Origin of the sequence: Paramesorhizobium salinisoli (genome assembly GCF_003335045.1) — a bacterium.
Lineage (GTDB): Bacteria > Pseudomonadota > Alphaproteobacteria > Rhizobiales > Rhizobiaceae > Paramesorhizobium > Paramesorhizobium salinisoli.
In genome coordinates this window covers 55,498-170,436 of sequence record NZ_QOZG01000003.1, presented here as the reverse complement: position 1 = coordinate 170,436, position 114,939 = coordinate 55,498, and the positions used below count along the sequence as shown (strand labels likewise).

Annotated in this window: 104 protein-coding genes, 2 tRNA genes and 4 pseudogenes (2 of these 110 cut by a window edge); 41 read left to right on the top strand and 69 right to left on the bottom strand. The window is 59.8% G+C overall.

All coding sequences use genetic code 11. The features are described from left to right. The 4 genes from DUT91_RS07815 to DUT91_RS07800 form a co-directional block, all read right to left on the bottom strand. Positions 1-1,195, bottom strand: the 5' portion of a protein-coding gene (locus DUT91_RS07815; RefSeq protein WP_114439833.1) for an acetolactate synthase large subunit. Its footprint begins 461 nt before the window's first position; only the first 1,195 of its 1,656 coding nucleotides appear in the window; it begins with the start codon at positions 1,193-1,195; its stop codon lies off the left edge, out of view. Positions 1,196-1,440: 245 nt separating this feature from the next. Then, positions 1,441-1,590 (bottom strand): hypothetical protein, encoded by a 150-nt coding sequence (locus DUT91_RS26135; RefSeq protein WP_200834922.1) that lies wholly within the window; start codon positions 1,588-1,590, stop codon positions 1,441-1,443. A 32-nt stretch (positions 1,591-1,622) separates the two neighbouring features. After that, positions 1,623-2,699, bottom strand: coding sequence for an LLM class flavin-dependent oxidoreductase (locus DUT91_RS07805; RefSeq protein WP_114439832.1), 1,077 nt, complete (start codon positions 2,697-2,699; stop codon positions 1,623-1,625). A gap of 162 nt (positions 2,700-2,861) precedes the next feature. Continuing rightward, a complete protein-coding gene (locus DUT91_RS07800; protein ID WP_114439831.1) occupies positions 2,862-3,515 on the bottom strand; it encodes a hydrolase in 654 nt (217 codons plus the stop codon). Positions 3,516-3,912: 397 nt separating this feature from the next. On the opposite strand from DUT91_RS07800, the gene DUT91_RS07795 reads away from it, so the two are divergent. The 4 genes and pseudogenes from DUT91_RS07795 to DUT91_RS07780 all read left to right on the top strand — a co-directional run. After that, positions 3,913-4,848 carry a pirin family protein gene (locus tag DUT91_RS07795; RefSeq protein WP_114439830.1) on the top strand — a complete coding sequence of 312 codons (936 nt, stop codon included), beginning with the start codon at positions 3,913-3,915 and terminating at the stop codon, positions 4,846-4,848. Between the two features lie 25 nt (positions 4,849-4,873). Then, a complete protein-coding gene (locus DUT91_RS07790) occupies positions 4,874-6,121 on the top strand; it encodes a DUF5996 family protein (protein WP_114439829.1) in 1,248 nt (415 codons plus the stop codon). Between the two features lie 104 nt (positions 6,122-6,225). Further along, positions 6,226-6,465 carry a DUF2188 domain-containing protein gene (locus tag DUT91_RS07785; RefSeq protein ID WP_105745836.1) on the top strand — a complete coding sequence of 80 codons (240 nt, stop codon included), beginning with the start codon at positions 6,226-6,228 and terminating at the stop codon, positions 6,463-6,465. A 292-nt stretch (positions 6,466-6,757) separates the two neighbouring features. Further along, positions 6,758-7,216: pseudogene (locus tag DUT91_RS07780) on the top strand (SDR family NAD(P)-dependent oxidoreductase); the annotation flags it as partial. 235 nt (positions 7,217-7,451) lie between these two features. Here the strand turns inward: DUT91_RS07780 and DUT91_RS07775 are convergent. From DUT91_RS07775 to DUT91_RS07765, 3 genes are all read right to left on the bottom strand, one after another. After that, positions 7,452-8,456, bottom strand: coding sequence for a zinc-dependent alcohol dehydrogenase family protein (locus DUT91_RS07775; protein WP_114439828.1), 1,005 nt, complete (start codon positions 8,454-8,456; stop codon positions 7,452-7,454). 187 nt (positions 8,457-8,643) lie between these two features. Then, positions 8,644-8,931 (bottom strand): DUF1330 domain-containing protein, encoded by a 288-nt coding sequence (locus DUT91_RS07770; protein ID WP_114439827.1) that lies wholly within the window; start codon positions 8,929-8,931, stop codon positions 8,644-8,646. A 52-nt stretch (positions 8,932-8,983) separates the two neighbouring features. Next, a complete protein-coding gene (locus DUT91_RS07765; protein WP_114439826.1) occupies positions 8,984-9,997 on the bottom strand; it encodes a zinc-binding alcohol dehydrogenase family protein in 1,014 nt (337 codons plus the stop codon). 97 nt (positions 9,998-10,094) lie between these two features. Here DUT91_RS07765 and DUT91_RS07760 point away from each other — a divergent pair, with 97 nt between their 5' ends. Then, positions 10,095-10,460: a winged helix-turn-helix transcriptional regulator gene (locus DUT91_RS07760; protein ID WP_114439825.1), complete on the top strand. Its 366-nt coding sequence runs from the start codon at positions 10,095-10,097 to the stop codon at positions 10,458-10,460. On the opposite strand, the gene DUT91_RS27395 is transcribed toward DUT91_RS07760, so the two are convergent. After that, entirely contained in the window at positions 10,378-10,698 is a 321-nt protein-coding gene (locus tag DUT91_RS27395; protein WP_160113633.1) for an Arm DNA-binding domain-containing protein, read from the bottom strand. The two genes, DUT91_RS07760 and DUT91_RS27395, sit on opposite strands and share 83 nt — an antisense overlap. A gap of 258 nt (positions 10,699-10,956) precedes the next feature. Between DUT91_RS27395 and DUT91_RS07750 the strand changes: the two genes are divergently transcribed. Continuing rightward, positions 10,957-11,673, top strand: a complete 717-nt coding sequence (locus tag DUT91_RS07750) for a hypothetical protein (RefSeq protein WP_114439823.1) — start codon at positions 10,957-10,959, stop codon at positions 11,671-11,673. 114 nt (positions 11,674-11,787) lie between these two features. Here DUT91_RS07750 and DUT91_RS07745 read toward each other — a convergent pair whose 3' ends face one another. The 4 genes and pseudogenes from DUT91_RS07745 to DUT91_RS27390 form a co-directional block, all read right to left on the bottom strand. Further along, positions 11,788-16,605: an autotransporter outer membrane beta-barrel domain-containing protein gene (locus tag DUT91_RS07745; RefSeq protein WP_114439822.1), complete on the bottom strand. Its 4,818-nt coding sequence runs from the start codon at positions 16,603-16,605 to the stop codon at positions 11,788-11,790. A 450-nt stretch (positions 16,606-17,055) separates the two neighbouring features. Then, positions 17,056-17,352, bottom strand: coding sequence for a hypothetical protein (locus tag DUT91_RS07740; RefSeq protein ID WP_114439821.1), 297 nt, complete (start codon positions 17,350-17,352; stop codon positions 17,056-17,058). A 182-nt stretch (positions 17,353-17,534) separates the two neighbouring features. Then, a complete protein-coding gene (locus DUT91_RS26130; protein WP_200834921.1) occupies positions 17,535-17,702 on the bottom strand; it encodes a hypothetical protein in 168 nt (55 codons plus the stop codon). 118 nt (positions 17,703-17,820) lie between these two features. Next, positions 17,821-18,057, bottom strand: a pseudogene (locus tag DUT91_RS27390) (putative immunity protein); the annotation flags it as partial. A 224-nt stretch (positions 18,058-18,281) separates the two neighbouring features. Between DUT91_RS27390 and DUT91_RS07730 the strand changes: the two are divergent. After that, on the top strand, positions 18,282-18,641 hold the full coding sequence (locus DUT91_RS07730) for a hypothetical protein (protein WP_114439820.1): 360 nt from the start codon (positions 18,282-18,284) through the stop codon (positions 18,639-18,641). A gap of 82 nt (positions 18,642-18,723) precedes the next feature. On the opposite strand, the gene recQ is transcribed toward DUT91_RS07730, so the two are convergent. From recQ to urtA, 8 genes are all read right to left on the bottom strand, one after another. Beyond that, positions 18,724-20,583 (bottom strand): DNA helicase RecQ, encoded by a 1,860-nt coding sequence (recQ, locus tag DUT91_RS07725; protein WP_114440157.1) that lies wholly within the window; start codon positions 20,581-20,583, stop codon positions 18,724-18,726. 289 nt (positions 20,584-20,872) lie between these two features. After that, positions 20,873-21,328: an RbsD/FucU family protein gene (locus DUT91_RS07720; protein WP_114439819.1), complete on the bottom strand. Its 456-nt coding sequence runs from the start codon at positions 21,326-21,328 to the stop codon at positions 20,873-20,875. 261 nt (positions 21,329-21,589) lie between these two features. After that, a complete protein-coding gene (locus tag DUT91_RS07715) occupies positions 21,590-22,093 on the bottom strand; it encodes a YciE/YciF ferroxidase family protein (protein WP_114439818.1) in 504 nt (167 codons plus the stop codon). Positions 22,094-22,237: 144 nt separating this feature from the next. Continuing rightward, complete coding sequence (urtE, locus tag DUT91_RS07710) at positions 22,238-22,933, bottom strand: urea ABC transporter ATP-binding subunit UrtE (protein ID WP_114439817.1); 696 nt, start codon at positions 22,931-22,933, stop codon at positions 22,238-22,240. Positions 22,934-22,961: 28 nt separating this feature from the next. Beyond that, positions 22,962-23,714: an urea ABC transporter ATP-binding protein UrtD gene (gene urtD, locus DUT91_RS07705; RefSeq protein WP_114440156.1), complete on the bottom strand. Its 753-nt coding sequence runs from the start codon at positions 23,712-23,714 to the stop codon at positions 22,962-22,964. A gap of 4 nt (positions 23,715-23,718) precedes the next feature. Then, the gene (urtC, locus tag DUT91_RS07700) at positions 23,719-24,873 is read right to left on the bottom strand and encodes an urea ABC transporter permease subunit UrtC (protein ID WP_114439816.1); all 1,155 of its coding nucleotides are present in this window, start codon (positions 24,871-24,873) and stop codon (positions 23,719-23,721) included. Further along, positions 24,870-26,486: an urea ABC transporter permease subunit UrtB gene (gene urtB / locus DUT91_RS07695; protein WP_114439815.1), complete on the bottom strand. Its 1,617-nt coding sequence runs from the start codon at positions 26,484-26,486 to the stop codon at positions 24,870-24,872. The genes urtC and urtB overlap by 4 nt, the downstream gene beginning before the upstream one ends. Before the next feature lie 123 nt (positions 26,487-26,609). Continuing rightward, positions 26,610-27,911, bottom strand: a complete 1,302-nt coding sequence (gene urtA, locus DUT91_RS07690) for an urea ABC transporter substrate-binding protein (RefSeq protein ID WP_425373760.1) — start codon at positions 27,909-27,911, stop codon at positions 26,610-26,612. Between the two features lie 361 nt (positions 27,912-28,272). Here urtA and DUT91_RS07685 point away from each other — a divergent pair, with 361 nt between their 5' ends. Beyond that, positions 28,273-29,067 carry a GGDEF domain-containing protein gene (locus tag DUT91_RS07685; protein WP_114439813.1) on the top strand — a complete coding sequence of 265 codons (795 nt, stop codon included), beginning with the start codon at positions 28,273-28,275 and terminating at the stop codon, positions 29,065-29,067. A gap of 10 nt (positions 29,068-29,077) precedes the next feature. Here DUT91_RS07685 and DUT91_RS07680 read toward each other — a convergent pair whose 3' ends face one another. The 8 genes from DUT91_RS07680 to ade form a co-directional block, all read right to left on the bottom strand. Further along, positions 29,078-29,599, bottom strand: coding sequence for a GNAT family N-acetyltransferase (locus DUT91_RS07680; protein ID WP_114439812.1), 522 nt, complete (start codon positions 29,597-29,599; stop codon positions 29,078-29,080). A 2-nt stretch (positions 29,600-29,601) separates the two neighbouring features. Continuing rightward, complete coding sequence (sseA, locus tag DUT91_RS07675) at positions 29,602-30,453, bottom strand: 3-mercaptopyruvate sulfurtransferase (RefSeq protein ID WP_114439811.1); 852 nt, start codon at positions 30,451-30,453, stop codon at positions 29,602-29,604. Positions 30,454-30,510: 57 nt separating this feature from the next. Further along, on the bottom strand, positions 30,511-31,254 hold the full coding sequence (locus DUT91_RS07670; RefSeq protein WP_114439810.1) for an alanyl-tRNA editing protein: 744 nt from the start codon (positions 31,252-31,254) through the stop codon (positions 30,511-30,513). Next, the gene (locus DUT91_RS07665) at positions 31,254-32,285 is read right to left on the bottom strand and encodes a cysteine synthase A (RefSeq protein WP_114439809.1); all 1,032 of its coding nucleotides are present in this window, start codon (positions 32,283-32,285) and stop codon (positions 31,254-31,256) included. Before DUT91_RS07665 ends, DUT91_RS07670 begins: the two co-directional genes overlap by 1 nt. Positions 32,286-32,467: 182 nt before the next feature. Next, positions 32,468-33,946 (bottom strand): DEAD/DEAH box helicase, encoded by a 1,479-nt coding sequence (locus DUT91_RS07660; RefSeq protein ID WP_245419625.1) that lies wholly within the window; start codon positions 33,944-33,946, stop codon positions 32,468-32,470. A gap of 282 nt (positions 33,947-34,228) precedes the next feature. Further along, the gene (locus tag DUT91_RS07655; protein WP_114440154.1) at positions 34,229-34,768 is read right to left on the bottom strand and encodes a DUF1697 domain-containing protein; all 540 of its coding nucleotides are present in this window, start codon (positions 34,766-34,768) and stop codon (positions 34,229-34,231) included. Positions 34,769-34,779: 11 nt separating this feature from the next. Beyond that, a complete protein-coding gene (ilvA, locus tag DUT91_RS07650) occupies positions 34,780-36,036 on the bottom strand; it encodes a threonine ammonia-lyase IlvA (protein WP_114439808.1) in 1,257 nt (418 codons plus the stop codon). Next, on the bottom strand, positions 36,033-37,823 hold the full coding sequence (gene ade / locus DUT91_RS07645) for an adenine deaminase (RefSeq protein WP_114440153.1): 1,791 nt from the start codon (positions 37,821-37,823) through the stop codon (positions 36,033-36,035). The genes ilvA and ade overlap by 4 nt, the downstream gene beginning before the upstream one ends. A 358-nt stretch (positions 37,824-38,181) precedes the next feature. Between ade and DUT91_RS07640 the strand changes: the two genes are divergently transcribed. The 3 genes from DUT91_RS07640 to DUT91_RS07630 all read left to right on the top strand — a co-directional run bounded on the left by DUT91_RS07640 (position 38,182) and on the right by DUT91_RS07630 (position 41,209). Continuing rightward, on the top strand, positions 38,182-39,159 hold the full coding sequence (locus DUT91_RS07640) for a tripartite tricarboxylate transporter substrate-binding protein (protein ID WP_114440152.1): 978 nt from the start codon (positions 38,182-38,184) through the stop codon (positions 39,157-39,159). Between the two features lie 79 nt (positions 39,160-39,238). Further along, the gene (locus DUT91_RS07635) at positions 39,239-39,697 is read left to right on the top strand and encodes a tripartite tricarboxylate transporter TctB family protein (protein ID WP_114439807.1); all 459 of its coding nucleotides are present in this window, start codon (positions 39,239-39,241) and stop codon (positions 39,695-39,697) included. A gap of 9 nt (positions 39,698-39,706) precedes the next feature. Then, positions 39,707-41,209 (top strand): tripartite tricarboxylate transporter permease, encoded by a 1,503-nt coding sequence (locus DUT91_RS07630; RefSeq protein WP_114439806.1) that lies wholly within the window; start codon positions 39,707-39,709, stop codon positions 41,207-41,209. Positions 41,210-41,708: 499 nt separating this feature from the next. Here DUT91_RS07630 and DUT91_RS07625 read toward each other — a convergent pair whose 3' ends face one another. From DUT91_RS07625 to DUT91_RS07610, 4 genes are read right to left on the bottom strand one after another with little or no spacing between them, the layout of a single operon-like run. Next, positions 41,709-42,485, bottom strand: coding sequence for an SDR family oxidoreductase (locus DUT91_RS07625; RefSeq protein ID WP_425373759.1), 777 nt, complete (start codon positions 42,483-42,485; stop codon positions 41,709-41,711). 13 nt (positions 42,486-42,498) lie between these two features. Then, positions 42,499-43,647: a galactonate dehydratase gene (gene dgoD, locus DUT91_RS07620; RefSeq protein ID WP_245419623.1), complete on the bottom strand. Its 1,149-nt coding sequence runs from the start codon at positions 43,645-43,647 to the stop codon at positions 42,499-42,501. A gap of 13 nt (positions 43,648-43,660) precedes the next feature. After that, on the bottom strand, positions 43,661-43,882 hold the full coding sequence (locus DUT91_RS07615; RefSeq protein ID WP_114439803.1) for a hypothetical protein: 222 nt from the start codon (positions 43,880-43,882) through the stop codon (positions 43,661-43,663). 26 nt (positions 43,883-43,908) lie between these two features. Continuing rightward, entirely contained in the window at positions 43,909-44,796 is an 888-nt protein-coding gene (locus DUT91_RS07610) for an aldose 1-epimerase (RefSeq protein WP_114439802.1), read from the bottom strand. A 290-nt stretch (positions 44,797-45,086) separates the two neighbouring features. Between DUT91_RS07610 and DUT91_RS07605 the strand changes: the two genes are divergently transcribed. The 4 genes from DUT91_RS07605 (at position 45,087) to araH (ending at position 49,492) form a co-directional block, all read left to right on the top strand. Next, positions 45,087-45,857: a FadR/GntR family transcriptional regulator gene (locus DUT91_RS07605; RefSeq protein WP_114440151.1), complete on the top strand. Its 771-nt coding sequence runs from the start codon at positions 45,087-45,089 to the stop codon at positions 45,855-45,857. Positions 45,858-45,963: 106 nt separating this feature from the next. Then, positions 45,964-46,944 carry an arabinose ABC transporter substrate-binding protein gene (locus DUT91_RS07600; RefSeq protein ID WP_114439801.1) on the top strand — a complete coding sequence of 327 codons (981 nt, stop codon included), beginning with the start codon at positions 45,964-45,966 and terminating at the stop codon, positions 46,942-46,944. Positions 46,945-47,016: 72 nt separating this feature from the next. After that, positions 47,017-48,522: an L-arabinose ABC transporter ATP-binding protein AraG gene (gene araG / locus DUT91_RS07595; RefSeq protein ID WP_114440150.1), complete on the top strand. Its 1,506-nt coding sequence runs from the start codon at positions 47,017-47,019 to the stop codon at positions 48,520-48,522. Positions 48,523-48,538: 16 nt separating this feature from the next. Then, positions 48,539-49,492, top strand: a complete 954-nt coding sequence (gene araH, locus DUT91_RS07590) for an L-arabinose ABC transporter permease AraH (protein WP_114439800.1) — start codon at positions 48,539-48,541, stop codon at positions 49,490-49,492. A gap of 127 nt (positions 49,493-49,619) precedes the next feature. On the opposite strand, the gene melA (DUT91_RS07585) is transcribed toward araH, so the two are convergent. From melA (DUT91_RS07585) to melA (DUT91_RS07560), 6 genes are all read right to left on the bottom strand, one after another. Beyond that, positions 49,620-50,993, bottom strand: coding sequence for an alpha-glucosidase/alpha-galactosidase (gene melA, locus DUT91_RS07585; RefSeq protein ID WP_114439799.1), 1,374 nt, complete (start codon positions 50,991-50,993; stop codon positions 49,620-49,622). 22 nt (positions 50,994-51,015) lie between these two features. After that, positions 51,016-52,686, bottom strand: a complete 1,671-nt coding sequence (locus DUT91_RS07580; RefSeq protein WP_114439798.1) for an ABC transporter ATP-binding protein — start codon at positions 52,684-52,686, stop codon at positions 51,016-51,018. A gap of 12 nt (positions 52,687-52,698) precedes the next feature. Further along, positions 52,699-53,823, bottom strand: coding sequence for an ABC transporter permease (locus DUT91_RS07575; RefSeq protein ID WP_114439797.1), 1,125 nt, complete (start codon positions 53,821-53,823; stop codon positions 52,699-52,701). Then, the gene (locus DUT91_RS07570) at positions 53,820-54,833 is read right to left on the bottom strand and encodes an ABC transporter permease (RefSeq protein WP_114439796.1); all 1,014 of its coding nucleotides are present in this window, start codon (positions 54,831-54,833) and stop codon (positions 53,820-53,822) included. Before DUT91_RS07570 ends, DUT91_RS07575 begins: the two co-directional genes overlap by 4 nt. A 113-nt stretch (positions 54,834-54,946) precedes the next feature. Beyond that, on the bottom strand, positions 54,947-57,028 hold the full coding sequence (locus tag DUT91_RS07565) for an ABC transporter substrate-binding protein (protein WP_114440149.1): 2,082 nt from the start codon (positions 57,026-57,028) through the stop codon (positions 54,947-54,949). A gap of 146 nt (positions 57,029-57,174) precedes the next feature. Then, positions 57,175-58,647 (bottom strand): alpha-glucosidase/alpha-galactosidase, encoded by a 1,473-nt coding sequence (melA, locus tag DUT91_RS07560; protein WP_114439795.1) that lies wholly within the window; start codon positions 58,645-58,647, stop codon positions 57,175-57,177. 202 nt (positions 58,648-58,849) lie between these two features. Between melA (DUT91_RS07560) and DUT91_RS07555 the strand changes: the two genes are divergently transcribed. Both DUT91_RS07555 and DUT91_RS07550 read left to right on the top strand, forming a co-directional pair. Next, positions 58,850-59,788 (top strand): AraC family transcriptional regulator, encoded by a 939-nt coding sequence (locus DUT91_RS07555; RefSeq protein WP_114439794.1) that lies wholly within the window; start codon positions 58,850-58,852, stop codon positions 59,786-59,788. Between the two features lie 36 nt (positions 59,789-59,824). Continuing rightward, on the top strand, positions 59,825-60,469 hold the full coding sequence (locus DUT91_RS07550; RefSeq protein ID WP_114439793.1) for an HD domain-containing protein: 645 nt from the start codon (positions 59,825-59,827) through the stop codon (positions 60,467-60,469). A gap of 70 nt (positions 60,470-60,539) precedes the next feature. On the opposite strand, the gene DUT91_RS07545 is transcribed toward DUT91_RS07550, so the two are convergent. The 8 genes and pseudogenes from DUT91_RS07545 to wrbA form a co-directional block, all read right to left on the bottom strand. After that, on the bottom strand, positions 60,540-61,316 hold the full coding sequence (locus DUT91_RS07545; protein ID WP_114439792.1) for an L-fucose dehydrogenase: 777 nt from the start codon (positions 61,314-61,316) through the stop codon (positions 60,540-60,542). A 63-nt stretch (positions 61,317-61,379) separates the two neighbouring features. Further along, on the bottom strand, positions 61,380-62,327 hold the full coding sequence (locus DUT91_RS07540; RefSeq protein ID WP_114439791.1) for an ABC transporter substrate-binding protein: 948 nt from the start codon (positions 62,325-62,327) through the stop codon (positions 61,380-61,382). 88 nt (positions 62,328-62,415) lie between these two features. Continuing rightward, complete coding sequence (locus tag DUT91_RS07535) at positions 62,416-63,408, bottom strand: ABC transporter permease (protein ID WP_114439790.1); 993 nt, start codon at positions 63,406-63,408, stop codon at positions 62,416-62,418. Then, positions 63,405-64,106 (bottom strand): annotated as a pseudogene (locus DUT91_RS27385) (ATP-binding cassette domain-containing protein); the annotation flags it as partial. The gene DUT91_RS07535 and the pseudogene DUT91_RS27385, both read right to left, overlap by 4 nt. 321 nt (positions 64,107-64,427) lie before the next feature. Further along, a pseudogene (locus DUT91_RS27380) lies at positions 64,428-64,925 on the bottom strand (ATP-binding cassette domain-containing protein); the annotation flags it as partial. Further along, entirely contained in the window at positions 64,918-65,289 is a 372-nt protein-coding gene (locus DUT91_RS25490) for a hypothetical protein (RefSeq protein WP_147272165.1), read from the bottom strand. The pseudogene DUT91_RS27380 and the gene DUT91_RS25490, both read right to left, overlap by 8 nt. After that, entirely contained in the window at positions 65,282-66,121 is an 840-nt protein-coding gene (locus DUT91_RS07525) for a GntR family transcriptional regulator (RefSeq protein WP_245419654.1), read from the bottom strand. Before DUT91_RS07525 ends, DUT91_RS25490 begins: the two co-directional genes overlap by 8 nt. A 625-nt stretch (positions 66,122-66,746) precedes the next feature. Further along, complete coding sequence (wrbA, locus tag DUT91_RS07520; RefSeq protein WP_114439787.1) at positions 66,747-67,346, bottom strand: NAD(P)H:quinone oxidoreductase; 600 nt, start codon at positions 67,344-67,346, stop codon at positions 66,747-66,749. Between the two features lie 234 nt (positions 67,347-67,580). Here wrbA and DUT91_RS07515 point away from each other — a divergent pair, with 234 nt between their 5' ends. The 4 genes from DUT91_RS07515 (at position 67,581) to DUT91_RS07500 (ending at position 70,791) form a co-directional block, all read left to right on the top strand. Next, entirely contained in the window at positions 67,581-68,339 is a 759-nt protein-coding gene (locus DUT91_RS07515; protein ID WP_425373770.1) for a competence/damage-inducible protein A, read from the top strand. A gap of 279 nt (positions 68,340-68,618) precedes the next feature. After that, the gene (locus tag DUT91_RS07510) at positions 68,619-69,461 is read left to right on the top strand and encodes a universal stress protein (protein WP_114439786.1); all 843 of its coding nucleotides are present in this window, start codon (positions 68,619-68,621) and stop codon (positions 69,459-69,461) included. A gap of 102 nt (positions 69,462-69,563) precedes the next feature. Then, complete coding sequence (gene gpt, locus DUT91_RS07505) at positions 69,564-70,061, top strand: xanthine phosphoribosyltransferase (protein WP_114439785.1); 498 nt, start codon at positions 69,564-69,566, stop codon at positions 70,059-70,061. 244 nt (positions 70,062-70,305) lie between these two features. Continuing rightward, positions 70,306-70,791 carry an NUDIX hydrolase gene (locus tag DUT91_RS07500; protein WP_425373758.1) on the top strand — a complete coding sequence of 162 codons (486 nt, stop codon included), beginning with the start codon at positions 70,306-70,308 and terminating at the stop codon, positions 70,789-70,791. A gap of 2 nt (positions 70,792-70,793) precedes the next feature. Here DUT91_RS07500 and DUT91_RS07495 read toward each other — a convergent pair whose 3' ends face one another. Beyond that, complete coding sequence (locus tag DUT91_RS07495; protein WP_160113632.1) at positions 70,794-71,543, bottom strand: GGDEF domain-containing protein; 750 nt, start codon at positions 71,541-71,543, stop codon at positions 70,794-70,796. A 735-nt stretch (positions 71,544-72,278) separates the two neighbouring features. Here DUT91_RS07495 and DUT91_RS07490 point away from each other — a divergent pair. Further along, the gene (locus DUT91_RS07490) at positions 72,279-76,085 is read left to right on the top strand and encodes a vitamin B12-dependent ribonucleotide reductase (protein ID WP_114439783.1); all 3,807 of its coding nucleotides are present in this window, start codon (positions 72,279-72,281) and stop codon (positions 76,083-76,085) included. Positions 76,086-76,193: 108 nt separating this feature from the next. On the opposite strand, the gene DUT91_RS07485 is transcribed toward DUT91_RS07490, so the two are convergent. From DUT91_RS07485 to DUT91_RS07475, 3 genes are read right to left on the bottom strand one after another with little or no spacing between them, the layout of a single operon-like run. After that, the gene (locus tag DUT91_RS07485) at positions 76,194-76,829 is read right to left on the bottom strand and encodes an ATP-dependent Clp protease proteolytic subunit (RefSeq protein ID WP_114439782.1); all 636 of its coding nucleotides are present in this window, start codon (positions 76,827-76,829) and stop codon (positions 76,194-76,196) included. Between the two features lie 45 nt (positions 76,830-76,874). Further along, on the bottom strand, positions 76,875-77,234 hold the full coding sequence (locus tag DUT91_RS07480) for an SRPBCC family protein (protein WP_114439781.1): 360 nt from the start codon (positions 77,232-77,234) through the stop codon (positions 76,875-76,877). Next, positions 77,231-77,545, bottom strand: coding sequence for an ArsR/SmtB family transcription factor (locus DUT91_RS07475; protein WP_114439780.1), 315 nt, complete (start codon positions 77,543-77,545; stop codon positions 77,231-77,233). The genes DUT91_RS07480 and DUT91_RS07475 overlap by 4 nt, the downstream gene beginning before the upstream one ends. 98 nt (positions 77,546-77,643) lie before the next feature. Between DUT91_RS07475 and DUT91_RS07470 the strand changes: the two genes are divergently transcribed. From DUT91_RS07470 to DUT91_RS07450, 5 genes are read left to right on the top strand one after another with little or no spacing between them, the layout of a single operon-like run. After that, positions 77,644-77,985 (top strand): hypothetical protein, encoded by a 342-nt coding sequence (locus DUT91_RS07470; RefSeq protein WP_114439779.1) that lies wholly within the window; start codon positions 77,644-77,646, stop codon positions 77,983-77,985. Next, positions 77,973-79,391: a cytochrome ubiquinol oxidase subunit I gene (locus DUT91_RS07465; protein ID WP_114439778.1), complete on the top strand. Its 1,419-nt coding sequence runs from the start codon at positions 77,973-77,975 to the stop codon at positions 79,389-79,391. The genes DUT91_RS07470 and DUT91_RS07465 overlap by 13 nt, the downstream gene beginning before the upstream one ends. Positions 79,392-79,396: 5 nt before the next feature. Next, positions 79,397-80,404, top strand: coding sequence for a cytochrome d ubiquinol oxidase subunit II (gene cydB, locus DUT91_RS07460; protein ID WP_114439777.1), 1,008 nt, complete (start codon positions 79,397-79,399; stop codon positions 80,402-80,404). Further along, a complete protein-coding gene (locus DUT91_RS07455; RefSeq protein ID WP_114439776.1) occupies positions 80,404-80,562 on the top strand; it encodes a DUF2474 domain-containing protein in 159 nt (52 codons plus the stop codon). The genes cydB and DUT91_RS07455 overlap by 1 nt, the downstream gene beginning before the upstream one ends. Before the next feature lie 18 nt (positions 80,563-80,580). After that, positions 80,581-80,865 carry an acylphosphatase gene (locus DUT91_RS07450; protein ID WP_281032602.1) on the top strand — a complete coding sequence of 95 codons (285 nt, stop codon included), beginning with the start codon at positions 80,581-80,583 and terminating at the stop codon, positions 80,863-80,865. Between the two features lie 90 nt (positions 80,866-80,955). Here DUT91_RS07450 and recJ read toward each other — a convergent pair whose 3' ends face one another. From recJ to DUT91_RS07425, 5 genes are all read right to left on the bottom strand, one after another. Beyond that, positions 80,956-82,749 (bottom strand): single-stranded-DNA-specific exonuclease RecJ, encoded by a 1,794-nt coding sequence (recJ, locus tag DUT91_RS07445; protein ID WP_114440145.1) that lies wholly within the window; start codon positions 82,747-82,749, stop codon positions 80,956-80,958. A 73-nt stretch (positions 82,750-82,822) separates the two neighbouring features. Beyond that, positions 82,823-83,809 (bottom strand): class II fructose-bisphosphatase, encoded by a 987-nt coding sequence (glpX, locus tag DUT91_RS07440; protein ID WP_114439775.1) that lies wholly within the window; start codon positions 83,807-83,809, stop codon positions 82,823-82,825. Positions 83,810-83,983: 174 nt separating this feature from the next. Beyond that, entirely contained in the window at positions 83,984-85,300 is a 1,317-nt protein-coding gene (locus DUT91_RS07435; RefSeq protein ID WP_114439774.1) for a homoserine dehydrogenase, read from the bottom strand. A 49-nt stretch (positions 85,301-85,349) separates the two neighbouring features. Further along, a complete protein-coding gene (locus DUT91_RS07430; RefSeq protein ID WP_114439773.1) occupies positions 85,350-86,570 on the bottom strand; it encodes an LL-diaminopimelate aminotransferase in 1,221 nt (406 codons plus the stop codon). A gap of 79 nt (positions 86,571-86,649) precedes the next feature. Next, complete coding sequence (locus DUT91_RS07425) at positions 86,650-86,994, bottom strand: hypothetical protein (protein WP_114439772.1); 345 nt, start codon at positions 86,992-86,994, stop codon at positions 86,650-86,652. Positions 86,995-87,106: 112 nt separating this feature from the next. Between DUT91_RS07425 and DUT91_RS07420 the strand changes: the two genes are divergently transcribed. The 7 genes from DUT91_RS07420 to DUT91_RS07390 all read left to right on the top strand — a co-directional run bounded on the left by DUT91_RS07420 (position 87,107) and on the right by DUT91_RS07390 (position 94,253). Next, entirely contained in the window at positions 87,107-88,939 is a 1,833-nt protein-coding gene (locus tag DUT91_RS07420; protein WP_114439771.1) for a PHA/PHB synthase family protein, read from the top strand. Between the two features lie 326 nt (positions 88,940-89,265). Beyond that, positions 89,266-90,459 (top strand): YcbK family protein, encoded by a 1,194-nt coding sequence (locus tag DUT91_RS07415; RefSeq protein ID WP_114439770.1) that lies wholly within the window; start codon positions 89,266-89,268, stop codon positions 90,457-90,459. An 81-nt stretch (positions 90,460-90,540) separates the two neighbouring features. Continuing rightward, positions 90,541-90,616: transfer RNA gene (locus DUT91_RS07410), tRNA-Glu, on the top strand. Positions 90,617-90,717: 101 nt separating this feature from the next. Continuing rightward, on the top strand, positions 90,718-91,425 hold the full coding sequence (sfsA, locus tag DUT91_RS07405; protein WP_114439769.1) for a DNA/RNA nuclease SfsA: 708 nt from the start codon (positions 90,718-90,720) through the stop codon (positions 91,423-91,425). A 5-nt stretch (positions 91,426-91,430) separates the two neighbouring features. Beyond that, on the top strand, positions 91,431-92,258 hold the full coding sequence (gene map / locus DUT91_RS07400; RefSeq protein ID WP_114439768.1) for a type I methionyl aminopeptidase: 828 nt from the start codon (positions 91,431-91,433) through the stop codon (positions 92,256-92,258). Positions 92,259-92,348: 90 nt separating this feature from the next. After that, complete coding sequence (radC, locus tag DUT91_RS07395) at positions 92,349-93,131, top strand: RadC family protein (protein ID WP_114439767.1); 783 nt, start codon at positions 92,349-92,351, stop codon at positions 93,129-93,131. Positions 93,132-93,416: 285 nt separating this feature from the next. Beyond that, positions 93,417-94,253: an ATP-binding cassette domain-containing protein gene (locus DUT91_RS07390; RefSeq protein ID WP_114439766.1), complete on the top strand. Its 837-nt coding sequence runs from the start codon at positions 93,417-93,419 to the stop codon at positions 94,251-94,253. Positions 94,254-94,283: 30 nt separating this feature from the next. Here the strand turns inward: DUT91_RS07390 and DUT91_RS07385 are convergent, their stop codons facing one another. From DUT91_RS07385 to DUT91_RS07375, 3 genes are all read right to left on the bottom strand, one after another. Then, a complete protein-coding gene (locus DUT91_RS07385; RefSeq protein WP_114439765.1) occupies positions 94,284-94,589 on the bottom strand; it encodes a DUF1236 domain-containing protein in 306 nt (101 codons plus the stop codon). 157 nt (positions 94,590-94,746) lie between these two features. Beyond that, entirely contained in the window at positions 94,747-95,958 is a 1,212-nt protein-coding gene (gene cml, locus DUT91_RS07380; RefSeq protein ID WP_114439764.1) for a CmlA/FloR family chloramphenicol efflux MFS transporter, read from the bottom strand. Between the two features lie 188 nt (positions 95,959-96,146). Beyond that, positions 96,147-96,222 (bottom strand) — tRNA-Thr (locus DUT91_RS07375). 123 nt (positions 96,223-96,345) lie between these two features. On the opposite strand from DUT91_RS07375, the gene DUT91_RS07370 reads away from it, so the two are divergent. The 3 genes from DUT91_RS07370 (at position 96,346) to DUT91_RS07360 (ending at position 99,407) form a co-directional block, all read left to right on the top strand. Beyond that, positions 96,346-97,119 (top strand): NAD kinase, encoded by a 774-nt coding sequence (locus DUT91_RS07370; RefSeq protein ID WP_114439763.1) that lies wholly within the window; start codon positions 96,346-96,348, stop codon positions 97,117-97,119. 264 nt (positions 97,120-97,383) lie between these two features. Further along, complete coding sequence (locus DUT91_RS07365) at positions 97,384-98,949, top strand: DEAD/DEAH box helicase (RefSeq protein ID WP_114439762.1); 1,566 nt, start codon at positions 97,384-97,386, stop codon at positions 98,947-98,949. A 14-nt stretch (positions 98,950-98,963) separates the two neighbouring features. Next, positions 98,964-99,407, top strand: coding sequence for an NUDIX domain-containing protein (locus DUT91_RS07360; RefSeq protein ID WP_114439761.1), 444 nt, complete (start codon positions 98,964-98,966; stop codon positions 99,405-99,407). A gap of 62 nt (positions 99,408-99,469) precedes the next feature. On the opposite strand, the gene DUT91_RS07355 is transcribed toward DUT91_RS07360, so the two are convergent. Beyond that, entirely contained in the window at positions 99,470-99,793 is a 324-nt protein-coding gene (locus tag DUT91_RS07355; RefSeq protein WP_114439760.1) for a TfoX/Sxy family protein, read from the bottom strand. 23 nt (positions 99,794-99,816) lie between these two features. Next, the gene (gene sufA / locus DUT91_RS07350) at positions 99,817-100,197 is read right to left on the bottom strand and encodes a Fe-S cluster assembly scaffold SufA (RefSeq protein ID WP_114439759.1); all 381 of its coding nucleotides are present in this window, start codon (positions 100,195-100,197) and stop codon (positions 99,817-99,819) included. A 127-nt stretch (positions 100,198-100,324) separates the two neighbouring features. On the opposite strand from sufA, the gene DUT91_RS07345 reads away from it, so the two are divergent. Further along, positions 100,325-100,894, top strand: coding sequence for a hypothetical protein (locus DUT91_RS07345; protein WP_200834920.1), 570 nt, complete (start codon positions 100,325-100,327; stop codon positions 100,892-100,894). A gap of 55 nt (positions 100,895-100,949) precedes the next feature. Here DUT91_RS07345 and DUT91_RS07340 read toward each other — a convergent pair whose 3' ends face one another. The 7 genes from DUT91_RS07340 to DUT91_RS07310 all read right to left on the bottom strand — a co-directional run bounded on the left by DUT91_RS07340 (position 100,950) and on the right by DUT91_RS07310 (position 107,830). Further along, positions 100,950-101,351: an SUF system Fe-S cluster assembly protein gene (locus tag DUT91_RS07340; protein WP_425373757.1), complete on the bottom strand. Its 402-nt coding sequence runs from the start codon at positions 101,349-101,351 to the stop codon at positions 100,950-100,952. Next, positions 101,348-102,592, bottom strand: coding sequence for a cysteine desulfurase (locus tag DUT91_RS07335; RefSeq protein WP_114440143.1), 1,245 nt, complete (start codon positions 102,590-102,592; stop codon positions 101,348-101,350). Before DUT91_RS07335 ends, DUT91_RS07340 begins: the two co-directional genes overlap by 4 nt. A 54-nt stretch (positions 102,593-102,646) precedes the next feature. Continuing rightward, positions 102,647-103,918, bottom strand: a complete 1,272-nt coding sequence (sufD, locus tag DUT91_RS07330; RefSeq protein ID WP_114439758.1) for a Fe-S cluster assembly protein SufD — start codon at positions 103,916-103,918, stop codon at positions 102,647-102,649. 11 nt (positions 103,919-103,929) lie between these two features. Continuing rightward, positions 103,930-104,703 carry a Fe-S cluster assembly ATPase SufC gene (gene sufC, locus DUT91_RS07325; RefSeq protein ID WP_114439757.1) on the bottom strand — a complete coding sequence of 258 codons (774 nt, stop codon included), beginning with the start codon at positions 104,701-104,703 and terminating at the stop codon, positions 103,930-103,932. Positions 104,704-104,736: 33 nt separating this feature from the next. Then, positions 104,737-104,973, bottom strand: coding sequence for a hypothetical protein (locus tag DUT91_RS07320; RefSeq protein WP_114439756.1), 237 nt, complete (start codon positions 104,971-104,973; stop codon positions 104,737-104,739). Continuing rightward, positions 104,970-106,496 carry a Fe-S cluster assembly protein SufB gene (gene sufB, locus DUT91_RS07315; RefSeq protein ID WP_114439755.1) on the bottom strand — a complete coding sequence of 509 codons (1,527 nt, stop codon included), beginning with the start codon at positions 106,494-106,496 and terminating at the stop codon, positions 104,970-104,972. Before sufB ends, DUT91_RS07320 begins: the two co-directional genes overlap by 4 nt. 158 nt (positions 106,497-106,654) lie before the next feature. Continuing rightward, positions 106,655-107,830, bottom strand: a complete 1,176-nt coding sequence (locus DUT91_RS07310) for a cysteine desulfurase family protein (protein ID WP_114440142.1) — start codon at positions 107,828-107,830, stop codon at positions 106,655-106,657. A gap of 215 nt (positions 107,831-108,045) precedes the next feature. Here DUT91_RS07310 and DUT91_RS07305 point away from each other — a divergent pair, with 215 nt between their 5' ends. After that, positions 108,046-108,720: an alpha/beta hydrolase gene (locus DUT91_RS07305; RefSeq protein WP_114439754.1), complete on the top strand. Its 675-nt coding sequence runs from the start codon at positions 108,046-108,048 to the stop codon at positions 108,718-108,720. Positions 108,721-108,729: 9 nt separating this feature from the next. On the opposite strand, the gene DUT91_RS07300 is transcribed toward DUT91_RS07305, so the two are convergent. Beyond that, complete coding sequence (locus tag DUT91_RS07300; protein WP_114439753.1) at positions 108,730-109,932, bottom strand: anhydro-N-acetylmuramic acid kinase; 1,203 nt, start codon at positions 109,930-109,932, stop codon at positions 108,730-108,732. Positions 109,933-110,044: 112 nt separating this feature from the next. On the opposite strand from DUT91_RS07300, the gene tyrS reads away from it, so the two are divergent. After that, positions 110,045-111,298 carry a tyrosine--tRNA ligase gene (tyrS, locus tag DUT91_RS07295; protein WP_114439752.1) on the top strand — a complete coding sequence of 418 codons (1,254 nt, stop codon included), beginning with the start codon at positions 110,045-110,047 and terminating at the stop codon, positions 111,296-111,298. Here tyrS and DUT91_RS07290 read toward each other — a convergent pair whose 3' ends face one another. Then, positions 111,299-114,727: a YhdP family protein gene (locus DUT91_RS07290; RefSeq protein WP_114439751.1), complete on the bottom strand. Its 3,429-nt coding sequence runs from the start codon at positions 114,725-114,727 to the stop codon at positions 111,299-111,301. 155 nt (positions 114,728-114,882) lie between these two features. Here DUT91_RS07290 and DUT91_RS07285 point away from each other — a divergent pair, with 155 nt between their 5' ends. Further along, on the top strand, positions 114,883-114,939 hold the 5' end (the start) of the coding sequence (locus DUT91_RS07285; RefSeq protein ID WP_114439750.1) for a peroxiredoxin. Its footprint extends 429 nt past the window's final position; only the first 57 of its 486 coding nucleotides appear in the window; the start codon lies at positions 114,883-114,885; its stop codon lies beyond the right edge, outside the window.

Genomic DNA, 114,939 nt, shown 5'->3' with positions numbered 1-114,939 from the left:
TGTTGGCGACATGGGTGCGGTAGTTGCGCGCGAACCAGATCTTGTACATGCCGTTGTCGAGGCAGACGATGCCGTCTTCCGGCATAACATTGCGGACATCGTGGACGAGGCGCTGGGGCGTGACCGGGAAACGATCCTCCTCGGCGCGGTCGTTGATGCGGGCGAGAATACGCTGGCGCAGATCGAGCATTCCCTCATCGGGCGTCAGCTTTCCTTCGAGCCGTCCGGCAAGCGCTTCGACGGCGGCACCAATGTCGCCGATCACCTCGATATCCGGGTGGTAGACCTGCTCGACAGTGGCGGACTGGTAGCTGACATGGATGACCTTCGGCCCACCGGCGCTCTTCATGAGGAAGGGCGGCTTCTCGACCGTGTCGTGGCCGATAGCGATGATCAGGTCGGCGCGTTCCACCGCTTCGTGGACGTAGTCACCCTCCGACAGTGCCGCAGTGCCCATGTAGAGGTTCGAGCCGCCGGTGACCGCGCCCTTGCCCATCTGGGTATTGAAGAACGGCAGCCTCGTGCGCCTCACGAAGCTCGAAAGAGCCTTGACCAGCGCAGGCCGGTTGCCTGCCGCACCGACCATCACGAGCGGCCGCTTGGCGGCGAGGATCATCTCCGCCCCCCTGTCGAGCGCAGTGGCATGGGGAACGGGGCGCTCCAGCGAGTGGCGCGGAATGACGGAGGCATTCTCGACTTCCTCGGCCGCGACGTCCTCCGGCAACTCCAAATGCACCGGCCCCGGCCGCTCCTCCATCGCGACGCGAAACGCGTCCCGGACCGTCGCCGGGATGGCGCCGGCGCTGACGATCTGGCGCGTCATCTTGGTCAGCGGTTTCATCGAGGCGACGATGTCGACGATCTGGAAGCGGGCCTGTTTGGCGCTCATCACCGGCTTCTGGCCGGTAATGAGGATCATCGGCATGGCGCCGAGGTGCGCGTAGGCCGCGCCGGTCGAGAAGTTCAGCGCGCCCGGTCCGAGCGTGGCGAGGCAGACGCCGGGCTTGCCCGTTAGCCGCCCATGCGTGGCGGCCATGAAGGCCGCGGCCTGTTCGTGACGCGTCAGGACCAGTTCGATGCTGGAGGTCCGCAACGACTCCAGCAGGTCGAGGTTCTCCTCACCCGGCACACCGAAGACGCGGTCCACGCCCTCGTTCTCCAGCGCGGCGACAAAAAGGTCCGATCCTTTGAGCATGGTTTAGAGCCTTGTGTTAATGATTTCGACGGAACGCGCGACGATCATACATGGGTAAGTGCAATTGCTACCATCATCTGCGATTCGCGCAACCGGCGACCGATCCGTTCTAGCCAACCACGATGTCGGAATATTCGGGATGGCGGGCATGATAGTCGCCCATGAACGAGCAGCGTAGGACGACCTTGCCACCGCTCGCGCGGATCGCGTCGAATACGCTCCGGGGCGCGTTGCGAACCGATCCCCTATCCCGTGAACCGGTACGGCACCTGCGTGTAGATGAGGATGAACCTGCCGTCCTCGATGCGGTAATACGCGGCTGCGATGTCGCCATCACCGCCATCTATCGGGAGCTCGAAACGCCGTTCGTTGGGACTGTCGATGAGTTCGCTCATTCGTTTCCTGCTTCGGGGGACCATCGCGGTCGTCAAGCGAGATCCGCGCCTTGAGGAATGGACGCCATCCGCGCCGTCTCGCGGGCCGACCGGACAATCGGCGCGACTTCCGTGCCAAGAAGCTCGATCGAACGCTTCATCGCGGCGGTTTCGAGTGAGGCGGTGCTCATCTGGAAGGTAATGCGCGAGATGCCGCCGAGCGTCTCGCTTGCCCCGAGCATCTTGGCCGCGACCGTCGCCGGCTCGCCGATCAGGAAAGCGCCTCCGGGGCTGGCCATCGCTTCGAACTGCTGGCGCGTCGGCGTCGACCACCCGCGCTCGCCTCCGATGGTGCCGGTCAGATGCGCCCAACCGGGAAAGAAGTTATCCTTCGCCTCGGTGTCCGTATCGCCGACGAAACCCATCGCGTGCACGCCCACCACAAGCTTCTCGGGACCGTGACCGGCGCGCCTGCCGGCTTCGCGATAGAGATCGACGAGCGGGCGGAAACGCTCGAACGTGCCGCCGATGATTGCGATCATCAGCGGAAGGCCAAGTTCGCCGGCGCGCTCGAAGGATCGTGGGGTGCCGCCGACGCCCACCCACAGCGGCAGCCGCGGCTGGTGAGGACGCGGGAAGACGCCCTCTCCGTGGAGTGCCGGACGAAAACGCCCAGACCAGGTGACGTTGGTCTCCTCGCCGAGTTTCAGGAACAGGTCGAGCTTTTCGGCGAAAAGGTCGTCATAGGCCCGGGTGTCGAGGCCGAATAGCGGAAATGCCTCAACGAACGAGCCTCTGCCGACGACGATCTCGGCGCGTCCCCTGGAAATCAGGTCGAGCGTCGCGAATTCCTGAAAAACTCGGACGGGATCGGCAGCGCTTAGCACCGTTACCGCGCTCGTCAACCGGATATTGCTTGTACGGGCCGCTGCGGCGGCAAGAATGACCGCTGGCGCGGAGTCGAGAAATTCGGCGCGATGGTGCTCGCCGATGCCAAAGACGTCGAGCCCGACACGGTCAGCGGTTTCAACCTCATCAAGGAGGTCGGCCATGCGATCGGTCGCCGAGGGAAGTCGTCCGGTCGCCGGGTCGGGGAGGATGGCCGCGAAACTGTCGATGCCTATTTCCATGATGGGTTCTCGCAAATCACTGTCGATCGTGAGGGTGGGTGTCGCGCGTGCTACGCCGGTCCATCGCTGACTCCCTTGTGGCAGCTTCGGATAGAACTGTGGATGACGAGGCCGGAGCCATTCCGGGCATGCCTCGGGCTCGCCTCGTCATCCGAACTGAGATCAGCCCGAAGTGCTCGGCACCGGCGTGTTGAGCAGTTGCTGCTCCCAGAGATAGGCGATGGCGCTGCCGCCGATGTGGTACTTGAGGGCGTCGTTCAATTCGGTCGCGGTCTCGGCCCGAGCCCAATCGCGTTGCCATTCGGAAGCCAGGGCCAGCCAAGTCATCATGTTGATGCCGGCTGCGATCATGCGCTGAATCGCGACCTCGTGGGCCTCGAGCGACGTGCCGCCCGACGCATCGGTGATCACGGTTACGTCCCAACCTTCGCCCGCCGCCTGGATCGCGGGCATAGCCACGCAGATCTCGGTCCACAGGCCGGCGATAATCAACTGCGTGCGGCCCGTCGCTTTGACCGCATCGACGACCTTCGGATCCTCCCAGGTATTGATGAACGTCCGGTCGATGACCTCCTGGTCGGGGAACACCTCGGTGACGTGCGGGAAGATGACGCCGCCGCGGGCGGCAATTACGCTGGTCAGAATCGTGGGAACGCCGAACACCTTGGCCACCTTGGCGAGCGCGGTCGTGTTGTTGACCACCGCTTGCGGATCGTGGCTGTTTAGGTTCGCCAGCTGGTAGGGCTGATGGTCTATCAGGACGAGTACGGAGTCCTCGGGGCGAAGAAGCGAGGCAAGGCCGTTGCGAAAAGTCATCTAGATCTCCTAAATCTTGAGGGAAGCGCTCATTGGCTGCTGGAAACTAGCGAACGCTCTTGAGCGCTGCGGTGCAGAAACTGCCGAGCCGGTGCCGTTCTTGCTCCCAATCAGGCTCGTCGCTGCGCGAAGACTTGAGTTCGTTCGGTTTCTTGGAAAGGGTAGGACGGCATTCGCTGATCTGCTGGCGGAAACGAGTGAGTGCCGGGCTGCCCGGCGAGTGCGGAAACTGACATCTCCATCGGTGATGCGGTAGGCCTGATCCTGCCAAACGCCGAATGGACACTGAAGACTCTTGGACGTTCGTGGAAGTTTCCGATGCCGGGGGCGTTTCGGCCGCCGGCTACGACGATCGCTCGGCAGGATCAGGCAATCCAAAGACAAAGGGATGATGCACATGAGTTGGAACCCAGCACTTGAACCGGGCTGCCCGGACGAGGTCGGCATCGATGCGATCGAAACCCTGATCGTTCCGCGTTCGCGAGACCTTGGCGATTTCCAGGTCCGGCGTGCCCTTCCGGCACCGAAGCGGCAGATGGTCGGGCCTTTCATTTTCTTCGACCAGGCCGGGCCGGCCGAGTTGCTGACCGGACAGGGCGTCGATGTCCGTCCGCATCCGCATATCGGCCTCGGCACGGTGACCTACCTGTTCAAGGGCGACTTCCATCACCGCGACAGCACCGGCGCTGATCAGATCATCAGGCCCGGCGCGCTGAACTGGATGGTCGCCGGGCGGGGCGTCACGCATTCGGAGCGCACGTCGGCGACGGCACGCAGCGGGCCGAACAGCCTGTTCGGCATCCAGACTTGGCTGGCCCTGCCGGACAGCGATGAGGACGTGGCCCCCAGCTTCGAGCATCATGGCAAGGAGACGTTGCCAGTCATCGAGGATCGAGGCGTCTCGGTTCGGCTCATCCTCGGGAACGCCTATGGCAAGACCGCGCCAGCGACGATGCTTTCCGAGACGTTCTACGCCGATGTGAAGCTCGAGCCGGGAAGCCGGCTGCCCATGCCGGACAACCACGAGGACCGCGGCATCTACATCGTCGAAGGATCGATCTCGGTCGCCGCACAGGAATTCGAGGCCGGGCAAATGATGGTGTTTCGGCCGGGCGACCACATCACGGTAGCCGGTGGGGACCGGGGCGCACGGCTGATGATCCTCGGTGGCGCAACCTTCAACGGACCGCGCTACATCTGGTGGAACTTCGTCGCCTCGTCGCAGGAACGCATCGAACTCGCCAAGGCGGAATGGCGCGCCGCGAACTGGGGCAATGGACGGTTCGATCTGCCCGTCGACGACCGCAACGAGCACATTCCCCTTCCGGAATGACCGAATCCAGCCTGGAGGAACCGAAATGACCAAATGGCCCGACCTCGATTACCTCAGCTGGCGCGAGACGTGTTCGGCTCTGCATCTCTATCTCCAGGTCGCCGGCAAATACCGGCTGGCGCACACACCGTGGCTGAACCATTCGTGGAACGCGACCTTCTACGTCACGCCGATCGGTCTGGTGTCCTCGCCGATTCCGGACGGACCGGGCATCGAGATCCTGTTCGATCTGCGCGAGCACAAGGTCGTGGGCACCTGCGGCAACGGCCGCAGGGAATCGTTCGATCTCGGGCCGATGACGGTTGCCGAATTCCACGCGAGATTCGTGCAACTGATTTCGGATCTGGGCGGCACGCCGACGTTCAATAAGCAGCCGAACGAGGTGCCGAACCCGGTACCCTTCGCCGAGGACGATCGCGACCGGCCCTATGACCGCGAAGCCGTTCAGCGCTTCCATCAGGCCCTGATCGCGATCGACAAGGTCTTCAACCGGTTCCGCACGTCGTTTCTGGGCAAGTCCAGTCCCGTTCACCTGTTCTGGGGCAGCTTCGACCTGGCCCTCACCCGCTTTTCGGGACGGCGCGCGCCGCTCCACCCCGGCGGCATCCCGTCCTTGCCGGACGACGTGGCGCAGGAGGCCTATGACCGTGAGGTGTCCTCGGCGGGCTTCTGGCCGGGCGGCAACGGCATCGACTATCCCGCCTTCTACGCCTACGCCTATCCGGCGCCGGCCGGCTACCGCGCCGCGTCCGTGCAACCCGATGCCGCGTTCTGGCATGAGGGCCTGTCGGAATTCATCTTCCCCTACGATGCCGTGCAATCAGCCGCCGATCCCGACGAAGCGCTGATGGCTTTCCTCGTCTCTACCTACGAGGCGGCGGCTGATCTGGGCCGGTGGGACCGTGATCTTCTGGAATGCGCGCACGGCAAGCCCCGACAGGTGCGCACGCCTGATGCTGCGCTGATAACAAGCACACCTTCGGTGGGCGACGAGAAGGTCGAGCGGGAAGATGGTCCGTCGAAGGGACGCTATCGACTAGTCGTCGATGGCGTCGAGGCAGAAATGACCTACAGCCGCGCCAGCGACGGCCTGATCATCATCGACCACACGGAAGTGCCCGCGGCCCTGCGCGGCCGCAAGGTGGGCGAGCGACTGGTGCGCGAGGCGATCGAGGATGCGCGGCGCGACGGGGTCGAGATCATTCCGCTGTGCCCGTTCGCGAAGGCGCAGATCGGTCGCCATTCGGAATGGCAGGACGTGCTGCGTCGGTGATGGGAGGATGGTGGCGCATCTGCGCCGCTCTGCACACCTTCCTTTCCAGCCATCTCCGGAGCGAGAGCAACAAATAGGAACATTCCAACGGCAGGAGCGATGAAATGAACGATGTAAAGTATCGGATTGTCGAACACGATGGCGGCTGGGCCTATCGGGTAGATGGAACCTATTCCGAAACATTTCCCAGCCATGATGCGGCCTTCGGCGCGGCGCGGCGGGCGGCCTGCAAGCAGTTGCGGCCGGGCGAAACCACGGGCATCGTCTGGGAGGACGCGACTGGCCACTGGCACGCGGAACTCTCGCGCGCCGGCGACAGGCCTCAAGCAGAGGTCATCGGCTGATGCAGCGCTGCGGTCATACCCACACCATCCGGACCGTGAGGCCGGATGCGCTGGACTGCGAGGACTGCCTGAGGTCAGCAGTTGGTGGGTGCATCTGCGGCCATGTCGGCTGCTGCAAACGGTTCCCCGAACCGGCACGCCCGAGCCCACTGCGAGGCCACGGGTCACCCGGTCATCGAGAGCTACGATCCCCGGAAGGGTGGGGAACGGTCAGACCGCTTTTGGATGGTGCTCGCGCGCGCCCTCGTAGCAATCCCGGCTATTTCGGCGTGGCCGCGCCGTAGCGCAGGCCGTAAACACATTCGGCACCATGGCGATGACGCAAGCCGTGCTGCCCGGCTTCCGCGCGCAAGAATCGGGCGTGATCGTCAACGTGTCGTCTGCCGTAACGCTCAAGCCCTTGCCGATGCTGTCGGCATATACGGCCAGCAAGGCGGCCGTGGAGGCGTTCAGCGAAGACCTCGCGCTGGAGGTGGAACCGTTTGGAATTCGCGTGCGGCTGGTCATCCCCGGTCGAGCGCCGGAGACGTCCTTCAGCGCGGCCGCCCGCGCCCGCTCGCAGAACGGCATACCCGAAGCCTATTCCGACTGGGCCAAGCAGGTATTCTCCTCAGCGCCGCCGCAGTCCGTCGAAGTCACCACCGCGAGCGACGTGGCGGAGGCGGTCTGGCAGGCGGTGACAGATGCATCTTCTCCGTTCCGCATCCCGGCTGGCGCGGACGCGGTGACGCTTGCCGAGAAGGCCGCATAACGGCGGGCCTTGCCCCTTCAATGGCCGGATCGTTCGACGCGATCCGGCCTTCACCAGCGGCAAGATCAAACGAGACGGTGACTTCCAAAGCTCCGCAAACGTAATCTTGGGTAGGTATGTGCGCTTGGGTGGCAGGAATGGGCGGCAATACGACCGCTTTTGGGAAGGCGGGATGTCGTAACTGCCTTCTCTAGGGCAGTGGTTATAGGGGAAAATACCACTGTCTTTTCGTTTTCTAGCGCTGCGTGGGAAGCTCGACAGTCTGGCCCACAACATCGATCGCCACCTTGCCTCGAAGCCCACGGGAGCTTCCGGCTTCGAGCAATTCATGAGCTTCGCCGACGCGAGCCAAAGGCAGCACGGCACCGATCACCGGCTTGATCAGGCCACGTTCGACAAGGTTTGTCAGCGCGTCGAGCTTGCCGCGGTTCTGCCGGGTGAACACGAAATGGTAGGCGGCATTCTTGCCCCACGCCTCGATCAGGTTTTGCGGCTGTGCGATGTCGACGATGCTGACCACCCGTCCGGCATCCGCAAGCGTGAGCGGGCTTTTCGTCAGGGTGTCGCCGCCGATGGTATCGAACACGACGTTCACCCCTTGCCCATGCGTCAAGTCCGCCACGGCTGAGACATAGTCATCGGAGGTGTAGTCGATGACCTCGTCCGCTCCAAGCGAACGTACGAATTCACGGTTGCTGGAGCGCGCCGTCGTGATGACCCGCGCACCCATCGCCTTGGCAAGCTGGATCGCCACCGTGCCCACACCGCCGGCGCCACCGTGGATCAAGATCGTTTCATGGACGGCAAGCTGGGCGCGGGTCACCAAGGCTTCCCAGATCGTACCGCCAACCAGCGTCAGGCTGGCAGCCTCCAGATGGCTGATATTGTGCGGCTTGCGAGCGATCAGATCGACATCGACAACGTGCTGCTCCGCATATGAGCCGGGGCCGCCGAAGATTTTGGGCGTGTAGTAAACCTCGTCGCCTGTCTCGAACTCGCTCACGTCCGCCCCTTTCTCTTCCACGACGCCGGAAACGTCGTGTCCGATGATGGCGGGGAGCGGCACGTAATCGACATAGTCGCCGCGGCGGATCTGATAGTCCAGGGGATTGATGGCAGTGGCGTGAACGCGCACCCGGACCTGTCGCGGTCCGACAGCCGGTACGGAAACATCGCGCAGCTCGAACGCGTCGTAGCCACCGAACTTTTCGAGGACAATTGCCTTCATGGTATCGGTCATGGTCTTGCCTTTTCGAGGATTAGTTGCAGATACCGCCTATATTGGGAGTACCTATAGAATATGTAATACGCACAAAATCGCCCTTAAGTGCAACAAAGGATACTGTAAGGGTCAAGCGGCGCCATTCCGGTCTCGATTTCAATCCCGGTTGCGCATCTGGCGGCAGCGATCAGCCGATAGAAAGGCGTTACAGTCCCGCTACTATGAAACCTCGATACCGCGCCCCTTTGAAACGGTGCTGTGCGGTCGCCTGATATTCGGGGCTGCGATACCAGGTCCGCGCAGCATCCATATCCGGAAAATCAAGGATGACCGCGCCTTCGATCTCGTCACCCTCCAACGTCTCGATTGCGCCGTAATCCGCGAGGAGCTTCATTTCGTGACCTTCGAAGCTCGCGTCGACCTTGGTGGAATATTCCTCGAGCTCGACGGGATCGACCGTCTCGTCTCGCATGAAAACGACATAAGCTGACATGGCAACTCATCCTTCTATTCAAGATGTCAGGGCGGGTCGTGCGTTCGCCGGTTCAGAAGCCTTCGAGGACGATCTTGCCCCGCGCCTTTCCGCTCTCGAGCAGCGCATGAACGTGCTTGAGATTGGCGGCATTGATCGGCGACAGGCGTTCGGTCAGCGTGGTGCGCAGTTTGCCCGCATCGACGAGAGCACTCGCCTCGTTCAGGATACGGCCCTGTTCGGCCATGTCGGGCGTACCGTAGATCGGCCGCGTGAACATCAGCTCATGGTGGATTGAAACCGCCTTGCGCTTGAACGCCATGATGTCGAAGCCCGCCGGATCGTCGATCAGGCAGAAGCGGCCCTGCGGCGCGATCAGTTCGACGATTTCACCCACATGGTCGCCCGTATGGGTCGTCGAGAATACGAAAGCAGGCGCACCAATGCCGAGCGCCTCTACTTGGGCCGCCAGCGGCTTCGAGTGATCGAGGACGTGATGTGCGCCGAGCGTCTTTACCCAATCCTGCGTCTCGAGACGCGAGGCAGTCGCGATGACAGTCAGGTCGGTGCGCTGGCGGGCGATCTGCACCGCAACCGAGCCGACGCCACCGGCGCCGCCGATGATCAGGATGGCGGTGGCCGCGCCCGGAACCGGTTTGTTCACGTCCAGTCGGTCGAAAAAGGCTTCCCATGCGGTCAGCGTCGTCAACGGCAGCGCGGCGGCTTCAGCCCAATCCAGCGAGGCAGGCTTCTTCCCGACGATCCGTTCATCGACCAGATGCAGCTCTGCATTGGTGCCTGGGCGGGTGATCGAGCCGGCATAGAATATCTCGTCGCCCGGCTGCAACAGCGTCACGTCCGGCCCGACGGCGCGCACGATGCCGGCGGCATCCCAGCCCAGCACCTTCCACTCGCTGTCCTGTGGCGCCGTGCTACGACGAACCTTGTAATCGACCGGGTTAACGGAAATCGCCTTCACCTCGACGAGAAGATCGCGGCCGGTGGGCGATGGCTCGGGAAGACTGATGTCGACTAGCGACTCCTCGCCTTCGATCGGTCCGGGAACTTTGTATCCAACAGCTTTCATGTCAGCATCTCCAATCTTGTAAAGATCGATTTAAGTCGTATATCCAAATTTATCGATACGCAAAAAATTTGCTCTAGGTGCACAAGAGGATACTGCCATGGTCAAGCGACGCCACACCAGTTTGGATAGCAATCCCGGTTGCGCGGTAGAGGCGGCAATCAGTCTGATCGACGGAAAATGGAAATGCGTTGCGCTTTGGTATCTTCAGGAACGAGGTACGGTTCGCTTCAACGAGTTGATGCGCCTGATGTCCGGCGTGACGCAGAGAACGTTGACCAATCAGCTGCGCGAATTGGAAGCCGACGGGCTGATCAACCGCGTTGTCTACGCTCAGGTGCCGCCCAAGGTCGAATATAGCTTGTCTGATCGGGGCCGGACATTCATTCCGATCCTTCTATCCCTTTCGGCCTGGGGGGAAGCCAATATGGACCTGTTCCAGCAATCTGAGACGGCGGCTTCGTAACTCTTTGCCGAGCTGCAAGTCCATGTGGTGACACCGCCCGTTCCCATTCGACCAGATCGGTGACCGGTTGCGAGGCTGCATAGGCCCGCTTGTCGGCTACCGGATCGGTACCCTTCGCAACCGCCCGGCGCAGTTCGGCCGCCTGTCCGCGGGCATCGGCCAACGGCACATCCGGGTAACGCCCGATCTTCGGTAGCTCGTGGAACCGTTCCAGAGAAGAATCGCTGCCGGCTGGCACCGATATCTGCGATCAAAGGGCATCGTCAGAAGGGCGTTCTCATCCGAATCTAACCGGGCGCTTGCCAAAATCTCATCCGGGACTCCCCAGAATCTAACCAGGCTCCCACGAGGCCTTAGCCGGCTATCGGCATCCTGGTGTCATGAAACTGTAATTTTGAGCCCAAGTCGCCGTTGCTCCCCTCGGCGCCAGCTCTTTACAGAAGCGGCTTATGACAGTTTTATGTCAGAGCGGAGGGGATTGAGAAAAGAAGGTATAATGAGCCGCGAGAATCAGGTGTTTATCTGTGTGGTGGTCGCCTGTGTGATCCTGCTTTTCACCATCGGCCTTTCCAGGCCGGATTTGTTGGTTGAAGACGGCATCGGGGAGAGCCTGGGCGCTGCGGGGTTTGCGGCGGCCTCGCTGCTCGCGTTGCGTGCGGCTTTTAAGAGTGCCTTTGTGACCTCAACTGAGAGGAGCATCCTCGTCGGCACGAGCGGGCTGTCCTTGATACTCTTTCTCAGCGAGATCAGTTTCGGTGCGCGTATTTTTGGTCTTCAAATGCCGCAGATGAGCGGCGGCGGAGAATTTGACGGCGGCCATGACATCATCATTCTCCTCGTTCGCCTGCTAAACGACGCAGGACGTACCGAGCTGCTCGTGATAGCGACAGGGATGGCGCTCCTCGTGGCCGCCGCGGGCGTACTTTTGGCCCTGTTTCGACAAAAGGCTCAGGCGAGCGTCAGGTATATTCTTTCGAGGGCATTCGAATTCCGTCTGGCTGTGGCCGTGTGCATGCTCGCAAGCGCCGTAACCCTCGATCTCATAACGTCGTATAAAGCAGCGATCCTGGAAGAAGTCTTGGAATTCTCCGCGAGCGGCGTGTTGATCCTGGCCGTGTCTGCGCTGCTTCGGAAAAAGTCACAAGCCCGCAACGCCCCTCCGGCCGGTATCTACAAACAGACGCGTCAATGGAACGCGTATGTTGACCGATGAACATGTCTCCAAGCTAAAATTGGCTTTGGCGAATACCGGAGGCAAAGCCCAGGCGAACTATGCCTCCGGGAACTCTGGCCAATGTTAATGGCACCTAGAGAGCTCCGGGGCCCCCTACCATGTGACCTTCAGCCCGAGATTGCCGTTGAGCTTATAGCTGTCGGCGAAGTTCTCCAGGCTGGTGTCGACCGAAACCTCGCCATAGAGCGCGTATCTGCCATCAGCCCAGCTATAGGTGCCGCCGGTGCCGATACCGGCCCAGGTCCGCTCGTTCTCGCTGGCAAAGCTCACCTCCGACACCTCGATCCGGCTGCCCTCGCGGAACTCATGGGTGAGATTGGCGATGGCATAGACATTGCTCTGCACCAGCATGCCGTCGTCACCGCGCCATGCCCGGCCGTAATCGGCCGCAATGCCCAGCCGGCCCTTCAGGCTGTCGCTCCTGTCGTGCGACACGTCCGCCCCGAACGGATCGGTGAAGCCGTCGAACTCCACCTGCGACCAGGTGATCTGCGCCTGCGGCGTCAGCGTCCAGCTTGGATCGATGGCAATGCGCTTGCCCGCTTCCAGGCTCAAGGCATAGCCGAAGCCGTCATTGCCGTCGGTGAGCGTCTGTTGCGCCGTCTGCGAATTGAGATCGCTGCGATACCAGGTGGTTCGCGCCTGAGCGTCGAAATATCCCCCCTCCTCGCCATAGAAGGTCAGCGTGCCGCCGAAACCATAGCCGTCGGTCTTGATGCTGCCATCGCCGTGCACCGCGCTGACATCCGCCTTGGCATGGCCGTAATGCACGGTCAGGCCTCCGATCAAGCGTCCGGCTTCCGTCTCGTAAAGCAGGCCGTCGAGACCGGCCCGCAGCTTGACCATGTCGATGTCGTAGCTTGTGGCGCTGGTGGAATATTTCGGCTCGAAGCGGCCATGCGCTCCTTCGATCCGCCCCCAGACGGCGGACGCCGCATCGACATCGGGCGAAGGAGCGGCTTCAATCTCCCCCGGTCCGTCGCCTTCCTCGATGACCGGATTGGCCGCGCCGCGCCAGTAGCGGTTGCCCACGCGCTCACGCAGCGTGCCCATTGCATTCAACTGCTGCAGCACCTCGGCATAAGCCTCGTAGATCGGAACGCCCGGCTGGTAGTGCGGGATCACAGGCCCCGGCCCCGGCTGCAGCGGATCGCCAGGATTGGGAGGGGTCCCAGGACCTGGTCCAGGTTGCAAGGGGCTGCCTTGAAGGTTCGTGCGCAGATACCAGTCGCCGTCAGTGGGCGTCGAAATCCCGTTCTTGTAGAGCCGGTAGGCATAGGCGCCACCGACCACTGCCGGCTGGCCCTGGAAGGTGTAATCGGCCAAGAGCGTGAAGGTAGCGCCGGAAGCGCCGTCAACATCAATGATCTTGATGCCCTCATTGGTCAAAGCGCCGTTGCCACCCATATTCTTGACGGCAATCGCGCTAGTGCCCGAAGTCGTGCCGGTGACATGCATGCGGTGGGTTTTCGAATCGTCGTAGCCAAGTACGCTGTTGACGATGATCGTACCGCCCTGGCCGACATAATCGCCATTTACTGTCAGCGTCGTTCCGGGCGTGTCGCCGCCGAGGTTCACCGTGCCGGCATTGGTGAGCGATGTCAGCGTCTGGTCAAAACCCTTCAGGTCGAGCGTACCGCCTGTCTCAACGGTGAAATCGGACGTTGTACTGAAGACATTCGCCGCGCCTGCCGCAAGTGTTCCGGCCTTTACCGTCGTGTTCCCCAGATAGCTGCCGGCGCCCGTCAGGAGAAGTGTGGCTGAGCCGGTTTTGGTCAATCCTGCATGACCGTCGAGCGGGCCGCTGAGTGTCAGGTCGGCATCGGTCTGAAAGGTGCCGCCGCCATCGTCAAACGTTATCGGACGCGGGGTACTGAACGCGGCGGTATTCCGGAGTGTGCCGCCACCGAAGATGAGTTCGCCGGAGGCCGCGCCAAGATTATTATCGGCCGAGACCGAAACAACGCCTTCCTCGAAGAAGGTTCCTCCCTGGTAATCATTGCTGCCGGTCAACGTCAGGGTGGCAGCTCCGGTCTTGAAGAGGGAACCACCGCCGGTGATATTGCCGTTCCACGCCAAGTCGGCATCGGTCTGGAAATTGCCGGTGCCGTTGATTGTCACCAGGCGGTCGGAACTGAACACCGCCGTATTGCGGAGCGTACCGTCACCGAAGGCAAGTCCACCTGACAGATCGCCAAGATTGGCATCGGCGGAGACAGAGAGGGTGCCGTGCTGGATAGTGGTGCCGCCGAGATAGCTGTTGGTGCCGGCAAGCACCAGAGTGCCGCTATCGGTTTTCACGAGCCGGCCAGCTCCGGTCAGCTCCGAGGCGATCGTGGCGGTCAGCGCCGCGTTGCCGAAGCCAGTTCCGGTGCGGATGATGGTAAGGTCGGCATCAAGCGAGATGGCATCGCCTTCGATACGATAGCCATCGACTGTGAATTGCATGCCGGCGACCGATATGGCGCCGTTACTGTCGTCAACAGTTACCGTTCCTGCCGTTCCCTGGAAAATGGCAAAATTCCCGTTGCTCCACATGCGGTTGAACGCGCCGTCCATCTCGGTCCAGTTGTCGTTTGGCCGGTTCCAGATGCCGGATCCGCCATCGACTGTCCCATTGTCATGTTGCGCGGTGTTGCCGCCATCCCAATAGCTGAGGGTCACACCGGCGGTATTGATCAGATTGACCTCTTTTGCCACGGATGTTTGCACGGTGAGATCGGTTTGCAGGATACCGTCCGGCAATGTGCCCAAATCGAGCCCGTTATTGGTGAGCGCACCGTTGTAATTGAACAGCCGGTATAGGCCGGGGCTGAAGCCGCCGAGATCGTGGATATCAAGCGTGCCGTCCAGCGTAAGATCGCCCGCGACATCGAACAGACCCGTCGTCTCCGGTACACCGAGCGAGACATCGATTTTGGCAACGCTGTTGAGCACGAGATTGCCACCGAATTTCAGCTGCTGGCCCTGCACGCCGACCAAGGTACCCAGGACAGTGGTATCACCCACTACGGTGCCGGTACCGCTGAGCGTGCCTGAGGCGCTGACATTCATTGTCCCGCCGAGCGTCTCATTCACCCTTAGGATGCCCTGCTCAACTATGGTGTTCCCGGCAAAGCCGCTGCTGTCGCCGGCCAGTATCAGGGTACCGACGCCGAGTTTTTTGAGTTCGCCAGGGCCGGTCACGGCACCGGAGTCCGTGAACTCGTTATTGGCATCCGCGATATCGATGGCGCCGCCACCGCTGCCCACATTGATGGTGCGGCTTGTCGAGGTGTAGTTCCTGCCGATCACCCGCAGCGCACCCGAATCCAGCGTCAATCCACCCGAGGGATCTCCTAGATTGGTGTCCCGCGAAACCGACAGCACGCCGCCGCCATTTACCACCGTTCCGCCCTTGTAGGTGTTGGCACCGGTGAGCGTCAGCTCTCCGGAACCGGCATGAGTCACGGTGCCGTTTCCGCTGATCAGCCCGCTATAGGCGTATGGGTCGGAGCGTTTGAAGACGAGCATGGCATCGTTGTTGATGTCGCCGGCGATGCTGCCTGCCGTTGCGCCATTGCCGATTTGCAGAACGCCGCCCGAGATATTGGTTACGCCGGTATAGGTGTTGGCGCCGGTAAGAATAGTGGTGCCGGCAATCTGATTGACCGTTCCGTTCCCGGAAATGGCGGGCGCGAAGACGTAGCCGGTATCAGTGTGGTTGAAATTGATCGTGCCCGTGCCGGCTCCGAATTTCACCCCGCTGGCGGCGACCGTGCCGGCTGCCACGGCGGTTGCCGCCGGCGCAGCACCGATGTTCAATGTTCCGGTCGAACCGTGGGCGACTGCGATGTTCAAGGCGGCGGTGGTCGAAACACTGCCCCCATTCGAGACCGTAAGCGTGCCCTTCCCAGCATTGCCAACGGAGATAGCGGCGGTATTGGTCAATAAGGAATTGGGACCATCGACGCTGACCGTGCCCTTGCCCGACAGATTATCGCCAATGTTGATTACCGATGACATGGCATCGACTTTACCGCCATCCGCGATATCGAGCGTGCCGGTGCCCCAACCGCCGACATGGATGAGCACGCCTCCGAAGATCGTCCAGGCGGAATCCTTCCCCGTGACCTGCACCGTTGCGTGGCCGGCCCTGCGGGAAGTATCGCCCGTTGCAAGTTCCCCGACCTCGCTGCGGACAGTACCGCCATTCGATATGACGAGCGTGCCGTTTCCATAATATCCCACGCTCACATGGCCTTCCCCGCGCGCTGCAGGAACATCTATGTTTGAGCCCTGACCATCAACCGTCACGTAGCCCGTAGAACCTACGTCCCGCCCAATTTCGATTTGGGAACCGCTGATCGAACCGCCATTCAAGACGTTAAGCCTTCCCTGGAAGAGTCTATTAGCGGGATCAGGATTCGGGCCTCCGCCCACCCTCACCACGCCGATCGCGGGGCCAGAGCTGACGAGCTTGGACTGTTCACCGGTGCCCGAATTTTTTCCGGTAACGGTCACACTCGGCATTGCCCCTAACCCGTAGATGAAGAGCTGCATTTTATCCTGTGTGATGGATCCGCCGTCCTGGATCGCCAGCCCCCCGGAATCCAATGCTGTCCCGGATTGTCCTCCGACCGTGATGGATCCCTGGAAATTGGTGATGGCATCTTCGACTACGGGCAACACTGCTGCGCCGGCGCCCATGTTAATGATGACGTTTTCAGTGCCGACGGGAGCGTGGTTTAGAGACCAGTTGCCGGATTCGGTCCATTCGCCATCGTCGCCTTTCCAGTGGTTATCTGCGGCGATGGCCGGAGCACCCAAGCTCATATGGGCCATTGCTATCACTGAAACGGAATAGAGTAGTTTCTTAAAACGCTTTTCCAGATAATGAGCCGGCGCGAGCGGCTGACTTTTATAATTCATCCTGCCATTCCCTCTCCCATACGGATATCAGAGAAAATGCACTGATATTCCGCAACCCCCAGATAATAGACAGCATCAGAGATGCGTCTTTTCGCCTGAACTATAATCGCAACACAGAATCCATCGATACCTATGCCGACAAAGACTGAAATTTATTCTTACAGATACCAAGAATTCGAAGTTTAGCAATATTGTACAGATGCAATCCTGTGAATAGATAAAACTTAAACAAATTATTAGCGTTACCCCTGCTTTACAGCAGGCGCTCAGGCCTACATTTCTCCTGAAATCATACACTAATCTGGAACAACGGGTTGCGCCGTATTGCCGTAACCGGCAATCAGGTTGCTATGTATGGATGGATCAAGAATGTGATCAGTTCTGGGGAAACAACTGGTTGTCGGTTCAGCAAGATTGCTGAGCGCCCCGGTCCATGACCATGTGACAAAGTTAAACAGCAGGCGCATTTTGCGGGGAATAATCCGCCGAGAAAGGGGTATACGCCACTTCCCGCTGCCCGTCCGTAAGCGTCACACGCACCGCCTCACCGAAATTTCCTGATTCGGTGGAGGACGGCACGAGGCGGGGCTGCCCTTCAAGAGCCTGCTGTCCGTCCTGCGGCGCATAGTATCCGTGCCGGACGCCATCGGTTATGATCACTGAGCCGTCCGATCGTACTTCGGCTATGGTTAAATCACCGCCCGTGCGTGGCAATGAAACCTGAAAGCGTTCATCATCCTCTGACATCGGCTACCCTCCATGACATCAAGACAGGCCTGCATGGCTGCGAGGCGGTTTTCCATTCGTCTTCAACGGCATGATCAATGACTTAGTTCCAAACGCAAAAATAAGCCCCGCGACCCGTGAAGGGCGCGAGGCAAAATCAGATCAGCTAGCGGATGGTGGTTTGGCGATTTCAGGCACGGGTCTTAGTCGTCGGAGGTGACGAAATTGGTGGTGAAGCGGCGTTGGCCGGCGCGGCCAATGATACTTCTACGAAGAAGTGCTGCGGAGCGCATGATCGATGCAACGAAGGAGTTCTCCTGCACGACCGCCGCCAGGAGGCGCTGGAGGGAAACGACATAGTATCTCCACAACCCTCGGGCTCGCTCGTCCTACAGCGCGTTCTGCATAGTTTGCGCCGATACCTGGCGTCTCGTCATTTGCAAGTTCAGCAGCTCGGGCGGCGTGGGCCGCCGCGCCAAGAATGTGCCGAACCTGCGTCGAGCGGGGCAGCGGATGAAGATAGGCAGCGGCCGAGGCGCACATAGCGGCCCGCGCAGCCTCGCTTGCCGCCGCATGTTCGGACCCCTGAGCCGCCTTTAGAGCGCCCCAGGCTGCGTCGCGAAGTGCCTTCACACGTTTGCCCCCTCGCGCAAATGTCCACGCGGTATCGATCGCCTCACGCGGACGGCAATCAGAGGGAAACACTTTCGAATATCTCCAATACATCTGCTGCACCTTCAGCGGCATATGCAGTGATGACACGAAGATCCTCCATATCAAGTTTCATTTCCGCCATGCATCACCCCCCTTGATCTGAAGCCTGAAGGGTCCGTTTTTTCAATCGGCAACCGTTCCCATTGGTTCCCGGCTTCATATGCGAAATAAAGCGGGAACATTGGATGGTCTCCACGGTTTGTGGCTGTCGTCATAACCTAAAAGGAGACCACACCATGTTGCGTAGATTGATTGCAGTTTCGCTTGTTTCCGCAGCGATGGCCACGGCAGCCATGGCGCAGACTTCCGGAGGCTCGGGTTCAGGCGGAGATACCGGAGGCACGTCCGGGACTGGCACCGGGACGACCGGTGGAGCAAGCAGCGGTACTGGAACCGGCTCCGATAACAACAACACCACCGCGCCCGCCGGCGCTGGAAACGGAACGTCGGGCGGCAACTCTGGCGATATGAGCGGAAGCGGCAATACTCAGCAAACCCCAAGCGGCACCACAGGTCGTACGGATTGCCCTGATACATCGACTACCGGCGGGACAGCAGCAGGAACTGCTGCGGGAACCCCGGAAGGTTGCCGTTAAATAGTGAACCGAACGTCGCTGAGCGCAAAAAGGCCGCCGCCCCCGGTCAGGGAGCGGCGGTATGCCTAAATCTGCGGTATGCCTAAATCTGATGCGCCCGCATGACCTTCAAGAAGGCATCGCCGTAGCGCTCCAGCTTTGACTGGCCGACGCCGGAGATACCGAGAAGCGCGGCGCGGGTCGTCGGACGCTCGGTAGCGAACGCCACCAGTGTCGTGTCTGGAAAGACGACATAGGGCGGGACCGAGAGTTCCTTGGCGATTGTCGTTCTGGCCGCGCGAAGAGCCTCGAAAAGCTCCATGTCAGATCCCTCAAGCGCGGATTTGGCGTTTACAGAACGCGATGATCCGTTTTTCGAAGCCTTTGCGCCTGTCGGACGATCCTTGCGGAAGCGGACTTCGCGTTCGCGCTTGAAGACGGCGCGGGCTCCCGGCTCCAGCTTCAGCGCGCCGAAGGCGTTGTGATCGACGCTGACCAGACCGGCGGCGAGAAGCTGGCGGTAGACCGACTGCCAGGTCTTGGCTGCAATATCCTTGCCCGCGCCGAAAACTGGCATGTCCGTATGGCCGAAGCGGGTAGTCTTCTCGTTATCATTGCCGAGCAGCACGTCGATGAGATGGCCGGTGCCGAAGCGCTCGCCAGTCCGGTAGATCGCAGCCAGCGCCTTGATGGCAGCGTCCGTTCCGTCCCAGGTCTCGACCGGCTTCAGGCAGGTATCGCAATTGCCGCAGCCGCCCGCATGCGCCTCGCCGAAATGGGCCAGGATCGCCTGCCTGCGGCAGCCGGGCGTTTCGCAGATGCCGAGCAGCGCATTGAGCTTGGCGCGTTCGACACGCTTGATATCGTCACCCGAATTGCCTTCATCGATCATCCGGCCACGCTGGATGACATCGGCCATGCCATAGGCCATCCAGACGTCGGAGGGCAGCCCGTCACGACCGGCGCGGCCCGTTTCCTGATAGTAAGCCTCGACGGAGCCCGGCAGATCGAGATGCGCAACATAGCGCACATTCGGCTTGTCGATGCCCATACCGAAGGCAACTGTGGCGACAAGGCAGAGATTTTCCTCCTTCAGGAAAGCATCCTGATTGGCGTCGCGAACGGCGCGGTCCATGCCCGCATGATAGGCAAGTGCGCGAATCCCCTGCCCGTTCAGCCATTCGGCCGTGTCCTCGACCTTGGCGCGCGAGAGGCAATAGACGATCCCGCTCGAGCCCTTGTGGCGCGTGAGGAAGCGCAGGAGTTGCTGGCGCGGCTGATCGCGCTCGACGATTTCATAGGCGATGTTCGGCCGGTCGAACGAGGTCGTGAAGACCTCCGCCGAGTGTAGATTGAGCTTGTCGATAATGTCTTCGCGGGTATGGGGGTCGGCGGTCGCCGTCAGAGCCATGCGCGGCACGCCGGGATATGCCTCCGAGAGATGGCCGAGTTCGCGATATTCCGGGCGGAAATCATGGCCCCATTGGGAAACGCAATGCGCCTCGTCTATGGCAAACAGTGCAATCCTGGCATTGCGGACCATATCCTTGAAACCGGGCGTCACAATGCGCTCCGGCGTGACATAGAGAAGATCGAGAGCGCCGTCGGCGATCGCCCGGCGGACATCCAAAAGCTCCTCGCGCGTCAGCGAGGAATTCAGCGCGGCGGCCCGCACGCCAAGTTGCTTCAACGCTTCCACCTGGTCACGCATCAGCGCGATCAACGGGGAAACGACGATGCCAATGCCATCGCGGCAGAGCGCCGGGATCTGGAAGCACAAGGATTTCCCGGCGCCCGTGGGAAACAGAACGACCGCATCTCCCCCCGAGACGACGCGAGCGATGACATCGGCCTGCTTGCCGCGGAAGGCAGGGTAACCGTAGACCTGCTTCAGGACGGCAAGGGGATTTTTCGTACGCTCGCCGTCAAACAGCGGGTCGAAGCGGGACTGCATCTGCACCATGGAATCGCTCTCTTGGAAGATCATCCTATGGCACAGGTTCCACGGTTAAGAGAATAGGCGGGATCGGAGCGATGTTCGATCAACAGCCCATTCACCTCGCAGTTCACGCCGCACTGCCCAATGTTCGGGAACGAAAGCCCAGGCGAAGCGTTGTACCGTCAATGAAAAAAAGGAGAGAGCCATGCTTCGCGCCGGAATTTTATGGATGATGGGTGTTCCGCTTTTTGTAGTAATCCTGCTCTGGTATTTCTTCTTCTGAGCGCCCATTGGGTAAGCACTCGACTTCGTCTCACATCGCTTCAGGGGGAATCACACCCTTGGTCAGCAGGAAGCAACCGTAAAACCGGGTTTCCCCTGTGGTGATCACGCAATAGGCCTTCTTCGCCTGTTCGTAGAAGGCAAAGCGTTCGATACCGTACATTGGCGTGCTTTTTCCCTCCATCTTGTCGATCTCGGCCTGCACTTCCCCCTGCACGCCAGGAATTTCGCCAGGCGCGCCCATGATCTCCATGCGCCCAACGGAGGGCTGCAATGGTGTGTCCAACGGCAGCACCGACAAAATGGCTTTGATGGCCCGGGCGGCGGAGACATTGTCGATCCGCAGAAGCCTTCCGAGCGCCGTCTGCCGCGCAATAGCGTCGGAAGGAAAATTAGTGTCCGTGAGGACAAGCGTGTCTCCATGGCCCATGGAGCGCAGAGCATACAACACGTCCGCATTCAGAGCCGGATCAATATTCTTCAGCATTAAACCCTCATATCGACCATATTGCGGAAATACCTCTCCGGCATTCCGCCGCCAAACAATAGCAGGGCATAGCCGATCCTACATTGCAAGGGTACAGAAAAATGGAGCCGTGCCCGTCGTGTTTTTCGCCGTTTGTTCGGCTCGGCCCAAGCGCTCTGCAACCGCCGCTTTGACGCTTGGCCAGGATTGGGCGACACTGCCGCCTAATCCCGACGCTAGAGCGGCTCCTGACGAGAATCAGAATCGCTTCATGCCTGAACGTCAGGCGGCTCTTCGATTCACGTTGCTTTCAGCCAGATCGGTGAGCTTCTGGTCAGTTGCCTTTTCTTCCGCCAGATTCTGCTGGAAGAGCGCAGCGCAATCCGAGCGGCCGAGTTCCTTGGCCCATGCGATCAGCGTGCCGTAGCGCGTGATCTCATAGTGCTCCACTGCCTGAGCGGCCGCGATCAGCGCCGCGTCCATGACCGTCGGATCATCAACTTCTCCCACGATCTCGTTGGTTTCCTCAATAATGCCGTCGATTGCCGGACAATTGACGCCCTTGGCTTCTATACCATAGAGATCGAAAGCCTCTTCCAAGCGCCGGACATGGTTCTGGGTTTCGCCCAGATGCGTCTCGAAGCTCATTTTAAGTTCCGGATTGCTGGTCTTTTCCATCATGTCCGGAAGCGCTTTGGCGATCTGTTTTTCGGCGTAATAGATATCCTGCATCGTGTGGACGAAAAGGTCATCCATCGAATGGATGTCTTTTGAGAAAAAGCCCATGGTCGTACCTTTCTGTGCTGGGGAACTGCCCTCCGCCCCACCCAGAGGACGTGTTCTCCCAACGCCTGCTCGCCGATATGGTTCCGGTGAGAGAGACCATGTGCATGTAATGTCGAGTGCTTCGCACCTCGGATTGCGAACCTATCAAACCGTCAGGAACCGACGGACTTCCGGCCTGTCGAGGCTCGCCGCATCGCCGGAATGGACGATCTCGCCACGGTCCATGACGTAGACGTGATCGGCGAGCTCCCGGCAGAAATCGAGATATTGTTCGACCAGCAGGATGGCGAGGCCGCTGTGGTCGCGCAGGTAACGGATGGCCCGGCCGATATCCTTGATGATGGAGGGCTGTATCCCCTCGGTCGGCTCGTCCAGCACGAGCAGCTTCGGCCGCGCCACCAGCGCCCGTCCGATGGCCAGTTGCTGCTGCTGTCCGCCGGAGAGGTCGCCTCCCCGGCGGCCCAGCATGGATTTCAGCACCGGAAAGAGCTCGAACACTTCAGGCGGCACATTGCGGTCCCGCGGTTTCACGGCGGCATAGCCCGTCGCCAGATTTTCCTTCACCGACATGAGCGGAAAGATCTCACGCCCCTGCGGCACATAGGCGATCCCCGCCCTCGCCCGATCATAGGCGGGCTTGCGATCGAGCGCGTCGCCCTCGAAGCTGATGGCGCCCGATGCAACAGGCTGATGGCCGACGATGGCGCGCAGCATACTCGACTTGCCAACGCCGTTGCGCCCCAGCACGCAGGTCACGCTCTGCGGCTTCACCTCGATGGAGACGCCGCGCAGCGCCTGTGCGGCGCCATAATAAAGGGAGATATTGTCAACGCTCAGCATTCGGCTTCCCATCATAATTCCCAGGCCCTCATCGTCCCAGGTAGACCTCGATCACACGACTGTCGCCGCTCACCTGGTCAAGCGAACCTTCCGCCAACACGGTGCCTTCATGCAGGCAGGTGACCTTCACATCCAGCTCGCGGACGAACTGCATGTCGTGCTCGACCACGATGACCGAACGGGTCTGCGCGATCTCGCGCAGGAGCCGCGCCGTCTCCTCGGTTTCGGCGTCGGTCATCCCCGCCACGGGCTCGTCCACCAGCAGCAGCTTGGGGTCCTGCGCCAGGAGCATGCCGATCTCCAGCCATTGCTTCTGACCATGGCTGAGCGCCGCCGCCAGTTCGTCGCGCCGTGCGGTGAGCCTGATCGTCTGGAGGATTTCGTCGATGCGCTCGCGCTCCGCCTTGGTCTGGCGATGGAAGAGCGCCGGGATCGCCTTGCGCGGCCCGGCCAACGCCAGCACCAGATTGTCCTCGACCGTATGGCTTTCGAAGACCGTGGGCTTCTGGAACTTGCGGCCGATGCCCAGCATGGCGATCTCGGATTCATCATGCTTGGTGAGATCGACCCTGCCGTCGAAGAACACCTCGCCCTCATCCGGCCGGGTCTTGCCGGTGATGATGTCCATCATCGTCGTCTTGCCGGCTCCGTTCGGTCCGATGATGGCGCGCATCTCGCCGGGTTCCAGCACCAGCGAAAGATTATTGATGGCGCGAAAACCGTCGAAGGAGACGGAGACACCGTCGAGGTAGAGAATGCTCGTCGTTGTTTTAGCTGACATCATGTCACTCCGCCGGGCTCTCGATTGGATTTCTGGCGGACATCATGGGCGCCCTGCCATCGCGTTCCCGTCTTTGCTTCCACCATTCCTCCCATGCGCCGACGATGCCCTTCGGCAGGAACAGGGTCGTGGCGATGAAAAGCGCGCCGAGAGCGAACAGCCAGAGCTCGGGCAGAGCGCCGGTGAACCAGCTTTTTCCGCCATTGACCAAAAGCGCGCCGATGATCGGGCCGATGATGGTTCCGCGTCCCCCGACGGCGGTCCATACCACCACCTCGATGGAATTGGCCGGCGCGAACTCGCCGGGATTGATGATGCCGACCTGCGGCACGTAGAGCGCGCCGGCGATCCCCGCCATGACGGCGGAAAGGGTGAAGGCGAAAAGCTTGATGTTTTCAGGCCTGTAACCGAGAAAGCGCATCCGGCTTTCCGCGTCCCGGGCGGCGATCAGCAGCTTGCCGTATTTGGAGCGGACCAGAGCCGAGGTGACGAGGACGCCCAGCGCCAGCGCCAGCGCGCTTGCCGCAAAGAGCGCCGAGCGGGTTGCGTCGGCCTGGATGTTGAAGCCCAGAATGTCCTTGAAGTCGGTCAGACCATTGTTACCGCCGAAGCCCATATTGTTGCGGAAGAAGGCGAGCATCAGCGCATAAGTCAGCGCCTGGGTGATGATCGAGAGATAGACGCCCGTGATGCGCGAGCGGAAGGCGAACCATCCGAAGACGAAGGCGAGCAACCCCGGCACGGCCATCACCATCAGCATGGCGAACCAGAAATGGTCGAAACCATGCCAGAACCACGGCAGTTCCTTCCAGTTGAGGAAGACCATGAAATCGGGCAGATCAGGATTGCCATAGACGCTGCGCGCGCCGATCTGGCGCATGAGATACATGCCCATCGCATAGCCGCCGAGGGCGAAGAAGGCGGCGTGACCGAGCGAGAGAATGCCGCAGAAGCCCCATACGAGATCGAGCGCCAGCGCCAGAAGCGCATAGGTCAGGTACTTTCCGACAAGCGCGACAACATAGGTAGGCATATGCAGGGGGCTCGATGCCGGAACCGCAAGATGCAGGACAGGCACCAGAACGGCGGCGGCGACGAGAATCGCGAGAAGGATATTGATGCGGCGCTCGAGGCCGCCCGCGAGAAAACGGGTGATCATGCTTCCACCGCCCTTCCCTTGAGTGCGAAAAGGCCGCGTGGCCGCTTCTGGATGAAAAGGATGATGAGGATCAGCACTGCGATCTTGCCCAGCACCGCTCCCGCATAGGGTTCGAGGAACTTGTTGAGTACGCCCAGCGTGAAGGCGCCGACCAGCGTGCCCCAGAGATTGCCGACGCCGCCGAACACAACCACCATGAAACTGTCGATGATGTATCCCTGCCCGAGATCGGGCGACACATTGTCGATCTGCGACAGCGCCACGCCCGCGATGCCGGCAATACCGGAACCGAGCGCGAAGGTCATCGCGTCGATCCATGGCGTGCGGATCCCCATGGACGACGCCATACGCCGGTTCTGCGTCACCGCCCGCATCTGCAGGCCAAGCGCGGTGCGATTGAGCACGTAGAGCAGAAGCGCGAAGACGATCAGAGCGAAGACGACGATCCACAGGCGGTTCCAGGTAATGGTCAGTTCGCCGAGCTGGAACGCGCCTGACATCCAGGACGGATTGCCGACCTCGCGGTTCGTCGGGCCGAACAGGCTGCGCACCGTCTGCTGCAGCACCAGTGACACGCCCCATGTCGCAAGCAGCGTCTCCAGCGGACGCCCGTAGAGGAAACGGATGATGCCGCGCTCGATGATGAGCCCCACCCCCGCCGAAACCAAAAAGGCGAGCGGCAGGGCGATGGGCAGCGACCAGTCGAACAGATCAGGGCTGTATTGCCGGATCAGGTCCTGCACCACAAAGGTGGTGTATGCGCCGATCATCACCATTTCGCCATGCGCCATGTTGATGACGCCCATGACGCCGAAGGTGATCGCAAGGCCAACGGCCGCCAGCAGCAGCACCGAGCCGAGCGAAATCCCGTACCAGACGTTCTGTCCCGCCGCCCAGAGCGCCAGCGTTTGCTCGATCTTGGCGATCGCAGCTCCGGCCGCGTCCTTGAGCTCGCCTTGTGCGCCGGCCTCATAGGATTTGAGCAGCGACAGCGCTTCGCGGTCGCCACGTCCTGCGATGGTTTCGAGAGCCGCCGTGGTTTCCGCCACCGGCGCTTGCGCCTTGAGCGTCGCCGAGGCTCGCGCCTCCATCAAACGCTCCTTCACGGCAGGATCGGTTTCCCGCGCGATGGCTGCGTCGAGCGTCGGAATGGCATGCGGATCGCCCGACTTGAAAATGGTTTCGGCGGCGTTGAGCCGCGCACGCGGATCGACGGACGCAAGCGTCAGTCCACCCAGCGCCTCGCGCACCACCCGACGCAGCGTGTTGTTGACCTTGATCTTCTCGACTTCGCTGCGCTTGGCTTCGCCGGCGACATCGCCGGTCAGCGGATCGGACAGGACGTAACCGCCGGTCTTGCTTTTGCCGATAAGCACTGTCTTGTCGGCCTTGCGCACATAAAGATCGCCCGACGAAAGAGCGCCCAGCGCCCGCTCGGCCTTCGGATCGCCGGTCGCCGCGATGTCCCCAACGATCTTCTCGATGGCTGCGAAACCATCGGCATTGGCAAGACCATTCAGCATGGTCCGCAGCGCCGCATCGTCGGCGCGGGCCGGTCCGGCCATGACCGCGATCAGGATAAAAATCAGGCGAAAAATTCGGAGGACGGGCATCACTGGCCTTTTGTCAGTTGCAATCGATGAGCTGGTACGACGGGGGGCGTCTCTCGAAAAACGCTCGGACGGCGAATGGAGGGGCAAGCGTCACGCGCCTGCCCCTCGCAATCACGCTTACCCTCAGTTCACGCCCTTGCCGCCGCACTTGCCGGTTGCGACGTTGAAATTGCCGCAGGACATCGGTGCGCGCCAATCGGCGATCAGTTCCTTGGAATCGGGCAGATAATCGGACCACTCATCCCCCGGCACGAGACCCGGCGTCTGCCAGACGGTTTCGAATTGGCCATCCTCCTGGATTTCGCCGATCAGCACCGGCTTGGTGATGTGGTGGTTCGGCATCATCGCGGAATAGCCGCCGGAGAGGTTTGGCACCGAAACACCGATCATGGCGTCGATCACCTTGTCCGGCTCGGTCGTTCCTGCCTTCTCGACGGCTTTGACCCACATGTTGAAGCCGATGTAATGCGCCTCCATGGGATCATTGGTCACGCGCTTGTCGTTCTTGGTGAAGGCGCGCCATTTCTCGATGAACTCGGCATTGGCGTCGGTGTCGACCGACTGGAAATAGTTCCACGCCGCGAGATGACCGACGAGCGGCGCGGTATCGAGACCGGCTAGTTCCTCCTCACCGACGGAGAACGCAATGACGGGAATGTCCTCGGCCTTGATGCCCTGGTTGGCCAGTTCCTTGTAGAAGGGGACATTGGCGTCGCCGTTGATGGTCGAGACCACGGCGGTCTTCTTGCCTGCGGAGCCGAAATTCTTGATGTCGGTCACGATCGTCTGCCAGTCGGAATGACCGAAAGGCGTGTAGTTGATCATGATGTCCTCGGCGGCGACGCCCTTGGACTTCAGATAGGCCTCGAGGATCTTGTTGGTCGTCTGCGGATAGACGTAGTCGGTGCCGGCGAGTACCCAACGCTTCACCGAACCGCCCTCCTCGCTCATGAGGTAATCGACGGCGGGGATCGCCTGCTGGTTTGGCGCAGCGCCCGTATAGAAGACATTGCGCTGGCTTTCCTCGCCCTCATACTGAACGGGATAGAAAAGAATGTTGTCGAGTTCCTCGAAGACCGGCAGCACCGACTTGCGCGACACGGACGTCCAGCAGCCGAAAACCGCAGCAACCTTGTCCTTGGAGATCAGATCGCGCGCCTTTTCGGCGAAAAGCGGCCAGTTCGATGCGGGATCGACGACAACAGCCTCGAGCTTCCTGCCCAACACACCGCCCTTCTTGTTCTGCTCGTCGATGAGCATCAGCATGGCGTCCTTCAGCGTTGTCTCGGAAATCGCCATCGTGCCGGAAAGCGAATGCAGGATGCCGATCTTGATCGTGTCTTCCTGGGCCTGCGCCAGTGATGGCCAGGCAAGGCCGGCCGCTATGGCAACGGCAGCCAGGGATTTCGTGAAACTTGCGGTCATGCCCCTCATATTTTCTCATCTCCAGTGTTTTGATTGGACCGGAATGAGTAAAGCAACTGTCGTGCCAAGCTGAGGTGCAAGCTCCAAGAGGACTGCCGGACCTTGTTTTGCAACGTATTTGGCGGTGGCAATGGAATGAGGCAAAGGCATGGTGGGCAGGTCATGCCGCCGTGCTGGATTATTGGGCGGCAGAATGCCTAAACATTACGCACACTGAACGATGCCAAAATTTTAGCCTGGAAACCAATCACCCTCCATTATGAGTGCAGACTGAACAAACCGTTTATTTCCCGTTCATGGAGGGTTCACGCAATGGCTCCTATATCAAGCCCGCAATGAAAACTTGGGGGCGAGAAAGAGTATGAGAACCGCTTTGCTGAAGGCATTTTTGACGACGTTGGCCGTCATTGTCTTTTGTGAACTGGTCTGCTGCGCGGTTTTGCTTTGGATTGGCGATGAAATCACGCCATTTCCGCTCATCATGACAGCCGTTCTCCCGGCGATTACCGCGTTTCCCAATGCGCTCTACACCTATCTCCAGAATCACAGACTCCAGGCGGCGCTGCAGGAACTGAAACTGGCTCACCAGCAATTGCAGGCGAAATCAAGGGTCGACCACATGACGGGGCTGCTCAATCGCGGCTCGTTCTTCGATGCCATGAAGATCAGCCGCTCGCGTATCGAGACTGGAGCTGCCCTTGTCATCGATGCCGATCATTTCAAGAGCATCAACGATACCTATGGCCACGCGATCGGCGACCGCGCGCTCAAGATCATCGCATTTGCTCTGCAGAACGTCACCCGCAAAGGCGATATTGTCGGCAGGATCGGGGGAGAAGAGTTCTGCATCTTCCTGCCCGGCGCATCACGGGATACCGCATTGCGTCTGGCCGAACGGGTGCGTTCCGAGGTGGAGAATACGCCTTTCTATACGACGGCAAACCGGACACACCCACTGACAATCAGCATTGGATGCGCTATGGCGCCCAAGCACGAATCGAACTCTCAAGTGCTGAGCAAGGCGGATAAATGCCTTTATCAGGCCAAGCAGCGGGGTCGCAATTGCGTCGTCTTCGACGACAGCGATCTACCCGCCGCCACGGTGCACCTGCACGCCCGATTGGCTGCACCCCACGAAAGCGACCTGCCCCGCTAGCTTGCAGACATCAATCCCAGGACTGCACTTCTTCCTCGGACCAGCCGACGGGCGTGAAACCCATTTTCTGGTAAAGTTGAAGCGCCCGCGGACTGTCCAGCGAATTGGTGTGGATCGTCACCTTCTGCGGCCCGTGCGACCAGGCGGTGGCGATCGCTTCGGCAAGAAAGAAGTTGCCGAGGCCCCGCCCCTGAAAATCCGGCACCAGGCCGAAATACAGGATTTCCGCCTCCTCCGGCATGCGCGCGAGATCCAGTTCCACGAACCCCGCGGGCGAACCATCGGCATAGAGCACATGAATTTCGGTCGTTGGCGCGTTGATCGTCGCTGCAATCTCGGCGTCGCTCTGGTTTCGCCGCATCGCCCAATGGTGCGGCTTGCCGACCTGCTCGTAGAGATAGCGGTAATAATGCACCGGCATGTCGCTGGCGCGCATGATCGCCAGCTTGATGCCGATGGGTGTCGGCACGGAAACGGCGCTTCGCTCGGTCATCTCCAGATGGGTGACCCTGGCGATCAGCTTCTTTGCCATCTCTATTCCGCCTTCCCCGTTTCAACCGGTGTATCGGCGCGGCTGCCCCACTCGCTCCACGAGCCATCATAGAGCAGATTGTCCTTGTGGCCGAGCGATTGCAGCGCGAGCGTGATTACCGCCGCCGTCACGCCGGACCCGCAGGTCGTCACCACGGGCTTCGTCAGATCAATGCCAGCCTTGTCGAAGATGTCCTTCAATGCGTCGAGATCCTTCAATTCGCCGTCCTGCGAAAGGCTCATGACGGGAATGTTTCGCGCACCCGGCATGTGGCCTGAGCGCATGCCCGCGCGCGGTTCCGGTTCTTCACCGCTGAACCGCCCCGGGCCACGTGCATCTGCGATCTGCACCGAGCCGTCCTCGACGATCTGCCGCATCTTGTCGAAGCTGGCCACCCCGCCCATGTCACATTTGGCGGTGAAGGTCGAAGGCGCTATTTTCGTCACCTCCGCGGTGACCGGCCGTCCTTCCGCTTTCCACCGGTCGAAGCCGCCGTCGAGTACGAAGACTTTCTTCGCCCCCATCAGCCGGAACAGCCACCAAACGCGCGGCGCCGTATACATGCCTGGACCATCATAGACGACGATTGTGTCGTCAGCCGTGACACCCATGCTGCTCGCCTGCTGGGCGAAATCCGTCTCCGACGGAATGGTATGCGGCAGGCCGGATGCGTGATCGGCAACCTTGTCCTGATCGTAGAAAATCGCACCGGGAATATGCGCGGCATCATATTCGGCGCGCGGATCGCGGTTCTGCGCCGGCAGATACCAGGAGGCATCGAGGATGGAGAGGCCGGGCTCGCTCAAGCGCTGCTCGAGCCAATCGGGCGAAACGACGAAGGGGCTTTTGCTCATATTACTCTCCTGAGCACGATCCCGAAAAGCTGCTGGCTTTTCGGATAAGATCATGCGCTAAAACAATGGCACCGAGCCGAAACGGATGCGAAACCGTCGGTTTTCCCTGCCCTTCTTTTCGATTTTACCGATATGGATTTCGCCGACTTCCTGCGTCTCGGACACATGCGTGCCGCCGCAGGGTTGCGAATCGACGGCTCCGTCCTCGCCGATCACGACCAGCCGGATACGACCGCTGTCCATCGGCGGACGGACGTTCTTCGACTTGATCAGCCCCGGATTGGCCGCCAGTTCCTCATCGCTGATCCAGCGGGTCGTGACGGGCGTATTTTCCCGGATCATCTCCATCAGCCGTTCCGTGACGTTTTCCCGGGTGAATGACGCGTCGGGCAGATCGAAATCCACCCGGCTTTCCTCTTCGCCCACCGCAGCGCCTGTGATCGGAAATGGGCAGATGACCGAAAGCAGATGGCAGGCGGTGTGCATCCGCATCAGGCGGTAGCGCCGCGGCCAGTCCACGTGCAGCACCAGTTTTTCGCCGATTTCCGGCATTGCCTGCCCTTCGCCTGGAATATGGATGATCTCGTTCTTGGTCTCGCCCGTCACCGTCGCCGCGATCTGGATAGCGGAACCATCGGCACGCTCGAAATGGCCGATATCGCCAGGCTGTCCGCCCGAGGTGGCATAGAAATTCGTCTGGTCGAGGACGATGCCGCCGCGCTCGTTGATGGCGACCACAACCCCTTCCGCCGTCGATAGATAAGCGTCGTCACGGAAAAGCGCCTTCGTTTCGTAGGCCATCACTGATCCTCGTAGGGAATGGAAATGTCGGTCCGGGTTTCAAGCCACGCGGGAACCGGCAAGTCTTTCGAGCGCAGGAAATCGGGATTGAACATCTTCGACTGATAGCGATTGCCATAATCGCAGAGCACGGTGACGATCGTATGGCCGGGACCGAGATCGCGTGCCAGATGGATTGCGCCGGCGACGTTGATGCCGGACGAACCGCCAAGGCAGAGCCCCTCGTTCGTCACCAGATCGAAAACGATCTCCAGCGCCTCGGCATCCGATATGCGATAGGCGAAATCCGGGGTGAAGCCTTCCAGATTGGCCGTCACGCGGCCCTGCCCGATCCCCTCGGTGATCGAGCTTCCCTCGGATTTCAGTTCGCCATCCGTGTACCACGAATAAAGCGCCGCGCCGTAAGGGTCGGCCAGGCCGATCTTGATCGCCTCGCTCTTCGCCTTCAGCCCCATGCCGACGCCCGCCAGCGTGCCGCCCGAGCCGACAGCGCAGATGAACCCATCCACCCTGCCGTTCGTGTCGCGCCATATCTCCTCAGCCGTCGTCTCGATATGCGCCACACGGTTCGCCTGATTGTCGAACTGGTTGGCCCATATCGCTCCCGATGGCTCACTTGCGGCAAGCTGCTCGGCAAGACGGCCGGAAAGGCGCACGTAATTGTTGGGGTTCTTGTAGGGAACCGCCGGAACCTCGATCAGTTCCGCCCCAAGCAGGCGCAGCGCGTCCTTCTTTTCCTGGCTTTGCGTCTCGGGAATAACGATGACCGTGCGGTAGCCCAGCGCCTTGGCCACCATGGTAAGTCCAATGCCGGTATTGCCCGCCGTTCCCTCGACGATCACGCCGCCGGGCTTTAACAGACCCTTACGCTCCGCGTCGCGGATAATGTAGAGCGCGGCGCGATCCTTGACCGACTGGCCCGGATTGAGGAACTCAGCCTTGCCGTAGATGTCGCAGCCGGTGATCTCCGATGCTTGTCTCAGCCTTATCAGCGGCGTGTTTCCGATCGCATCGATCACCGTATCCAGCATCGCAAATATCCTGTCCGTTGTCATGTGTCGCGAAACTATTGGCAGGTGCGGTCCCATTCAAGCGCCGAGTGAAACAAATTCCTGCGACCGCTGATATTTTCCGGAAAGCTGCGAGGGCAAAAGAAAAAGCCCCGCTGCGATTGCGCGCAGCGGGGCTCGGATAGTCATGCGTTCAAAGCGTGTCAGGCAGCCCTGGCGCCGCCGCCGCTCTTGCGCCGGAAAGGCTTCTTCTTCTGCGGACCGCGCTGGTCGCCATGATTGTCCCGAGGCGCTGCGCCGTCATTGGTCCAGATAGCCTCGCTACGGCCTTCGCGGCGTTCGCCGCCAGACCGCGCATTGTCGCGCTGGCCAAACTTCTGACCCGATTTCTGTCCAGGCCGCTGGCCGGATTTCGACCTGTTGCGGCTGTCGGACGTGCGATCGGAAGAGCTTTCGGCACGTTCCGTGCTCGGCCCGACCGGTACCGGACCCATCGCGGCCGGTGCATCCTTCATCGGCAGCTTCATGCGGATCACCCGCTCCACCGCCTTGAGCTTGGCATTCTCGGCGCCCGGATCGTAAAGCGTGATCGCGGCACCCGAAGCGCCATTGCGCCCGGTGCGGCCGATACGATGCACATAGCTTTCCGGCTCATCCGGCAAATCGTAGTTCACGACATGGCTGATACCCACCACATCGATACCGCGCGCTGCGATGTCCGTTGCCACGAGAATGCGCACCGAACCGTCCTTGAAACCGTTGAGCGCGCGCTGGCGCGCATTCTGCGACTTGTTGCCATGAATCGCGGCCACGACGAAACCGTCGCGCTCCAGATTGCGGGTCACCGCATCCGCGCCATGCTTGGTGCGGGTGAAAACGATGACCGAGGCCATCGCAGGGTTTGTCAGCATGCCCGACAGGACACGCTTTTTTTCCTTGGTCACGACAGGATGTACAACCTGCGTGATTTCGGCGACCGTCGTGCCCTGCGGGGCAACTTCGACCCGAACCGGATCGCGCAGGAGGCTCGCCGCAAGCGCGGCGATTTCCTGCGGCATGGTGGCCGAGAACAGCGCCGTCTGGCGATCCTTGCGGGTCGCCTTGGCAATGCGCTTCACATCGTTGATGAAGCCCATGTCGAGCATCCGGTCGGCCTCGTCGAGAACCAGCCAGCGCGTGTCTGAGAGGTCGATGCAGTTTTCGCGCACCAGATCCGTCAGGCGGCCTGGGGTGGCGATGAGCACATCGACGCCGGCCTGCATCTTCTTGATTTGGCTGAGACGCGATACGCCACCCAGGACGAGCGCGGTCGAGACATGTGCGCCTTTCGACAGCGTGCGGATCGTCTCTTCGATCTGCACCGCGAGTTCGCGGGTCGGGGCAAGGATAAGCGCCCGTGCCGTCTTCGCCTTGCGCTTGTCGCCAAGGCCTATGATCTTCGACAGGATTGGCAGGCTGAATGCCGCCGTCTTGCCCGATCCGGTCTGTGCGATGCCGAGAATATCCCGGCCCTCGATCTGTGCGGGGATCGATTGCTGCTGGATCGGCTTGGGCGCCGTCATGCCGGCATTTTCCGTGGCTTTCAGTAGCACGCCGGTAATGCCCAATGCGGCAAAGCCGCTCGTTTCAGTATTTTCCAATTTAATTTCCTTCGGCGGAGGCCGGGTTTCTCCGGTCCGCAAACGTCACACCGCAGGCGCAACCTGCTGGCAATTCTTTTTGATAAACGACGAAGCGCTGGAACATGTTGTTCCCACGCGACTTGCGCTGCCGTGCCCGAAGCCGTTGGCTTCAGGACTCTTGTTCTTCCACGGCTTATTCCGGGATAAACAAGTCAGACGCAACGTAGTCCGTGCTATGGGAAAGCCGGTTCGATTCGGCCCAAGCGCCTTTGCGTCATATGGAGGCATTTGTGCGGAATTGCAAACGAATTTATTGTGCGGCGCAAAAATGGCGCGCGCAGTTCACCCCGCGGCAACCTTCTCCGCCATCTCCTGAAGCTTGCGCATCGTGTTCCAGTTGCGCGCGGTTGCGGGCACTTTCAGCAACCGCTCCACGCTCTTCGCAAGCTTGGATATCCCCGCCCCGTCCGGCGTATGCAGATAAGCGGCGGAGCCAACGACGGCGACCCGCTCTCTATCCACCTGCCTGGATACCAGAACCTTTACTGCCTCGGGTGACGGCTCCGCCTCCAGCACGAAAACATGCAAGGCCTTCGGATCGATCACGGCATCCGGGAATGGATTGGCTTCGATGATTTCCGACCATTGCCGCGGGTCGCGCGCGATGATCTTTTGCGGCTTGCCGAAACGCTCCTCAACCACAGTTCCGACCTTCTCCAACATGGCTTGGGGATCAAGATCGGATGACAGGACCACGTTTCCGGTCTGGATATAGGTGGTGACATTGCCAAATCCGGCATCCGACAGCGCTTCCTTTAACGTCTGGACCGGAAGCTGGTTGGCGCCGCCGATAGCGCGGAAAAGCACGATATAGACCGTCACGCTCGGCACTCCTAGATGATGAAATCCGCCAGCACTTCATTGTCGGTAATATCCTGGTAGGACCAGCCTGCTTCTTCAAAACGCTTGTTCAACGCAATGAAATTAGCGGCATGCCTGGTCTCGATACCGATAAGTACCGAGCCAAAATTACGCGCCGATTTCTTCAGATATTCGAATCGCGCGATGTCGTCGTCGGGGCCGAGGAGATCGAGGAACGCGCGCAGCGCGCCCGGGCGCTGGGGGAAGCGGAAGATGAAATATTTCTTCAATCCCTCATAACGCAGCGCCCTCTCCTTCACATCAGGCAGCCGCTCGAAATCGAAATTGCCGCCGGAGACCACCAGGACGATCCGCTTTCCCTTCAACTCGCTCTTCTTGAAATCCTTCAGCGCGTCGATGGCCAGTGCGCCCGCCGGCTCCAGCACCACGCCCTCGATATTGAGCATTTCGGTGATGGTCCCGCATAAGCGATTTTCCGGAACGAGAATCACAGAATCCGCATCGAAACCCTTGAGAAGCTTGAAATTTTCCTTTCCGATCTCGGCAACTGCAGCGCCATCGACAAAATTGTCAACATGGTTGAGCCTGACCCTTTTGCCCGCCTCGAGGCTGCGCTTGAGGCTCGGCGCGCCTTTCGGCTCGACAAAGCGAAAACGGGTTTTCCAGCCAAGCTCGGACAAATAGCGGGTCACACCGGCTGAAAGCCCCCCACCGCCGACCGGCAATATCATCAGGTCCGGCTTCTGGCCGTCCGGCAGTCCCATCGCGATCTCATACGCCACCGTCGCTTGCCCCGCGATGATCTCCGCATGATCGAATGGCGGCGTCATCATTCCGCCCTGCTCGGCGGCATAGGCTTGGGCTGCGGCGTAGCACTCGTCGAAAATGTCACCAATGAGCTTTATCTCGATGAATTCGCCGCCGAAGGCCCGCGTCTTGTCGATCTTCTGCTGCGGGGTCGTCACTGGCATGAACACGACGCCATGGCGACCGAAATGCCTGCAGACGAAGGCGAAGCCCTGTGCGTGATTGCCGGCCGAGGCGCAGATGAAAACGGTATCGGGCGCGCAATTCTTGATGGCTGCCGAGATGAAATTGAACGCGCCCCTGATCTTGTAGGAACGAACAGGCGAAAGATCCTCGCGTTTCAACCAGATCTCCGCGCCATATTTGCGCGAGAGATAATCGTTGATCTGCAATGGCGTTTCGGGAAAAAGCGCGCGCATCCTCTCGGTGGCGCGTTCGACGCTCCTGGTAAAGCTGGTCATAAAAACAAGTCTACTTTCTGGAAAGTGCGGACATCAATGATGCCGATATCCGATATACGCAATTCCGGGATGACCACCAGCGCCAGAAGCGAATGTTGCATATAGGCGTTGTTGAGCGTGCAGCCCATTGCCCGCATCGCGCCGACGAGCTTGTCGGCCTTGGCGGCCACCCTTTCGGCCCGCTCATCCGACATCAGGCCGGCGATCGGCATCTCGACCATCGCCAGTTCACGCCCTTTCGAGAACAGCACGACCCCGCCGCCCACCTCGCCCAGCCGGTTCGCGGCCTTGGCCATGTCCTCCTTGTTGGTGCCGACGACGATCATGTGGTGGCTGTCATGCGCCACCGTCGAGGCGAGCGCGCAGTCGAGCGTATAGCCGAAGCCGGATACGAACCCGTTGGTGACACCGCCTGTCCCCTTGTGGCGCTCGACAAGCGCGATCTGGCAGACATCGTTGCGCCGGTCCATTCCCACAATGCCGTCCCTCACGGGAAGCTCCGCTTCAAGCGCCCGCGTCGGAGCCTGGTTCTCGATGACGCCGATGACGCGCGCAGTGACGATTTTGCCTGGCTTCGGGGCTGCGATATCAAAGTCTTTGGCCGACAGCTTGCGGCCGAGCTTGACTGTGTTCTTGGCGCTGGCGGGATAGTCATAGGCAGGTATGTCGGCGAGAAGCTTGCCCTTCTCGGCCAAAAGCACGCCGCGTCCATAGACCCGGTCCACGACCAGCCCCGGCAGGTCGGAGACGATGAGGAAATCGGCCAGCCGCCCTGGCGTGATGGAGCCGATCTCGCGCTCCATGCGGAAATGCTGCGCGGTGTTGATCGTCGCCATCTGGATCGCCGTCACCGGCTTCAGCCCCTGCGCGATGGCGTGGCGCACCACCCGGTCCATATGCCCCTCATGCACAAGCGTGCCGGAATGGCTGTCGTCGGTGCACAGGATGAAATTACGCGGGTCGAGCCCCTGCTCCGTCACCGCCTTGATCTGGCTCGCCACGTCGTACCATGCGGAGCCGAGCCGCAGCATAGCCCGCATCCCCTGGCGGACGCGGGCGATCGCATCCTCGACGCGCGTACCCTCGTGGTCGTCCTCCGGTCCGCCGGCGACATAGCCGTGGAAGGCGCGGCCAAGCTCCGGCGAGGCAAAGTGCCCGCCCACCGTCTTGCCCGCCTTCGCGGTGGCGTCGATCACGCCGCGCATGGTGGCATCATTGCCGGCGACACCGGGAAAATTCATCACCTCGCCAAGCCCGATGATGTTGGGCCATGTCATCGCCTCGGCCACTTCCGCCGCCCCGATCGAGGCGCCGGCATTTTCGAGCCCCGGCGCGGAAGGAACGCAGCTCGGCATCTGCACCTTGACGTTGATCGGCATGGCCGATGCCTCGTCATGCATCAGCCGAACGCCTTCAAGGCCCAGTACATTGGCGATCTCGTGCGGATCGATGAACATCGATGTGGTGCCGTGCGGAATGACGGCGCGGGTAAATTCCGTCACCGTCACCATGCCGCTTTCCACATGCATATGCCCGTCGCAAAGCCCGGGCACGAGATAGCGCCCTTCGGCATCGACCACTTTAGTCTTGGCCCCGATGCAATGCGCTGCGTCATGGCCGACATAGGCGAAACGCCCGGCCGTAATGGCAATATCGATGCCGGCGATGATCTCGCCGGAATAGACGCTCACCAGCCGCCCATTGCGCACGACCAGATCCGCATGCTTTCGCCCCATCGCCACATCGACAAGTAGCGGCGCGACCTCAATCCAGGTTTTCGGCTGCATTTGGGTCTTTTCGGTGGATGTTTCGCGGGTGGCGGGCAAATGACGACTCCTGTTTCCCTGAGTTTGCCAATCTTGCGCAGGGTTTTCCAGTTCCGTTTCAGAAAATGCGCTCAAAGGCATGGTCGGGGTATTGCCGGGATGAGATTAGACTATGGTTGCAGAAGGAAAACCTGGCATCGTTTCTGCTTGACACAGCTGTCGTGCTCCCGTTCGATAATACATGGCTTGCTGCCGTCTGCGGGAGGAGAATCGGAGATAGCAGAACAGCTTTCGTAGCCAAAAAGAATTTTCCGGCAGAAATGCCGCAGAATAATGGTGAATCCGGCCAATGATTTGGCCGATGATCTGGGAGGATCGCATGAAAAGAACAATCGCAGCCCTGGCGGCGGCAGCAGCTTTCACTGTTTCCGCTTCCATTGCGGGCGCACAAGGGTATCCCGAGCGCAACATTACGATGGTCGTGCCGTTCTCGGCCGGCGGCCCGACCGATACGGTCACGCGCCTCGTCGCCGAGTCCATGTCGAAGGATCTGGGACGGCAGATCATTGTCGAGAATGTCGGCGGCGCCGGCGGCACGCTTGGTGCGGGGCGCGTCGCCAATGCCGACCCAGACGGCTACACGCTGCTTCTCCACCATATCGGCATGGCGACCAGCGCCACGCTCTATCGCAAGCTGCCCTATGACACGCTGAACGCCTTCGACTATGTCGGCCTCGTCACCGATGTTCCCATGACCATCGTGGCGCGCAAGGATTTTGAGCCGCAGGACTTGAAGGGCCTCATCGAATACGTCAAAGCCAACCCCGACAAGGTCACGCTCGCCAATGCCGGCATCGGCGCCGCCTCGCATCTCTGCGGCATGATGTTCATGAACGCCATCAAGACGCCGCTCGTCACCGTTCCCTACAAGGGCACCGGCCCGGCGATGACCGACCTGCTGGGCGGACAGGTCGACATCATGTGCGACCAGACGACCAACACCACGAAGCAGATCCAGGCCGGCACGATCAAGGCCTATGCCGTCACCTCGCCTGAGAAGTTGGAGGTGCTGCCCAATGTTCCGACTGCATCGGAAGCGGGGCTCCCTGATTTCGTCGTCGGCATCTGGCATGGCATCTACGCGCCGAAAGGCACGCCGCCGGAAGTGACTGCCAAGCTTTCCGCCGCTCTGCAGAAGGCGCTGAAGGACCCGAACGTCGTTGCCCGCTTCGCCGAACTCGGCACCATCCCGGCGACCGACGCCGAGGCGACACCGGAAGGCTTGAAGGCCAAGCTTGAAACCGAAGTCGCCCGCTGGAAGCCGGTCATCGACGGCGCCGGGCAATACGCCGACTGATCCCGTCAGCGGTAAAAAAAACCTGTGCCGCCCGGCTTCTAGGCGGCACAGTTCATGAAAGAAGAAAAGAAGGGGGAACATGAGGGGCTTTTCAATCAACGGCCGTGACGGGCTTTGCGCTGCGATTTTCATCCTGCTGGGCGTCTTCTTCGCGATGCAATCGCTTGGCATGGAACTCGGCACGGCATTTCGCATGGGGCCCGGCTATTTCCCGCTTGTTCTAGCAGGATTCCTGATCCTGCTCGGACTGATCATTCTGGTGCAAGCGACGCAATATGCGGCAGAGCCGGTCGGGCCGATTGCCTGGCGTGGCATGTTCTTCATCCTGCCCGCACCGATCGTCTTCGGCCTGACGGTCCGCGGCCTCGGTTTCGTGCCGGCGGTCTTTCTTACGGCCATGATTGCTGCCTTCGCCTCCAGCCGGATGAAGCCCGGGATCGCCCTGCTCCTCGTCAGCGGATTGACGATCTTCTCCGTCATCGTTTTCAGCTATGCGCTGGGCCTCCCGTTCCGGCGCTTCGGCCCGTGGCTCGACTGAGGAATTCGCATGGATCTCTTTAATAATCTTGCCCTCGGCTTCTCCACCGCCGCCTCGCCCTGGAATCTTCTCTTCTGCTTCACCGGCGTCATGCTGGGAACGTTGATCGGCGTGCTGCCCGGCATCGGCGCGACGGCGACCATCGCCATGCTGCTGCCGATCACCTTCCAGCTGGAGCCGGTTTCATCTCTCATCATGCTGGCCGGCATCTATTACGGCGCGCAATATGGCGGCTCGACCACGGCTATCCTCATCAACATGCCGGGCGAATCCTCCTCAGCCGTCACCGCGATCGACGGCTACCAGATGGCGCGCCAGGGGCGGGCCGGCGTGGCGCTCGCCACCGCCGCCATCGGCTCCTTCTTCGCGGGAACGGTATCCACCTTTCTCGTCGCCATCTTCGCGCCGCCGCTGACATCAATCGCGCTAAAATTCGGGGCGGCGGAATATTTCTCGCTGATGGTCGTCGGCCTCATCTCGTCCATCGCGCTTGCCCATGGCTCCGTCATCAAGGCGCTGGCCATGGTCGTGCTGGGCCTCCTGCTCGGCCTTGTCGGCACCGACATCAACACCGGGACGCCGCGCTTCATCCTCGGCATCCGCGATCTTTCCGACGGGCTGAATTTCGTCGCCATGGCGGTCGGTGTCTTCGGGGTCGCCGAGATCCTGCGCAATCTCGAAAACGAGCAGACGCGCTCGGTCATGATCAAGAAGGTGACGGGCCTCCTGCCGACCCGCGAGGATTTCAGGCGCATGGCGGCGCCGATCCTGCGCGGCACGGCTTTGGGCTCGGCGCTCGGAATCCTGCCCGGCGGCGGCGCGATCCTCGCCTCCTTTGCCTCCTACACCGTGGAAAAGCGTGTCTCCAAGCACCCGCAGACCTTCGGCAAGGGCGCGATCGAGGGCGTGGCGGGGCCGGAAGCCGCCAACAATGCCGGCGCGCAGACGTCTTTCATCCCGATGCTGACGCTGGGCATCCCCGCCAATCCCGTCATGGCGCTGATGATCGGCGCGATGATCATCCAGGGCATCGTCCCGGGACCGAATGTGGCGACCGAGCAGCCGGCGCTGTTCTGGGGCATCATCGCCTCGATGTGGATCGGCAATCTGATGCTGATCGTCCTCAACCTGCCGATGATCGGCCTCTGGGTGAAACTCCTGACGATCCCCTACTACGTGCTGTTCCCGATCATCCTCGCCTTCTGCTCGATCGGCGTCTACAGCGTCAATTCCAATGTCTTCGACCTCTATTCCGTCGCCTTCTTCGGCCTTATCGGCTATGTCCTGGTGAAGTTGCATTGCGAGCCGGCCCCGCTCCTGCTCGGCTTCGTGCTGGGACCGCTGCTGGAGGAAAACCTGCGCCGCGCCATGATCATCTCGCGCGGCGATGCGACGGTTTTCTTCACCCGCCCCATCAGCGCCACGCTCCTTGCGATCGCGCTCGCGGTTCTTGTGATCGTGCTTCTGCCTAGCATCAACCGCAAGCGCGAGGAGATCTTCGTGGAGGACTGAACCGGCGCTTTTCTGCGCCGGCATAGGAGCAAGTTGCAAACATTGACTTGACCGAATCCTCCAAGTGCTTGAAAGAAAAGCTACGCGGACGTGGCGAAACTGGTAGACGCAGCAGACTTTAAAATTGGAGTGCCCGCGGGGAAATCCGCGGAGTAGAACCGCTCAAAGTCGGGGAACGCTAACGGGCAGATGCGCCCTAAGCCAATCCCGAGCCAAGCCCCTTCGGGGAAGGTGTAGAGACTGGACGGGTGGCGCCTAAAGCCTTCGGGTCATGGCGAAGGGACAGTCCAGACCACGAACGTCATATGACGGCGGCGAAAGTCGAGGTGGTATGAAAATCTGCTTCTCTATGAGAGTACGGGTTCGAGTCCCGTCGTCCGCACCATCCTTTATTAAGATCATGGATTTGGAATGATTGCGGAGGGCACGCAATCAAGGATTGCAGGCCATTTGCGCCTTCGGCAGGCTCTAACCCCCGTTTTCGGGAGGAAGAATTAGTTCAAGCTGGATGCTGCTGAACGCTGAGACCGCCATCGATCGTCAGGCATGTCGCGTTCATGAACGGGCATTCGTCCGAGATCATGAACACTGCGGCCATGGCGATCTCTTCCGGCGAGGCGATTCGACCTCCGGGGTGCAGTTTCATCGTCTCTGCTCTGGCTGCCTCCGGATCCGGAAAACTGTTCCAGTAATCGACGACCTTCTGGGTAGAGACATAGCCTGGCGCCAATGCGTTCACCCGGACGTTCTTGGCTGCATATTCCAGACCGAGCGATTTTGTCATGCCGAGCAGGGCATGTTTCGCCAGGGGATAGGGGAATGTGTGGGGAATGATGGTGAAGGCATGGGTCGAGGCGATGTTGAGAATGACGCCACCGCCCGCTTCAATCATCCCCGGCAACACCGCCTTGCAGCAATTCCAAGCGCCCTTGAGATTGATGTCGAAGCAGCGGTTCCATTCCTCGTCGGTGGTTTCCAGCGGTTCGGCAAAGATATTGACCCCGGCATTGTTGACGAGCCCATTGATGGCCCCGATCGCGCCTTCTGCCTGACGGACCGCTGCGGAAATTGCCGCTGCATCGGTGATGTCGGCCGCAAGCCAGCCGAGCCTGCCGCCGGTGTTCCTCAACGCCGTGGCCTCGCGCTCCAGAAGCTCGGCATCGCGATCGATGAGAAACAGAGCCGCCCCTTCGCGCAAAAAGGCGTTGGCCATCGCAAGGCCGATACCCTGTGCCGCCCCGGTCACGAATATCCGCTTGCCCGCCAGCCGTTCCATTATCGTATTCTCCTCACCACTCGGCGAAGCTGCCGTCGGGATGACGCCAGATCGGGTTGCGCCATCGGTGACCTTCTTTTGCCCGCTCGATCACATAGGCCTCGTCCACCTCGATGCCCAGTCCTGGCCCCTGCGGGATGCTGACGAAGCCGTCGGCATACTGGAACACGTCCTTGTTGACGATATAGTCGAGAATATCATTGGCCTCATTATAGTGGATACCAAGGCTCTGCTCCTGGATGAAGGCATTGTAGGACACCGCATCGATCTGCAGGCAGGCTGCAAGCGCGATCGGCCCGAGCGGGCAATGAGGGGCAAGCGCCACGTCGTAAGCCTCTGCCATGGCAGCGATTTTCCGGCATTCGGTGATACCTCCCGCGTGGGAAAGATCCGGCTGGATGATGTCGACATAGCCGCCCTCGAAGACGGACTTGAAATCCCATCGGGAGTAAAGCCGCTCACCCAATGCGATAGGCGTCGAGGTATGGTTGGCAATTTCCTTCAACGCTTCTTTGTTTTCCGAAAGCACAGGTTCTTCGATGAACATCAGCTTGTAGGGCTCGAGTTCCTTCGCCAGAACCTTGGCCATCGGCTTGTGCACGCGACCGTGGAAATCGACCCCGATACCGATATGCGGGCCGATCGCCTCGCGGATAATGGCGATCGTCTCGACCGCCTTCTCCACCTTCTCGTTAGTGTCGACGATCTGCATCTCTTCGCAGCCGTTGAGTTTGATCGCCTGAAAACCGCGGGCGACCACGTCCTTGGCATTTTGGGCAATGTCGGAGGGACGGTCGCCGCCGATCCAGGAATAGACCTTGATCCGGTCACGCAACTGACCGCCGAGCAGCGAATGCACCGGCTGGCCGAGCGCCTTGCCCTTGATATCCCACAGTGCCTGGTCGATGCCGGCAAGCGCCGACATATGAATCGCCCCGCCCCGGTAGAAGCCGCCGCGATAGAGAACCGTCCAGTGATCCTCGATCAGGAAAGGATTCTTCCCGATCAGGTAGTCGGCCATTTCCTGCACGGCCGCCTCAACGGTCAGCGCGCGGCCTTCGACCACCGGCTCGCCCCAGCCAACGACCCCTTCGTCAGTCTCGATCTTCAGGAACAGCCAGCGTGGCGGGACGAGGTAGGTGGTCAGTCTGGTGATCTTCATGGGCATGTTCCAATCAGGCGAGAATGAGATCGTCCGCCTTGCCCGCAGCGGCAAGGACAGCGGTATTGGTGTTGCCGCTTGCGATGGTCGACATGAGGGAGGCGTTGGTGAACCGAAGATCGCGCATTCCGGCGCCCGGGAAGATTTCCTTGTCGATCAGGTCGCGCATCGTCGATGCGCATGCGGAACCGCTCCGGCCGACGGTGATGTAGTCAAATCGACCTTCGTTAGTCATCTGTTCTCCCAGCGATATGTGCATGCTCATAGATCTCGCGGCCGAAGCCGGATGCTGCCCGACAATTGCTGACCGGGCTGAAGAACTCGAAGCCCGCCGAGATCGGGCAGGTTATGGCCGTTTGCCAGATGCGACATCGGCTCGAAGCAGAAATAGTCACGCTTGAACTGCGGATCGAAGGTCGTCTCGGACACAAAGACAAAGGCGTGCCGGAACAGGGGATCGGCCGTCAGGCAAAGTTGCGTTCCGCGCTCGGGCCAGGAGATCACTGCCTCTCCGGACCAATCCTCAAACCCGTTGTTGACCCAGCGATGCGGTAGCGGCGACGGCTCGCTGAAATCAAGGTCGACCGGAATCCCTGTCGCCTCGCCCGGTAGCCAGCCCTCGACCTCAGTCCAGAATTTTCGAGCCGGTGCAAGCAATGTCGTCTGCGGCGTCATCGGAAAATAGGGATGCCAGCCAAGACCGAACGGCAAGGGCCCGTCGCCGTCATTCTCGACTGACAGCGCCAGTTCCAGTTCATTGTCCCGCAATGAAAATCTTTGGCTAGCGTGGTAGGCATATGGGGTATTTCCACCGCGATGGGCAAAGCTCATGATCACATGATCATCTGCGTGTTCGTTGACGGACCACTCAGACTGCCAGCCTTCACCATGAAGATAGTGGGGATCCCACTCCATATTTGGGCTGAAACAGAATTCCCGACCCTCGAACTCGAACCGATTGTTCTTCACCCGGTTTCCAAACGGCACGAGTGGATAGCACGAAGATGAAAGTGCATCCGCGTTGTCAGAAGCGTCCCGTAACAACGGCACATGTCCCCCCTCGCCGTCGTTCCAGAAACCGAGGATCACGCCGCCGGTGGTCGATATCCGCAACGAAAGGGAGCCGGATTTCAGACCCAGGATCGACATTGCCCATCACCCCTTGTTGCGCGACAAGCAGAAGCGTGCCGAGCAAGCGCGGTACCGCTGGCCGCGACAGCCGCAACTACGTCGAATTCCAGACCGCTCACAGGATAAGTTTAGCCCGATGAATGTCAATATAAATACGATTTATTTTTGGATTTGATCGGAAAACCCGGATCATTCATATTACCGATTGCTATTTGACGTGCGAAGCCGATCCTGGGTCGAAGACGGTTTCTCGATCATGCGTGCCGATGCACAACGAAGAAGAGGGAGACGAGGTGAAGAGCGAACCCATGACTCGGATTTTAACGGAACATGGCGCACCCATCGCCCAGCGCGGCAAGCGAAGCGTAAGGGAGGCACTGCTGCACTGTCTCGTCGAGATGGTCGTTTCGGGCGTTTTTGCGGAAAATGCCACCCTGCCGAACGAGGCAGAATTGACGGAGAAGTTCGGCGTCAGCCGCACCAGTTTGCGCGAGGCGATGCAATATCTCTCCGCGCTCGGCATGGTGCGCTCCCGCACACGCGCCGGCACCATCGTGCTGCCCCGCGAAAACTGGAACTATCTCGATCCGATCGTGCTCGATGTGATGCTGGCGGTCGGCGGCGATGATACCTTCTACTCCTCGCTTATCGACGCGCGGCAGTTGCTGGAACCCGCCGCTGCCGCACAGGCGGCAGCCAATGCCAACGCACGGCAGCTCTACCATATCTCCAAAGCGTTCGAGGATATGGTCGAGGCGAACGCCAGAGACACGGAAGCCTGGAGCCGCGCGGACCTCGAGTTCCATACCGCGATCATCAATGCCAGCGGCAACTGGGTCTATCGCCAATTCGCCAGCGCCATCCGCGCGGCCCTGCTCGCGAGTTTCAGGTTGACCAACCGCGCCAGCCAATCGCACGAGCAGGCGATCCTCACACATCAGGATGTGCTTGAAGCTATCCGGATGCGACGGCCAGAGGCCGCGCGCCACGCTATGGAACAGCTGATCGGCGTGGCGCGGAGCGAGATGACTGATGCCTTAAGGCGAGCCCGCAAAGCTTCCGAACTCGGAGACGAATGAACAGAAATCCAATAAAAAATCATACATATATATTGACTAGTATGATATTTACTGAATAGTTAACGAGCGACCGCGGGGAGGCACGCGGGCAAGAGGGAGAGATTTCATGCGTTCATTGAAGGCATTGGCTATGGCTGGCGCCATCGCTCTGATGGCGACCACGGCATTGGCTGCGGACGTGAAGATCGGTTTTGTCGTCAAGCAGCCGGAAGAGCCCTGGTTCCAGGACGAGTGGAAGTTCGCCGATCAGGCGGCGAAGGAAAAAGGCTTCACGCTGGTGAAGATTGGCGCTGAAGACGGCGAAAAGGTCCAGTCGGCGATCGACAACCTTGGCGCACAGGGCGCACAGGGCTTCATCATCTGCGTACCGGACGTCAAACTCGGCCCGGGCATCGTTGCGAAGGCAGCAGCGAACAATCTCAAGCTGATGACTGTCGACGACCGCTTGGTCGGGGCCGACGGCAATCCGCTGGAAGACGTCCCGCATATGGGCATTTCAGCGACAAAGATCGGAGAGACGGTCGGGCAAGCCATTGTCGAGGAGATCAAGAAGCGCGGCTGGAACATGAAGGATGTCGGCGCAATCCGCGTCTCCTACGATCAGCTTCCAACGGCGGTCGACCGTGTCGAAGGCGCGATCTCCGTGCTCAAGGCCGCAGGTTTCCCGGCTGAGAACATCTATGACGCGCCTCAGGCCAAGACCGATACCGAAGCAGCACTCAATGCCGCGACGACAGTGCTCAACAAGCACGCCAATGTAAAATACTGGGTGGCATTCGGCTTGAATGATGAGGCCGTTCTCGGCGCCGTTCGTGCATCGGAATCAGTCGGAATTCCAGCCGAAAATATAATCGGCGTTGGCATCGGCGGGGCGGAATCGGCAATCAACGAGTTCAAGAAGCCTTCCGTGACCGGTTTCTTCGGCACGGTTATCATCTCGCCGAAACGCCATGGCTATGAAACCGCGCTCAACATGTATGAATGGATCGCCAACGACAAGGAACCGCCTATGCTGACGCTGACTGCAGGCTCTCTGGCGTTGCGCGGTGACTATGAAATGGTCCGCAAGGATCTTGGCATAGAATAGCCTTCCCCACGCGATCCTCGTCCCGGCAGTGCGAAGGCTGCCGGGTCGATTCTCCAGCATCACGGGGCGATGATGGCTTTCCTCGAATTCAGGACTATTTCCAAAAGCTACCCTGGCGTCCAGGCATTGTCCGACATCTCGTTCGCGGTCGAGAAGGGTGTCGTGCACGGACTGATGGGCGAGAACGGGGCCGGAAAGTCCACCCTCATCCGCATCCTGTCGGGAGACCAGTCGGCCGATACCGGCAGCATCCTGATAGAGGGAGAAGAACAAAACTATCGGTCCGCTCGCGATGCTTTTCACGCCGGCGTCATCGTGATCCATCAGGAATTACAGCTCGTGCCCGAGCTCACCGTAGCGGAGAATTTGTGGCTCGGTCGGTTTCCCGGCAAAGCCGGCATCATCGACAGCCGCACGCTCGTCGAGACCGTCCGCACGAAGCTGGAGGAGATCGGCATCGACGTCGATCCCAACGCGAAAGTCTCCACCCTTTCCATCGGCGCGCGACAGATGGTGGAAATCGCGAAGGCGGTCATGCTTGAAGCGCGGGTCATCGCGCTCGACGAGCCGACATCCTCTCTCTCATCTCGCGAAAGCGAAATCCTGTTCTCGCTGATCGAGAAGCTGAAATCCAATGGTACGATCATTCTGTATGTGTCGCACCGGCTGGACGAGATTTTCCGCCTCTGCGACAGCCTGACGGTGCTGCGCGACGGCAAACTCGCCGCCCATCATCTGAAGGTCGCCGATACCACTCGCGATCAGATCATCTCGGAAATGGTCGGTCGGGAGATCAGCAATATCTGGGGCTGGCGTGAGCGTCCGCTCGGCGATGTGCGCCTCGACGTCCGAAGCCTGTCTGGCCCGAAACTGCGAAACCCGATCAATTTTTCCGTGCGAAAGGGAGAAATCCTGGGCTTATTCGGCCTGATCGGCGCCGGCCGCAGCGAGATGGCCCGTCTGCTTTATGGTGCTGACAACCGCCATCAAGGTAGTGTCAGCATCGATGGCGTGGCCATTTCCCCCAATAATCCCAAGGCTGCCATCAATGCCGGCATGGTCTTTTGCCCGGAGGACCGGAAGTTCGACGGCATCGTGCAGGGACGTTCGATCGAAGAGAACATCACCATCTCCTCGCGCAGGCATTTCTCGCCCTTTGGTATCCTGAGTCCAAAGAAGGAAGCGGCACTTGCCGACCGGTTCATCGCGAAGCTCAGGGTGCGTACGCCGTCCCGCAAGCAGGACATCATCAATCTGTCGGGCGGCAACCAGCAGAAGGTCATTCTCGGGCGCGGGCTCTCGGAACAGGGCGTGAAGGTCCTGGTCATCGATGAGCCGACGCGCGGCATCGACGTCGGCGCCAAGTCGGAGATTTACGAGATCCTCTATGAACTCGCGGCCAGCGGCATTGCGATCATCGTCATTTCCAGCGAATTGCCGGAGGTCATGGGTATATCCGACCGTATCATCGTCATGTGCCAGGGCCGGGTGGCAGCCGACATCCCACGCAGCGATTTCGATGAACGCAATATCCTGACCGCGGCCCTCCCCGACAAGAATGCTGCCGGGACCATCTAATTTGGGAACGATATCGATGAACTCGTTGAAAAAGATACTTCTCGGCGAACAGGGGCTCGTCGTGATCTTCGCCGCCGCTTTCGTGATCGTCTCGATCTTCGTTCCGAATTTTCTGAGCGAGCGCAATATGCTGGGTCTGCTGCAGTCGGTGGTAACGATCGGTATTGTCTCATGCACGATGATGTTCTGCCTGGCGTCCCGCGATTTCGACCTGTCCGTCGGCTCGACGGTCGCCTTTTCCGGCATGATCGCCGTAATGGTATCCAACGCCTCCGGTTCGATCCTGCTCGGGCTTCTGGCTGCTCTTCTTGCCGGCGGCGCCGTGGGCCTCTTCAACGGGGTGGTCATCGCCAAGTTTCGCATCAACGCGCTGATCACCACGCTTGCCACGATGCAGATCGTCCGCGGCTTGGCGTTGATTGCGTCGGATGGTCGCGCCGTCGGCATAAATGATCCGAACTTCTACCAGTTGGCATTGTCGCGGATATTCACCATTCCGACGCCGATCTGGATCATGATCCTGCTGTTCATCGTCTTCGGCTTTGTCTTGAACCGAACCGTCTTCGGCAAGAACACGCTGGCGATCGGCGGCAACCCGGAAGCCTCTCGGCTGGCCGGCGTCAATGTCGTCAGGATGCGGATCTGGATCTTCGCGCTTCAAGGCTTCGTCTGCGCCATTGCCGGCATACTGCTAGCCTCGCGCATCACGTCCGGTCAGCCGAATGCCGCAACGGGCCTGGAGCTCTCGGTCATTTCCGCCTGCGTGCTCGGCGGCGTCTCGCTTGCCGGCGGGCGGGCTGCCATGACGGGCGTGATCGTTGGCGTGCTGATCATGGGGATTGCGGAAAACGTCATGAACCTGCTCAACATCCAGGCCTTCTACCAGTACGTCGTGCGCGGCTGCATTCTTCTCATCGCCGTCCTCCTGGACAATTTGCGCTCCACGGCAGCAGGCCGCGGCCGAGTCTGACACGAGCCGGAAATGCAATTCATCCCGAAAGCTCAATCCACTAGCCTACGAGGAGCCATCGGTTGCGCAAAAACCCTGGAACCGACGGCTCCAGGGTTTTCGGGCGCACGTAACCGGGAGGGAGAAATTACGCGGCCTGTGTCTTCCTGGATATTCGTGCCCATTGCGGGATCCAGTCATCATGTGCGGCGAGCAGATCGTCCACCAGTGACCATATCTGGTCGAGATCAAGCTCGGCTGCCGTATGCGGGTCCATCATCGCCGCGTGATAGAGATGCTCGCGGTTTTCGGTCATCAGAGCCCGGACCGTCAGTTCCTGGACATTGATATTGGTGCGGATCAACGCCGTCAGTTGCGGCGGCAGATCGCCGACGAATGTCGGCTGGATACCGGATGCATCGACGAGACAGGGAACTTCCGCCGCGCAGGCCTCCGGCAAAGAGGTTATGCAACCATTATTACGCAGATTGCCGTAGATCACCGAGGGCTCCCCGGTCCAGACCGAATTCATGATCGAAGAGGCATATTCGCGGCTCTCCTCCACCTCGATCGTCTCGGCGTTCCTGAACGTCGCCGCCTGCCCTTTCCAGCGTTCGACCTGTTCGATGCAGCGCTTTGGGTATTCATCAAGCGGAATGCCGAATTTCTCGATCAGGTCCGGTCGGCCGTTCTTGATGAAATAGGGCGTATATTCGGCAAAATGTTCGGAACTTTCGGTGACGAAATAGCCGAGCCGCGTCAGCATTTCATAGCGCACCTTGTTCGGGCAGCGTGGATTCCAATGGCTGGGTTTCGGAAAACGTCCTTCCCTGTAGCCGCGCAGCAGATCGGGATAGAGATCGCGATAACTGCCGTCCGGCTGGCGATGTTCGAATTTGAGATAGAAAGCCATGTGGTTGATGCCGGCGGCTCGGTAGCGGATTTCATCGACGGGGATATCGAGATCGCGTGCCAACTCATAGGCGGTGCCCTGTACCGAATGGCATAATCCGACCTGGCGTATCGAGGGATATTTCTCCGAAATGGCCCAGGTGTTGATGGCCATCGGGTTGACATATTGCAGAAGGATCGCCTCCGGACAGACGGCGAGCATGTCCTCGCAGATCCTCCACAGATGCGGGACAGTGCGCAGGCCTCTCATGATGCCGCCCACGCCAAGCGTGTCTGCGATGGTCTGGCGCAGGCCGTATTTTTTCGGCACTTCGAAATCGGTGACGGTGCAGGGTTCGAAGCCGCCTATCTGAAAGGCGACGACGACAAAATCCGCCCCTTCCAATGCCTTTCGCTGATTGGCATATGTCTCGATCCTAGCCTGTACGCCGAGTGTCCTCACCAGCTTGCCGGCGACGATCTCGCTTTCCTCGAGCCGCTGGGGATCGATATCCATCAAAGCGATGGTCGCGGCCGAAAGTGCGGGGCGCTGCAGCACGTCGCCGATGATATTCTTCATGAAGACGGTGGAACCGGCGCCGATGAAGGTGATCTTTGGTTGTCTGGTCATGAATTGCCTCTGATCTTGATATTCACGCCGCCACCTGGAACGCGGCCTTCACCAGCCGTTCGGTATAGGCAGTCCTGGGATTGGAAAGGATTTGATCCACCGGCCCCTCCTCGACGATCCGGCCGTGCTGCATCACCACAATGCGGTGGCAGAGCGCACGCACGACTTTCAGATCATGGGAGATGAAGAGGTAGCTGAGCCCACGCTCATCCTGCAGCTTGCGCAAGAGTTCGATGATCTGGGCCTGCACGGAGAGATCCAGCGCCGAGGTCGGCTCGTCGAGCAGGATGAATTCCGGCTCGACCGCAATAGCCCGGGCAATGGCGATGCGCTGACGCTGGCCGCCGGAGAATTCATGCGGAAAACGCGACAGGATGTTGGCGGGAAGTCCGGCGCTCACCAGGGCATCGCGGACCCGTTCGAGCCGTTCGTTGCGGTTGGCGCCGATGCGATTGACGATCAGCCCTTCCTCGATGATCTGTCCGACTGACATGCGGGGATTGAGCGAGGAGAACGGGTCCTGGAAAACAACCTGCATGCGCGATCGCATCGGCCGCATATGATCGCGAGACATGTCGTGGATCGGCTCGCCATCGAAAAGTATCCGGCCGCCATCGGTCTTCTGCAGCCGGATCAGCGCCTGGCCGAAGGTGGTCTTGCCCGATCCCGACTCGCCTACGATTCCAAGCGTTTCATGTCGGCGCAGTTCCAGGCTCAAGCTATCGACGGCCACCAGTTCGCTCAATTGCGGCTTGAAGAAACCGCCCTTCTTCAGCATGAAGGAAACGCGCACTCCCTGCCCTTCCAGAAGGACCGGCGAATGCGTTGGCAGCGGATTGGCAGTACCCGAGGGTTCGGAAGCAAGAAGCCCGCGCGTGTAGGAATGAAGCGGATTGGCGAACAGCGTCGCGGTTATATTGTGCTCCTTCACCTCACCCTGGCTCATCACATATACATAGTCGGAGAACTGCCGCACCACGGTCAGGTCATGGGTGATCAGAATGACCGCCATGCCGAGCTTTTGCTGCAGATCGCGGATGAGATTGAGGATCTGCGCCTGCACCGTGACATCGAGCGCCGTCGTCGGCTCGTCGGCGATCAGCACATCCGGATCATTGGCAAGGGCCATGGCGATCATCACCCGCTGGCGCTGGCCGCCCGAAAGCTGATGCGGATATTGGTTCAGCCGCGCTTCCGGATCGGGAATCTGGACCTGGGTGAGCAGTTCCAGCGCCCGCCGCATCGCGTCGCGGCGGCTCATGCGCTGGTGGACACGGATCGCCTCGACGATCTGGCTGCCGATGGTGTAGATCGGGTTGAGCGAACTCATCGGCTCCTGGAAGATCATGGATATCCGGTTGCCGCGAAGCGCACGGCGCTGACGCACGGAAAATTTCAACACATCCTTGCCGTCATATTCGATACGCGAATGCCCCGCGACGGCCGCCCGTTTGGTGAGAAGGCCCATCACCGTCCGCGCCGTGACGGATTTACCGGAGCCGGATTCGCCGACGATCGCGATCGTCTCGCCACGGTGGAGCTGAAATGAGACATCCTTCACCGCTTCGACCGAGCCGCCCTCCACCTTGAAACTGACCGCCACATGGCGCGCATCGATGATGGGGCGGCCATTTTTCGCGCGCAGATCGTGCCGCTCTTCGGGTGCCATGGCGATGCTGTCCAATTGTGCCATCGTGCAGCCTCCTCAGTAAGGATCGATTGCATCGCGCAGACCGTCGCCCAAGGCATTGAAGGCAAGGACGGTGACGAGCACGAAAGCGACGGGAGAAAGGATCCAGGGATAGGATCCAATGGCGGAATAGTTCGCGGTGTCCTGCAGCATCAGCCCCCAGGAGATCAGTGGCGGCTTGACCGCAAAACCAAGGAAGCCGAGGAAGGATTCCAGGAGCACGACCTGCGGGATCGCCAGCGTCACCGCGACGATCACATGGCTCATCACATTGGGGAAAATGTGCTGGAAGATGATGCGCCGATCGGTAGCGCCAATGGCGATCGCCGCCTTCACATAGTCGATGCGGGCAAGCGCCAGGGTCTTGCCACGCACCTCGCGCGACATCTGCGCCCATCCGAGCGCCGACATGACGATGATGACGAAAGCAAGAAAGACATTCGTGGGCGCGGTGACCGGAATAAGCGAGGTCAGCGCCAGATAGAGCGGCAATTGCGGGAAAGCCAGAACCAGTTCGACAAAGCGCTGGACCCAGGCGTCGAAACGGCCGCCGAAATATCCCGAGACCATGCCAACCGTCGTGCCGACAACAGTGATGATGGAGACGACGACAAGCGCGATCATCAGCGATATGCGCGAGCCATACAGAATGCGCGACAGCACATCGCGTCCGAACTTGTCGGTACCGAGGAAATGAACGGCACTGCCGTCGGTGGCTCCAAAGAGATGGCGATCGAACGGAATGAAGCCGAAAAGCTTGTAGGGTGCGCCCTTGACGAAGAAACCGAGCACTTGCGGATTGTCATAATCCGGCCCGACAACCGGCTGGAAGGTGATCGGATCGAGTTCCTCGGTCTCGCGGATCGGATAACTGCGCGGCGGAAAGACCAGATTACCCTCTCTGTCGTGGATGCTGATCGTCTGCGGCGGAGCAAATGCCACGCCTGTCGCCTTCGGATCGGCGGGCGAAAGAAAGTCGGCGAACAGCGCCATGAAAATCAGCAGGCAGACGAGAACCAGCCCGAGCATGCCGGTCCAGGAACGCTTCAACCGCCGCCATACCAGAGCGGAATAGGTCTCATTGTGATGCTTTTCTTCGGGTCTCATAGTGAGGCCGGCTGTATGTGTATCGACGCTCATGCCAGTGCCTCTCCTCCCAGGCGCACCCGCGGGTCGAGCACGGCGAGCAGCATGTCGGCAATGATGTTGCCGACGATCAACGTCGCCGAGAGCACGAGCATGAAGGTCGCCGTCACATAGACGTCGCCGACCCACATGGAGCCAACGATGGCGGGACCGACGGTCGGCAGCGCGAAGATGATGGCGGTCTCGATTTCGCCGGTCAGCATGTACGGCAGGACAACGCCTTGATACATCACCAGCGGATGCAGCGCATTTGGGACCGCATGGCGCATGACGACAGCGCTCTCGCTCAAGCCCTTGGCACGCGCGGTCTCGACATATTGCGCATTCAGCGTATCGAGCAGATTCCCGCGCATGACCCGCATGTTATAGGCGAGCCCCCCAAAGGTCGCGATGGCGATCACCGGCCAGACATGCTTGAGGAGATCGACGAACTTGTCCCAGGACCATGGCGCACCGCCATAGCGGGCTGAATGGAAACTGTTGATTTCACTGACATTGAAATGGAAGACGAGGATATAGACGATGATCAGCGCCATCAGGAAGCGCGGCACCGTCATCCCCAGGAACGAGATACCCGAGAGCAGTGTGTCCACCCAGCTATATTGCCGGGTCGCGGCCAGGATGCCGAAGGAAATGCCGATCAACGACGCCAGGATATGGCAGACCAGCGCCAGGGCCAGCGTGCGCGGCAGGCGCTCGCCGACGACATCGGCTACCGGCTTGTTGTAATAGAGGCTGTGGCCGAAATCGCCACGCGTGACAATGCCCGTGATCCAGCCGACATATTGCACCGGCAGTGGCTTATCGAGCCCATGCTCCTTGCTGTAGGCCTTGGCCTGCGCATCGGCTTGCTCGAATGAGGCCCCGCCCTGATTGATGAGCTGCGAGCGAATATAATCGCTGTAATCTCCGGGCGGCGCCTGGATGATGGCGAACGTCACCACGCTGAGCACGAAAAGCACCGGAATGGCAGACGCGATGCGGACAAGCAGAAATCTGATCATGCCATTTCCTTCTGTCGTAGTCTTGCACCGTTTGTCGGGCTCTCTCGATGAGGCGACGCGGATCGGCGGCCCATGTTCCGGCTCCGCGCTCGCGAAACCGGAACAAGCCAGTGTCAGTTGGTCGGACCACTTTCGCCCGGTTTGCCGGGAAGCTGTTCGGGGTAGAGCTCAAAATCCGCCTGCTTGTCGGCGGCGACGAAGACGCGCTCGCGAATGATCGTGTCCTCGGCCCAGTTGAACATGTAGATCGGAGCGCCGCTCGGAATGTTGGAGAAGCGTTTGTTGATGATCAGCGCGCCCGGATATTCGGTGAGGCCGACAGTGTCGATATTGCCCGTCGCGACTTTCTGGTACCGCTTCATCAGCTCGCTACGCTGCTCATTGTCGTTCGTGGCGATGAATTTGTTGATGATATCGACCATCTCCTTCTCGAAAGGCATCAGGTCGAGTTCACCTTTTTCATTGGCGCGATGATGCCAGCTCGTGCGCGGTCCCACTGCGGCAAGCTGCGGCGTGTTCTGCACGACGGAGACGAACTCGGCCTGGTTGCGATGAACCATCCAGTCGAACCGGCCGGCATAGTTCGCCGCGTCACGCTGTTTGCCGTCTATCGTGTTGAGGACCACCCTCAATCCCAGGCGTTCCATTTGGCCGACCACGCCTTCGGCGAGATTGCGGTCGGTGCCATAGTCCGAATTGACAAGCAGCACGATTTCCACGTCGCGGCCGCCGAGCTTGTCGGCAGGGAAGTTGACGAAGCCGTTGCCGTCAGTGTCCTTGAGGCCGATCTTCTCAATCAGCGCCTTTGCCCCGTCGAGATCGAAGGGATAATAGATGGTGGACTCACGATCATAAAAGCTCGTGCCGGACGAAATACCGCCGGGATAGATCGCGGTGAAGGGGCCTTTCACGAGAGCTTCACCCAGCTTCTTGCGATCGACCGCCATCGTGACGGCCTTGCGGAAATCCTCGTTGCGATTGAGTTCGCGAACCGCCTGCGCCCGCGCGTCGGGAGCGCCCCAGCCATTGGCCGAGAAGTTCATGTGAAGGTTATAGCCGATCACCCTTGGTCCGAATGCCAGGCGCGCGGGAGCCTCCTTGGAAGCCGCGCGCTTTAATGATTCCACGAAATTTTCGGGCTGCTCCAGATTGGAGAAATCGCCCGACCCGGCGATCGCCTGAACGTCGCGGTCGGCCCAGGTGGAAAGCTTGTAGTGCATCTCGTTGAGATAGGGGAGCTGGTTTCCTGCCTCGTCCACCTTCCAGTAATATGGATTGCGGCGCAGCACGATCAGGTCGTCCGGCCGATAGGCGACGGGTACCCAGGCGCCCATGATCGGCAGGTTCAGATATTCCGGCGGAAAGCCATTCTTGTACTCTTCATAGGTCGTACCGGCATATTTCGGATGCTTGGTCTTCAGGATATGCGACGGTCCGGGGCAGAAGGTGCCGTAGGCCATGGCATAAAGATGCTGGCGCGGGAAAGCTTCCTTGAAGGTCCATTCAATGGTGTATTTGTCGATTGCCTTCAGGGTCGTGCCTGCGCCGAAGGTTTCGGGCGTAGCACCGTTGAGCGGCGAGACATTGGGGTCGAGGACATTGTCCTCCCAGTAAAACATCACATCGTCTGAATCGAAAGGATCGCCGTCCGACCACTTGGCGCCCTCGATCAGATGCATGGTCAGCCTATGGCCGTCCTCCGACCACTCCCAGCTCTTTGCAAGATTCGGCAAGGGCTCAACATCAGTGGCTTCCACCTGGAAGAGCGGCGCCGTGCGCGTCAGGCATTCGAACAGTTCGATGTCGATGCCGCCCCAGCCTTGCGTCTGGCCGGCGCTGTAGTTCCAGCCCTCGGGGCGTCCTCCGACAACGTGGCGCAGCGTGTCGCCATAGACGCCTATGCCATCGGGCATGTTTCCGGTCTTGAAGACCAGCGGCTCTTTCGGAAGCCGTTCTGCGACGGGTGGGAGCTTGCCGGCCTTGACGAATTTCTCCGTCACCCAATCCGGTTCCTTATATTCCGGCAGCGCCTTGAATTCCCAGAGTGATGCGCGCGGGACATAGGTGATCTTTCCCTGTGCAGGGAAAGGTGGCTGTTCTGGCACGATTGTCGGTTCGGACGCCCAGCCTTGCAGGGCGAAAGCCGAAACCCCGATCACAAGCATGGCTGTGGTTTTCAGGCTGCGGAACTTCATGGTCTTTGTCACTCCCCTCATAGTCTGCCGATCCGGATGGATGGCGCTCCTCCAATTTTCACAATGGATATTTTGCACATGGCAGCCAATGACTGCCATGGCGGTCGCGTGCGTCCTCCCCGCCGCAACCCGCCGGGCTGTTACTTTTAGCCGGCCGCTCGCAGTTTCATGGCTTCCTTTTCCGCACGAATTTCATCAATGGAACGAACGTCGCGCCGTGCGACGCCCTTCCAATCGCGTGTCTTGACCGTCGCCCGGCTCAGACGTTCCTTGGCCGCATCGATGGCATGGGCATATTGCGGCAGCCATTGCGCCTGCGCGACGACCATTTCGTCGACCATCTGCCAGACCTCTTCGGGCGTGCAGATCGCGCCGACCAGCGGATCATGGAGTACTGCCAGCTTCAACAGATCGATATCGCCTGAGATCGCGGCATGAACCGACATGCGCTGGACGTTTATCGATGAAATACAGGTGGCGGCGCAGGCTTCGGGCAGGGTGATACCAGCCACCATGTTGATGCCGAAGCGGTCGACGAAGCCCGGGGATTCGATGATGGCATCCGATGGCAGATTGGTGATGACGCCATCGTTCCTGACATTGAAATGCCCGCGATAAATCCGGCCGGTTTCCAGCGCTTCGAGGATATGGCTTGCATGCTCGTTCGAGCGGCGCGCCGGATCGATCGGCCGTTCCGCATCTTTGAGAAACTGCGGGAATTCCGTCTCGAACCAGTTGCGCGTTTCGGTGGAGTAGCGCAGATAGCCGCCGGTCTCGCCATGGATCCAGTCGGACATGTCGATCCATCTGGTGATCTCGTCAGGCCTTTTGCGGTACCACGGCAGATATTCCGACAGATGGCCGTTGCTTTCGGTGGAATAGACGCCGAAGCGCTTCAGCACGTCGATCCTAAGTTTTTCCTGCTGTGAGAAAACCGGATGTGCTTCAAAGGCGGCAACCAGTTCGTCCTTGCCGACCTTGCGGCCTCGTAACCGGACATCGATGAACCAGGTTTGGTGGTTGATGCCGGAGCAGATGAAATCCAGTTCGCCTTCCTTTGCTCCCAGAATTTCGGCGATCTGTTCGCCGCCATGTTGCACGCCATGGCACAGACCTGTTGTATCGACCTTGCCATATTCGATGGCGGCCCAGGTGTTCATCGCCATGGGGTTGGCGTAGTTCAGGAATTTCGCGCCCGGTTCGGCAACCTCGCGGATGTCCTTGCAGAAATCCAGGATCACCGGAATATTACGCTGGCCATAAAGAATGCCGCCTGCACAGATCGTATCGCCGACACATTGGTCGACCCCGTATTTCAGCGGAATACGGATATCGTCGGCATAGGCTCCCAGTCCCCCGACACGCACGCAACTGATGATGTAGCGCGCGCCCTCGATCGCCTTGCGGCGGTCCGTAGTCGCGGTGACGCGCGTCGGCAGTCCGTTCGCCTCGACTATTCTGTCGAGAATCGTCCTGATCATGACGAGATTGTCTTCGCTGATATCAGTCAGAGCAAACTCGACATCCCTGAATTCCGGCACGCAGAGAATATCGGTGAAGAGTTTTTTGGTGAATCCGACGCTGCCCGCGCCGATGATAGTGATCTTGAAGCTGCTCATGCTCTCCTCGTCCCGGCTCATTTGGAAATACCGGGCTAAAGCTGATATCAGGGTAAAATTAATTCACGAGATGGGCGGTAATGATCCGCGATTGTCGGGCAGCCGGTCCTCCTCCGTAACATGCCGTCTTGCGGTCAGTTTGCTTTGTTGACAGTTATTATGCCCATAATGCGACCAGCCGCTAGAGAGGTATTATGCTATCATGGGTAATTCTGTGCTGGAGAGGCTGATCGCTTCCGGACCAACGATGAAGACGGTTTCGCTGCCACGCGGGCGCCAGAGCCTGCACACGATGCCGACAAGCACGGGCTATGAAATCCGCACCGACGCCACCTATGACTGGGACGGCCGCAGGCGCGGGCAGACCCCCTTCACTGTTTTGCAATATACCATCGGCGGGGCCGGGAACTTACGTTACGAAAACCGCACCCATCGCGTCCGATCAGGCGAGACGCTGCTGCTGCTGGTACCGCATAGTCATCGCTACTGGCTCGAGGATGGCGGTCGCTGGGAATTCTTCTGGATATCGATGAATGGCGAGGAGGCGCTGCGTATCCATCGCGCCATTCTGGCAATGACCGGACCGGTCCTGAAATTGCAGCCGCAGACAATCGAACAACTGGCCGATTGCAGCCTGAGACTGATAGCCGGCGAAGGCGAAACGCCGGGGCGCGCCTCGGCTATCGCCTATGAGGCAGCTATGGCGCTCTACGATGACGTCTTCGGCTCTCATCCCGTATTCAGCCAGGAATACAGGACCATGCAGCATGTCATCGACTACATACATGCAAATCTGGAACGCCCCCTCCCCGTTGCGGATCTGGCACGGATTTCCGGTTTGAGCCGGGCACATTTTTCCCGCGTCTTCGCGGCGAACGAAGGCATGCCGCCGGCCGAATTCGTGCTGCAAAAGCGCTTGCAACGTGCGGTGAAGCTTTTGACCAAGACGGCGAGCTTGCCGGTAAAGGAAGTGGCGATCATGTCGGGCTTCGAAGACCCAAATTATTTCGCCAAGGTCTTCCGGCGGGTCTTCGGCGCCAGCCCGACCGAGTTCCGCACGACGGGCATGTATGCCAGCCCCTCGCCCGAACTCCTGAAGGCGAAACCCGTCATGGCGCACTCCCGACCGCGTGTGCCATAGTCCGGCTCAATCTGCTGATTCCTCCGGATCGTCCTCATGCTTGCCAGCCAGTTTTCTCCATTCGAAGATCTGGCTATGGCCTTACTGCCGCACGCAACGGATCATACCGGAGACGGATCGCACGATATTTCGCACCTGTGCCGGGTCTGGAAGAATGCCGCCAGGATCCAGGTTGGCGAAGGCGGTGATGTCGAGGTGCTGGTCGCGGCCACCATCCTGCACGATTGCGTATCAGTGGAGAAGAATTCGCCGCTTCGATCCCAATCTTCACGGCTTGCCGCAGACAAGGCATCCGGGATACTCGCGGCGCTCGGTTGGGATCAGTTGCGGATCAGCATGGTTCATCATGCTATCGAAGCGCACAGTTTCTCCGCGCAGATTGCACCGAGGACACTTGAGGCAAAAATCCTGCAGGATGCCGACCGGCTCGACGCGATCGGCATGGTGGGGGTAGCTCGTTGTTTCTACATTGCCGGCCGGATGGGCAGCGCCCTCTATGATTTGGAAGATCCGGAAGCGCGTTGCCGCTCCTACGATGACAGAAATTATGCCATCGATCATTTTCATACCAAATTGATCAAACTCACAGCCGGTTTCCAAACCAAGACCGGCGCCGGAATGGCGCAGGTTCGACATGAGCGGCTCCAGCGCTTTCTCGACGCCTTCATGGACGAGATCTGAACACGGCGCAGCGCTGGCTCAAGATCGGCAAGCGCCATCGCGCCGCCGCCGGTCCCCGGCGAGCACGATGTCACTTAACTCCGGCGAGCGCCCGGTCCAGATGGGTGTATCCGCCGTCCACGAAAAGCCATTGTCCCGTCAGGTGCAGCGCCTGCTGCGACAATGCGTAAACCGCCATCGACGCAATCTCTGACGCGTCCGTCATGCGGTTGCCCAGAGGGATGTGCGAGGTTATCTCGGCAAGCTTTTCATCGGGATTGTCGAAGGTGGCGATCCAGCGCTCGTAGAGCGGCGTCATCACCTCCGCCGGAAGCACGGCGTTGACGCGAACCCCGTCCGCGGCGAAGGCGGCCGCCCATTCGCGCGTCAGGCCAAGCTGCGCGGCCTTCGCGGCCACATAGGCGGATGTTCCTCCCTGACCGGTCACCGCCGTCTTCGAGCTGATGTTGACGATCGCGCCCTTCGACCGGCGGAAATCGTCGGCCAGGAGATGGACCAGCGTGTAATAGTGGATGAGGTTCTTTTCGAGCGAGGCACGGAACGCGTCCGGCCCGGCGTCGATGCCGACACCGTCATTGATCCCGGCATTGTTCACCAGGCCGTAGATCAAACCAAACCGCCCGCGCGCCTCTTCGACCGCCTTGCGGCACTCATCGTCCTTCGAGAGCTCGACTTCGATGAAAGCCGCCTTGCCGCCGAGCGACTCGAACCATTGGGGATCGGGCCGGCGTCGCGCGAAGATGACGGGGATGGCGCCTTCTGCCGCCAGCATTTCGGTTATCGCTCCGCCAATACCAGCCGCGCCGCCTGTCACGATGACGACCTTGTCTTCAAGTCCGAGGTTCATGAGATGTCTGCCATCTTGGGTAAAAGGACCGGCTGGCGAAGCGGCCAGCCGGTCCGCTGTTGATCAATCGTAGAGAACTGCCGAAATCTCAGGGCTGTCCATGTTCGTCTTGTCGTACCAGAAGAAGCCTGTGTCGATGGTTTTTGGGAGTTCCTCTCCCTTGATTGCCATGACCGCGGCCTTGACTGTCTCATAGCCGATGCCGACGGGATTCTGCGTGATGGCTCCAGCCATGACGCCATCCTTGATGGCCTGCTTCTGTGCCGCGCCAGAGTCGTATCCGATTACGGTAACGCCCTTGGCTCCGGTTTCCCTGACTGCATTGACCACGCCGATCGCGGAGCCTTCGTTCGCGCCGAAGAAGCCCTTGAGGTCGGAGTTCGCCGCGAGGATCGCCTTGGCGATTTCGGTGGACTGGAGCTGATCGCCGCCGCCGTACTGAATGTCGACGATCTCGATGTCGGGGTGCTTCTCCTTCATGCGGTTCACGAACCCGTCACGACGGTCGATGCCCGTTCGGGACGTCTGGTCGTGCACCACCAGCGCAACCTTGCCCTTGCCACCGATCAGTTCGGCCATCTTGTCGGCCGCCAGCGCCGCGGCGGCGACGTTGTCGGTCGTCGCAGTGGTGAGCGGGATGTCGCTGTCGACGCCCGAGTCGAACGCGATAACCGGGATTTTGGCATCCTGCGCCTGCTTGAGAAGCGGGGTGGCCGCCTGCGTGTCGAGCGCGGCGAAGCCGATGGCTTGCGGGCTTTTTGCGAGCGCTGCGGAAAGCATGTCGATCTGCTTGTCGACCTGGGTCTCGTTATCAGGACCTTCGAATGTGACTTCGACCTTGAACTCGGTGGCGGCCTTGTCCGCGCCCGCCTTCACGGCTTGCCAGAACTGGTGCTGGAAGCCTTTGGAGATCAGCGGAATGTAGACTTTGTCCTGGGCGTGCGCCACCCCACCGGCGCTCAGGATGGCGACAGCGCTCAGCGCTGCCAGGATGCTGCGTCTCGTAATCATTACATACTCCTCCCATGTATCGGCGACATGCCGAATTACAATTCAGATTGTCCGCGTCCGCGTTTCATAGCGGCCCTCCCGCGGACCTTTATGTCCGTTGCCGGCGAACCATGTCTGCGTAGACTGCCAGGATGATGATCAGCCCCGTTACGATGGTCTGCCATTCCTGCGCCACGGACATTATGCGCAGCCCGTTCAGCAGAACGGACATGATGAACGCGCCGATGATTGTGCCGAGGATCGAGCCGCGCCCGCCCGCCAGCGACGTTCCTCCGATGACCACCGCGGCGATGGCGTCCAGCTCATAGCCAAGGCCAAGAGCGGGCTGCGCCGAATTCAGGCGCGACGCTATGATGAGGCCTGCGACCCCGCAAATACCGCCCGACAGGCTGTAGACGCAGATTTTCCAGAAATCCGTGTCCACGCCGGAAAGGCGCGCCGCTTCCTCGTTCGAGCCGAGCGCGAAGGTGTAGCGGCCGAGCGCCGTGCGGTTGAGTATGAATGCGACGACGGTCGCAACCACAAAGAGGATAAGCACGCCGTTCGGGATGGGAAGGAACGGGAAGACTTGGCCAATCAACGAGCCCGTCGAGATTTGCGAAAAGCCGGGAGTGTTGTTGAAGTAGATTGGTTTCGTCCCGGAGATAACGAGAGACGTACCCTTCAGGATGAGCATCATGCCCAACGTGGCGATGAAGGGCGGGACTTTCATCCGGGCGACGAGGGTGCCCGAGATGAACCCGCAAAAAGCGCCCGCCCCGATCGCCGCTACAATGCCGAACAGGAGCGGCATCCCCAGATAGGTAAGAACCACACCGGCGATCACCGCGGTGAAGGTCATCAGCGTTCCCACGGAAAGATCAATGCCGCCCGTGATGATGACCAGCGTGACCCCAACTGCCAGAACGCCGTTCACCGACGTCGCCTGGAGGATGCCGATGATGTTGGACGTCTGGAGGAAATTGCTGGACGCCAGACTGAAGAAGACCAGCATGATGATCAAGCTGGCGAACGCCAGAAGCTTCTGATGGACACCGGATGAAGTCCGCTTCTTCACCTCGCTCTGTACGATCATCGTCATGCGGCTTCTCCCCCGATCTCCACCCGGCGCTGAGTGGCCAGATGCATGATTTCTTCTTGTGTTGTTTCCCTGCCCCCCGGGAGGATACCTGTCAGGCGGCCTTCGCACATCACCGCGATACGGTGGGACAATCTGAGCACTTCGGGGAGTTCCGACGAGATGACGATGATCGCCTTGCCTTGTTGCGCCAGCGCCTGCATCAGCCGGTAGATTTCGGACTTGGCCCCGATGTCGATGCCCCTGGTGGGCTCGTCGAAGATCAGGATGTCGCAGTTGCGCAGCAGCCATTTCGCCAGCACGACTTTCTGCTGGTTTCCGCCGGAGAGCAGCCTCACCTCCTGCCGCTCAGACGGCGTCCTGATGCCGAGCTGCTTGATATAGTCCCGGGCAATGCTCCCGAGCTTGGCGTCGTCGATGACGCCGATGCCATTCGAGAAGCGTCCGAGATTGGGCAGGCCGACATTCGCGGCCAGATCGAGACCGAGCGCCAGACCAAGATGTTTGCGGTCTTCCGAGAGATACCCGATCCCCGCCGAAACAGCGTCCTTGGGGCTCGCGATCGCGGCCTTCTTCCCGTGAACGATGATTTCGCCGGCGTCTCTGCGGTCGGCGCCGAAGATCAGCCGCGCGACCTCGGTTCTGCCCGCTCCCATCAGACCCGCGAATCCCAGGATTTCCCCCGCCTTGAGGCTGAAACTGACGTTCTGGACTTCCTTGCCGCGGGAAAGCCCGCGTACCTCCAGCGCGACGGGCGCGCCGGAAAGGTCGGGGATGTCGGCTTGGGTGTTGTCGAGTTCGCGACCGACCATCATGGAGATAATCTTCGAAATGGGAGTCTCGGAGGCACTGACGGTGCCGACATACGCGCCGTCCCGCATGACGGTCACGCGGTCCGAAATCCTTTTGATTTCGTCCATCTTGTGGCTGATGTAGACGATGCCGACGCCTTCGGATTTCAGGCGGGCGATGATCGTGAACAGCTCGTGGACTTCCCTGTCGTTGAGGGCGGCCGTCGGCTCATCCATGACAAGGACACGGGACTTGTGCGAGAGGCTTTTGGCGATCTCGACCATCTGCTGCTGCGCCACCGAAAGGGTGCGCACTTCCGCCCGCGGGTCGATGGAGACGTTCATGGCCGAGAATATCTCTCGCGCCGCCTCGTTCAGCGCATCTTCATCGAGACGCCAGAAGCGCTTGCGGGGCTCGCGGCCGATGAAGATGTTCTGCGCAACGGTCAGATCGTTCATCAGGGCGAGCTCCTGATGGATCATGCCGATACCAAGCGCCTGTGCCGCGTGCGGACTGGGGATCGTGACATCATTGCCAGCGACCCGGATCGTGCCGCCGTCCGGCTGCAGGATACCGGAGAGAACCTTCATGAGGGTCGATTTCCCGGCCCCATTTTCGCCCATCAGGGCGTGAACCTCGCCGGTCTGCAGATCAAAGCTCACGCTCTTGAGCGCATGCACGCCGGGGAAGTGTTTGTCGATCGACTCCAGCCTGATGAGTTCAACCATGCGCTGATCCCCATGCGGGCAGCTCGTCGACGGCGCCCGAGGATAACGCGTCCATCACATGCAGGAAATCGGCATCGTCACGCTCGAGTAAACTGAACCCTCCCGGCTCCATACAGACGCCGCTCAACATCCGACGGTTCAAAGTCGACTGGCTGTTCATTTGTCCTCCCGAGACATTCAGTTTTTTATTATTATAAACAATTTGCATTGGCAAATGCTTTTGATCTTTTAGGGGCAAATCATATTGGAGCAGTCGCCTAGCGTATTCAATGCCTCGTGAAGGTGGGGATACCACGTCCGCCTGCACTCCAGCGCTGTTTGTGGTTTGCGCCTTGAGGAGAGACTTGATGGCCGTTTCAGGCAAGGGCGTGGACGCGAAGCGAAGAGAGCAAAGTCTGCTTCGAGGTCTTCAGGTGATCCGCCGCCGCCGCTGTTGCTGCCGCTCCATCCCGTGCTTTCAGTGCCGAGATCAGCCGCAGATGTTCACCTATTGCGGCTTTGTTTCTCTGGCGTTCTTCAGTTTTGTCCCACTGGAAGTGATAGTGGAAGATCAGTGAAATGAGTTTCTGGAATTCGGCAGCAAAGCGGTTGCGGACCGCGCTTCCGATCAACATGTGGAATTCCTCGTCCAGCAACGAAAAATCATGGAAGCGTTCGTCTATTTCGGCGGCAAGCTGCTCGTGCTTTTGTTCAAGTTCATCAAGCTGCTTCCAGATCGGGTCCTCGGGAGGAAGCTGGACGAAATGCGCAACCGCGTTCAGCTCAAGGACCATCCTGAATTCGGACAGCTCCACGGCGAACTCACGCGTGAACCCCACCAGTTCCCAGCCGCCTTTCGGTCGACGCCGGACGAGCCCAAACCTGCTGAGTGATGCCAGGAACTCGTGGAGCATATGGGGCGTGACGGGGAACCGGCGCCTGAGTTGGGAGACGTTGAGCGCGGTACCCGGCGCCACGTCGAAGCGTAGAATCCAATCCAGAAATTGACGTTCCAGCTGCTGCTCGTCGAGCTGCCCTTCCTGGATCTCGAGCCAGTCCTTTTCCTCCGGTGTTCTCAGCAGGCGCTTTTCCCGGCCCACCCATGCTATGATCTTCTTGTCCTTGAATTTCTCCAGGATCGCACGCACGACCGTCCGGCTGACGTCGAGCCGTGTCGCCAGATCATTCTCGGAGGGTAACTGGTCGCCGGGAGCCATACCCTCGCAGAGTTCGAGCGCCGCGTTGAATGCCTCGCGGAAGCGTTCGTCTGTCCTAGCCATTAAAATCCTGTCTGCGTCTGAACTGATTGAATTGGATCGCGCTTCTACCCCGAGAACGACATTCTTGCATCGAGCTTTATCATGATGACGAACCTGGGGAAGCAAGTCCATCCGACAGCGCCCGCAGCAATGCGTTCACCACACGCCGATAAGGTGCCCCTCACTGAACAGGCGCACGGAACAAAACATCTGTTGAATACTTCTTACTTTCGAGGTTGCGTGCCGTGTCAACCGGACATGACAGGGATGACGAACGCAGGGATTTTTCCGGTTTCTCCTTGTGGCCAACGAAACGGCAGTCGAGCGTCCCACCTGTCCGGCCCGCGCCTCATCTTCACTGCCGACCGAAGCGGCTACCCGCCATACCCAGGGGCCGACCGAGCTTGGCATTCCGAGAAGCCTGCCAGCGTTCGGGAGCTCGATAGCCTACGAAAGACACCGGCGGTGGCAGCCCACCGCCGGAAACACATCAGGCGAGTTCAGCCAGCGCAGAAGCTACGAAGCTCAACCGGATTCCTTGCACGGATCCTGGCGGCCTATGGCTCACCTGCGATGAAACATTTCAGCCTTTCAGCTTGATGGTGATCTCAGCCAGCCGCCTGCCCTGGAATTTCGCGCCCTCCAGCTCCTGTTGCGAGGGGAAGCGCGAGCCGTCGCCATTTGTGGTGGTGGTCATTCCATAGGGCGCGCCGCCGCGCACCACGTCGTTGCCCATCTGGTCCTGATAGGCGTAGGACAAGGGCACGATGATCATCCCGTGGTGCTGCAGCGCCAATTGCGCGGAGGCAAGCGCCATTTCCGCACCACCATGCTGCGTTGCCGTCGATGCCATCACTGTTGCCGGCTTATCGATAAGCTTACCCTCAGCCCAGAGCGGCCCCGTCTGGTCGAGGAAATTCTTCATCTGCGCGGCCATCATGCCGTATCGCGTCGACAGGCCGAATATGAAGCCGTCATAGTCCGCCAGTTCCAGCGGCGTGGCCAACGGCGCATCCTGGTCGAGCTTATACCCCGCCTTTTTCGCCACCTCTTCCGGCACGATCTCCGGCACGCGCTTGATCGTCACATCCGCGCCCGCCGCCCGCGCCCCTTCGGCAGCGGCTCTCGCCATCTGCTCCATATGGCCCCAGGATGAGTAGTAAAGAACCAGAATTTTCGCCATTTCAGTCTCCGTTCAGGACATGTTTCATATCGGTGGATCGTTTCGCCGGTTGCTCCATCGGTTACACCGCATGCATTTATGTGCGCCCCAGCGGCAAAAATGAAACCACCGGGTTCGGTGACGGACTGTTCACACTCCCGGCAATGACGTCAACACGGGCTTGCCGTCCCGAACGCGCGAGATTAATTGCTAGAAGGTGGCCCAACGGAGAAATGCTTCATGTCGGACGAACAATTGGAAAAACCGGCGGAACATCCGGTAACCGCAGCCATGCTGGCGATCGGCGACGAGCTTCTGTCCGGGCGCACGAAGGACAGGAATATCGGCCATCTCGCCGATATCATGACCGCAATCGGCATCGATCTGAAGGAAGTCCGCATCGTCCCCGACGAGGAGGACCGCATCGTCGAGGCGCTGAATGCGATTCGGGGCACCTATGATTACGTCTTCACCTCCGGCGGCATCGGCCCGACTCATGACGACATCACTGCGGATGCGATCGCCAAGGCGTTCGGCGTCCCGTGCGAACATGACGAGAAGGCGCTGAAGCTTCTGGCCGACAATTATGCCGGGCGCGGCATCGAATTCACCGAATCGCGCAAGCGGATGGCACGTATGCCGCGCGGCTCCATCCACATTGACAATCCCGTTTCCGTCGCCCCCGGTTTTGTCATCGGCAATGTCTATGTGATGGCTGGCGTCCCCTCGATCTTCCAGGCCATGCTCGACAATGTCGTGCCGACGCTGCGCACCGGCAAAAAACTAATGTCGCGCATGGTGATATGTCCGTTCGGCGAAGGCGTGATCGGCGCGCCGCTTCGCGCCATCCAGGAAGCCCATCCCGATACCATCATCGGCTCCTATCCCCGCTACGAGGAAGGCAAATTCTCCACCGAACTGGTCGTGCGCGGCCGCGACGAGGAAAAGCTTGCTGCGGCAACAGCCGCCGTGGAACAAATGGTCGAACGGCTCAAAGCGCAGGCTGCCGCCTGAGCACGTTTCCATCCGGATCTGCGCTGACCAAATCCGACGCGAACAAAAGGAGCGATTAAGCAAGCATCGAAGGAATGCAACGTTCTTTGACCGTTGCGCGTATAATATCCGCTAGAGCGGTTCCTATTTTGATAGAATCGGAGGACCGTTCTAAGCTTTTGTTTTTACGCAATTCCGATGGGAAAAGCAGTTTCTGCTTTTTCCCGGGAAAACCGCTTCGCACTTTTCCCGGAATTGCTCTAGCCTGTGGATCATGCAGGCCCTGACAGGAGGCTCGAGATGGCATACCGGACCCTCATTGCTTACGTGCGCAGCATCGCTGAATTGAAGCGGATCGCCAATGCAGCCGCGCTGGTCGCGGCCAAAGCCGACCGCGCGCATATCATCGGCATCTATGCGATCCCCTCTCCCGTCGTCTATGCTGATCCCAACGGCTTCGTCGACGCGACCCTATTTGAGGCGCATGAGGCGCGCCACAAGGAGAACGCGACGAAACTCAAGAACCTGTTCGAAGCCGAAATGCTCGAGCGGGGCCTGCCGCACGAGTTCCGCATCGTGCGCTCGAACACCGGCGCCGCCTCCGACGGCATCCTGCAGAGCGCGTTCCGCGCCGATCTCATCGTCGCCGGCCAGCCCGATCCCGATGATCCCGATACCTCAAATGACACGACCGAAACGCTCATCTTCGACAGCGGCCGTCCGGTTCTTCTCGTTCCCTACGCCTTTTCCGCGCCATCCGATCTCTCGAAGGTAGCCGTCGCCTTCAACGGCAAGCGCGAAGCCGCCCGCGCCGCCTTCGATGCCCTGCCGCTGCTCGTCGCCGCGAAATCCGTCGAGATCATATGGGTCGATCCGCCTGAAACCAACGAGCAAGGCAGCGAACTCGCCGGTTCTGCCCTTGCCGAGGCGCTCGATCGCCATGGCGCGAATGTTGCCATTACGCATCTGGCATCGCAGGGTCTTTCGGCGCATGACACGATCCGCCAGCACATCATGACCAATGGGATCGACCTTCTGGTGATGGGCGCCTACAGCCACTCCAGGCTGCGTGAACTGATCTTCGGCGGCGTGACCAAGGCCATGCTTGCCGACATGCCGACGCTGACGCTGCTTTCACGCTGAGAAAAACGGGCGCCCGACGGCTTGCAACTGCGGTATTTTTGCGGTTAACACCAGCGCATCCAGCGGTTACCCGCGAAAGCAGTTTGTGTTTGGAGCGCGTCGATGTCCCTGCCCGATAAAGCCTTTCCCGTCTCCTGGGACCAGTTCCACCGCGATGCGCGGGCGCTCGCCTGGCGCATTGCCGGAATGCAGCGCGAATGGCGCGCCATGGTCGCTATCACGCGCGGCGGGCTGGTTCCGGCCGCCATCATCTGCCGCGAACTGGGCATCCGCCTCATCGAGACCGTCTGCGTCGCCTCCTATCACGATTACACCGAACAGGGGCAGCTTCGCATCCTGAAAGGCATCAGCGAAGGCCTTCTGGAAAACGAAGGCGAAGGCGTTCTCATCGTCGACGACCTCACGGATACCGGCAAGACAGCGGCAATCGTGCGCGCGATGATGCCGAGGGCGCATTTCGCCACCGTCTATGCCAAACCGGCCGGTCGGCCGCTGATCGACACATTCGTCACCGAAGTCTCGCAGGACACCTGGATCTATTTTCCCTGGGATATGGGCTTCACCTATCAGGAGCCGATTGCAAATGCGCATCGCGGCTGATCCATCGAGAACCTTGACGCGCGATTCAATGGCCTGACGCGCCATGAAGCCAAAGATGCGGAGCGCGGCGATATTGAAACCGTTTTTTAAGCAAAACCCATTCAAAACGGCTGATTTGGCGCAAAAGACGAGATTTTAGACACATTCTTAGCCGTTTTTTCATTTCGCGCGTTGTTATCCTAACGAATCATCCCATGTTGGGAAGGATCCCCGTATCGGGAAGGATCGTTGGAAAGTAGCTGTAGTGAAAATAGACCTGGCACACATCGTTGCGACGGACAAACGGATGGAAACGCCGTCCGGCCGCTTGCGCCAGGTTGCAGCGCTCGTCTATCGCCATCATGACGACAGGCTCGAAGTTCTCCTGATCACCAGCCGCGGCACCGGTCGCTGGATTCTCCCCAAGGGCTGGCCGCAGGTCGGCAGGACCCTTCCGCAGGCGGCCCTTCGCGAGGCCTATGAGGAAGCGGGGGTGCGCGGCTCGGTTTCCACGCGGGTCATTGGCAGCTATGCCTATGAAAAGACCGACCTTCCGCCCAAAACCAACCGCGGCTTCATGGTCGACGTCTTCCCTGTACACTTTTCCCACCAGGAAAAAAATTTCCCCGAACGTGGTGAGCGGCACGGCGAGTGGATGACACCTGAGGAAGCGGCGGAGCGGGTCGATGAAGTCGATCTCAAAGGCATCCTGCGCGCATTCGGAGCATCAAGCAAAATAGCCGCGGAATAAGGTCACCCGCTCGTTCGGGCGGAGTAGCGCTGAAGATCGGCCACCACCGCATTGCGACCGCCTTCCTTGGCGATGCCCAGATTGCGGTCGGCCTGGCTTATCAGGACTTCTATGCTTTGTCCGGGCTTGTGCACGGCAAGCCCGATCGAAACCGACAGCTCGAGCCCTTTGATTCCCAATTCCGGCGATGCCTGTGAAACCTGCGCCCGCAGCCTTTCGGCTATGATCACCGCTTGCTTGAGATTGGCGCCCTCCAGGAATATCCCGAATTCCTGTCCGCCGAGCCGGCCCATCAGATCGCTGGACCGGGAATTCTGGCGGATGCATTCCGCGATCAGGCTGATGGCAGCATCGCCCACCGCATGGCCGAAACGGTCATTGATAAGCTTGAAATGATCGGCGTCGACATAAGCAAAGACGCCAACGCTGCGCTCGGCATCCCTCATGAAAACGGCAAGGCGTTCCATGAAAACCTTGCGGTTGAGAAGACCGCTCATCCGGTCGCTCTGCAGAAGCTCCAGCAAGGCGGCGTTTGCCACGGTCAGCCGCTCGCGCAGAATCATGCCGTAGGCAAGTGCGGGTAGCGAAACCACCGCGGTGATGAGGCCGGAAATGAGAAATTCGAACCGCAGCCGCGCCGTTCCCATCGGCGCATAATAGAGATAGACGATCAATTCGACTCCTGCGAGGACGCAGGCGAACCAGATGACGACGTTCTTGGCAATCTCACCCGTTCTCAGCTTCGTATTCATGCGCATGTTCCAGCTGCTGGGAACAGGCATATTCGAAAATACTTAAAAACATGTTCCTGGAGCGTGATTCGGGGGATCTGCCCGGGTGCAGCGGCGAAAATTTTCGTCCGGGATGCGCATTGCCCTCATTTTTCAGGACCGATTTTCGCAAAACCGGGCATCGGGAATGAGTGGCAAGTCATCACCGTCGAAGGTTATCGTTTCTCCCCGTTATCCACACAGCTACACACAAGATATTGCGGTCACAAATTTGAAACAAACCAACTCTTGACGCTTGGATGCGAGTCACATTTTATGGTTTCATCGTTGAGTTCGTGGCGTGGCCGGGCATCTAAGAGCCGGCTTTTCATCCGACATCAGAGCCTTTTTCGACGCAAAATGCGTGTACCAACACGCAGTTTGTGCATGGGATTTTGTGCCGGTTCGCAGAGAACAGCGATATGCGAGGATCGCCTGTTCAAAATGACCAGAATGGTGCGTTAACACAACATTTAGTGTTTGCATCGATTATCAGCACCAGATAATGTAAGAATCCCGTATGCGGGATCATAAATATCAGGTGTCAGCAGATGGACCCACGCAGCGTCCTCAGAAGGTCCCAGACCGGATCGGGCGCGCGGTAAGGGAGAGCCGGTTTCGGATGCCCGAATCCGGATGCGGCGGACATGCGACCGGCCCGGCGTCAGGGATACAAAGACGCGGGAAAGTCGCTATATATAGAGATGGATGGGACCAATGAAGATCGAACGTCGTTTCACGAAGGACAATCAGTCGGCCTATACGGATATCGCATTCCGTAAGGCGACGAGCGAGATCAAGAATCCCGACGGTTCCGTTGTGTTCCGCCTGGAAGGCATCGACGTGCCGGCCCAGTTCAGTCAGGTTGCCGCCGATGTTCTGGCGCAGAAATATTTCCGCAAGGCCGGTGTGCCCACGAAGCTCAGACGAGTCGAGGAAAATTCGGTACCGTCATGGCTGTGGCGTTCGGTTGCCGATGAGGAGGCGCTGGCCGCCCTCCCCGAATCGGAACGCTATGGTTCGGAAATGGACGCAAGGCAGGTCTTCGACCGGCTGGCCGGTACCTGGACCTATTGGGGCTGGAAGGGCGGCTATTTCGATTCCGAAACCGACGCCCGCGCCTTCATGGACGAGCTTGCCTACATGCTCGCCACCCAGCGCGTCGCGCCGAACAGCCCGCAATGGTTCAACACCGGCCTACATTGGGCCTATGGCATCGATGGTCCCGGCCAGGGTCATTATTATGTCGATTGGCAGACCGGCAAGCTGACCAAGTCGAAATCGGCCTATGAGCATCCGCAGCCGCATGCCTGCTTCATCCAGTCCGTCGGCGACGACCTCGTCAACGAGGGCGGAATCATGGATTTGTGGGTGCGCGAGGCGCGCCTGTTCAAATACGGCTCCGGCACCGGCTCCAATTTCTCCTATCTGCGCGGCGAAGGCGAGAAGCTTTCCGGCGGCGGCAAATCCTCCGGCCTCATGTCCTTCCTCAAGATCGGCGACCGGGCGGCGGGCGCGATCAAGTCGGGGGGCACCACGCGGCGCGCCGCCAAGATGGTCGTGGTCGATATCGACCATCCCGATATCGAGGAATATATCGACTGGAAGGTGAAGGAGGAGCAGAAGGTCGCGGCCCTCGTCACCGGCTCCAAGATCGTCAAGCAGCACCTGACCGCCATCATGAAGGCCTGCATCAATTGCGAGGCGGATAATGGCGATTGTTACGATCCGGCGAAGAACCCGGCGCTCAAGCGCGAGATCAAGGCCGCCAAGAAGAACCAGGTGCCTGAAAACTATGTCAAGCGCGTCATCCAGTTCGCCAAGCAGGGCTATACCGATATCCGGTTCAAGACCTACGACACGGATTGGGATTCGGAAGCCTATCTCACCGTTTCCGGCCAGAATTCCAACAATTCCGTCTCCTTGAAGGATGAATTCCTGCGCGCTGTCGAAAATGACGGCAACTGGAACCTGACCGCCCGCAAGGATGGCAAGGTCCTGAAGACGCTGAAGGCGCGCGATCTCTGGGAGAAGATCGGCTATGCCGCCTGGGCGTCTGCCGATCCGGGCTTGCATTTCAACACGACGATGAACGACTGGCACACCTGCCCCGCCGCCGGCCCGATCCGCGCGTCGAACCCGTGCTCCGAATATATGTTCCTCGACGACACCGCCTGCAATCTCGCCTCGATCAACCTGCTTCCTTATCGTCAGCAGGATGGCAAGTTCGATATCGCGGCCTATGAGCACACGGCGCGCCTGTGGACCATCGTCCTCGAAATCTCGGTGATGATGGCGCAGTTCCCATCGAAGGAAATCGCCAAGCTTTCCTATGAATACCGTACGCTGGGTCTGGGCTACGCCAATATCGGCGGCTTGCTCATGACCTCCGGCATTCCCTATGATTCCGATGAAGGCCGCGCCATCGGCGGCGCGCTGACAGCTGTGATGACCGGCGTTTCCTATGCGACATCAGCCGAGATGGCGGCTGAGCTTGGCGCCTTCCAGGGCTATGAGCCGAACGCGGCCAATATGCTGCGCGTCATTCGCAATCATCGCCGCGCGGCCTATGGCGAAGGCCAGGGTTATGAAGGACTTGCCGTCAATCCCGTGCCGCTCAAGGCGGAGGATTGCCCGGATCAGGCGCTGATCGAACATGCGAAGGCTGCCTGGGACAAGGCGCTGGAGCTTGGTCAGAAGCACGGCTACCGCAATGCCCAGACGACGGTGATCGCCCCGACCGGCACGATAGGCCTCGTCATGGATTGCGACACCACCGGCATCGAGCCCGACTTCGCGCTGGTGAAGTTCAAGAAGCTCGCCGGCGGCGGCTACTGGAAGATCATCAACCGCGCCGTGCCGGAAGCCTTGCGTACCCTTGGTTACTCCGAAAGCCAGATCGCCGAGATCGAGGCCTATGCCGTCGGCCATGGCAATCTGAACCAGGCGCCTGCGATCAACCCCGGCTCGCTCAAGGCCAAGGGCTTCACCGATGAGAAGATCGAGGCGCTGAACGGCGCGCTGAAATCCGCCTTCGACATTAAGTTCGTCTTCAACCAGTGGACGCTCGACGCCGACTGGCTAAAGGAGACTTTCGGCTTCACCCAGGAACAGCTCGACGATTTCTCCTTCGAGCTTCTGCCGGCCCTCGGCTTCTCCAAGAAGGACATCGAGGCCGCCAACATCCATGTCTGCGGCGCCATGACCCTGGAAGGCGCGCCCTTCCTGAAGGAAGAGCATTATCCGGTTTTCGATTGCGCCAATCCGTGTGGCAAGGTCGGCAAGCGCTATCTCTCGGTCGATAGCCATATCCGCATGATGGCGGCCGCCCAGCCCTTCATATCGGGCGCGATCTCCAAGACGATCAACATGCCGAACGAGGCGACCGTCGAGGATTGCAAGAGCGCCTACATGCTGTCCTGGAAGCTGGCGCTCAAGGCCAATGCGCTCTATCGCGACGGCTCCAAGCTCTCGCAGCCGCTCAACTCATCCCTCATCGCCGATGACGAGGATGATGATGACGATGCCATGGAGACGCTGATCGAAGCGCCCGCCAGCGCCCGTGCGGTGCAGATCACTGAAAAGATCGTCGAGCGGATCGTCGAGAAGGTGGTGCGCGAGCGTGAGAAGCTGCCGAACCGCCGCCAGGGCTATACTCAGAAAGCCGTGGTCGGCGGGCACAAGGTCTATCTCAGGACTGGCGAATTCGGCGATGGCCGTATTGGCGAGATCTTCATCGATATGCACAAGGAAGGCGCCGCCTTCCGCGCGATGATGAACAATTTCGCCATCGCTATCTCGCTCGGCCTCCAATATGGCGTGCCGCTGGAGGAATATGTGGAGGCGTTCACCTTCACCAAGTTCGAGCCGGCCGGTATCGTCCAGGGCAATGACGCGATCAAGAACGCCACGTCGATCCTCGACTATGTGTTCCGTGAGCTCGCAGTCTCCTATCTCGGCCGCCATGACCTTGCGCATGTCGATACGACCGATTTCTCCAACACGGCGCTCGGCAAGGGCATTCAGGAAGGCAAGACCAATCTGCTTTCGACCGGCTGGACACGCGGCTACAAGCCGACGCTGGTCTCCGGCAGCACCGAGCCCAAGGGATCGGCAACTCCTTCTCCGGCGGCAAAGCCCTCCCCCGCGAAAGCCAGCAATGTGACGGCGCTGAAATCCGCTCCCTCGGCAAGTGCTGTCTCCGGTAACCGCCCGGCCATCGGCCTCGTGACCGACGGCGCCACCGCGTTCAAGCGCGATTACGAGGAACATGCCGCGGGCTTTGCCGAAGACGCCCCAGAGGACGCGACTGCGCTCTTCTCCGATCAGGCCGAAGCCGAGGCCGCGAGCGCCAAGGCGGAGGCCCAGAATGAGGCCAAGAAGATCGAGGCCGATCGTCGGATAAAGTCGATGATGCAGGGCTATACGGGCGACAGTTGCTCTGAATGCCAGAACTTCACCATGGTACGCAACGGCACCTGCCTGAAATGCGATACCTGCGGCGCGACAAGCGGCTGCAGCTGATCATCCAGGAGAATTGATGAGGAGGGCAATATAGTTTGTCCTCCTCCACCTCCGCAGCGGAGGCTTCCTTTCACGCGTCACCGGCAAATTCGTGCGTGATCAGGCATTTCACTTTGATGCTATATCCCCTGATTTTACGTCGCTATTTTCTTCCCGCACCTGAAGGATGCGGTCGATCAGGCCCCATTTCAGGGCTTCGTCAGCGGTCATGAAACGGTCGCGGTCGAGCGCGCGTTCCACCTCTTCATAGGTGCGCCCGCAATGCTCAGCGTAGAGCCTCGTTATCCGTTGCTTGCTTCGCTGGATTTCCTCGGCATGAATGAAAACATCGGAGGCCTTTCCCTGAAAGCCACCGGATGGCTGATGAACAAGCAAGCTTGCATTGGGCAGCGCCGCCCGCTCGCCGGGCTCGCCCGCCATCAACAGGAATGATCCCATCGAATAGGCTGTTCCCATGCACAATGTATGCACCGGCGCCTTGATATATCGCATGGTGTCATACATCGCGAAACCGCTTGTAATAACACCGCCGGGTGAATTGATATAAAGCTGGATAGGCCTCTTCGGATTCTCGGCTTCCAGGAACAGTAGCTGCGCGCAGACCAGCGACGACACGGTATCGTTCACTTCTCCGTTGAGAAATATGATTCTTTCACGCAAAAGCCGCGAATAGATGTCGAAGGACCGTTCTCCCCTGCTGGACTGTTCGACGACCATAGGGACGAGTTGCATCGCTTCGCGCATGGCGAATTCCTTTCTTCCAGAAATATCTGTTGTCAGGTGGAGGCGTCAGGCGGCGCGCATGAGGCACGGCCAATTGTTGTTCGCGGCCCTCGGTGGCTGACGTTCCAGCCGTGCGTCCGCCAACCCATGGATGATCTTAAGCGTAGTGCCGCCAACGGCATTGCTCCGGACCTGAAACGTCACCAAGCTTTCGAGAAAGGGCGCTTCGCCATCGCGCATCCTGTAGCGAATTTCCTCGCCCGGTGCGGAGGAGACCAGTTCCATGTCAGCCAGAGGTTCTTTCGGGAGCCATTGTTCGCGAAACGCGGGAATGCTGATCGCCCGCCAGACCTTTTCAGGTGACGCATCGAGTTCGTATTCGAGCACGAGATCTTTCGCCCGCGGGTCGGTGTCCATATCATTCATTGGTCCATATCCTTCAGCAAGGCTTTCAAAGCGTCGATTCGCGCAGGCCAGTAGGCGCGATACTTCGCCAACCATCCGGCAATCAGTGCCAATCCATCCGGATCGACCTCATAATTCACGAAACGACCCTGCCGTTCTTCCCGCACCAGTCTTGCCTTGCGCAGGACCGAAAGATGTTGGGACATCGCCGGCTGGCTGATCTCCATGCCATCGCGCAATGCGCTGGCATTCATGCTGCCAGTCGCCAGTTTCTCGAAAATCGCACAGCGGGTCGGATCGGCGAGAGCTTTGAATATGTCGTTCTCTATCATATCAACACATAAGCACGGACTTATTTCATTTGCAAGCTCGAGATATCGCAATCGCGATCAGTGCGCATCTGCTTGACGATTTCGAAGTCGGAGATCCCGTGGTAGAGATTATCGATGGTCGCAAGCTGGCACAGTCCCGCGTTACACGCCGGGACCTTTCTTCTTGGAAACGATGCTGTCCGCCAGGGGTTACGAAGCTGTTCTTCCCAACGGCAGATTTCTTCTCGACGTACCCGCTCCAGACGGGCATTCTTCTGAAATATCCGTCCGTTCTACCGATTCCAACGGATGACCTCCGAAAATACGCAGCCAGACTCGATTTCATCAAGATCGGCCAGATTGTTGGAGCCCCCATGTCAGCAAGCCTTATGACCACCGCCTTGTTTTCGGCCACCCTGTTTTGGAACCATGTGGAAGGGCAATCGGCATGTTCGGCCTGACGGCGCTGGAGCTGGCGCGTATCCAGTTTGGTTTCACCATCTCGTTCCACATCATCTTTCCAGCGATCACGATCGGTCTGGCGAGCTATCTGGTCGTCCTCGAAGGGCTCTGGCTGTGGAAGCGCGAGAGCGTCTATCGCGACCTCTATCATTTCTGGTCGAAGGTCTTCGCCATCAACTTTGCCATGGGCGTCGTTTCCGGATTGGTCATGGCCTATCAGTTCGGCACCAACTGGAGCTATTTCTCGTCATTCGCCGGCGGCATCACCGGTCCGCTTCTGGCCTATGAGGTGTTGACGGCGTTCTTCCTCGAGGCGGGTTTTCTCGGCGTTATGCTGTTCGGCTGGAACAAGGTCGGCCCGGGCCTGCACTGGTTTTCCACGATCATGGTGGCCGGCGGGACGCTCATCTCCACCTTCTGGATTCTCGCTTCCAACAGCTGGATGCAGACGCCGCAGGGCTTCGAGATCATCGATGGCCGGGTGGTCCCCGTCGATTGGCTGAAAGTCATCTTCAACCCGTCCTTCCCCTACCGGCTGGCGCATATGACGGTCGCGGCCTATCTCGCCACCGCGCTCTTCGTCGGCGCTTCCGGCGCATGGCACCTGCTTCGCGGTCACAATACGCAGGCGACCCGCACCATGCTCTCGATGGCGATGTGGATGGTGGCCATCGTCGCGCCGATCCAGATCGCCATCGGCGACGCCCACGGGCTGAACACGCTGAAGCACCAGCCTGCCAAGATCGCCGCGCTCGAGGGCCATTGGGAGAACAAGCCTGGGGAAGGCCTTCCGCTCATCCTGTTCGGCCTGCCAGACATGGAGGCCGAGACGACGCGCTACGCCGTGCAGATACCCGATATAGGCAGTCTCATCCTCACGCATGAATGGGGCGGCACGATTCCGGGCCTGAAGGAATTCGCCAAGGAGGACCGCCCCAACGCGACCATCGTGTTCTGGACCTTCCGCATCATGGTGGGACTGGGCTTTCTCATGCTCTTCCTCGGTCTGACCAGCCTGTGGCAGCGCTATAGAGGGAGCTTGTACAAGTCGAAGCTGTTCCTGCGTTTCGCGCTTGCCATGGGACCGGCAGGCCTCATCGCGATTCTGGCCGGATGGTACACCACCGAAATCGGCAGGCAGCCCTGGGTGGTCTATGGCGTCATGCGAACCAGGGATGCCGTATCGGACCATTCGGCGCTGGCCATGTCGACCACGCTCGGCCTGTTCATCGTCATGTATTTCGTCGTCTTCGGCACGGGTGTGAGCTACATGCTGAAGCTGGTGGCGAAAGGTCCCGGTACGTTCGAGGACAGCAGGGAACATGGCCAGACGGAGCGTCCGGCGCGGCCGCTCTCGGCCGCTCCCGATCATATCGATCCTGCTCCCGGAAAACGTGAGGATTAAAAATCATGGGTATCGATCTTCCGCTTATCTGGGCCATCATCATCGGCTTCGGCCTGATGATGTATGTCATCATGGACGGTTTCGATCTCGGGATCGGCATCATCTTCCCCTTCGTGCGCGACCGCACCGACCGCGACACGATGGTCAACACCGTCGCGCCCGTATGGGACGGCAACGAGACATGGCTCGTGCTCGGCGGCGCGGGTCTGCTGGCTGCGTTTCCGCTGGCCTATTCCATTGTCCTCAGCGCTCTCTACTTGCCGCTGGTGACGATGCTTGCCGGACTGATCTGGCGAGGCGTCGCCTTCGAATTCCGCTTCAAATCGGATGAATCGCATAAGCCGTTCTGGGACAAGGCCTTTGCCTGGGGCTCCTATATCGCGACCTTCTCGCAAGGCATGATCATCGGATCATTCATCAACGGCTTCACCGTCGTCAATGGCGGCTATCACGAGGGTGCGCTCGCCTGGATAACCCCGTTCAGCATTTTCACAGGCGCAGCCCTTGTCGTCGCCTATGCGCTGCTCGGATGCACATGGCTGATCATGAAGACCGAGGGACCGCTGCAGCAGCAGATGCGGGCGTTCGCATGGCCGGGCACGCTCGCCCTGCTCGTCATGATCGGCATTGTCAGCATCTGGACGCCGCTCATCCATCCCAGCGTCGCCGCCCGCTGGTTCTCGATGCCGAACATGCTCTATTTCGCGCCGGTTCCAGTGCTGGTGCTCGCCGTGACATACCTGATGCTGCGCGTGCTTCGCGGCGAGCCCCACGCCTCACCGTTCCTGTTGACGCTACTGCTCCTGTTCCTGGGTTATAGCGGTCTTGCCATCAGCCTTTGGCCGAACATCATCCCGCCCTCCATTTCCATCTGGGATGCCGCCGGTCCGCCCCAAAGCCTGGGTTTCACCCTGGTGGGCGCGCTGTTCATCATTCCCTTCATTCTCGCCTATACCGCGTGGTCCTATTACGTCTTCCGCGGCAAGGTTAAAGCCGGCGAGGGTTATCACTGATGCCCCAAAGTCCGAGGTCAAGCTCGCCGACAGCAAGGGGGCTCTGGTTGCGCCGTGTCGGATGGCTGGTGCTCATATGGGCGGCCAGTGTGGCTGCGCTCGCCGTGGTGGCTGGACTGTTTCGCATGTTCATGAGCTTCGCCGGCCTGACCGTGTGATATCGGAGGGAGGAAAGATTGAATCGCGATTATACGGCAATGCAGGTGCGGATTACTGGAAAGGTCCAGGGCGTCAGCTTCCGCGTCTGGACCCGTACCGAAGCCCAGAAACTCGGCTTGGCCGGCTGGGTGCGTAATGAAGAGGACGGTTCTGTAAAAGCTTTCATCGTGGGGCCGGAATCGGCTGTTTCGACCATGCTAAGGCGGCTGCGGCAAGGCCCATCCGGCGCATCCGTCACCGACGTCGTTTGGGAGAAGGCCGATCCCGGTGAGTTGCCGCAGAGTTTCAACATAACGGATTAGACATAGCAGACCCTTATGCGCCTCAACGATACCCTGTTATTCGCGGTTCGAATATGATTGTCGAGATCGTTCCCGTCTGACGCGCGCGAGCTAAACCGCGACCGCCGCGTCGACTATCCGTATCTGTGTCGAAGACGATCCGTTCCAATGGTTGATCGAAAGATTGCCGGCGACGTGGATCGACCGGCCCGATTGCTTCAACAGGAAATCACCGAGCAGGCTGCCCCCGGCACGAAACGCAATGGCGTTGACGCGTTTTCCGTCGGCGCCGGCGAGGACTGCACGGATGTGGTCCTTGCCGACGACGCCAGCCTGGACAAGGCGATGATGCGGCAGGACCAGCACCGGTTGCGGGTGGCCCGAGCCGTAAGGTCCCGCCTTTTCCAGCGCATCATGCAGGGCAAGCGTCGCGCCGGCGGCAGAGAGCGCGCCATCGATCGCGAGGCTTTGATTGTCGCGCAGCTTGGCGACGGCTATGCCCGCCACCTCTTCGAAATAGGCCCGCAAAGCGCCGAGCTTGTCGCGCTCCACGGTGATGCCCGCCGCCATGGCATGGCCGCCGCCCTTGACGAGCAGGCCCTTTTCCACGGCGCCACGCACGATCCGTCCCAGATCGAAACCAGCAATCGACCGGCCAGACCCGGTGCCGATGTTGTTCTGGTTGAAGGCAATGGCGAAGGCCGGACGGCGCGCCCGCTCCTTCAACCGTGCGGCCAGGAGGCCGACAATGCCGGGATGCCAGGTCTCGCTGGCGGTGACGATGACCGCCGGCCCCTCCCCGCCACCGATCTCGATGGCGGCCTCGGCTTCCGCCTCGGCGAGCATCTGCACTTCCATCGCCTGGCGTTCCTGATTGAGCAAGTCCAGTTGCTGTGCAATGCGTTCCGCCGCGACCGGATCGTCGAGCGTCAGGAGGCGCGCGCCAAGCCCTGCATCGCCGATGCGCCCTCCGGCATTGATGCGCGGCCCGATGAGGAATCCCAGATGAAAGCTGTTCAACGGCTCGCCGATCCGCGAGACCCGCGCCAGCGCCGCAAGCCCTGCATTCTGTTGCGCACGCGCGACCATGAGCCCCTTGATGACGAAAGCCCGGTTGACGCCCTTCAGCGGCACCACATCGCAGATCGTCGCAAGCGCGACGAGATCGAGCAGGCTGAGAAGATCAGGCGCGCTGATATCACTGGCGATTCGTCTTTCCCGCAATGTCCGAAGCACCTGCACCAGCGTCAGGAACACGACACCTGCGGCGCAGAGATGCCCCTGCCCCGATATGTCGTCCTCGCGATTGGGATTGACGACGGCAAAGGCCGCCTGCGGCAAGGCGCCGCCGACCTGATGGTGGTCGAGGACGATGACGTCACTGCCCACCTCTCGCGCCGCCTCGATGGCCGCCGCGCTGTTGGTCCCGCAATCGACGGTGACGATCAGCGATGCGCCTTTGCCAGCCAGCTCGCGCATCGCCTGCGGGTTCGGTCCATAGCCTTCGAAAATGCGATCGGGAATATAGATGGCATTGGCGACGCCATAATGGGTGAGAAAACGCGACAGAAGTGCGGAAGAACAGGCGCCATCGACATCGTAATCGCCAAAAATCGCTATCTTTTCGCGATTGGCGATGGCGGTGGCGATGCGCGACGCCGCCCGCTCCATATCCGTCAATGATGCCGGATCGGGCATCAGCGATTTGATTGTCGGCTCGATGAACATCGGCGCGCTGTCGAGCGACACGCCCCGCCCCGCCAGGACGCGCGCCACGAGATCCGGCATGCCATGATTCTGCGCGATGGCGAGCGCCGTATTGGCCTCGCGCAAGCCGAGCCGATCGGTCCACTTGAAGCCGGTCACCGACTGGCTGACGCCGAGAAAGAGACGTTCGGAAATTATCGTGGCGGAACTTGTCATATCCCGTTCAAACACGGGAGGCGGCATCCGCGCAATGCCGCCACGCCGGACAATACTAGAATTTCGACATATCCTGATGGCGGGCCTTGATCTCACGCACCGTCTGCGAATGCGCGCGCATGACGATGGTGTGGGTCTGGATATAATCGCGGGCGAATTTGACGCCTGACAGCATATTGCCGTCGGTCACGCCGGTTGCGGCAAAGAGTACGTCGCCCTTGGCCATTTCTTCCATCGTATAGACCTTGTTCGGGTCGGAAATGCCCATCTTCGCGGCGCGCGCCACCTTCTCCTCGGTGTTCAGTTGCAGTCGCCCCTGCATCTGCCCGCCGATGCAGCGAAGGGCCGCGGCCGCAAGCACGCCTTCCGGCGCGCCGCCGATGCCGAGATAAATGTCGATGCCGGTTTCATCTGGGTCAGTCGTATGGATGATCCCGGCCACGTCGCCATCGCCGATCAGGCGGATCGCAGCACCCGTGGCGCGAACCTCCTCGATCAGGCGGGCATGGCGTGGACGATCCATGATACAGGCAGTGATTTCATGGACGGCAACGCCCTTGGCCTTGGCGACAGCGTGGATATTGTCGGTCGGAGAAGCGTCCAGATCGACCACGCCTGCGGGGTAGCCCGGGCCAACGGCAATTTTTTCCATGTAGACATCCGGCGCGTAAAGCAGGTTGCCCTTCTCGGCGATGGCGATGACCGCGAGCGAATTGGGCAGGTTCTTGGCGCAGATCGTCGTTCCCTCGAGCGGATCGAGCGCGATATCCACCTCTGGCCCCTGCCGGGTGCCGACTTCCTCGCCGATATAGAGCATCGGCGCCTCGTCGCGCTCGCCCTCGCCGATCACCACCGTGCCGTTGATCGGCAGGCGGTTCAACTCCTGGCGCATGGCGTCGACGGCGACCTGATCCGCCGCCTTCTCGTCGCCCCTGCCGCGCAACCGCGCTGCGGCCACCGCCGCGCGCTCGGTCACACGGACGAGTTCAAGCGTCAGGATTCGATCGAGGCCGTGCGCAGTCTGCTCAGCGGTTTTTGCCATATGGGAATGTCCTACTCGAATTTTGTTGCTGCATTGCATTGGAAGGTGGACCATAACAGTGCTCTGCAAACCTTTTGTCAAAGTCGCAAACGTGCTGCAAGGGCCGGAGAGCAGAATCCCGGCACAGCCAAAATGTTAATCGATTAAAAGGGGTTAGAGCGGACGCGACGCTGATCAGCCCGCGCGCTCAATGCGGATCATCTGGGGCTTATCGACGAGATGACCATCGCGCAGAATGGCGTCGAGCGCCTTCTTCACCGCCGCTTCCGTGGTCTCGTGCGTCACCAGAATCACGGTCTTGCTGACGTCGGCGGCTTTTTCCATGGGCGGGCGCTGCACGATGGATTCGAGCGAGATATCGTTCTCCGCCATGCGCTTGGCGATCGCCGCAAAGACGCCGGTGCGGTCCTCCACGGTCAGGCGGATGAAGTAACCGCCGGCATGCGAGCGCATCTTCGCCCGTTTATAGGGTTTGAGCGCCTTGGCCGGCGTACCGAACACAGGCCCGTGCTGAAAACCCGGACGGCTCTTGGCGATGTCGGCGATATCGCCAAGCACGGCGGACGCCGTGGCATTGCCACCGGCGCCGGGGCCCGAAAGCAGCAATTCGCCCAGTAGATCGGTTTCGATCGCCACAGCATTCGTCACGCCATGCACCTGTGCGATGACCGATGACGTCGGCACCATGGTCGGGTGGACGCGCTGCTCGATGCCGGTTTCTGTCTTCTGCGCGACGCCCAGCAGCTTGATACGATAGCCGAGCTCATCGGCGGCATGGATATCGGCAAGCGAGATGTTGCTGATTCCTTCGAGATAGATGTCGTCGGCCGCGATCTGCGTGCCGAAGGCGAGGCTCGTCAGCAAAGCCAGCTTGTGCGCCGTGTCATTGCCCTCAATATCGAAGGCCGGGTCAGCCTCGGCATAGCCCAGGCGCTGGGCATCCTTCAGGCAATCCTCGAAGGAAATGCCCTCGTCCCACATCCGCGTCAGGATGTAATTACAGGTGCCGTTCATGATGCCATAGACGCGCGACACCGTATTGCCGGTCAGCGATTCGCGCATCGCCTTGATAACGGGAATGCCGCCTGCGACCGCCGCCTCGAAATTGAGAAGCACGCCCTTGTCCTCGGCGATCTTGGCAAGCGCCACGCCATGTTTGGCAAGCAGCGCCTTGTTGGCCGTCACCACATGATGGCCGGCCCTCAGCGCCGCCTCGACCGCCGCCTTCGCGGCGCCGTCATCGCCGCCGATCAACTCGACGAACACATCGATATCGGCCGATTTGGCGAGCGCGACGGGATCGTCGAACCACTGCATGGCGGAAACATCCACCCCTCGATCGCGGGCGCGGTCGCGGGCGGAAACGGCCGTGACGACCAGTTCCTTGCCGCATTGTCGGTTCAGCATTTCGGCCTTGTCGCGTAAAATGCGTAGGACCGAACCGCCCACGGTGCCGAGCCCGGCAACGCCGATCCGCAATGCATCAGTCATGATCGTGCCTCTGAAACTATCCGAATATCAATTAAGCCGCACCACCGGATCAGCGGTGCGCGTCGAGCGGGATGACGTTGTGCAGGTTTTCATCCTTGGTGGCAAGGAAGCGCTTGAGGTTGCGCGCGGCCTGGCGGATGCGATGTTCGTTTTCGACAAGCGCGATGCGCACGTAATCGTCGCCATGCTCACCGAATCCGACGCCCGGAGCGACGGCTACATCCGCCAATTCGATCAGGAGCTTGGAGAACTCCAGCGAGCCGAGCTTGCGGAACCGCTCAGGAATGGGCGCCCACGCGAACATCGTCGCCGCCGGGGACGGAATGTCCCACCCGGCGCGCCCAAAACTGTCCACCAGCACGTCACGGCGGCGCTTGTAGATGGAACGCACCTCCGCGATATCAGCCCCGTCACCGTTGAGGGCTGCCGTCGCGGCCACCTGGATCGGCGTGAAAGCGCCGTAATCGAGATAGGATTTTACCCGCGTCAGCGCCGCGATCAGCCGTTCATTTCCGACAGCGAAGCCCATGCGCCAGCCCGGCATCGAGAAGGTCTTCGACATTGAGGTGAACTCGACCGCGACATCCATGGCGCCCGGCACCTGAAGCACGGAGGGCGGCGGTGTTTCGTCGAAATAGATTTCGGAATAGGCGAGATCCGAAAGAATGATGATGTCGTGCTTGCGCGCGAAGGCCACGACATCGCGGTAGAAGTCGAGCGTGGCGACATGCGCGGTAGGATTGGAGGGATAGTTGAGGATCAGCGCCAGCGGCTTCGGGATCGAATGACGCACCGCGCGCTCCAGCGTCGGGATGAAAGTATCATCCGGCTTTGCCTGGATCGAGCGGATGACGCCGCCGGACATGATGAAGCCAAAGGCATGGATCGGGTAGGTCGGGTCCGGGCAAAGCACGACATCGCCCGGCGCGGTGATCGCCTGCGCCATGTTGGCGAAGCCTTCCTTGGAGCCGAGCGTGGCCACGACTTGCGTGTCCGGATTGAGCTTCACGCCGAAGCGGCGGGCGTAATATTGCGCCTGGGCGCGGCGAAGTCCCGGGATGCCCTTGGAGGAGGAATAGCGATGCGTCCTTGGATCCTGCACGGCTTCGCAAAGCTTGTCGACAATGCCCTGCGGCGTCGGCAGATCGGGATTGCCCATGCCAAGATCGATGATATCCGCACCCGCCGCTCGCGCGCTGGCCTTCAGGCGATTGACCTGTTCAAAGACGTAAGGCGGCAGGCGGCGAACTTTATGAAACTCTTCAGACATTGGTCCTGGTTCCGTGCGGGGTTGAGAATACGATTGGCTATATACCTGTTCGCGTCGGGGGTCGAGGTGATCGATCGCTTCAGTTGGTTTCGGTTTCGATCTCTTTTATCGTCTCGTCGGCTGCTTGCTGCGCCTGCCTGCGTGCTTGGTCCAGTTGCGCGCCCGTCGTCGGAGGCGGTGTGGCAACGCCCATCTGGCGGGCCTTGTCGGCTTCAAGTGCCGATTTGAGTCGCGCAGTATCCTGCGCCGTCAGTTGCTTGGTTTCACCCTTCGGCGTGCGCCCGAATGTCGGATATGTATCCGTATTCAATGCACCTTCCTGGGGGGTGCCCTGAAATTCGGGCCCACGGGCGCAGGCGGCTAGCCCGGCGAGCACCAGCGATATCAGGATGAAGCGAATGGGCAGCCTTACGTGCTGTGACATAATATCTTAACCTCTGCAGGAACGGCGGTCCCAAACGAATTTTGGTTGTTGAACCGATAGCATCAACTCATGCTACTATGTCAATAAGAGCCGCCGGAGGGAATAGTACATCATGTCCGATCCAAGGGATCCCAGCGGGAAAAATCCTCCTGGCGAACCTTCTCTTGATGACTATCTCATCAAGGACCCGAGCAGTTTCGCATTAAACCTCGCACGTATGATCGAGCAGGCAGGAAAGGCTGCGTCCGCCTGGATAGAGCCGCGCGAAAAAGGGCTGAAGAACGATCTCCTTGCCGACCCCATGACCGACATGGTCAAGACGCTCTCCAAGCTTTCCGAATATTGGCTTTCCGACCCGGTTCGAGCGCTCGAAGCGCAGACCCGCCTGTTTTCCAGTTTTCTCGCCATCTGGACGAACTCCATTCGCCGCATGGCAGGCGAGACCACCGAAGCCGTCGTCACGCCCGACCCGAAGGACAAGCGCTTCCAGGACGAGGACTGGACGAAGAACGCCTTCTTCGATTTCCTCAAGCAGGTCTATCTCGTCACCGGAAAATGGGCGCTCGATCTGGTAGAAAGAACAGAGGGGCTCGACGACCACAGCCGCCTCAAGGCCACGTTCTATGTGCGCCAGATCATCAACGCTGCCTCTCCTACCAATTTCATCCTGACCAACCCGGAACTCTTCAAGGAGACGGTTGCCTCGAACGGCCTGAACCTCGTCTATGGAATGCAGATGCTGACCGAGGACATCATCGCCGGCAAGGGTGACCTGCGGCTACGGCAAGCCGATCACAGCTATTTCAGGTTGGGCGAAAACCTTGCGACGACACCGGGAAAGGTCGTGGCCCGCAACGATCTGGCCGAGATCATTCAATATGCGCCCACGACGGAGAAGGTTTTCGAGCGCCCTCTCCTCATCTGCCCGCCCTGGATCAATAAATACTACATCCTCGACCTGAGCCCTGAGAAGTCCCTCATACGCTGGCTGGTCGACCAGGGTCATACGGTGTTCGTGATCTCCTGGGTCAACCCCGATGCCCGCCATGCCGACAAGGATTGGGAGGCCTATATTCGTGAGGGCATCCAGTTTGGGCTCGATACGGTGGAAAGGCGGACCGGTGAGCGGAAGATCAATGCCATCGGCTATTGTGTCGGCGGCACCCTGCTTTCCGCGGCCCTCGCGCTGATGGCGCGGGAAGGCGACGACCGCGTAAAATCGGCGACATTCTTCACGACTCAGGTCGATTTCGAAGATGCCGGCGATCTGAAGGTTTTCGTCGATGAAGAGCAGATCAGCGCACTCGAAAAGGCGATGTTCAGCGAAGGCTATCTCGATGGCATGAAAATGCTGACTGCCTTCAACATGTTACGTTCAAGCGACCTCATCTGGCCCTATGTCGTCAATAATTACATGAGGGGCAAGGATCCCCTACCCTTCGATCTTCTCTACTGGAATGCCGATGCCACGCGCCTGAGCGCGGCCAATCACTCGTTCTACCTGCGCAACTGCTATCTCGAAAACCGGCTGTCACGCGGGAAGATGGTGCTGGCGGGGCATAGGATATCGCTCGCCGACATCAATATCCCGATCTACAGCCTGGCCGCGAAGGAGGACCACATAGCACCAGCGCCTTCGGTTTTCACCGGGAGCCAGTGCTTCGGCGGCGACGTCACCTATGTCCTTGCGGGTTCCGGCCACATTGCCGGCGTTATCAATCCGCCCCAAAAACGGAAATATCAATATTGGACCGGCGGCAAGGCTGAAGGAGATCTTCAGGACTGGCTTAATAACGCCCAAGAACATCCCGGATCATGGTGGCCTCACTGGCAAGAATGGATAGAAAATAAAGGCGCAAAAAAAGTATTTCCGAGGCATATTCAAAGTAATGACTCCGACGTGCTCGATGATGCGCCTGGATTTTACGTAAGATTACACACCTGAAACTATTCGTGATGGGAATGCCAATGTCAGGTTTGTGACAGCGGGCTTTTTCCCGTATTCTCACCTTAGCTAAAATTGCCGTACTTTTAAGGTGACATAAGGGCCCCGCCAGGGAGACCAGGGGACGGATTGCGATTTATCATGAAACGTAATATCAATCCCCCCGCGCTTGCCTCCCAATTAATTTGTGCAAGTGCTGTTCTTGAGATGGAATTTTCCAACTTCGGCCGATTCCGAACCAGACTTTCACAGGGTGTTTGCCCTCAAAAGATAACCCATTCGGACATGATGCAAGTCAGTTCGGAATAAAAGCCCCGGGGGATGCATTGAGCGGACATACCAAACAGTCGGGAGCTGGTAAAAACCGATCATTTGCATGGGCGATCGCCCTCCTTTCGGTCACCGTTGCCGCCTGTACGGCCACCGGCTCGGGCACGACGCCGCAATTGCAAGCACAAGGCGAGGCGCTGTCCCTCGTCGATGCCATGACCAGCGCCACGGAAACCGCCGAGAATTCTGCATCCACGCAGCCCGAATCCGGCAATACGGTTCTTGCTCTGGCCGATACGAAGAGCGCCACTCCCGCGGAACAGGGTCCAGCCGAGGAAGCTGCGACAGCTGAGAATGCCAAACCGGCTGCGGCTGCAAGCGATACCACGGGTGAAGTCACGGCCTCCGCGCCTGTTCCCCCGACCTCGCCGCCCGCGGCCAATGCGGCTGCTTCGGCAGCGGATGCACCGCAAACGGCAGAATCGAATGCTCAGGCAGCTGAAACCCAGGCTCCGGCAACCAAGGTTCAGACCGCTTCGCTTTCGACTTCGCCGCGCCAGGTCGCCTTCGCAACACCTGCGTCACCGGTCAACCGCTCCTCGCAATCGGGCGGTACGATTATGCGCCTCTTTTCCGACAATCGTCCCAAGAAGAACGAATCGGCGAAGATACTGGACAATTCGGTCGAGAAAAAAGCTGTCGTTGCGTCAGCAGCATCGAAGGCCAGTGGCAGCACCCCACGCAAGTATAACGACGCCCTGCCCGGGGTACGGGAAAATTTCGGTATCGAGATCAAGCGGCGCACCAGCATGGATGACGACAGCGATATCGATGCGCATGAAGAGGATGAGGCTTTCCCCATTCAGCTCGCATCGGCCGGCGGATTGGCCCGCCTGGCCCCGAATGGCCTGAAGAAACAGCGCGAATCGGTTGATGTCGCCTGCCTCAAACCGCAATTGGTGGCTCTTCTCAAGACGGTCGAGCGTCATTTCCGCCGGCCTGTTATGATAACGTCGGGCTATCGCAGCCCTTCGCACAATCGCGCGGTGAATGGAGCGAGGCGGTCATTGCACATGATGTGCGCGGCGGCCGATATCCAGATCGACGGCGTCTCCAAATGGGACATCGCCCGTTATGTCCGCAGCATGCCGAACCGTGGCGGTGTCGGAACCTATTGTCACACGAGTTCGGTCCATATCGACATCGGCCCCGAGCGCGACTGGAATTGGCGCTGCGTACGTCGCGGCTAACGGGTCGCTTTTTTTTGAAAAAAATCATTTTTAGCTGTTGCGGGAAAAAAACTTCCTCTCTATAAGCCCATTCACCGGCGGGCGCCCATCGTCTAGCGGTCTAGGACGCCGCCCTTTCACGGCGGAAACAGGGGTTCGATTCCCCTTGGGCGTACCAATCTTTTCAAGCGCTTAGGCCCGCCGGTTTGCTCCCTTTCCATGAAATGGCGAACTCGACGGCGGGTTGCGAAAAGCCTGATGCTCGATTAATTTCATCCTATGCAATTTATCCTGCCGATGGTTTCCGGGCGGCTCGAACGCCGCTACAAGCGCTTCCTCGCCGACGTCACGCTGGCTGACGGTCGCTTCATAACCGCGTCGGTGCCGAATACCGGTTCTATGCAGGGCCTCAACGCGCCCGGTTCTCGTGTCTGGCTCAGCGTTTCCGATGGCGGAAAGCGCAAATACCCCCATACGCTGCAGATCGTCGAGGCAGATGGAACGCTGGTCGGGGTCAATACCGGCCTTCCCAACCGGATAGCCGAAGAAGCCATCCTTCAGGGCATGCTGCCCTCGCTTCAGGGCTACGCCGATCTCAGGCGCGAGCAGAAATACGGGCGTAACTCGCGCATCGATATTCTTTTATCCGACATCGCCCGGCCCACTGCCTATGTCGAAGTGAAGAACGTGCATTTCATGCGCCAGCGGGGTCTTGCCGAATTTCCCGATACGGTGACGGCGCGCGGCGCAAAACATCTGGACGAACTCGGCGACATGGTAGAAGCTGGGCATCGGGGTATTATGCTGTTCGTCATACAGCGTAATGATTGCAACAGCTTTCGTCTTTGCGGGGATCTGGATCCTGCCTATTTCAAAGCATTCGATCGGGCTCGGTTGCGCGGGGTTGAGGCCTATGCAATTCGATGCCAAATAACGCCCGAAGGTATTGTCGCAGAATGCGCGGTGCCGATCGACGAACGGATATAAAGCCAATGGTTACCTATCTCGACGCGGCAAGCGCACCTCTGAAATTCACCGGCCAGATACGCCTTTACGATGCCGAAGCTTTCGAGGGCATGCGCAAGGCATGTAATCTGACCGCGCATTGCCTGGATGAGCTCGCATCGTTCGTCCGGCCGGGCCTGCCCACCGAGGAGATCGACCGCTTCGTTTTTGAATTTGGCGCGGATCATGGGGCCATCCCCGCTACGCTCAATTATCGCGGCTTCACCAAATCCTCCTGCACCTCGATCAATCATGTGGTCTGCCACGGCATCCCCAATGAGAAGCCGCTGCGCGAAGGCGATATCGTCAATATCGACGTGACCTATCTCCTCGATGGCTGGCACGGCGATTCAAGCCGGATGTATGCGGTCGGTGAAATCAAGCGCGCGGCGGAGCGCCTGCTCGAAGTGACGCATGAATCACTGATGCGTGGCATTGCGGCGGTCAGGCCAGGTGCGCGTACCGGCGCGATCGGCGCGGCTATCCAGACCTATGCCGAGGCGGAGCGTTGTTCCGTGGTCCGCGATTTCTGCGGGCATGGCGTCGGCCGGCTCTTCCACGATGCGCCGAACATTCTTCACTATGGATCGCCCGGCGAAGGCGTGGAAATGCGCGAAGGCATGATCTTCACCATCGAGCCGATGATCAATCTGGGCAAGCCGCATGTCAAAGTGCTGGCGGACGGCTGGACTGCCGTGACGCGTGATCGCTCGCTTTCCGCGCAATATGAGCATACGGTCGGCGTGACGAAGGACGGGTGCGAGGTTTTCACACTCTCGCCCGCAGGAATATTCGGCCCGAAGCCGACTTCCTGACAGGGTATTTCGGGGAACCGGGGATTTCAGCGAAACCCCGGGAAATATCCAGGAAAATTCAGCTATTAAAATTTGGGGGGACTGCGGGGAATGGCGGACGAGAAAGATCGCGAGGAGGGCTTTCTGGAGGAAAGTGCGCAGAGCAAGTTTGAAGAGCCGGCCATCGAATCCTCCTCTCCACTTAACGCGATCAAGCCATCCCGCCCCCATTATGAAGGCCATCGCGAGCGGTTGCGGCAACGTTTCCGGGAAAGCGGCGGTGACGCGCTGGCGGACTACGAACTGCTTGAACTTCTGCTCTTTCGCACCATTCCGCGTGCCGATACCAAACCGCTCGCGAAGGCGCTGCTTGCGCGGTTCGGCTCCTTCGCCGAGGTGCTGGGCGCGCCGGAGCGGTTGCTGATGGAGGTGCCGGGCTGCGGCCGCTCCATCGCCGCCGATCTGAAATTCATCGCGGCCGCCGGACAGCGCATGGGCCGCAGCACGATCAAGGGCCGAGAGGTGCTTGGCTCCTGGAGCAAGGTCATCGAATATTGCACCGCGGCCATGGCTTACGAGGAGCGCGAGCAATTCCGCATCCTGTTTCTCGACAAGAAGAATGGCTTGATCGCCGATGAGGTGCAGCAAGTCGGCACGGTCGACCATACGCCGGTCTATCCCCGCGAAATCGTCCGCCGAGCCCTCGAGCTTTCGGCCTCAGCCTTGATTCTGGTGCACAATCATCCTTCGGGAGACCCTACTCCGTCGCGCGCGGATATCAGCATGACAAAAACAATCGTCGATGTCGCCAAGGCGCTGGGCATCACCGTGCATGATCATATCATCATCGGAAAATCCGGGCACGCCAGCTTCAAAGCGCTGGACCTGCTCTAGATTTACAGTTTCGAAGGCCTGCACGGCAGGTTGAACGCGCAGCGATTGTTCGATGTCGCGGAGACGAATTTGGTGAATTCAGGGTCTTTGCTGACCAGCGCGCCGAAACCAACCGCAAAAGCGGCAAACATCAGGCACACGATAGCTAGCCGGATTATCATCACAGGCTGTCCTCATTTTGCCTGCCCCCAAATGATCTTGCGTCAACTATCTTAACATGAACTTTATGTTCGTGTTAACGACGGTAAACGATGTCCACAACGTTCAAACGACGGCAGAGCCCGCATGACCTTTCTCAATCCGCGATCAACCTCGGATCTTGCAAAACAGTCGTTGGGGATCGCCCCGGACGCACTCTATGAACTCGACAAGGTTTCCTTCGCCGTCGGCGGACGACAACTCCTGCATCCGCTGACGCTGACCCTGCCGGCGCGGCGCGTCATCGGGTTGATCGGTCATAATGGTTCAGGAAAATCGACCTTGATCAAGATCCTCGCCCGCCAGCAACAGCCGACGGGTGGCGAGGTGCGCTTCGAAGGCAGGCCTCTCGAGGCATGGGGAGACCGGCCATTTGCCCGCAAGGTGGCGTATCTGCCACAGCAGACACCGCCGGCTTCCGGCATGCTGGTCAAGGAATTGGTGGCGCTGGGGCGTTATCCCTGGCACGGAGCGCTTGGACGCTTCAGCAAGATCGACAGCGAAAAGGTCGACGAGGCCATTGAGCTTACCGAGATCGGGCCCATGGCCGACCGGCTGGTAGACACGCTTTCAGGCGGAGAGCGCCAGCGTGTCTGGCTCGCGATGCTGGTGGCGCAGGATGCCGAGTGCCTGCTTCTCGACGAACCGATTTCGGCTCTCGATGTTGCCCACCAAATGGAGGTTCTTTCCCTCGTCCACCGCCTGAGCCAGACCAAGGGGGTCGGCGTGCTGGTGGTGTTGCACGACATCAACATGGCCGCGCGGTTTTGCGACGAGCTGGTGGCGCTGCATTCCGGCCATTTGATTGCGCGAGGGACTCCCCGGGAAATCATGGTTCCCGAGGAGCTCCAGCGTATCTATGGTATCGCAATGGATGTCATCACACATCCTGCGTCCGGACTTCCGGTCAGCTTCGTCAGATAGCGTCTTGCTGGCCGAAATCATCGTTGCGGTCTATTCCCCCAGGTAGATGACCTTGCGATTTTCCAATGAAACGATCACCGGTTGGCCGTTGACATAGATGTAGCCGTATTGCGGCATGTCCGGCACCGGGCGCAGTTCGATATCCTGGGGGATCACGTATCCTTCAACCACGTCACCTTCGATGACCACGGGATCCACCGGATGCTGGATCACATATTCACGTACGGGTGGCGGTACTTCCGTGATGACCATGTCCTGGGCGAAAGCAGAGCCTGTCCCCACGGTCACTCCTGCAAATATCAATGCTGCGGATAGTGCAACTGGCGTTTTCATCATCTAGCCTTCCTGTTCTTTCCGAGCACCCCCGCAGCAGAACGGAATAACCCCGTATTGGTTCCGCGATCGAGCTTCAGTCCGCACTGGCTTCAACCGGCAAATCCTAGTCGTGGGATGCACGAGCGGCCCACATGCAAGCCGCTCGTGCGGAACAGCATCAGGCGGGTTGTGGATGCGCATTCCGGATATGAAGCCTCCGCAGCGCCCCCAGGGTGACACCCGCCATCCCGGCCGAATAGGCGACCAAAGGCCAGGCAGTGCCGCCACCAAGCAGGATCACGAAGCAGGTGCCGAACACACCTACGATGATGCTCTGGATGCAAAAGTGCAGGGCAACAGCCGTTCCGGCAATGTCGCCAAACTCCCGCAGCGCGCCATTGGCCGTAACCGATGTCGTGAACACGATTCCTATAGCCATCAACCACATCGGCAGAACGAAAGACCAAAACGACGGTGGCAGGAAGAGTTGGTTGAGAGCCAGCAAACCGGCGCCCATGACCAGCATCGCCATGCCGCGCGCAACGCTTCCGGCACTTCCCCATCGCTCCACGAAGCGTTTGGCAAAGCGCGTTGTGACGATCATGACCAGGGCAACGGTCGCAAAAGCAACGCTGAAGCCAAGTTCCGAGAATCCCGCGCCATCGATCAGCACCCGCGGCGCCGTCGAGAAGAACACGAAGAACGTGCCCATCGCGGTCCCAAAGGCAATTGTGTAGGTCCAGAACGTGAGACTTTCCAGCACCGGGCGAAATGCTGCCGCACGAGGCGTCTCCTGAACCAATCGCGTCTCATGCCATTTTGGCAGGACCAAGAAGAGCATCGCAACAGTGGGAATGCCGAGAGCGACAAAGATGGCGCGCCACCCCCACGCATCAGCAATGAGTGCGCCCGCAATAGGCCCGAGTGCCGGCACGAATGCCAACATCGCACTCATGAGACTGTAGATGACGACGCTTTCGGGCCTTTCGGCGTAAACATCCCGCACGGTGGCAAAGAGCGCCACCAGCATGGCTGACGCGCCTATGGCGTGCACCAGCCGGAGCGCTATAAAAACATAAGCCTGGGACGTTGCTGCCAAGGCAAATGATGCAAGGGCGAAAAGAACTGCCCCGCCGACGAGAACCGAACGACGGCCTATCCGGTCCGACAGTGGGCCGAAGACGATCTGCCCCACGCCAAGCATGACCATGTAGACGGTAAGGGTCAACTGGACCACGGCCGGCGAGGTCTGGAGAATTGTCGGCATCATGGGGACGACCGGCAAATATATGTCCATGCCGAGCGAGGGAAATATGTTGAATGGGGCCAGGAGCATCAACGCCACTGGCGGGCTATAGGTCCACAGCCGTGGTTTCTGAATGATAGGCATGACAAAGGATCCGCTCAAATGAGTGACATTTGGCGGCGGCCTGCGCTGTCGTGAATTAAAGGTTGAACCGAGCAGACTGCCGCAACAACAGGAAAGCGTTGTTGCGGCCTATCGGTCTGACTGCTTCGATCCCATGGCTTCAGGCCTCAGTGAATGGCGATAGCGATCAGCCATTGTTTTGATTGGTTTGGTGCCCCCGGAGAGACTCGAACTCCCGACCCCCTGATTACAAATCAGGTGCTCTACCAACTGAGCTACAAGGGCACTGTCATCGCGTTAGCATAATTGATCGATCTGTAAAATAAAAAATCGTATGGAAGGAGGAATGGCCATGGGGATTTCTCTGTGATAGCCAATACGCTCTGTGAACCTGCCATACGGAAAAACATGAGCCGGAAGATCAACGCCTTTTCCTTCATATCGTCGGATGCAGAGGAATCGGTGGAGGCGGCCCGTCGTCTGGCCGTGCTCTATGGCCAGGAACGCCCCGAGAATGCCGATGTGATCGTGGCGCTGGGCGGCGACGGGCTCATGCTGCAGACGCTGCACGATTTCATGAATTCCGGAAAGCCTATCTATGGAATGAACCGCGGTTCCGTCGGCTTCCTCATGAATGCCTATCATGAAGAAGGGCTGCGTGAACGGATCGAGGCGGCACATTCCGAAACCATCCGGCCGCTGATGATGCAGGCGGAATCGGAACTTTCCGGTACCGTTGCCGCTTTGGCCATCAATGAAGTGTCGCTCCTGCGGCAATCCTATCAGGCGGCGAAGATCAAAATCAGCATCGATGGAACGACGCGGCTCGAAGAATTGATCTGCGACGGCGTGATGGTCGCGACGCCCGCCGGCTCGACTGCCTATAATCTCTCGGCCCAAGGCCCGATCCTGCCGCTCGATTCACCGCTTCTCGCGCTGACCCCGGTGAGCCCCTTCAGACCGCGACGCTGGCGCGGGGCGCTTCTGCCGAAGGATGTGACGGTGCGCCTCGATATTCTCGAGGGCGAAAAGCGGCCGGTGAACGCGGTGGCCGACCACACGGAGGTCAAATCCGTTTCCTCCGTTACCATCAGCGAAGCACCTGATAAAACGGTCACGATCCTGTTCGACAAGGACCATTCCTGGAACGAACGAATCCTCACCGAACAATTCCTCTATTGAGGTTGAAAGCGCCTCGATAGAAGAATGTTTCCAAAGTGGAACTCTCCTTTTACAACTTATTCGTCAAAGGCCGGTATTTTCCGGAATTTCAGCCCATTTCAGTTGACTTTTTCGCGCTTGCGACGTAACGCGTTCCTGCAAGTAAACGCTGAGCGTGTTGATTGGCGCTTTTCTTGTCTTTGCAGCAGCTCTGTCACTGCTTCGACGTTGTCGCCTTGACAGGATTGGCGTGATAAAACTTCCAACGAGAGAGCTACGCCTCCATTGACCACCTTTGCCGATCTCGGCCTTTCTCCGAAAGTGCTCGCTGCTGTCGAAGCCGCGGGCTACACCACGCCGACCCCCATTCAGGCCGGAGCCATTCCTCACGCCCTGGAACGCAAGGACGTTTTGGGCATTGCCCAGACGGGAACCGGCAAGACTGCGTCCTTCGTGCTGCCGATGCTGACGCTTCTTGAAAAGGGACGCGCCCGCGCACGGATGCCGCGCACGCTCATCCTCGAGCCGACGCGCGAGCTCGCGGCACAGGTGGAGGAAAACTTCGTCAAATACGGCAAGAACCATCGCCTCAATGTGGCGCTTCTGATCGGAGGGGTATCCTTCGAGGACCAAGAGCGCAAGCTGGAGCGCGGCGCCGATGTACTGATCGCCACACCCGGCCGCATGCTCGATCATTTCGAGCGCGGCAAGCTGCTTCTGACAGGCGTTGAAATTCTCGTCATCGACGAGGCCGACCGCATGCTCGACATGGGCTTCATTCCCGATATCGAGCGTATCTGCAAGCTGATCCCCTTTACCCGCCAGACGCTTTTCTTCTCGGCAACCATGCCGCCTGAAATCACCAAGCTGACGGAACAGTTCCTGCATTCTCCCGTCCGTATCGAGGTGGAGAAGGCGGCGACGACGGCGAAAACGGTGACGCAGCGCCTTGTCAAATCCGGCAAGAAGGATTGGGAAAAACGCGCCGTGCTGCGCGATCTCATCCGTGCCGAGAGCGAGGGGCTGAAGAACGCCATCATCTTCTGCAACCGCAAGAAGGATGTCTCCGAGCTCTTCCGTTCGCTCGTCAAGCATGATTTCGATGCCGGCGCGCTGCATGGCGACATGGATCAGCATGCACGTACGGCCATGCTTGCCGGCTTCAAGGAAGGCAAGCTGAAGTATCTGGTCGCCTCCGATGTCGCCGCACGCGGTCTCGACATTCCGGATGTGAGCCACGTCTTCAATTTCGACGTTCCGATTCATTCGGAAGATTACGTTCACCGGATCGGCCGTACCGGCCGCGCAGGCCGCCTGGGCAAGGCATTTACCCTCGTCACGCCCGGCGACGTCAAATATCTTGCATCGATCGTCAAGCTGATCGGTAATGAAATCGAATGGCACGACGGCGATCTTTCCACCCTTGCGCCATCGACCGAGACCGAGGAAGCGCCGCGTCGTGGCCGCAACGCGCGCGGTGCCAGCAAGGCTGGCGATCGCAAGGAAAAGAGCAGCAGCGGTCGCCCCCGCGAGACGGCCCGGCGGGCCGAGCCTGCTCCCATACCCCAGTCTGCTCCCCTGCCCCAGGTTGAGGCCCCGAGCATGTCCGAGGATGATGAGGCCCCCGTGCAACGCACCGAGAATGTGCAGCGCTCGGAGAAGCCCCATCGTGAGGCGATCAGGAAAAGCAACGACGAACGCCGCGGAAAGCCTCAGCACGAACGTGCCGCCAGCCCGGACAATCGTCAGGATCATCGCAGACGCGATCACCGTGACCGCGACGACGAACCGGCGCCGCTCGGTTTTGGCGATGATATTCCCGCATTCATGCTGATCGACGCCAAGATCTAAGAGGCGGTTCGCCTATGCAGCGGCCTGGTGTCGGATGTGGCGTCGTCTTCTTGAAAGACGACAGCATTCTGCTGCTTCAGCGCAAGAAATCTCCTGAAGCCGGCGCTTGGGGCATACCGGGCGGTAAGGTCGATTTTCTGGAAACGGTGGAAACAGCCGCCCGCCGCGAGGCGCTGGAGGAAACCGGCCTCGACGCTATTTCCCTTTCCATCATCGGAACGAGCGAACAGCTCTTCCATGACGAAGGGCAGCACTGGTTTGCGCCTATATTCCATGCGGATCAGTTCGCCGGCGAGCCGAAATTGCTTGAGCCCGACAAACATGGGGGCATCGGCTGGTTCCGGCTGACCGAATTACCTGATCGCATAACGCTCCCTACGCGCCATGCCGTGCGATTATTATTCGAGCGTGGTCTTAGAGCGCCGGGCGTCCTGTTGGACGCGCAAAGGACGTCCTAACATCTTAAAATGCTGCATAAATTATCCTTTAAAGAATTATGCAAATAGCTGAAAAGATTGAGCTATTTCCGGCTCCTCACCGCCGCTTGCCAGGCGCGTGAGGCCCATTCGGTCATGATATCAGGATCATCGAGCGCGTCTTCCGGGAGGCTCCAATAGGGCATGGCGACCGGCTTTGACCGGTTCTTCCCGGCATAGGTCCACTGGATGCATCCCGCCTCTTTGAAAAAGGGTGCGCTGATCTCATCGGCTTTCAGGAGGATTTCGTCACGAAACTCGATGGCGATGATAAGGCCATCGAAATAGATACCCTTGCCGCCGAAAAGCCGCTTGATGGCGATCGGTCCCAGCGACGAGAAGAGATCGCGGATATCGTCATTATCCATGGCGATCTCTCAGGGGTACAGGGTCAGGCGGCGCCTTGGGCCTGTTGCAGGGCCTCGGGCGACGCGGGCCGCAATTCGACCGATTCGCCGCAGCCGCAAGCGGATGTCTGGTTGGGATTGTTGAAGACGAAGCCAGTGCGCAGCATCGTCGTCTCGAAATCCATCTGGGTTCCCAGCAGGAACAACGCCGCCTCTGGCGCAACAAACACTTTCGCGCCGTCCTTCTCAACAACGTCGTCGCCTGGCTTTGCCTCGGTAACCAGATCGATCGTGTATTCCATGCCGGCGCAGCCGCCCTTTTTCACGCCAACGCGGATTCCTTCAGCACCCTCGCGATTGCCCACGATTTCGCGCACCCGCATAGCGGCGGCGTCGGAAACGGTGATGACTGCAAAACGGCCCATTTTATGCCTCGTTTGACTCGCGTGAGATGCGATCATCAAAAGATCATCGCCTCGCCTTGAATTATAGGTAGTGTTGTAACACCATTGCCGCAAGAGACCAATATCACCGGCCGTTCGGGAGGAAGAAATGGCGCAACGCATGGATGCCCGCATTCCACGAATTCCAGTCTTGGGAGCCGCCGCCATTCTGTTCACGGCCCTGCAATACCCGGCCTTTGCGCAAATGACGCCCGCGCCCGAGAATAACGCCGCAACTTCGGAAGAAAACCTCGGCCCGCTTGCCGGCTATGTCGATGACCGCAGCTCGCCCGAGGCGCTGATCCGTTCCTATTATAGCGCCATCAACCGCCAGGAATATGCCCGCGCCTACAGCTATTATTCCGAAGAGGGACGCGAACCGGATTTCGAAAAATACGCCAAGGGCTACGAAAATACCAAGTCGGTCAACGTCGCCTTTGGGAAGACAGAGCCCGAAGGCGCCGCCGGTTCGATCTACTGGAGCCTGCCGGTTGCCGTTAAATCCGTTTTGAACGACGGCAAGGAAGAGGTGTTCACCGGCTGCTATACGATCCGGCTGACGAATCCCTCAATGCAGGAAACCCCGCCTTACCAGCCCATGTCGATCATGACGGGATCTCTGACCCCGTCAGAAAAGCCGCTGGAGGAAAGCGTGCCCGATCATTGCGAGACGCCATAAGCAGGCCAATGAACGCTAAGCGGTTTCCGTTCAGCAATCATCCGGCCGCAATCGGTCAATACCAACCGACGGCAACCTGCGCTTCTTCCGACATGCGATCGGGCGTCCATGGCGGATCGAAGGTCATGGCGACCTCGACATGCGACACGCCCTCGACGGTGCTGACGGCATTCTGCACCCAGCCCGGCATTTCGCCGGCGACCGGGCAGCCGGGCGCTGTCAGCGTCATGTCGATCTTGACGGTCCGGTCGTCCTCGATGTCGATCTTGTAGATGAGGCCGAGCTCGTAGATATCGGCCGGGATCTCCGGATCGTACACCGTCTTCAGCGCCGCAACGATGTCGTCGGTCAGCCGCGCCAGTTCTTCCTGCGGAATGGCGGAAGCGGAAAAGATTTGTCCCGCCTTGCTTGCCGCCTCCGGCGCGTCAGTCTCCGTCTTGTTTTCCATGTCAGTCATCCGAAAAACTTCCTGGCTTTTTCCAACGCCTCTGCGAGCGCATCAATTTCGGCCTTTGTATTATACATGGCGAATGATGCGCGGCATGTCGAGGTGACGCCGAACCGTTTGAGAAGCGGCTGCGCGCAATGGGTTCCGGCCCGCACCGCAACTCCTGACCGGTCGATGACCATCGATACGTCATGGGCATGAATGCCCTGCAGTTCGAAGGAGATGATCGCGCCCTTGTCCGGCGCGTTGCCAAAGATGCGCAGCGAATTGATCCTGCTAAGCTGTTCGTGGGCATAATCGCGCAAGCTTTCTTCATGCTCGAAGATAGCTTGCCGCCCCACCCGCTCCATATATTCCAGCGCGCTGCCTAAACCGATCGCCTGGACGATCGGCGGCGTGCCGGCCTCGAAGCGGTGCGGCGGGTGATTGTAGGTGACAGTTTCCTCGGTCACCTCCTCGATCATCTCGCCGCCCCCCTGGAACGGCCGCATCTTTTCCAGCATCTCGGCACGGCCGTAGAGGACGCCGATGCCTGAAGGCCCGTAGACCTTATGGCCGGTGAAGACATACCAGTCGCAGCCCAGATCCTGCACATCGACGGGCAGATGCACCGCGCCCTGGCTGCCATCGACCAGGACAGGAATGCCGCGCGTATGGGCGATCTCGACGATCCGCTTGATCGGCGTCACCGTGCCCAGCATGTTCGACATATGCGTGATGGCGACGAGCTTGGTTCGCTCCGTCAGGCGCTTCTCGAATTCCTCGATGTGGAATACGCCCTCATCATCGATCGGCGCGAAGACCAGCTTAGCGCCTTGCCGCTCGCGGATGAAATGCCACGGCACGATATTGGAATGGTGCTCCATGATCGAGAGGACGATCTCGTCCCCCTCGCCGATATTGGGCATTCCATAGCCATAGGCGACGGTGTTGATCGCCTCGGTGGCCGATTTGGTGAAGACAATTTCATCTACCGAAGCGGCATTAAGGAACCGGCGTACGATTTCACGCGACTTCTCGTAAGCATCGGTGGCAGCATTCGACAGGAAATGCAGGCCCCTGTGAACATTGGCATATTCGTTGGAATAGGCGTTGCTCACCGCATCGATGACAGCCTGCGGTTTTTGCGCCGACGCGCCATTGTCGAGATAGACGAGTGGCTTGCCATGAACTTCCCGCGAAAGAATGGGGAAGTCGCGGCGCACTGCCTCCACGTCAAAAGCCGTCGCAAGGCTCGTTGTCTGGTCCATATTCATTCCTCTCCGCTCAAGCGGATCAGGCGGTCGCGCTGCGGATCGATCCCGTCAAGCGTGCGCCGAAAGCCAATCTTCCAATATGCCTTCCAGCGCCTCGACCAAAGGCTCATTTTCGAGCTCTTCGATGATCTCTGCCACGAATGCCTTCACGAGGAGCCCGCGTGCCGTCTTTTCCGGAATGCCACGCGCCATCAGATAAAACAGATGGTCCTGCGAGATTTCCGTCACCGTCGCGCCATGGCCGCAGGCCACGTCGTCGGCAAAGATCTCCAACTCCGGCTTGGCGTCGAACTCGCCATCGTCGGAGAGAAGCAGCGTGTTGCAAGCCATGCGCGCATCAGTCTTCTGCGCGATCTTGGCAACGCGGATCATGCCTTGGAAGACGCCGCGCGCGCGTCCGGTAACGACATTGCGCACGATCTGGGTCGAACTGGTGTTTTCCACGAGATGGCCGACCGTCATGGTGACATCGGTATGGCTTTCGCCGCCCAGCAGATTGATGCCACGCAGCTGGAAATCCGAGCCCTCGCCCTTGGCCAGAACATGCACTTCCTGACGCACCAGCTTGCCGCCCGTATTGACGATGAAAAGCGTCAGCTTGGCATCCTTGCCGATCGTGGTGTTGAACTGCCCGAGTTGAACCGCTGCGTCGCCCTGCTCGCGCAGGATGATCCAGATGACCTCGGCGCCATCGGCTACCGTCAGATGGCTGATGGAGGAGGAGAAAGCTTCGCCCTCGCCGCCAAACTGGCGCTCGATGATGGTCGCCTTGGCGCCCTTGCCGGCGCGGACAGGAAAGCGGACGTGAGCCTGCCCCGATTTCTGCAGGTTCTGCAGTTCGATCGGAGCTTCAATCTCGGCGCCTTCGGCGATATCGATATACCAGCCACCGGTCACGTAAGTAGCGTTGATCTGGCCGATCAGGTCATCAGTGCCGCGCGTCGCAAGCGCCGGCGCGAATGTGCCGTCCACAAGCTTCTCGCTCAGCTTCTGAAACGTGACGCCATCGGCCTGTCCTGCCGAAATGGCCACGCCGTTCGAGACGGTCGCGATCGTCGAGCCGGGGAGCAACGACATGATCGGCTGCGAGCCCGCTGCCGGATCGAAAGGCGCAACGACACGCAGCAGCGTACGAAAATCCGTGTAATGCCAGCTTTCGACGCGCCGCGACGGCAGCCCCTGGATCTTGAGCGCCTCGAGCGCCGTGTCGCGCGCAATGGCGACATCGGCATTGCCCGGCAAATTACCGACGCGTTCGCTGAACGCATCGATCAATGCCGTTTCCGCTGGCGTTCTTGGCTGTGAGGTGTGGATGTTCATTGGCGCTATCCTCAAGCCGTTTCGACCGTTTCGGCCGCTTCGCCGATGATTTCGGCATAGCCGTTGTCTTCCAACTGTCGTGCCAGGGACTTGTCGCCCGACTTGATGACGCGGCCCTTGTAGAGCACATGCACGCTATCCGGCACGATGTAGTCGAGGAGACGCTGATAGTGCGTGATCACGACGATGGAACGGTCCGGCGATCGAAGTGCGTTCACACCTTCCGAAACGATCTTCAGCGCATCGATATCAAGGCCGGAATCGGTCTCGTCAAGCACGCAGAGCGAAGGTTCCAGCAGTGTCATCTGCAGGATCTCGGCGCGCTTCTTCTCGCCGCCCGAGAAGCCGACATTGAGCGGCCGCTTCAGCATCGCCATGTCCATCGACAGCAGGCTTGACGCTTCCTTCACCCGCCTCAACAGTTCCGGGATCTTCAACTCTTCCTCGCCGCGCGCCTTGCGCTGGGCGTTGATGGCCACCTTGAGGAATTCCATCGTGGCGACACCCGGTATCTCCATCGGATACTGGAACGCGAGGAAGATGCCCTTCGCCGCCCGTTCCGCCGGATCGAGATCGAGGATCGACTCGCCATTATAGAGGATGTCGCCTTCCGTCACCTCGTAGTCTTCGCGACCGGCAAGGATATAGGAAAGCGTGGATTTGCCCGAGCCGTTCGGGCCCATGATCGCGGCGACTTCGCCGTCCTTCACCGTCAGGTTCAGGCCGCGGATGATCTCGGTGCCGTCTTCGGCGATGCGGGCGTGCAGGTTCTTGATTTCTAGCATGTTAATTCCGTTCCAAAGAATGTCCGTTCAAATTCAATGCCAGCGCCAGCGCCATTCGCCATCCGTCCTGGCCTTGGTGAACGGAATAATTGCGATGGTGAGCGCCAAAGTGACCGGCACGGCAAGCCATATCGGTGCTTGCAGAACGATCAGCGCCGCTATCGCGAGCAGAACGACTGCCATGAAAGCGCCGATGAAAGCCCAGCCCCTCCAATTGATCGGGGTGGCGCCATAGCCATACCGTTTCGGTTTGAACCATTTGTCCGTCATCCCACGCTGCCCTCAAGGCTGATGCCGATCAGCTTCTGAGCCTCGACGGCGAATTCCATCGGCAGTTCCTGGATGACTTCCTTGACGAAGCCGTTGACGATGAGCGCGATCGCCTCCTCCTGAGGAATGCCGCGCTGCATGACGTAGAACAGCGCATCCTCGGAGATTTTCGACGTCGTCGCCTCGTGTTCGAACTGCGCGGTGGCGTTCTTCGCCTCGATGTAAGGTACGGTATGCGCACCGCAATCATTGCCGATCAAAAGCGAATCGCACTGGGTGAAGTTGCGCGCATTCGCAGCCTTGCGGTGGGCCGAAACCTGACCGCGATAGGTGTTGTTGGAATTGCCCGCCGAAATACCCTTCGAGATGATGCGGCTCGACGTGTTCTTGCCGAGATGGATCATCTTGGTGCCGGAATCGATCTGCTGGTGCCCGTTCGAAACGGCGATCGAATAGAATTCGCCGCGCGAATTGTCGCCGCGCAGAATGACGGAGGGGTATTTCCAGGTGATCGCTGAGCCGGTCTCGACCTGCGTCCACGAGATCTTCGAGTTCTTGCCACGGCAATCGCCACGCTTGGTGACGAAGTTGTAGATGCCGCCCTTGCCATCCTTGTCGCCCGGATACCAGTTCTGGACGGTCGAGTATTTGATCTCGGCGTCATCGAGCGCGATCAATTCGACGACCGCAGCATGAAGCTGGTTCTCGTCACGCTGCGGCGCGGTGCAGCCTTCGAGATAGGAGACGTATGCCCCCTCCTCGGCGATGATCAGCGTGCGCTCAAACTGTCCGGTATCGCGCTCATTGATGCGGAAATAGGTGGAAAGCTCCATCGGGCAGCGAACGCCCTTCGGCACATAGACGAAGGACCCGTCGGTGAAGACGGCCGAATTGAGCGTGGCGTAGAAATTGTCCGAAGTCGGCACGACCGACGCCAGATATTTGCGCACCAGATCGGGATGCTCGCGGATGGCTTCCGAAATCGAGCAGAAGATGACGCCGGCCTTGGCCAGTTCCTTCTTGAAGGTGGTGACCACGGATATGCTGTCGAACACCGCGTCGACTGCGACACGGCCCGAACTATAGACATTGTCCGACGCTTCGCCATCGTCCGACGGGCTTGGTTCTCCAACCTTGCGCACGCCGGCCAGGATTTCCTGCTCCTTCAGCGGAATGCCAAGCTTCGCATAGGTCTTGAGCAATTCCGGATCGACATCTTCAAGCGAGGTCGGACCCGCCTGATTCTTCGGCGCGGAATAGTAATAGAGATCCTGGAAGTCGATCTTCGGGTAGTGGACACGCGCCCAGGTCGGCTCTTCGAGAGTCAGCCAGCGGCGATACGCTTCCAGGCGCCATTCCAACATCCACTCCGGCTCGTTCTTCTTCGCCGAAATGAAACGGATGATGTCTTCGCTGAGGCCTTTGGGAGCCTTGTCGGTCTCGATAATGGTCTCAAAACCGTACTTATACTGGTCCACATCGATATTGCGGACCTGCTCAATCGTTTCCTGCACTGCAGGCATTGGCGTTCTCCATCCAGGTCGGGGTCAAGGCCCGACAGTTCGAAACGTCAAGACAGCAATTTACTGCCTATATGTAGTGCGCTTTCGCGCTTTTAAAACCGGACGCGCCGGAAATTCAAGCAATCCACACGCCGTTTTGATACGGAATGCCTATTCATTCATGCGGCGTTTGCCGGATTCGCCTTTGTACGGTCACGGCGCTCCACGATTGCGCGTAACACATCGAGGAAACGGTCGACCGTATTCGCGTCTGTCTCCGGCGCAGCCGATACGCGCAAGCCGCCGACATTTTCCGCATATCCCATCGCCGCCAGCACATGGCTTGCGCCGACCTTGCCCGACGAGCAGGCGGAGCCGGCGGAGAGTGCTATGCCGCCGAGATCGAAGGCGATCTGCGCGGTTTCCGCCTTCATCTCACCGAGCGAAAAGAAAAGCGTGTTGGGCAATCTGGGAGCTTCCGCGCCATAAATAATAGCATCGGGAGCGATGCGCCTGATGCCGGCTTCCATCATGTCTCGGATATCCGCCGGCCAACCGCCGGCAGCGAGCCTCTCGCGTGCGACCTTCGCAGCAGCGCCGAAGCCGGCGATCAGCGGCAAGGCCTCCGTCCCGGCACGATGGCCCTTCTCCTGCCCGCCGCCGCGAACCAGCGCCCGCGGCATGACCAGATCGGAATGTGCGACGATAGCGCCTACGCCCTTCGGGCCGCCGATCTTGTGCGACGAAAAGATGAAAAAATCTCCGCAAGAATTTGTAATATCGAGCGGAATGCGCCCTGCAGCCTGCACCGCATCGACCACGAGAAGGCCGCCCGCGTCCTTGACGGTTGCGGCCACGTCGGCGATTGGCTGTATGATGCCGGTTTCATTGTTGGCCGCCTGAACAGCGACGAGCGGCAGGCCTTGCGACTTGTCGTGAGCCGAGAGCACCGCCTTGAGGGCCGTGAGATCCAGAAGGCCATTCGCATGGACCGGCAGCGTGTGCACGCAGTCGGGCGAAAACTGACCGCCTGAGAGAATGCAGGGGTGCTCCGTGGCTCCGACATAAAGCTGCGAAAGCCGCAGGCCAGCGCGTCCCATGGTATAAAACGGCGTCAGAAGCGTCGATGCCGCCTCGGTAGCGCCGGATGTGAAGAACACATGATCGGGACGGGCATTGGCGAGGGCGGCGACTTCCCTGCGCGCGGCCTCGACGAGGGCCCGCGCGGCGCGCCCTTCCTGATGCACCGAGGATGGATTTCCGACGATCGACAGAGCCGCTACAACAGCATCGCGCGCTTCGTCGACGAGCGGCGCGCTTGCATTGTAGTCAAGATAGATGCGGCTGGCGCGCATATCCTGCAGCTCTTTCTTTCGTTTTATCGTCACCACGCCATCAGAAGCGCAATTTTCTTGAAATTTGAACCCGGAACAGCCTATTAAGCCACTCCTGTACTGGGCATCATGTCCAGTTTTGAAATGTTCTAAAGTCGGTTTTATGAGCGATGCGCTGACCCGTCAAGGCCACGCAGACAGAATCTCCCGACCATGCGGCAAAGAGTGGAGTACACATGCCTGAAGTCATTTTCAACGGCCCGGCCGGACGTCTGGAGGGCCGATACCAGCCTTCGAGCGAAAAGAACGCTCCGATCGCGATCATCCTTCACCCGCATCCACAGTTCGGCGGAACGATGAACAACAAGATCGTCTACGATCTTTTCTACATGTTCCAGCAACGCAATTTCACGACGCTGCGCTTCAATTTCCGCGGCATCGGCCGCAGCCAGGGCGAGTTCGATCATGGTTCGGGCGAATTGTCGGATGCGGCGGGCGCGCTCGATTGGGTGCAGTCATTGCATCCGGATTCCAAGACCTGCTGGGTCGCCGGTTATTCCTTCGGCTCATGGATCGGCATGCAGCTCCTGATGCGCCGCCCGGAGATCGAAGGCTTCATTTCGGTCGCACCGCAGCCGAACACATACGATTTCTCCTTCCTCGCGCCCTGCCCGTCTTCCGGCCTCATCATCCATGGCGACCAGGACAAGGTGGCGCCGCCGAAGGATGTTCAAGGCCTGGTGGACAAGCTGAAGACCCAAAAGGGCATCACCATCACGCAGAAGACGCTTCCCGGCGCGAACCATTTCTTCACCGGGATGATCGACGAGGTCATCGGCGAGTGCGCCGATTATCTCGACCGTCGCCTGAATGGCGAACTGGTGGAGGCGAAGCCGAAGCGGCTGCGCTGATATCGAGCATTACCGATCTCGGTCGTCACCTGCGATCGTCTCGGCAATTCTTTGAAATCTCATCATTTCTCCGGGGATCTCGAAGTCGGTCTCAGGATGAACAAGAATGCCCCCGCTGACGGGGGCATCGCAGCCTGTCGTCGTGGGATAGCTGAGCGGCAATCCCTTGAGCGAGCGCACCGCCAGATAGGCCCAGGCTTCCGCCTCCATGGCATCGCCGTCCAGCCCCATGGTTTCGGCGCTCACTACCTCTGCGCCTTGTCCGGCTGCCAGTTCCTTCAGAACTTGCATGATGGCGATATTCTTGCGTCCTCCGCCGCTCACCACAAAGATTTTCGGTCTTTGCGGCAGGTGCGTGGCGGATTTCAAAATGGCGGCGGCGCTGACAAAGGCCAGCGTCCGCGCACCGTCGGCAAGCGATGCCTCATCCCTGTGCGGCGGCAGGAAGTCGCCACGGTCGAGCGACCGGCGGACATTGCCGGTGAAAAAAGAATGCGACAGATATCGCCGGGCCAGCGCCTCATCCACGACACCGTCCGCGGCGATGGCGCCGCCATTGTCGAAAGCCGCCCCCGTATGCGTTTCCACCCATTGGTCGATCAGCATGTTACCGGGGCCGCTGTCGAAGGCGACGAGCGTCCCGTCGGAACCGACATAGGTCAGATTCGAGATACCGCCGATATTAACGAACACCACCGGGGACCCGCATTGGTCATCCAAACCGGCAGCGAGAGCGGCGTGATAGGCGGGGATCAGCGGGGCGCCCTGCCCGCCATGCGCCATGTCGTTGGCGCGCATGTCGTGAACGACCGGAATTCCGGTTTCGGTCGCGAGAAGCCGGCCGTCGCCGATCTGCACCGTCAGCCCCTCGTCTGGACGATGCATCATCGTCTGGCCGTGAAAACCGATGAGGTCAATCGCTTCGCGATGGATGGCGTGCACATGCAGGAAATCATGCAGGGCGATGGCATGATGCAGCGTCAGATCACGCTCGAGGCGAGCCAGAACACCGGGACGCTGATCCCGCGAGCGAATGACGCGGACGTCGGCAAGCCCCTGCTTCAGGCGCGCGCGGAACCCATCCGAATATGCGACGCTCAATGAGGGGCCCCGTTCCACCAGGGAATGTCCGTCGGTCCTGATCAGCGCGATGTCGATTCCGTCCATCGACGTGCCGCTCATCAACCCGATTGCCCGTTTTATATCTGTCACGACGCTGCTTTCTTGTGATTCGCCTCTGAATGATGTTAAAGCGCGCCGTCCATTCAATACAGCTTGCGCGCCAGTCAGACGTGCATTTTCAGACAAGACAGGAAAAGGGACGATGTCCGGCTTTAAATCCGATTTTCTTCGCACGCTTTCCGAGCGCGGTTTCATTCATCAGATATCTGACGAAACCAGCCTCGACACGCTGTTCCAGAAGGAGATCGTGACCGGCTATATCGGCTTCGATCCCACGGCCCCGAGCCTGCATGTGGGCAGCCTTATCCAGATCATGATGCTCCACTGGATGCAACAAACCGGGCATCGCCCCATCGCCCTTATGGGCGGCGGCACCGGCATGGTCGGCGACCCGTCCTTCAAGGATGAGGCGCGCAAGCTGATGACGGAAGAAACCATTCATAGCAATATCGCCAGCATCAAGCGCTGCTTCAGCCAGTACCTGACCTTCGGAGATGGACCGCAGGATGCCCTCATGGTCAACAATGCCGACTGGCTGCTCGGTCTCAAATATCTCGAATTCCTGCGCGACGTCGGCCAGCATTTCTCCGTCAACCGCATGTTGTCGTTCGACAGCGTGAAGCTTCGGCTCGACCGCGAACAGTCGCTCTCGTTTCTCGAGTTCAACTACATGGTCCTCCAGGCCTATGATTTCGTGGAGTTGCACAAGCGCCATGGCGTGATGCTCCAGATGGGCGGATCGGATCAATGGGGCAACATCATCAACGGCATAGATCTCGGCCATCGCATGCTCAATGCCCAGTTCTACGCGCTGACCTCGCCGCTGCTGACCACCTCATCCGGCGCCAAGATGGGTAAATCGGCCACGGGCGCGGTCTGGCTCAACGCCGACATGCTCAGCCCCTATGATTTCTGGCAGTACTGGCGCAATACCGAGGATGCGGATGTCGAGCGCTTTTTGAAACTCTACACGACATTGCCGCTGGATGAAATCGCGCGGCTGGCGGCCTTGGGCGGCTCCGAGATCAATGAGACGAAGAAGATTCTCGCCACCGAAGTGACGACGCTCCTGCATGGCCGCCAGACCGCCGAAGAAGCTGCCGAGACGGCGCGCAAGACCTTCGAGGAAGGCGCGCTAGCCGAAAATCTTCCCACTGTGGAGGTCCCGCGTGACGCGCTACAGGCCGGCATGGGCGTGCAGGCGCTGCTCGTCCAGGCGGGGTTGGCAGCCTCGAACGGCGAAGCCCGCCGCCACATCCAGGGCGGTGCGGTGCGCATCAATGACGAGGCGGTGAAGGATGAACGCGCGGTGGTAGGCGCGGATCAACTGACCGCAGAAGGCGTGATCAAGCTGTCGCTCGGCCGCAAGAAGCATATTCTGGTGCGGCCGGTCTGATCACTGCTGAAACTCGAAGATCGAGCGAAAGATGCCCGGCGCCATGACGGAGATCGGGTTGACGATGATTTGCGGCTGTTTGGCGGAACCTGTGAGTTTATAGGTGATGCCGATCAGGCCGCGGTCACGGCCGTTTCCGAGGAGGACACCGAGAATGGGTAGTTCGCCGAAGAGCCGGTTCAGCCCATAGGCGGGCATGAATGTGCCGGTGATGGACATGTTCCCGCTCGGATCGTAGAGCGTGCCCTGGAACGTCGTTCCGATGAGCGGGCCGCGAACGACGCCGCGCTGAAGGGAAACATAACCCTTGCCCTTTTCGATCTGGGCATAGCCGCGGTCGAACTGGACGCGCGAGACGTCGATATCCTTGCGAACCGCCTGATTGAGACTGGTGCCGCCGCTCGACGGCGGGCTCGATACGATTTTCGACAAGCGCGGTTCGTCGACGATGGCAAAGTCCCTGGCCGCGACCTGACCGCGCAACGGGCCATCGCCCTGCGCTGTCAGACTGACGCTGATCGTCCCGCCCGACATCTTGTCGTAATAATCGAAAAAGCGCAGCACTGCTCCGGCGTCAGCGGACTGGAGCGAAACGGACTTCGCGCCGCTCTGGGCGCTGCTCGTTGCGGTAAAGGCTTTGTCGGAAGTGGTCTTTGCATTCATCGACAGACTGGAAACGGTCGAGCCGACACCTTCATAGGATACCGAAACGCCCTGAAGCGTCTCCGCGTTGAAACCGGTCACATGACCGAGTTCGGCATTGACCACAAGACGCATCTTGCCGGCGCCGTCCCCTCCCGTGGTGCTCCCAGTCGAGGTAACCTGCCTGAGAAGCGCCCGGCCGTCGAAGGACGCCCCATTGACATCCGCACGATAGCCGCCGCTGATCCTGCTGATTTTCACCGCCATATCATCGGTGCGATTGAAGCGGACCTGACTGAGGTTGGCTGTACGCAGGTCACCCTTTGAAAGCGAGAGGTCGCCCTGCAGACGGAAGGCGTCGCCCGAAATGTCGAGATCCCTGACCTCGACATCCTGTTCGCCCAGGCTGTTTCCTACAAGTGTCAGCGCGGCTTTTGCCGGGACGCCCGCGCCCTTTTTCCAGCCCATCCAGGGGACGTTGATTTCCGCCTTGCTCAGATCGGCGGTAACTGCACGCTTGCCATCCACGGGCATCGCCATGTTCACATATATCGTCCCCGAAAAAATCGAGTTGAGCGCAGGAAACACCTTCGCCCGTACCTTGTCATCGATTTCAAGCCTGACCATCTGCTGCCGCCTGGCAGTGGAATGGCCGATCGGCTCCGTCAGATCGACTGTCGCGGGAATACCGTTCAGCTTGGTGTCCGCCTTGATCTGCGCGAGCCCTGGCGTGATATGCAACGTGCCCTTTGCGTCCGTAATGGTCTGGTTATCCACGGGCTTGGCGATATCGAGATTCGAAAAGTCGATAGCGGCATTCCATTTAAGACTGCCCTCCGGCGCATCACGCGTCACCGGAAAAGTCACGAAAATGCGCGACGAGACATCGCCGGTCACTTCCTCCGGCGTGAACGGCGCATGTTTCAGCGCGTCGATCGGCTTATAATTGATGATCTCGGCAATGGCTGCCGCATCACCCTTCACAGTGATGTCCAGATCAGCGAGCACCGGCCGTTGCGGCCCCCATGGAATGACCAGAGTACCTTTGGAAACATCCGCCTGCCGGTTGCTGGATGTATAGGCCGTGCCTTTTTCGAGCGTCACCGTGGTATGCGCCCCGCGAACGCTGACTGCACCAGTGGCATCGCGCACCGGCGGAAGGTCGCCGACCACGTCGAAACGCGTGTCCGACACGTGGAAATCGGCCTTTATCTCGTCCGGCTCGAGGGGAGCCGGCTTCTCCGGGCCATTGAACCGCCCGGCAGGAAGCGCGATATCGATCTGGCTGTTCGTCAGCCTTCCGCCGTAGAGATGGGTGAGCACCCACAGGCGCGCGCCATCCGCCACGTCGATCGGCCAGAGCTGCTTGGCATGTGCAACCGGCATTTCGGGGATGCGCAACAGGAAGATCATCTCCGGCGATCCGTTACCGAAGGTCATGCTGCCCTGGCCATAGAGCTCGCCGCCTGTGGTCTTGATGTTCAGCTCGTTGAAATCGAGCTGATTTTCGTCGGCGAGGTAGCGGCCGGCGATGCGGGCGCCGAAAGGCAGCGGCGGTTCCGTCGATTCGCTCGGCGCCGATGTCGCCGAACTGGTGACGATCTCGAAACGGTATGCAGGCTCTCCCGACACATCGGCTGGCTGCGGACCAATCGCACCGTTGAACTTCGCCTCCACGCCACCGAGCGACAAGGTCGAAGGCTGAAGTTCGATCTTGTCACGTCCTGCCATCAGCCCAAAGTTCAGGATCGCGCCAGCAGGGACACCCGAGTTGCGGCCGAGATCCATCGTACCATCAGCGATACTCAAACGGGCGGTGAGTTGCGCCGGATCGCCATTGGCGGTGGCTTTACCGTCGAGTTGCAGATCGGCGTCGCCACGAAACCGGAAATGCGCGGGATTGGGCCGTCCTCCAGCGGTCTGCTCCGTTACCTCGGGTGGCGGATCGATATTCAGCGGAATGCCATTGACGCTTATGCTGAATGTCGTGATGTCGGCGTTGTCGCCGCGTTGCGCCTCTCCGCTGAGCGCGATTGTCTTGCCTTCCCAGTTAAAAATCCCGCTCAGAGCGATTTTGCCGTTCTTTTCCGTCAGGTCGGCCCTTTCGACCTCCACGGCTTTCTCCTCATCCATCATCTTGAAGCTGATGGTTGTATTCAGCACGATGATCGAACGCGTCGAGCGCTGGTCAAGCCGCGTTACCCCCTGTGCGATGGCTTCGAACAGCAATTGCGAAACCGCGCCGAAATCGATCAATCCGCGCTGGTCGCGCGGCAACGAGGCAAGAATCCCGACTTCTGACTCAGGCAGCTTGATATCCGCGCCGTCGATTTCCACCTGCGCGACGCGGATCTCGCCCGCCAGAAGCGCCATGGGCGCCAGACCGAGACGGACCGAGCGAATTCCATGAACCGAAAAGCCGCTTTCACGATTCGTGATGGAGACATTTTCAGCCTGGAGCGCGATATGGCGATCCTGATCGAGGGACACGCGCGCGCCGGAAAGAGAAGCCTCCGCTTTCGCACCGACGACGGACTGAAGCGCGGTTTGAGCTTCCCGCGTCAGCGTCTCGCCGGTGATACCGCCGCGCAGCAGCGCAAATCCCGCCCCTGCCACAATGCCAAGCAGAATCAGGACGGAAAGCAAACCACGGCAGGCTAGCCAGACAAGCGAGCGCTTGCGCGGACCGTGAACAGGAGGCGTCGCCTGTCCGCAAGCCGAGGGATAAAGGTGCAATTCTTTTATATCGCGCTTTCTGAAGCGGATTTTTTCGGGGTTCGCAGTCAAATTCCCATGCCGATAGAGAGAACCTCGCCGGGATACGATGGACGATTCCCGTGATAATCATATATTGCCGGTTCGGAAGATAGACCCTGCCGGCGCCCCGCCGCCGAAGAAATCATCGAACCCGCTACGCACCTCCATAAAAGAAAGGCATTGATATGGCTATTTCAGATATTGGTCCCGATATTGGCGACACCGCGCCTGATTTTTCCCTC

What these genes read in the sequence shown, in the direction of transcription:
- DUT91_RS26135 (WP_200834922.1), bottom strand. Translation starts at nt 1,590, where the DNA reads ATGAGCGAACTCATCGACAGTCCCAACGAACGGCGTTTCGAGCTCCCG.
- DUT91_RS07805 (WP_114439832.1), bottom strand. Translation starts at nt 2,699, where the DNA reads ATGGAAATAGGCATCGACAGTTTCGCGGCCATCCTCCCCGACCCGGCG.
- DUT91_RS07800 (WP_114439831.1), bottom strand. Translation starts at nt 3,515, where the DNA reads ATGACTTTTCGCAACGGCCTTGCCTCGCTTCTTCGCCCCGAGGACTCC.
- DUT91_RS07795 (WP_114439830.1), top strand. Translation starts at nt 3,913, where the DNA reads ATGAGTTGGAACCCAGCACTTGAACCGGGCTGCCCGGACGAGGTCGGC.
- DUT91_RS07790 (WP_114439829.1), top strand. Translation starts at nt 4,874, where the DNA reads ATGACCAAATGGCCCGACCTCGATTACCTCAGCTGGCGCGAGACGTGT.
- DUT91_RS07785 (WP_105745836.1), top strand. Translation starts at nt 6,226, where the DNA reads ATGAACGATGTAAAGTATCGGATTGTCGAACACGATGGCGGCTGGGCC.
- DUT91_RS07775 (WP_114439828.1), bottom strand. Translation starts at nt 8,456, where the DNA reads ATGACCGATACCATGAAGGCAATTGTCCTCGAAAAGTTCGGTGGCTAC.
- DUT91_RS07770 (WP_114439827.1), bottom strand. Translation starts at nt 8,931, where the DNA reads ATGTCAGCTTATGTCGTTTTCATGCGAGACGAGACGGTCGATCCCGTC.
- DUT91_RS07765 (WP_114439826.1), bottom strand. Translation starts at nt 9,997, where the DNA reads ATGAAAGCTGTTGGATACAAAGTTCCCGGACCGATCGAAGGCGAGGAG.
- DUT91_RS07760 (WP_114439825.1), top strand. Translation starts at nt 10,095, where the DNA reads ATGGTCAAGCGACGCCACACCAGTTTGGATAGCAATCCCGGTTGCGCG.
- DUT91_RS07750 (WP_114439823.1), top strand. Translation starts at nt 10,957, where the DNA reads ATGAGCCGCGAGAATCAGGTGTTTATCTGTGTGGTGGTCGCCTGTGTG.
- DUT91_RS07745 (WP_114439822.1), bottom strand. Translation starts at nt 16,605, where the DNA reads ATGAATTATAAAAGTCAGCCGCTCGCGCCGGCTCATTATCTGGAAAAG.
- DUT91_RS07740 (WP_114439821.1), bottom strand. Translation starts at nt 17,352, where the DNA reads ATGTCAGAGGATGATGAACGCTTTCAGGTTTCATTGCCACGCACGGGC.
- DUT91_RS07730 (WP_114439820.1), top strand. Translation starts at nt 18,282, where the DNA reads ATGTTGCGTAGATTGATTGCAGTTTCGCTTGTTTCCGCAGCGATGGCC.
- recQ (WP_114440157.1), bottom strand. Translation starts at nt 20,583, where the DNA reads ATGGTGCAGATGCAGTCCCGCTTCGACCCGCTGTTTGACGGCGAGCGT.
- DUT91_RS07720 (WP_114439819.1), bottom strand. Translation starts at nt 21,328, where the DNA reads ATGCTGAAGAATATTGATCCGGCTCTGAATGCGGACGTGTTGTATGCT.
- DUT91_RS07715 (WP_114439818.1), bottom strand. Translation starts at nt 22,093, where the DNA reads ATGGGCTTTTTCTCAAAAGACATCCATTCGATGGATGACCTTTTCGTC.
- urtE (WP_114439817.1), bottom strand. Translation starts at nt 22,933, where the DNA reads ATGCTGAGCGTTGACAATATCTCCCTTTATTATGGCGCCGCACAGGCG.
- urtD (WP_114440156.1), bottom strand. Translation starts at nt 23,714, where the DNA reads ATGTCAGCTAAAACAACGACGAGCATTCTCTACCTCGACGGTGTCTCC.
- urtC (WP_114439816.1), bottom strand. Translation starts at nt 24,873, where the DNA reads ATGATCACCCGTTTTCTCGCGGGCGGCCTCGAGCGCCGCATCAATATC.
- urtB (WP_114439815.1), bottom strand. Translation starts at nt 26,486, where the DNA reads ATGCCCGTCCTCCGAATTTTTCGCCTGATTTTTATCCTGATCGCGGTC.
- urtA (WP_425373760.1), bottom strand. Translation starts at nt 27,911, where the DNA reads ATGACCGCAAGTTTCACGAAATCCCTGGCTGCCGTTGCCATAGCGGCC.
- DUT91_RS07685 (WP_114439813.1), top strand. Translation starts at nt 28,273, where the DNA reads ATGAGAACCGCTTTGCTGAAGGCATTTTTGACGACGTTGGCCGTCATT.
- DUT91_RS07680 (WP_114439812.1), bottom strand. Translation starts at nt 29,599, where the DNA reads ATGGCAAAGAAGCTGATCGCCAGGGTCACCCATCTGGAGATGACCGAG.
- sseA (WP_114439811.1), bottom strand. Translation starts at nt 30,453, where the DNA reads ATGAGCAAAAGCCCCTTCGTCGTTTCGCCCGATTGGCTCGAGCAGCGC.
- DUT91_RS07670 (WP_114439810.1), bottom strand. Translation starts at nt 31,254, where the DNA reads ATGGCCTACGAAACGAAGGCGCTTTTCCGTGACGACGCTTATCTATCG.
- DUT91_RS07665 (WP_114439809.1), bottom strand. Translation starts at nt 32,285, where the DNA reads ATGCTGGATACGGTGATCGATGCGATCGGAAACACGCCGCTGATAAGG.
- ilvA (WP_114439808.1), bottom strand. Translation starts at nt 36,036, where the DNA reads ATGACCAGCTTTACCAGGAGCGTCGAACGCGCCACCGAGAGGATGCGC.
- ade (WP_114440153.1), bottom strand. Translation starts at nt 37,823, where the DNA reads ATGCAGCCGAAAACCTGGATTGAGGTCGCGCCGCTACTTGTCGATGTG.
- DUT91_RS07640 (WP_114440152.1), top strand. Translation starts at nt 38,182, where the DNA reads ATGAAAAGAACAATCGCAGCCCTGGCGGCGGCAGCAGCTTTCACTGTT.
- DUT91_RS07635 (WP_114439807.1), top strand. Translation starts at nt 39,239, where the DNA reads ATGAGGGGCTTTTCAATCAACGGCCGTGACGGGCTTTGCGCTGCGATT.
- DUT91_RS07630 (WP_114439806.1), top strand. Translation starts at nt 39,707, where the DNA reads ATGGATCTCTTTAATAATCTTGCCCTCGGCTTCTCCACCGCCGCCTCG.
- DUT91_RS07625 (WP_425373759.1), bottom strand. Translation starts at nt 42,485, where the DNA reads ATGGAACGGCTGGCGGGCAAGCGGATATTCGTGACCGGGGCGGCACAG.
- dgoD (WP_245419623.1), bottom strand. Translation starts at nt 43,647, where the DNA reads ATGAAGATCACCAGACTGACCACCTACCTCGTCCCGCCACGCTGGCTG.
- DUT91_RS07615 (WP_114439803.1), bottom strand. Translation starts at nt 43,882, where the DNA reads ATGACTAACGAAGGTCGATTTGACTACATCACCGTCGGCCGGAGCGGT.
- DUT91_RS07610 (WP_114439802.1), bottom strand. Translation starts at nt 44,796, where the DNA reads ATGTCGATCCTGGGTCTGAAATCCGGCTCCCTTTCGTTGCGGATATCG.
- DUT91_RS07605 (WP_114440151.1), top strand. Translation starts at nt 45,087, where the DNA reads ATGACTCGGATTTTAACGGAACATGGCGCACCCATCGCCCAGCGCGGC.
- DUT91_RS07600 (WP_114439801.1), top strand. Translation starts at nt 45,964, where the DNA reads ATGCGTTCATTGAAGGCATTGGCTATGGCTGGCGCCATCGCTCTGATG.
- araG (WP_114440150.1), top strand. Translation starts at nt 47,017, where the DNA reads ATGGCTTTCCTCGAATTCAGGACTATTTCCAAAAGCTACCCTGGCGTC.
- araH (WP_114439800.1), top strand. Translation starts at nt 48,539, where the DNA reads ATGAACTCGTTGAAAAAGATACTTCTCGGCGAACAGGGGCTCGTCGTG.
- melA (WP_114439799.1), bottom strand. Translation starts at nt 50,993, where the DNA reads ATGACCAGACAACCAAAGATCACCTTCATCGGCGCCGGTTCCACCGTC.
- DUT91_RS07580 (WP_114439798.1), bottom strand. Translation starts at nt 52,686, where the DNA reads ATGGCACAATTGGACAGCATCGCCATGGCACCCGAAGAGCGGCACGAT.
- DUT91_RS07575 (WP_114439797.1), bottom strand. Translation starts at nt 53,823, where the DNA reads ATGAGCGTCGATACACATACAGCCGGCCTCACTATGAGACCCGAAGAA.
- DUT91_RS07570 (WP_114439796.1), bottom strand. Translation starts at nt 54,833, where the DNA reads ATGATCAGATTTCTGCTTGTCCGCATCGCGTCTGCCATTCCGGTGCTT.
- DUT91_RS07565 (WP_114440149.1), bottom strand. Translation starts at nt 57,028, where the DNA reads ATGAAGTTCCGCAGCCTGAAAACCACAGCCATGCTTGTGATCGGGGTT.
- melA (WP_114439795.1), bottom strand. Translation starts at nt 58,647, where the DNA reads ATGAGCAGCTTCAAGATCACTATCATCGGCGCGGGCAGCGTCGGATTC.
- DUT91_RS07555 (WP_114439794.1), top strand. Translation starts at nt 58,850, where the DNA reads ATGGGTAATTCTGTGCTGGAGAGGCTGATCGCTTCCGGACCAACGATG.
- DUT91_RS07550 (WP_114439793.1), top strand. Translation starts at nt 59,825, where the DNA reads ATGCTTGCCAGCCAGTTTTCTCCATTCGAAGATCTGGCTATGGCCTTA.
- DUT91_RS07545 (WP_114439792.1), bottom strand. Translation starts at nt 61,316, where the DNA reads ATGAACCTCGGACTTGAAGACAAGGTCGTCATCGTGACAGGCGGCGCG.
- DUT91_RS07540 (WP_114439791.1), bottom strand. Translation starts at nt 62,327, where the DNA reads ATGATTACGAGACGCAGCATCCTGGCAGCGCTGAGCGCTGTCGCCATC.
- DUT91_RS07535 (WP_114439790.1), bottom strand. Translation starts at nt 63,408, where the DNA reads ATGACGATGATCGTACAGAGCGAGGTGAAGAAGCGGACTTCATCCGGT.
- DUT91_RS07525 (WP_245419654.1), bottom strand. Translation starts at nt 66,121, where the DNA reads ATGGCTCCCGGCGACCAGTTACCCTCCGAGAATGATCTGGCGACACGG.
- wrbA (WP_114439787.1), bottom strand. Translation starts at nt 67,346, where the DNA reads ATGGCGAAAATTCTGGTTCTTTACTACTCATCCTGGGGCCATATGGAG.
- DUT91_RS07510 (WP_114439786.1), top strand. Translation starts at nt 68,619, where the DNA reads ATGGCATACCGGACCCTCATTGCTTACGTGCGCAGCATCGCTGAATTG.
- gpt (WP_114439785.1), top strand. Translation starts at nt 69,564, where the DNA reads ATGTCCCTGCCCGATAAAGCCTTTCCCGTCTCCTGGGACCAGTTCCAC.
- DUT91_RS07495 (WP_160113632.1), bottom strand. Translation starts at nt 71,543, where the DNA reads ATGAATACGAAGCTGAGAACGGGTGAGATTGCCAAGAACGTCGTCATC.
- DUT91_RS07490 (WP_114439783.1), top strand. Translation starts at nt 72,279, where the DNA reads ATGAAGATCGAACGTCGTTTCACGAAGGACAATCAGTCGGCCTATACG.
- DUT91_RS07485 (WP_114439782.1), bottom strand. Translation starts at nt 76,829, where the DNA reads ATGCGCGAAGCGATGCAACTCGTCCCTATGGTCGTCGAACAGTCCAGC.
- DUT91_RS07480 (WP_114439781.1), bottom strand. Translation starts at nt 77,234, where the DNA reads ATGAATGATATGGACACCGACCCGCGGGCGAAAGATCTCGTGCTCGAA.
- DUT91_RS07475 (WP_114439780.1), bottom strand. Translation starts at nt 77,545, where the DNA reads ATGATAGAGAACGACATATTCAAAGCTCTCGCCGATCCGACCCGCTGT.
- DUT91_RS07465 (WP_114439778.1), top strand. Translation starts at nt 77,973, where the DNA reads ATGTTCGGCCTGACGGCGCTGGAGCTGGCGCGTATCCAGTTTGGTTTC.
- cydB (WP_114439777.1), top strand. Translation starts at nt 79,397, where the DNA reads ATGGGTATCGATCTTCCGCTTATCTGGGCCATCATCATCGGCTTCGGC.
- DUT91_RS07455 (WP_114439776.1), top strand. Translation starts at nt 80,404, where the DNA reads ATGCCCCAAAGTCCGAGGTCAAGCTCGCCGACAGCAAGGGGGCTCTGG.
- glpX (WP_114439775.1), bottom strand. Translation starts at nt 83,809, where the DNA reads ATGGCAAAAACCGCTGAGCAGACTGCGCACGGCCTCGATCGAATCCTG.
- DUT91_RS07435 (WP_114439774.1), bottom strand. Translation starts at nt 85,300, where the DNA reads ATGACTGATGCATTGCGGATCGGCGTTGCCGGGCTCGGCACCGTGGGC.
- DUT91_RS07430 (WP_114439773.1), bottom strand. Translation starts at nt 86,570, where the DNA reads ATGTCTGAAGAGTTTCATAAAGTTCGCCGCCTGCCGCCTTACGTCTTT.
- DUT91_RS07425 (WP_114439772.1), bottom strand. Translation starts at nt 86,994, where the DNA reads ATGTCACAGCACGTAAGGCTGCCCATTCGCTTCATCCTGATATCGCTG.
- DUT91_RS07420 (WP_114439771.1), top strand. Translation starts at nt 87,107, where the DNA reads ATGTCCGATCCAAGGGATCCCAGCGGGAAAAATCCTCCTGGCGAACCT.
- sfsA (WP_114439769.1), top strand. Translation starts at nt 90,718, where the DNA reads ATGCAATTTATCCTGCCGATGGTTTCCGGGCGGCTCGAACGCCGCTAC.
- map (WP_114439768.1), top strand. Translation starts at nt 91,431, where the DNA reads ATGGTTACCTATCTCGACGCGGCAAGCGCACCTCTGAAATTCACCGGC.
- radC (WP_114439767.1), top strand. Translation starts at nt 92,349, where the DNA reads ATGGCGGACGAGAAAGATCGCGAGGAGGGCTTTCTGGAGGAAAGTGCG.
- DUT91_RS07390 (WP_114439766.1), top strand. Translation starts at nt 93,417, where the DNA reads ATGACCTTTCTCAATCCGCGATCAACCTCGGATCTTGCAAAACAGTCG.
- DUT91_RS07385 (WP_114439765.1), bottom strand. Translation starts at nt 94,589, where the DNA reads ATGATGAAAACGCCAGTTGCACTATCCGCAGCATTGATATTTGCAGGA.
- cml (WP_114439764.1), bottom strand. Translation starts at nt 95,958, where the DNA reads ATGCCTATCATTCAGAAACCACGGCTGTGGACCTATAGCCCGCCAGTG.
- DUT91_RS07370 (WP_114439763.1), top strand. Translation starts at nt 96,346, where the DNA reads ATGAGCCGGAAGATCAACGCCTTTTCCTTCATATCGTCGGATGCAGAG.
- DUT91_RS07360 (WP_114439761.1), top strand. Translation starts at nt 98,964, where the DNA reads ATGCAGCGGCCTGGTGTCGGATGTGGCGTCGTCTTCTTGAAAGACGAC.
- DUT91_RS07355 (WP_114439760.1), bottom strand. Translation starts at nt 99,793, where the DNA reads ATGGATAATGACGATATCCGCGATCTCTTCTCGTCGCTGGGACCGATC.
- sufA (WP_114439759.1), bottom strand. Translation starts at nt 100,197, where the DNA reads ATGGGCCGTTTTGCAGTCATCACCGTTTCCGACGCCGCCGCTATGCGG.
- DUT91_RS07345 (WP_200834920.1), top strand. Translation starts at nt 100,325, where the DNA reads ATGGCGCAACGCATGGATGCCCGCATTCCACGAATTCCAGTCTTGGGA.
- DUT91_RS07340 (WP_425373757.1), bottom strand. Translation starts at nt 101,351, where the DNA reads ATGACTGACATGGAAAACAAGACGGAGACTGACGCGCCGGAGGCGGCA.
- DUT91_RS07335 (WP_114440143.1), bottom strand. Translation starts at nt 102,592, where the DNA reads ATGGACCAGACAACGAGCCTTGCGACGGCTTTTGACGTGGAGGCAGTG.
- sufD (WP_114439758.1), bottom strand. Translation starts at nt 103,918, where the DNA reads ATGAACATCCACACCTCACAGCCAAGAACGCCAGCGGAAACGGCATTG.
- sufC (WP_114439757.1), bottom strand. Translation starts at nt 104,703, where the DNA reads ATGCTAGAAATCAAGAACCTGCACGCCCGCATCGCCGAAGACGGCACC.
- DUT91_RS07320 (WP_114439756.1), bottom strand. Translation starts at nt 104,973, where the DNA reads ATGACGGACAAATGGTTCAAACCGAAACGGTATGGCTATGGCGCCACC.
- sufB (WP_114439755.1), bottom strand. Translation starts at nt 106,496, where the DNA reads ATGCCTGCAGTGCAGGAAACGATTGAGCAGGTCCGCAATATCGATGTG.
- DUT91_RS07310 (WP_114440142.1), bottom strand. Translation starts at nt 107,830, where the DNA reads ATGCGCGCCAGCCGCATCTATCTTGACTACAATGCAAGCGCGCCGCTC.
- DUT91_RS07305 (WP_114439754.1), top strand. Translation starts at nt 108,046, where the DNA reads ATGCCTGAAGTCATTTTCAACGGCCCGGCCGGACGTCTGGAGGGCCGA.
- tyrS (WP_114439752.1), top strand. Translation starts at nt 110,045, where the DNA reads ATGTCCGGCTTTAAATCCGATTTTCTTCGCACGCTTTCCGAGCGCGGT.